The organism is Gilliamella apis, from assembly GCF_030758615.1.
GTDB classification, from domain to species: Bacteria; Pseudomonadota; Gammaproteobacteria; order Enterobacterales; family Orbaceae; genus Gilliamella; species Gilliamella apis_A.
In genome coordinates this window covers 865,074-980,416 of record NZ_CP132381.1, presented here as the reverse complement: position 1 = coordinate 980,416, position 115,343 = coordinate 865,074, and the positions used below count along the sequence as shown (strand labels likewise).

Genomic DNA, 115,343 nt, shown 5'->3' with positions numbered 1-115,343 from the left:
ATCCAGCTAACGTCGCTAGAGCTGAAAGTACTCGTTTATCGCTAGGTGATATCAAGCAAGCCAATTTAATACGTAAACTTGATGGTTCTAATGCATATGTTATTGATTTTACTGGACCTCAGTTATCTGATAAAAATCCTGTTAAAGTTATTTCAAGTATTAATAACGGCTCAATTGTAAGTTGTGATTCCCAATACAATTCAGTAACTAAAGGTTGGCGTGTTATTATTCGATTCAACGTTGAAGATAACAAAAAAGCAACCGATCTGCGTGTTCAACTCGCTTCTCAAACAGGTGAAGTTCTGTCCGAAACTTGGAGTGGGCAATACCCTGCTCAATAATTATAATAATCAGCCATTAATATGAAAAAAGATTACTTCGAAAATCTTCCTGACGCCGAAATTTGGCGTCAGAAATCGGAAAACAATAACTCTCTTGCCAATGATGTCGATTTCTTAAAATATCGATTGAATCAAGTCGGCAACATTGACCATTTTAATGAAGCAAGACAACAGCAACCTAGTTATCCCAAAGTTGAACGTGTGTCAGTACAACCACAAATTTGGAATGAACGGTATACAGCTAAATCAAAACCTCGTGTGAATATTATCGCACTTATTCGTCGTCTAATTATGTTTGTGCTTATAGCAGTTCAAACATACTATGGAACAATTTATTTATCGTCACTTTTGCCGTATCAAAGCTGGCAAAAGATTAGTTTTATGGCTAATTGGGACATCAATCCTGAACTCGCTATCTATAGTATTATTCCTTATATCATACAGGGCTTCATTATTGGTCTCTTTGCTATTTTATTTTGTTGGATCTCAATCGGTTTTTGGACTAGTATCATGGGTCTTATTTTGGCAGTGATAAAAAAAGACCGTTATACCATTGCTATTCCTAATGATCCCGCAGCTCATATTGACGCAAAACATCGTACTGCTTTAGTCATGCCTATTTGTAATGAAGATGTTTCACGAGTATTCGCTGGACTTGAAGCCACCTATGAATCACTAGTTGAAACAGGACATGCTCAATGTTGTGATTTTTATATTCTTAGTGATACAAACGATCCTGATTTGTATGTTAATGAATTAAAGGCTTGGGCTGATTTTAATGCTAAAAAAGCAGATAATGGTTGTAATATTTTCTATCGTCATCGTAAACGCCGTGTAAAACGTAAAAGCGGTAATATCGATGACTTTTGTCGTCGCTGGGGCCATCAATATGAGTATATGATGATTCTTGATGCTGATAGTATTATGACTGGCGATTGTATTTTAAAAATGGTTGCCATGATGGAAATGAATCCAACAGCGGGTATATTACAATCACCACCAAAATCGGTCAGAATGACAACCTTATACGGCCGTATTCAACAATTTGCCAATCAAATTTATAGCGATATTTTTTGTTCAGGTACTCACTTCTGGCAACTAAGTGAAGCCCAATATTGGGGTCACAATGCCATGATTCGCCTCAAACCATTTATTGAACACTGTATTTTATCACCATTGCAAAAACGTAAAGGTCCGATTCATATCTTATCGCATGATCTGGTTGAAGCAACTTTAATGCGCCGAGCTGGTTATGGAGTATGGATTGCTTACGATATGAACGGTAGTTATGAAGAGTTGCCAGGTAATATGATTGAAGATCTTAAACGAGATAATCGTTGGTGTATGGGTAATCTGATCAATCTTCGATTAATATTCAAAAGTGGCATTACTTTAACTCATAGAGTTATGTTTTTAACCAGTGGTATGGCTTACATTTCATCATTATTGTGGTTGGTATTTTTAATTTTCTCAACACTATTATTATTAGTGTTCAATATTTCTGAACCACAATATTTTTTCCAACCAAACCAATTTTATCCAACTTGGCCAAGATGGGATGAACAATTAGCGATTCAACTACTTTCAACCACGATGGTATTGCTGTTTGCACCTAAATTATTTAGCTATGGTATTATTATAGCCAGAACAGGAGCAAAAGATGTTGGTGGAATATTTAAACTAACCTTATCAATTCTTATTGAAATGGTGTGGTCTATGATCCTTGCTCCAATCCGTATGATCTTCCATAGCAAATTCGTTGTTAAAGCATGGCTTGGTAGCAAAATTCAATGGAAGTCACCATCACGAAGTGATGATGCCTTAACTTGGGGGGAATCATTCTACTTTTGTTGGCCTTTATCGTTATTAGGAATTGTGTGGTTATGTGTGATTATTTGGTTAAACCCACAATTTACCTATTGGTATATCGCAATTTTAATTCCATTAACTATTTCACCGCTAGTAATTCGCATTTCTGGTTTATCCAGTATTGGTATGAAAGCTAAAAAAGCAGGGTTATTTTTAACGCCTGAAGAAACTCACCCTTCACGTGCAGTAAAACTCACTGGTGACTATTTAGCGCAAACCGAAGCTGCTTTTATGGAACATGGCTTTATTATGGCACTTGTTGATCCTATTTATAATGCATTAGCCTGTGCATTATCGACTTCTCGTCATTTACCTAATACAAAAAATCAGCAATTGCGCCAACAACTGATTGAGCACTATCAGCAAGTGGATTTAGAAAAAATCAGTAAAGAACAACAATTAGCGATTTTAGAAGACCCTATTATTCTTTCTGCACTTCATTGCCACATCTGGCATCAGCAAGAAAAATACGACAATTTGTTCTCATTATGGCAAAATGAACGCCAGCAATAAGAGATAGGGCTTAATGCCCTATTTCTTCTTTTAGTAATTAATCAAAATCCATGGATATTTTTTTATGACTTGGCAACCAACTGCATCAATTAATAATTTACTTAAGCGCGCTAAAATTGTATCTCAAGTAAGACAGTTTTTCGCTGATCGCTGTATATTAGAAGTCGAGACGCCAACCTTAAGCCAATATGCAGTAACAGATGTGCATCTGAGCTCATTTCATACCTTATTTTTAAAACCTGGTGAAACCAATGAACAACAAGGGCAGAAAATGTCATTAATCACCAGCCCTGAATATCATATGAAGCGTTTATTAGCGGCTGGCAGTGGCCCTATTTATCAAATATGTAAATGCTTTCGTAATCATGAAGAAGTGAGTCGCTATCATAATCCTGAATTTACCATGCTTGAGTGGTATCGTATCCAATTTGATATGATGCAAATGATTAACGAGGTCGATGATCTTCTACAAAACATTTTAGATTGCGAACCAGCCGAACGTATCTCTTATCAAAAAGCATTTCAACGTCATCTAAATATTGACCCATTGGAAGCTGATCAAGCAAGCCTAATTGATGCGATGAAAAAGCTTAATATCGAGCTCAATACTGATGATTATGATCGCGATACTTTATTACAATGCCTATTTAGTTTCGGCGTCGAACCTCATATTGGTCAAGAGAAACCGGTTGCAGTATATAATTTCCCTGCTTCTCAAGCAGCATTAGCAGCGATCAGTTCGGAAGACCATCGAGTCGCCAGCCGTTTTGAGTTTTATTATAAAGGGGTAGAACTGGCTAATGGATTTAAAGAATTAACCAATCCGCAAGAACAAAAGATGCGTTTTGAACAAAATAATATTGATAGGGCTAATCAAAATTTACCACCACAAAATATTGATATTGAGTTAATTGCGGCTATGGAAGCTGGTTTACCTGATTGTGCCGGTGTTGCCGTAGGACTTGACCGCTTAATTATGTTAGCACTTGATGCCATGAATTTAGACGATGTCATTTCATTCACTTTTGCAAGGGCTTGATCATGTTTGGAAGTTTAGGCTTAAGTGAATGGACAGCGATAATAATTGCTATTATCGCCGTTGTTTTATTAATCATTTTATTAAAAACGCAATTTAGAGCCAATAATCTACATGCTTTATTTGATTTACAACTAAATCAAAAAAAACAAGAAAATCAAGTTTTAACCACTCAAATAACACAGTTGGAACAAGAATTAAACCAATGCCAACAACAAAATATCGCCCAAAATATCAAAATTAGCGAGTTACAAACTCGTTTGGAAGAGACCATGAATGCGGCACAGCAACGGCAAACCATTCTGGAACAAAGTGAGCAACGCTTAACAACTCAGTTCGAAAATTTAGCTAATCGAATTTTTGAACAAAGCGGCAAAAAGATTGAGCAACAAAATAAACAAAGTTTAGATTTTCTACTTTCACCACTAAAACAACAATTAGAAAGCTTTCAGAAACAGGTTCAAGACAGCTTTGGACAAGAAGCCAAAGAGCGTCATACTCTCACCCATGAAATCCGCAATTTGCAACAGCTTAATGAATTAATGACTAAGGAAGCCACTAATTTAACTAATGCATTAAAAGGCAATAACAAAACTCAAGGTAATTGGGGAGAGTTTATTCTTAGTCAAATTTTGGATAATTCAGGACTCCGCTTGGGACATGAGTATCACACTCAGGTTAATTTAACCAATGAAAATAATCAACGATTGCAACCAGATGTAATTGTTCATTTACCTCAAGGTGGTGATGTTGTCATTGATTCAAAAGTTACTTTAGTTGCCTATGAACGTTACTTTAACAGTGATGACGATGATATTAGAACTAAGGCTATTGCCGATCATCTTGCTTCGGTACGTAATCATTTAAAACAGCTTAGCCAAAAAGATTATCACAAACTCATTGGTATCAATTCATTAGATTATGTTTTAATGTTTATTCCAGTTGAACCAGCATTTTTGTCAGCAATTGATCAAGATCCTACATTAATTAATGATGCTTTAAAAAACAATATTATGATTGTTAGTCCAACAACCTTATTGGTAGCGTTAAGAACTATTCATAATTTGTGGCGATTTGAATACCAAAATCGTAACGCCGAACTTATTGCTGATAGAGCAAGTAAACTATATGATAAAGTTCGTGGTTTTATTGAGGATATGGAAAACCTAGGTAACTGCTTAGATAAAGCGCAACAAACCTATCAATCTTCAATGAACAAACTATCTAAAGGACGAGGTAATGTTGTTGGTCAAATAGAACGATTCAGGGAATTAGGAATTGAAGTAAAAAAACCGATCAATCCTGATATAGCCCAACTATCAGTTGATGAACTTGAACGTGAACAAGAAGATTATCCATCTTGCCACGATACTCAATAAAACTAATCACAACTCATTGTGCAATGACGTTTTAATTAATGTAAAAATTTAACTTAAATATCTTAATTCACCATCAGAAAAAATACGTGTATACTCATTTAACACAGAGGGGGACGATATGGCAAAAAAACAAGATAAAGAAGCAAGTTTTGAAGAAACAATCAAACAACTTGAAGCAATTGTCACTCAACTTGAAAATGGTGATTTACCATTAGATGATGCTTTAAATGAGTTTGAAAAAGGGATTAAATTAGCCCGTTCAGGTCAAAAACAACTTAATGAGGCTGAACAACGCATCCAAATTTTGTTATCTGAAAATAGTGATGCTCAATTATCTGAATTTTCAATTGATAATAATGAATAGCACAAAACCATTACAAGAACGTATTGATAATTATTTAACAACATATATTTCGCAATTTGCCCCTTCAAACTTGCAACAGGCGATGAGCTACAGTCTGCTTGCCGGAGGCAAACGAATCCGCCCCATTCTAGTTTATCTAACTGGGCAGATGTTTAATTGTCCTTTAGAAAAACTTGATCCCATTGCAGCAGCTATTGAATCAATGCATACTTATTCTTTAATTCATGATGATCTACCTGCCATGGATAATGATAACCTCAGGCGGGGTAAACCTACTTGTCATATTCAATTTGGTCACGCAGAAGCAATTCTTGCTGGTGATGCCTTACAATCGCTAGCTTTTGGTTTATTATGCGAAAATCAACATATTGATAACCAAAGTAAAATTAATATGATTAGTGAACTTGCTAACGCCAGTGGTCTTGCAGGTATGTGCTTAGGTCAATCACTTGATTTGCAAGCAGAACAACAAAAAGTAACCCTTGAACATTTACAAAATATCCATAATTATAAAACCGGTGCTTTAATTCAAGCTGCAGTTAGGCTTGGTGCTTATGCTAGTGGTGAGGTAGCCAAACCCTATTATCAAATCTTAGATGACTATGCTCAAGCTATTGGATTAGCATTTCAAATTCAAGATGACATTTTAGATGTTATTGGTGAACAAGAACTAATGGGTAAACCACAAGGCTCAGATATTGCACTTGAAAAAAGTACTTATCCGTCATTAGTTGGCTTACAAAATGCAATTGAAATGACAAACACATTATATCGACAAGCTATCGATAGTCTGCAGCAAATACCTTATAATAGCCAACCATTACAAGATCTTGCTGGTTTTATTATTAATCGAAATAGTTAACCTAATAACTAGATGATAAAAATGAATTTAGATAAATTTCCTTTATTAAAGCAAATCAATTTCCCCACGGATCTTAAACGTTATCCGCTATCACAATTGCCAGAGATTTGTCAGGAATTACGACAATTTTTATTAGATAGTGTTAGTCAATCTAGTGGCCATTTAGCTTCAGGTTTAGGTGTAGTCGAATTAACCGTTGCTTTACATTATGTCTATAACACTCCATTTGATAAAATTATATGGGATGTAGGGCATCAAGCTTATCCGCATAAAATCCTTACTGGTCGACGTGATCAGATGCTAACCATTCGCCAAAAAGGTGGATTGCACCCTTTTCCTCATCGTTATGAAAGTGAATACGATGTGTTAACAACTGGCCATTCATCAACATCTATTAGTGCCGCGCTAGGTATTGCTATTGCTGAACAACAAAAGCAATCAGGACAAAAAGTAGCAGCAATTATTGGTGATGGAGCATTAACCGCTGGTATGGCATTTGAAGCAATGAATCACGCAGGTCATATAAAACCTGATATGCTAGTCATTGTTAATGACAACGATATGTCGATTTCTGAAAACACCGGCGCACTTAATCAGCATTTAGCGCAACTTTTAACAAGTAAAGCTTATACCTCTTTTCGTGAAAGTGGTAAAAAAGTCCTTTCGAATATTCCGCCATTAAAAGAATTATTCAAAAAAACCGAAGAACATTTAAAAGGATTAGTGACTCCAGCCATTTTATTTGAAGAATTAGGCTTCAATTATATTGGCCCAGTAGATGGTCATGATGTCGAAACACTTGTAGCTACCTTGCAAAATGTGAGGCAGTTAAAAGGACCACAACTACTGCACATTATTACTCAAAAAGGTAAAGGCTATGGCCCTGCCGAACAAAACCCGACTTTATGGCATGGTGTTCCCAAATTTAATCCCAACGAAGGGACTTTACCGATTTCAAAAAAAGTTGCACCAACCTATTCAAAAATATTCGGAGATTGGCTGTGTGAGATAGCCGAACATGATAAACGTTTAATGGCAATTACCCCTGCCATGGGCGAAGGCTCTGGTATGACTGAATTTGCAAAACGCTATCCCAATCAATTTTTCGATGTGGCCATTGCTGAGCAACATGCGGTAACGTTAGCCGCAGGCTTTGCTATTAGTGAATTTAAACCGGTAGTAGCCATCTATTCCACTTTTTTGCAACGTGCGTATGATCAAGTGATCCATGATATTGCTATCCAAAATTTACCTGTCCTGTTTGCTATAGATAGAGCTGGTATTGTTGGCGCTGATGGTGAAACCCATCAAGGGGCTTTCGATTTAAGTTTTCTACGCTGTATTCCTAATCTTGTTATTATGACTCCGAGTGATGAAAATGAATGTCGACAAATGCTTTATACAGGTTATTTACATAATGGCCCATCAGCGGTACGTTATCCTCGTGGTGAAGGATGTGGTGCTAGCTTACAACCACTCAATCCAATACCATTGGGACAATCAAAATACTGTCGTGAAGGTGAAAATATTGCTTTACTTAATTTTGGCACATTATTACCTGAAGCTTTACAAGCAGCCGATCAAATAAATGCTACAGTGATAGATATGCGTTTTGTAAAACCACTAGATGAAAAAGTCCTTTTGCACATTGGTCAAAGCCATAATATACTTGTCACCATCGAAGAGAACAGTATCAAAGGTGGGGCAGGAAGCGCCGTCAATGAATTTTTGTTATCGAAAAAAACAAAATGTGATATTTTAAACATCGGATTGCCTGATGTGTTTATTCCACAAGGATCACAACAAGAAATGCGTGATGAAGTTGGATTAAACGCCAAACATATAATCGACAAAATTAATACATTTATAAAACTATAGGTTAAATATGGAAACTCAAGCTGTCACGGTTCAGATTTTTGGGCGAACTTTAAAATTTAATTGCCCTGTTGAAGAAGTTGACGCACTTACAAATGCGGCTAAAGATTTAGATGCACGCTTAACAAATTTACGAGAAAAATCACCACAAGTTGGCAGCGATCAACTTATTATGACTGCTGCACTAAATATATCTTATGAACTAACTAAAGAGAAAGAAAAAAGCGATGAGTTTGCTAACAGATTAAAAATGCTACAGCAGTTACTTGATTCCGCTTTAAATACCAACAATTAGTTAGCTTAAACGTAAATAATCAACAAAGACTATTGTATGATTCTCTAAATTTTGTATTATATTAATTATCTCTGAGATGCTCGGGATAAGGGTTAGTCCCCTGAGCCGATATTCTTTAATTTAGAGTGGTGTGGTTTTTGATTGGTGTGTATGCCTAATTTATTTAGGAAACCTAAAAATTAAAACATGCAACTCACCTTGAACCTTGGGTTCAAGGGTTACGACCCTAACGACATCTTGGAGTGCTTCTTTACTTTTCTTTTTCAATCGATAACTAATGAATATTCGGCAAGCGATACGTCAAAAAAGACGTGATTTATCTCCACAACAACGCTGTAATGCGCAGCAAATTATTTATCAAAAAATTAAAAATCATCCAGCTTTGAATCAAGCTGAAAATATCGCTATTTTTTTGTCATTTGATGGGGAAGTCGATACTAAACCGATTATTGAATATCTATGGCAACAAAACAAATCAGTCTACTTACCAATTACCCATCCATTTTGTAAAAATCACCTACTCTTTTTAAAGTACACCACAAATACGCCACTCATAAAAAATCATTTTGGCATCTTTGAACCAGAACTTAATGTCAATAATGTCATTCCGTTTGTACAACTTGATATCGTCTTTACACCATTAGTTGCTTTTGATGAACGAGGTTATCGTATGGGAATGGGCGGTGGCTATTACGACCGAATGCTAGCAAATTATCAACAACAACAGATATTACCTATTGGGCTCGCATTTTCCTGCCAAAAATTGGCCAATATTGATAATCAACCTTGGGATATCAAATTGCCAGAAATAATTTATGCTTAAACAGGCATTATCATAAAATCAAACAAACTATAAGTAATCAATAACTGGTTATTTTAGCTTATTCGACTTTTTCAGAATGGCTGCCATTAGCGGACGATGGCAATGATAAATCATGTCAGATTTTAACATCACTAATTCGGCTAACGGTACAGTCCAATCAGGTATTTCAGTAGTCTCTGGATGTTTTCGATCAATCGGATTATCTACAGTATAAAGCTCAGTACTAGCAAATAAATCTTGCTTTTTAGCAATATCTACATCATCACTGTCGCTAAGCATTTTACAGTTATCTAATAGTTCTTGGGCAAATTGTTCTGGCCAATCATCCGCAAAGTGCTTAAATTTAGCAAAGCTTGCAATGTGCCTCAACATATCACGAAACAGTAATAAATAGACCATTTGAACATTTCGCCCAGATAAACTAGCAAGCTGTTCGTCAGACAATTTGTTATTGAAAACACTAGGCCCCCATTTAAAAAACAGCGTATCTTTATACAAATTGATGATATGTTTAGCTGCACTATATTTCGACTTAACTAAACTATCAATTTCACGCGATAGTTGCATGGTAGGATAACCAACATTATTACGACCATTTAAGTCTCGTTCTGATAAAGATTGTGTTTTTTTGCTGGGTAAAAGTTTTTTCAAAAATCCTAACATGATATATCACTCAAACTATCTATTTTTTTGTCTAACAATTTCAAATAAGCAAACACCTGTCGCTACCGAAACATTAAGTGAAGAGACAATTCCTGCCATAGGTATACTGACTAGCTCATCACAATGCTCTTTAGTTAATCGACGCATACCTTCGCCTTCAGCCCCCATTACTAAGGCCAGAGATAAGTTTTTTGAACTTTTATAAAAATCAGTCTGATAAAGTGTGCTGGTTGCTTCACCGGCAGTACCTACAATCCAGACTTGATATTCATCTTGTAACATCCGCATAGTTCGAGCTAAATTGGTAACTCTAACTACAGGCACGCTTTCAGCTGCGCCACTAGCAACTTTTTGTGCGGTTGAGTTAAGTGGTGCAGAGCGATCCTTTGGCACAATAATAAAATTGACACCAGCGGCATCAGCGGTACGAATGCAGGCACCTAAATTATGTGGGTCGGTCACACCATCTAAAATTAAAATAACCGGAATGGGATGTTGTTCCATCAATAATGGGATATCATTTTCTTGGTAACCACGGCTTGGTTTTACCATCGCTAATATACCTTGATGAACACCATTTTTTGATTTTTCATCTAGATATTGTCTATTGGTTACTTTCACTGTTAAACTTAACTGTTCTAATTCTTGAACAAGGGCAGTCAAGCGTTTATCTTCTCGACCTTTAGCGATAAAAACTTCAATAATTCTTTCTGGAGCACGCGTTAACAATGCTTCAATGGCGTGGATACCGTATACTGTTTCACTCATCTATTAATTACTCTTTTTTTCTCTTATTACTTGATGTCGATGCTGATTTAGATTTAGTCTTAGATGCCGCTTTAGATTTTGCTTTAGCTTTTGTTCGTTTTTTACTTTTCACTTTAGCTTCTGCTTTATTTGCTACTTTAGCGTTCGCTTTTTTCTTTTTGCTATCTGGTGGACTTTTAGCTTTGCGTTTTACTGGTAAATCAGTAGCAAAACTTATATCAGCTTTATTAGCTTTATCTCTTGCCGTCTTACCTTGACGTTGTGGCTTATTATTACTGCCGACCAAAGAAAAATCAATTTTACGCTCTTCTGGATTAACATTATCGACTTTTACTTGAACTTTATCACCTAAACGATAACTAAAGCGAGTATTCTCACCAATTAGACGATTACGTGATGCATCATAAATATAATAATCATTTTCCAGTGACGAAACATGCACTAAACCATCAATAAACAGATCATCTAACCGGACAAAAAAGCCGAAATTAACCACACTAGAGATAGTACCATTGAATACCTCACCAACATGATCTTGCATATAGTCACATTTTAGCCAATCAACGACATCACGCACGGCTTCATCCGCACGACGTTCAGTTATTGAGCAGTGTTCACCAAAATAAAGCATTTCGCTAATGGTATAACGATGCCCACCAGTTTTACTGGTTTTATGTTGTTCATTCGCCAGTACCCATTTAATGGCTCGATGTAATAATAAATCAGGATAACGACGAATTGGCGACGTGAAATGAGCATATTCTTCAAGCGCTAGGCCAAAATGACCACGATTTTCGGGATCATAAATTGCTTGCTTCATTGAGCGTAAAATTACAGTCTGTAACATCTCATGATCGGGTCTTGCTTCAACATCAACCATTAATTTGGCAATATCTTTAGGTGTTGGATTTGCTCCACCGCCAAGTGATAAACCGAGTTCACTTAAAATACTGCGTAAATTATTCATGCGATCTTCATCCGGTCTATCATGCACGCGGAATAAAGACGGAATCTCAGCATTAATGACCAATTTTGCCGCAGCAACATTGGCTAAAATCATACACTCTTCAATAATTTTATGTGCGTCATTACGCTGTACTAATTCAATACTCTCAATACGTTTATCTGCATTAAAAATGAATTTTGGTTCTTCTGACTCAAAACCAATTGCGCCACGAGTAACCCGAGCATTATCTAATACCTTATATAAGCCATAAAGATTTTCAAGATGAGGTACTAACTCTCGATAATGTTCACGTAACTCTTTATCACCTTCTAAAATTTTGGCAACCTTAGTATAAGTTAAGCGAGCGTGTGAGTTCATTACTGCTTCATAAAATTGATAACCGGTTAAACGTCCTTTGTTCGACACCGTCATTTCACAAACTAAACATAAACGATCAACTTGTGGATTGAGAGAACAAAGGCCATTAGATAACACCTCCGGTAACATTGGTACCACCCGTGAAGGAAAATAGACCGACGTACCTCGTAAGCAAGCCTCTTTATCTAAAGCTTTACCGTTGCGAACATAATAACTCACATCAGCAATTGCTACCCATAATCGATAGCCACCGCCACGATTTTTTTGACAATAAACTGCATCATCAAAATCACGGGCATCTTCACCATCAATAGTAACTAACGGTAAATCTCGTAGATCTTTACGTCCTTTTTTAGCACTTTCAGGCACTTGATCACTAAATTTGTTGACCTCTTTTTCAACTGCTTTAGGAAATTCGTAAGGGATCTCATGATTACGTAACGCAATATCTATTGCTAAATTGGTTCCCATAATCTCACCAAGAACTTCTTTAATAATACCTACTGCTTTTTGACGACGCTCAGGACGTTGTTGTAATTCAACTACCACAACCGACCCCATTCTTACGGTGCGATTTGGTTTACCCGCGATCAAAATATCAAAGTTCAATCGACTGTCATCAGGTACCACAAAGCCAACACCTTGTTCAATAAAATATCGCCCAACGATTTGGTTAGTTCTGGGTTCTAAAATTCGTACTACACGTGCTTCTGTTTTACCTCTATATTGGCTACCAATTGGTTGTGCTAATATAACATCACCCTGTAACACTTTTTTCATTTGTTCAGGTGATAAAAAATAATCTTCTGGTTTTCCTTCTACCCTTAAAAAACCAAAGCCATCACGGTGGGCAATAACACTCCCCTTCACCATATCGAATTTTTCCGGTAAGGCATAACACTTACGCCGTGTAAACACCACTTGGCCATCACGTTCCATCGCCCGCAATCTTCGATGTAATGCTTCTTTTTGTTCATCATTCTTAATTGATACTGCTTGAGCTATCTTGTCTAAATTAGCTGGTTTTGCTTCTTTAGTAAGATAGTCTAAAATCAGCTCACGGCTGGCGATCGGCGAATCATATTTTTTCGCCTCACGATCATAAAATGGATCTTTTATCATATGGAACGTCCTGTGATCGAATATTAGGTTAAGCATAACATAGAGTTGCATAACTTAAAATCAAGATTACTTTTTTGAAGTGCAAAAGCCTTTACTCACAACATATTTATAATTACTAATTCTTAAGATTCATGATTAATAAATAGGAGATTCTAATAAGGTAATTTATCTAAATAAAATATAAATATAATTTATATCTATTTATTCAGCTTTGTTTGATTGTTTTTTGATCAAAAAATTGCTTCCAGTACGCTACGCATAACTGGAAGCAATTTTTCTCTGCTTTTAATATATAAAATGTTTCCCTTTTATATTAAACATATTTTAATCACCACGACAAACACCCGTTGTACTTGGATATCTTGGCTCCTGACGATCAACTTCACCTGTCTTACCCTTTACTCGGTAAACAAAGCTGTTATTCCATAGTTCAGCAGTCCATAAATCACCATCTGGAAGCCAGATTCCACCATAGAGTTTTGTAATACCCCACTCGCTCATAAATGTACCCACTGCCCTTATAAAATGAGACTCATTATTAGTCAGCTCAGAAGGTGTATATAAATATTTTAACCGAAAATCTCTATCTAGTGCTTGCGCTTTAGTAATTTTATTTATCCCGCTACAAAAACTTAATAAATTAAATCCTAAACTCGTATTTACAAGCTTTGAATTACTAAACACAATTGCCTTACCTGTTCCCTTCTTTGGCCATTTTTTAGGAACTGGAATAGTAAAACTATCAAACCTTTCCCAATTACGACCATTATAAAATTCCATTGTTATTGTTGGTGTGCCATTTTGAATAAATTGACTTTTTTGCCCTGCAATATAATTTACCGTACAATTTGAAGCATAACCACCAATTGTTGATAAGCTTATCTTTCCACCACCATTAGACGTATAACAACGATAAAGACTTTGGTCTGAACCACTACCAACTAAAGTAAAGGCCGCATTCTGAAAACCGGTAGTTGGAAAACCACTATTTCGTGAAAAACCATAGGTATTATTAAAGACATTGGGATCATGATCACCAAACTGAGTCATTTCATTCGGTCGTAAATAACATATTTGCCCATTTGGAATTATCCTATATTCTACCGAACTACTCCCATAATAACGATTTCTAGGTAAACCATAACGAGTATTGGCCTGAATATTCGAGACTTCTACCCGTAATTTATAAGGTCCACCACAATTCCAAAGCTCCCAACTTAACTTATCATTAGGTATTTGAATGCCATTCTCAAACCAAGTTGCTCTAATTGTGCCCGACACATAACCGCCAACTTGATCACCATCAATATCATCAACCTTAAGTGCCGATGGGATACGTGCAACGCCATCAGTTGATAAAGCAAAAGCCAAAACGTCTTTGAAATGCATCCCTTTAGGGGCTCGCAAGATAAGATCTGTATCCCAAGCACTGATCCATTCAGTACCGCCTTGTCCATTACGATTAGGAAAATTAATCCACAGGATTTGACGTAAATCAGTTAGTGGTGTTACGCCATCAGTTAATAAAATATACGGCGTATTACCGGTTATCATTTTTTCAGTTTGAGCAGAATATGAAGATAATGCCCATACATTATTTACCAATGATAGACTACTTAGAATAAAAATTACTTGTACAAATAGTGTTTGATATCTAGTTAAATTTATCGCTTTTTGTTTATTTTTATGTTGATGGATATTTAATACAATTTTTGCTATATAAGTTTTTAGATTATGGAAAGATGAGTTTATAGCAGATTTTACTTGCGAAGTTTGTTTAGCCTGAAAGATGGCTAGAATACTATTAGCCTTTGGCTGGCTGGCTGGCTGGCTGGCTGGCTGGCTGGCTGGCTGGCTGGCTGGCTGGCTGGCTGGCTGGCTGGCTGGCTGGCCTCTAAACAACTGTATTTTAACATTTTTTCAATCCTTTGTCAATGTATCCAATTATTTTATAACAATAAAAATATATTTTATTGACTTAAATAGTATAAATATATGCATTAATTTTGACAAATATTGTTTCGTAATGAATTGTTAAGATTCATGATTAATAAATAGGAGATGCTGATAAGGTAATTTAACTAAATAAAGTATAAGTATAATTTATACTTATTTATTGAGCTTTATTTGATTGTTTTTTGATCAAAAAATTGTTCCAGTACGCTCCACTTAACTGGAACAATTTTTCTTTACAGTATACCTAAAATGTTGCTGATTGTTATTAAATATATATTAATCACCTCGGCAAACAGTTGTTGTACTTTGATATCTTGGCGACTGAGCTTCAATTCGACCTGTCATTCCCATTACACGATAAATCCTTCTATCATCACTTGTTATGTCAGCTGTCCAGAGATCACCATCAGGGCGCCAAACTCCACCATATCTTTTTGTAATACCCCACTCACCCATAAACGTACCTACAGCCCTTATAAAATGAGACTGATTATTACTCAGTTCATCAGCTTTATACAAATATTGTGCCCGAAAACCTAGGCTATGCGCTTGAATATAACTGATTTTTTCTATATTACTACAAAAAGTCAATGCATAATAATTCTTGATATCGTAAAACCAATAACCATCACCAAAAACCATTGCTTTACCAGAGCCTTTACTAGGCCATTTATTAGGAACTGGAATAGTAAAATTATCTATCCATTCCCAATAACGACCATTATAAAATTCCATTGTTATTGTTGGTGTGCCATTTTTAATAAATTGACTTCTTTGCCCTACAATATAATTTACCGTACAATTCGAACCATAACCACCAATTGTCGATAAGCTTATCTTTCCACCACCATTAGACGTATAACAACGATAAAGACTTTGGTCTGAACCACTACCGACTAAAGTAAAGGCCGCATTCTGAAAACCGGTAGTTGGAAAACCACTATTTCGTGAAAAACCATAGGTATTATTAAAGACATTGGGATCATGATCACCAAACTGAGTCATTTCATTCGGTCGTAAATAACATATTTGACCATTTGGAATTATCCTATACTCTACCGAACTACTGCCATAGTAACGATTTCTAGGTAAACCATATTGAGTATTGGCCTGAATATTCGAAACTTCTACGCGTAATTTATAAGGTCCGCCACAATTCCAAAGCTCCCAACTTAGCTTATCATTAGGTATTTGAATGTCATTTTCAAACCAAGTTGCTCTAATTGTACCAGAGACATAACCACCAACTTCATCACCATCAATGTCATCAACATTAAGTGTTGATGGATTATGTGCTTCACCATCCGTTGGAGTTGCAAATGTCCACACATCATTGAAATGCATTCCTTTAGGGGCTCGCAAGATAAGATCTCTATCCCAGGCACTGATCCATTCAGTACCGCCTTGTCCATTACGATTTGGAAAATTAACCCCCATAATTTGACGTAAATCAGTTAGTGGTGTTACGCCATCAGTTAATAAAATATACGGCGTATTACCGGTTATCATTTTTTCAGTTTGAGCAGAATATGAAGATAATGCCCATACATTATTTACCAATGATAGACTACTTAGAATAAAAATTATTTGTGCAAATAGTGTTTGATATCTAGTTAAATTTATCGCTTTTTGTTTATTTTTATGTTGATGGATATTTAATACAATTTTTGCTATGTAAGTTTTTAGATTATGGAAAGATGAGTTTATAGCAGATTTTACTTGCGAAGTTTGTTTAGCCTGAAAGATGGCTAGAATACTATTTAGCCTATATGGCTGGCTGGCTGGCTGGCTGGCTGGCTGGCTGGCTGGCTGGCTGGCTGGCTGGCTGGCTGGCTGGCTGGCTGGCTGGCTGGCTGGCTGGCTGGCTGGCTGGCTGGCTGGCTGGCCTCTAAACAACTGTATTTTAACATTTTTTCAATCCCTTGTCAATGTATCCAATTATTTTATAACAATAAAAATATATTTTATTGACTTAAATAGTATAAATATATGCATTAATTTTGACAAATATTGTTTCGTAATGAATTGTTAAGATATGTAAGCAAGAATTGATGCAAAAAATATTCCTCAATATTTTGATTAAAAAATTTTACATAAAATTAACTTTTCCTATTTAGAGCAATCGGTTAACTATTTATGCATTTGAATGCTCACCTAACTAAATCGTTATGCTCGTCTTGATATTTGCTGTTTTTGGTGCTAACAGAAGCTGTTCTAGGCCTTTTTTGACTAAAGGTACATTTTGCAAATTTTATGGTTTGTTTGCAATAAATTGGGGGTGATAGATTTATAAAAAAAACGGACTGTTATAGTCCGTTTCCTTGTCTAAAGAATAATCTTTCCATACCTTTTACAACATTTTTCGAGAGTTTTTCCGATAGCTTTTGTTTACGTTGATAGTTAACTGCTATGATTTTATGCGTGTCTAGATGCGATAAGATAAAATCATCACTGGTACTAATTTCGTCGACTAAGCCCTTTTCTTTAGCCTGTGTTGCAAACCAATGTTCTCCTGTAGCAATCTGTTCAATATCAATATTAGGACGATACTCTTTTACAAAGTCTTTAAATAATAGATGAGTCTCTTCTAATTCTTGTTTAAATTTTTGGCGACCTTCATCGGTGTTTTCACCAAACATGGTTAAAGTTCGCTTGTATTCACCTGCTGTTTGCAATTCAATATCGACATCATGTTTTTTAAGTAATCGATTAAAGTTAGGAATTTGCGCAACTACCCCAATTGAACCAACAATAGCAAATGGTGCTGCAACTATTTTGTTGGCTGTACATGCCATCATATAGCCGCCACTGGCTGCAACTTTATCTACCACCGCAGTAAAAGGAATATTTCGTGTTCTAAAGCGTAATAATTGCGAAGCGGCCAACCCATAACCATGCACTACCCCACCAGGGCTTTCAAGTTTTACCACAACTTCATCTTCTGGTTTGATGATAGCTAATACGGCAGTAATTTCTTGGCGCAACTCTTCTACTTCATGCGCATCCATACTACCATTGAATGATAGAACAAACAGTTTAGGTTTTGTCTGTAAAGTTGATGTTGTCTCGGATAATTTTACAGTATCGTCCGACGACGCATTATCGGTTTGTTTCTTATTTAGTTTAGCTGTTTGTTTAGCCTGTTTCTTTTCAAGTTTTTTCTGTTTTTTCAGATTTTTAGTGAATTGTTTGGCTTCGGTCTCGTCCATACTAGACATTAACATTTCATCTTTAGCTTGTTCATACTCTTTACTTATATCTTTGACTGACATTCGCCCAGCAACTGTGGATGATTTTCGACGCTGACATAAAATAAATATTAATATTGCTAGAATAGCAACAACAACAGTTACTGTTTCAGCCAAGAAAAGTGAATACTGTGAAAACCAATTCATTTGACAATTATCCTATAGTTTAAAAATTTGCCCATTATAACAATATAATTAAAGATTGTGCCGAAAATCAATAAAGATAAAATTGTTGCTTTATTCGGCATTTTAAATTCTTTATACTGACAACCTGTTTAATTTAATACGAGAACGAGTATGCCTTTACGTCCAATAACTGAAATCGCAAAACAATGTAATATCCCTGATGAATATGTGCTGCCTCATGGTAAATATGTCGCTAAAATTGATTTATCTATTATTAAAGCAAATCAAAATAAAGCTCAAGGTAAATTAGTATTAGTGACAGCAATAACCCCAACGCCACTCGGTGAAGGAAAAACCGTAAATACTATTGGATTAAGTGAAGGTTTAAATTATTTGGGAAAATCTGCTATCGCTTGTATTCGTCAACCTAGTTTAGGGCCAGTGTTTGGCGTTAAAGGTGGTGCAGCAGGTGGGGGACAGGCTGAAGTATTACCAATGGAAACATTAAATCTTCATCTTACTGGCGATATCCACGCTATAACTGCAGCCCATGATCTGGCTTCAGCAGCATTAGATTCTCGACTTTACCATGAAGAACGTCTGGGTGAGGAATTTACAGCACAAACAGGTTTGCCTCGTCTAAATATCGATATAAACCGTATTGTCTGGAAACGAGTCATCGATCACAATGACCGTGCGCTACGAAATATTACTGTTGGTGTCGGTGGTGGTGTTAACGGTGTTGAACGCCGAGATGGCTTTGAAATTACCGCTGCATCAGAGCTTATGGCAATTTTAGCGTTAGCATCTGATCTACATGATATGCGCGCACGAATTGGACGAATTATTTTAGCCTATAACACTAGTGGTGAACCAATTACTGCTGAACAACTTGAAGTTGCTGGGGCAATGACCGTTCTGCTTAAAAATGCCATTAATCCAAACCTTATGCAAACAGTGGAAAATACACCTGTATTAATCCATGCAGGCCCATTTGCCAATATTGCTCATGGTAATTCATCTGTAATTGCAGACCGCATTGCTATGCAATTAGCTGACTATGTTATAACCGAAGCAGGATTCGGCTCAGACATGGGAATGGAAAAATTCTTTAATATTAAATATCGTCAAGCTGGTATCAAGGCATCTTGTGTAGTGCTTGTTGCAACTGTGCGTAGCTTAAAATCCAATAGTGGTAAATATAATATCAAACCAGGACAAGCCATACCAAAAGAGATTTCAGAATCTAATGTAGAATTACTTGAAATTGGTGCAGCTAATTTAGCGTGGCATATCAATAATGCTAAAAGTTATGGTTTACAAGTGATTGTCGCAATCAATCGATTCCCACATGATAGTGAAGAAGAATTAGCATTTTTACAAAAATACGCCATTGAACACGGTGCATTTGCTTGTGAAGTCAGTGAAGTATTTACTCAAGGTGGTAAAGGTGCAGAAAAACTTGCCAAACATGTGATTAAAGCGTGTGATATGCCAAGTGAAATCAAGTTACCTTATCCTGACAGTATGCCATTAATAGATAAAATCCAAACAATGGTAAAAAAATACGGTGCGAATAAAGCTAATTTATCAGACACAGCACTTAAAAACGTTAAAGAAATTGAAGCATTAAAATTAGATCACTTACCACTTTGTATCGCGAAAACACCAATGTCAATCAGTGCTGATGCAAATTTAAAGAATGTGCCGACTAATTTTGATGTCGATATCAGCCATTTAGCAATTTCTGCCGGTGCTGGTTTTATTCGAGTTTATGCAGGTAATGTGATGACAATGCCTGGACTTGGTACTAATCCGGCTTATCGAAATATCGATATTGACAAAGATGGTAATATTGTTGGTTTAAGTTAATTTAAAAAATTATTATGCAAAAACAATATAAAGCGTTAATTGATGAAGAAAATTGTATTGGTTGTGGCAAATGTATACGCGTTTGCCCAACTGATGCTATTGTGGGGAGCAAACAAGTATTACATACCATATTGCCACAATATTGTACATCTTGTAGTAATTGTATTAATACTTGTCCAACCGACTGTATTACCTTAAGTACACTAGGTATTGCTTTAAATGAACAGGAAGAGTTACTGTTGACACAAAAAAAACAGCAACGATTAAGTCACAATCAATTGGTACCGCCAACAATTTTATTCCCTAGGTCGATGCCAATAAGCAATAGTAATGCGACTACACAAAAAGATCGCAAACAATCAATTGCCGATGCTATCGCCAGAGTGAAAGCCAAAAAAAACCTCGCTAATTAGCGAGGTTTTCATTTCTAATTTAAACTAACAAATTAAACTTGCTAGTTTTTTACTGACATTACTCTTTATTGCTTCTGAATGCTCGTTTACGATCATTTTCAGTTAAATGACGTTTACGCAAACGTACAGATAATGGTGTAACTTCTACTAATTCATCATCATCAATAAATTCTAATGCTTGTTCTAACGTCATTTTAACCGGTGGTGAAAGCGTAGTCGCTTCATCAGTACCCGATGCCCGCATGTTAGTTAATTTTTTACCCGTTAAGCAGTTAACGGTTAAATCATTTGAGCGGGTATGAATACCAATAATTTGTCCTTCATACACTTCTGCACCATGACCAAGGAATAATTTACCGCGATCTTGTAAGCTATAAAGTGCATAAGCTAACGCTTTACCTGTACCATTCGAAATCATTACACCATTATTACGTTGGCCGATTTCACCTGGACGTACATCATCATAATGGCTAAATGTTGAGTAAAGTAAACCAGTACCAGATGTCATAGTCATAAATTCAGTTCTAAAGCCGATAAGACCACGGCTTGGGATCACATAATCTAAACGTACACGACCTTTACCATCAGGTAACATATTGGTTAAATCACCTTTACGTAAACCTAAAGCTTCCATCACTGAACCTTGGTGCTGTTCTTCAATATCTAAAGTAACTTGTTCGAAAGGTTCTTGCTTTTTACCATCGATTTCTCTATAGATAACTTTAGGACGTGATACCCCAAGCTCATAACCTTCACGACGCATATTTTCGATAAGAACCGATAAGTGCAACTCACCACGACCTGAAACTTTAAATGCATCTGGGTCAGGAGTTTCTTCAACGCGTAAAGCCACATTGTGCACCAGTTCTTTGTTTAAACGCTCAAGAATTTGACGTGAAGTCACATATTTACCTTCTTTGCCAGCAAATGGTGAGCTATTAACATTAAAGAACATAGTAACAGTTGGTTCATCAACACTTAATGCAGGTAATGCTTCAACGCAACTATTATCACAAATCGTATCAGAGATACCGAGTTCGCCTAAACCAGTGATCGCAATAATATCACCTGCTTCAGCAACTTCAGCTTCATAACGTTGTAAACCTAAATGACCTAATACTTGGCCTACTTTACCAGTGCGTTTATTACCTTCACTATCAACAATAGTGACTTGTTGATTTGGTTTAACACGACCACGTTTAATACGACCAATACCAATAACACCAACATAGTTATTATAATCAAGTTGTGAAATTTGCATTTGGAAAGGACCATCTAAGTCAACTGCTGGTGGCTCAACATGTTCAACAATTGCTTCAAATAATGGCGTCATATCTTCAGCCATATCTTCATGATCAAGTCCTGCAAATCCCATTAATGCTGATGCATAAACAATTGGGAAATCAAGCTGTTCATCAGTTGCACCTAGATTTACAAATAAATCGAATACTTGATCCACAACCCAATCAGGACGAGCCCTGGACGGTCAACCTTATTGATAACAACAATCGGTTTTAAACCATAAGCAAACGCCTTTTGAGTAACAAAACGTGTTTGTGGCATTGGTCCATCCATTGCATCAACCAGCAATAATACCGAATCAACCATTGACATTACACGTTCAACTTCACCACCAAAATCGGCATGTCCCGGAGTATCAACAATATTAATACGATAACCATTCCAATCGATAGCCGTATTTTTAGCTAAAATAGTAATACCACGCTCTTTTTCTAGCGCATTAGAGTCCATTATTCTTTCATTGTCGTCGCCACGTAAATTATCAAGCGTACCAGACTGTTTTAATAATTTATCAACCAAGGTTGTTTTACCATGGTCAACGTGAGCAATAATGGCTATATTTCTTAAATTTTCAATCACAATTAAAATCCCAATTAGGAGATAAATTCTTTAGGCGCAATATTGTACACCTTTTTAGTAAAAATGTTGATCTATATCACAAAGTTTCTTAAAAAGAACTTTAAGACTTGATATATAACGAGAATACTGACTTATTTTATAGGGATAACTAAGATTACTCATTGATAAGTGTCGCAAATTGATGAGCAAACTCATCTACTTTGTTCCAATTTGTGTACTCAATCACTTCTTTAGTCACATCGGTATCACCTTTACCTAACCACATAATAAAACGAATCATATTACGATCAAACCAATTATATTTTGGATAATAAAGTGCTCCAGCAAATACCGCTTTAATCGTTGGTTGCCATGCAATTTTAGCTAAGAGTTTTTTAGTATATATATTCGTTTCAGGCGTATTTTTATTCGGTTTTCTTGCCACCATATTCACGCCAAAAAAGCCAGATTTGAGTGTGTTTAATTGCAGATAGTTAGCATCAATAAATTTTTTCATGGTTTTACTATAAAAACCATATCGAATAGACCCCCCAATCAATACCGCTTGGTAATTAGCAAGATCTATATGGCTATTTGGTAATAACTCAATCAAATCACAATCGCATTTACCAGCAAGCTGTGTTTTTATTCGCTGCATAATTTTAAGGGTTTGCTTTTCGTGAGTGGTATAAAGCAATAAAACCTTGATAATGCTATTCATAACAATGCTTCCTTTTATTAAAACTCTTGGTAAATATCAATAATTCTTTTTTTAGGATAAAAATTAACAATTTCGGGGTGATTTCATGGAAAACTTTGATTATAGTATTAGCCTTATTTAACCAGACCGGAACTGATTATGGCAATTTCACCTCCAAAACGTAGTGCTATTATTTTGGCGGCAGGAAAAGGCACACGGATGTATTCCAACCTACCTAAAGTTTTACATAAAATCGGCGGTAAGCCGATGTTACAACATGTTATTGATACAGTTCAACAACTTAATACTAATCGCATCAATATTGTTTATGGGCATGGCAAAAACGAACTTGAAAAATCGTTACAAAATCAGCCGGTGCAACTTGTTTATCAAGCAGAACAATTAGGGACAGGACATGCGGTACAACAAGCTATCCCTTACATTCAAGATGATGAAGATATCTTGATTTTATATGGCGATACGCCACTTATCTCAGTTGAAACTTTGCAAAATCTTATTGCTAGTAAACCCAAACAAGGTATTGCCTTATTAACAGTGATTTTAGATGACCCAACTGGCTATGGTCGAATCGAACGCAAAGATGGTAAAGTTGTGGCTATCGTTGAACAAAAAGATGCCAATGCCGAACAACAAAAAATCACCGAAATTAATACTGGTATTATGCTAGTTACAGGCAAATTACTTAAGCAGTGGTTAGCGCGTTTAACCAATAACAATGCGCAAAAAGAGTATTACTTAACCGATATTATTGCCTTTGCACATCAAGATGGTTATGAAATTTTAACTTCACATCCAATAAAGCAATTTGAAGTTGAAGGCGTCAACAATCGATTGCAGTTAGCAACTTTAGAACGCCATTATCAACAGTATCAAGCCGAGCAATTGTTACTTGCTGGAGTAACTTTACTTGATCCAGCCCGTTTTGATCTACGTGGAAAATTAAATCATGGTAAAGATGTCATCATTGATACAAATGTGATTATTCATGGTGATGTGACATTAGGAAATAATGTCATTATCGGTGCAGGCTGTATTTTGAAAAACTGCACCATCGCCAATAACAGCGAAATTAGTCCATACTCGGTGATTGAAGATTCGATTATTGCTCAGCACTGTACTATCGGACCATTTGCCAGAATAAGACCGGGCAGCAAACTAGATGATCATGCCCACGTTGGTAATTTTGTTGAATTAAAAAAAGCTCATCTTGGCCATGCAACCAAAGCCGGACATTTAAGTTATTTAGGTGACAGTGAAATTGGCAGTAATGTCAACATTGGCGCTGGCACAATTACCTGTAATTATGATGGTGCTAATAAATTTAAAACAGTTATCGAAGATGATGTTTTTGTTGGATCTGACAGCCAACTTATTGCCCCAGTCAAAATAGGTAAAGGAGCAACTATTGCGGCTGGCACAACAGTTACTAACGATGTTAACGACAATGAATTAGTGGTTAGTCGTGTAAAACAGAAACAACTTGCGGGTTGGAAAAGACCAACGAAATCGAAAGAGGGATAGACGATGTGTGGTATTGTAGGTGCAATCGCTAAACGTGATGTGGCAGATATTTTATTAGAAGGACTTAAGAGATTAGAATATCGGGGTTATGATTCTGCCGGACTTGCTATTATTTCACCAACAGGTGAATTGCAGCGAATAAGGCGGGTAGGAAAAGTACAAGCGCTTAAAGATGCGGTAAACGAACAACCAGTTGCCGGTTCAACCGGTATAGCCCACACTCGTTGGGCAACACATGGTGAACCAGTTGAACATAATGCACACCCACATATATCCGACTTTATTGCCGTTGTGCATAATGGCATTATCGAAAATTTCGAACCACTTCGTGAAAAACTTATTGCGAAAGGTTACCAATTCCGTTCAGAAACAGATACTGAAGTCATTGCCCACTTAATTCATGACATCATCAGCACTGAAGAATGTTCCTTATTAGAAGCTGTGCAAAAAGCCATTCCACTCTTACGAGGTGCTTATGGTACAGTAATTATGGACACTCGAAATCCTGATATCCTAGTTGCCGCACGTTCTGGTAGCCCACTTGTTATTGGTTATGGCATTGGCGAAAACTTTGTTGCCTCAGATCAACTGGCTTTATTACCGGTAACTCGGCAGTTTATCTTCTTAGAAGAAGGTGATATAGCGCTTGTCACTCAACGTTCAGTAACGATTTATGACAAAAATTTTAATCAAATAAATCGCCCTTGCATTGAATCAGATGCAAAATATGATGCTGGCAGCAAAGCTGGTTTTAACCATTACATGCAAAAAGAGATTTATGAACAGCCGAATGCGATTAAAAATACCTTAGAAAGTCGCATGGCTCATGGCAAAGTAGATTTATCAGAACTAGGCCCAAATGCAGAAAATATTCTCAAGCAAGTTGAACACATCCAAATTGTTGCCTGTGGCACAGCTTATAATGCAGGCATGGTTGCTCGTTATTGGTTTGAATCCTTAGCCGGCATTCCTTGTGATGTGGAAATTGCCTCGGAATTTCGTTATCGAAAACCAGCTCGTCGCAAAAACAGTTTATTTATCACCCTATCACAATCCGGGGAAACTGCCGATACCCTTGCTGCTTTACGCTTAGCTAAACAGAACAATTACCTAAGTACTCTTGCGGTATGTAATGTGGCAGCATCGACTTTAGTTCGAGAAGCTGATTTAGTTTTACTAACCAAAGCTGGCGTTGAAATTGGTGTCGCCTCAACCAAAGCATTTACCACACAATTAACGGTATTATTACTGTTAGTGGCTAAGTTAGGCCGACTTAATGATATGGCAGAAATCACTGAACAAGCAATCGTCCATGCATTACAAACTTTACCAAACCGTATAGAACAAGTATTAATGGCCGAACCTGTAATCAAAAAACTTGCTGGTCATTTTGTCGATAAACATCATGCACTATTTTTAGGTCGTGGCGATGAATATCCAATCGCTATAGAGGCATCATTAAAGCTAAAAGAGATCTCCTATATTCATGCCGAAGCTTATGCAGCTGGTGAATTAAAACATGGGCCTTTAGCATTGATTGATGCTGATATGCCAGTTATTGTTATGGCGCCAACGAATGACTTACTTGAAAAACTCAAAGCCAATATTGAAGAAGTGCGTGCCCGTGGTGGTCAACTTTATGTGTTTGCTGAGCAAGATGCTGGTTTTGTTAGCGACGATACTATGCATATTATCAACTTACCCCATATTGAAGAACTTACTGCGCCAATCTACTACACAGTACCGACGCAATTACTTGCTTACCATGTCGCCCTAATTAAAGGTACCGATGTAGACCAACCTCGTAACTTAGCAAAATCAGTAACAGTGGAGTAATTTATCAGATTAAATGTGAGGACTTGCTTTAATAATTGTTTAGCCAAAGTTCTCACATTTACTTATTAAAACCTCACAACAAGCATTTATAGTTTATAAAAATATTTGCATAGCTTCTCTTACTAATGAATTGCTAGTTGTTTAAATAGTTATCTTAACTTTATTGCCACCTTTCATCTAAAATGACTAAACTCTTTTTTATAATGTTGTTAGCAATAATAGATAATATTTTAAATATCAATAAAATAGTTAATTTATTCTCAATAAGGAATAAATTAACATTAATTAAGTTTTATTAAATTGGATTGATAAAAATAGAGTAACTATTAACTTTTACTAACCATTATTTAATAAAATTTATAAACTCATAGGGTTATTGAGCAAATTGATTTTTCATTCTAACCTGAGATTATGCCACACTGTTTTTTTTGCGGAAAATAAAATATAAAATAAATGCAACAAACATCAATACTACATGATATTTAACAAAAAATAGATAAGTATCAATTCCTGAATTTGCGGCTACAGAAGCTAATACTGGAGACAAAAATGCTGTGCTAAAGATATTAATAGCAAAAATAGCACCAGAAATAGTTGGTTGCTTAACGAATGTAATTAATGCTAATAAACTACATAACATCGCGATAAGTAAACCAAATATAGGAATAAAAATAGATATTATAGCGAAAATTAATCCAACAATTGATAGTGCTTTCATTTTACCTCTATTCAAAAAGATGCTTAATTAAATCTACTAATTAAATAATTTATTATAAAATTAATCTGAAACCAAAGCCTGTGCATATTAACAAATTATGATATAGAGATAAACATTTCCACTTGCCCTAATTAAATATTGTGTTTCAAATGCAAAATATAAATTATGCTAAAAGTCACATATTTTTTAAAAGTACTCATTGATGATTAACCGTAAATTTACGGTTTAAAAAGCTAGCGAATAATATAATAATTGATTAACACTACATGATTTACATATAGTGTCTAATAGTGTCTAAATTTGTGTATTAAGGGGTGACACATGCAACACGACGTATATAATTTGGACTAGCATCATATAAAACTGGACGACCATATCCTGAAAACACTAATAAACCTTTACCATAATCATTAGAATTTAATGCTGTACTTTTAGTCCAGTAATAATAAGAGTCCCAATTAGTAGAAGGATAACCTGAACATAAACCATTTGTATATTTATCTTTACCTATGATACTAGCTCCATTCGCTAAACAACCCCATTCATTAAATAATCCGCCAATCCATCGCGCGTTATCTTGATAACTTAATTGACGCGCATACTTATCTCCTTGTCCAGGAAAACCATTCGACCAACCAACATTAGTTTCATTAGCATTAGTAAAGTCATTTACATCAGGCAATCTATAATTGACGCCTAATTTTTGACAATAATTAATCGCTGCCATCTGATTTTCATATTCAACTTCAGGTTGCACTATGTACCAACGCATTAATCTAAATTCGTATAATAACTGACTTTTCGCTTTATCGGCATAAATTTTAAATGTAACAGGTTTAAAATCTTTATTTGTCGAATCGAATTTTGGTCCATTTAAAGTTACCTTTACAGCTGGCTCAATACCTTTATTCCAATGAGTTCCAACAAATTTACCTTTTGTGTTTTTAGAGCCTGCTCTCCATTTACTTGCAGACCAGTAACTTGTTTTGCCTGCATTTAGAACTAGACTTATGTTACTATTCTCATCAGATCTAATAATATTACCATTTATCTCTACCACTTTTTCAGGGATAATGCCGGCTAAAGTCAAATAAAAATACAGACCATCAGCACCAGTAGATGGAAAATTATTTTTAGTTATACTTGATTGACCAGAATAATTTCCACTATTAGAAGGACTAAATACTCTATAACCTTGGTAATTTGTCCAGGTTGTTCCATCATAAAATCCTGGTTCAAAACCTGAATGATAGACTATATTAGGTTGGGCATAACATACAAAAGCTTGTTCAGCATTAGGTTTGATATAATAAGTATGGTTTCCATCACTAAATTCACTATAATTTGGTAACCCATATTTAGTTTTAATATAACCATTGGTTGTATTTATAATAAGCTTATAGATACCATTACAAGGATTAAGTTTCATTTTAGGGTTATTTTTGACTAAATCAGTGATATCTCGCTCCTCTATTTTATATGGATATATTGGACTTGATTGATAATTTTTCCATTTAATCGAAATATTTCCGGTTACTTTTGCACCACTATCACCATCTTCATCAATAAAATAGTTATAAGGTTCATCAATAAGAGTATTAAGGTTTACATTTGGATAGTTATTATTTCCTTTGTTTGCCAAAGGTACGATAGTTTGTATATTTTCAAATGTATCAGCTGTATTGGGTAAAATTATTGGATTATCTTCACTAGATACATCTTTACTTGGCCTAATAATTGTATTATCAGATAGAGTTATGCCAAGCAATGAATCTGTATCATTAATTTTAGTAATTCCATTATCAAAAGTTAAATACGGCAAATGTCCATGAATTGATTTTACTGATGATGAACTCAACGCATTAACATCATTAACATTTATTGTTAATGATAAAGTGATAGCAACAAACAAAATGATTAATGATATAACAATAATATTGCAGAGTTGTTTATTAAAAATTAGCATAAATAGATTTCTTGATAAGAATTTAAATTATAGATAGCATTTGAACAACTATCTTTTGACATAACAATATAGTTAATTATTTTAACTATTTGTTTTACTTATAAAAATTATAAATTTTTTGTTATAAATCAAAAAATTATAAAGAAATAAGCATTATTTAGCAAACCTTGTTCGCGAGGATTTTGTTAAGAATCGTAAACATGAGCAAAAAGTATTTTCGATGTTTTAACTTTATATCTATTATTTGCAAATTTTTTATTCTTATTATTTTTGTTTATAGATTGTTTAATTTGACCATTTCCCACAATTGCAATTAGTCGGTATAATGCCTGCAATTTTATTGTTAAGTGGATTATGCATGAAAACGCTATTTGCCAGCACCTCTCGCGGGCTTGAAGAGTTATTAAAAAAAGAGTTAGAAAATATTGGCACGGTAAATTGTAAAGTATCGCAAGGTGGTGTCTACTTTGACGCTGATCAATCAACCATGTACCAATCATTATTATGGTCGCGTTTGGCTTCTCGGATCCTATTACCCATTGCCGAGTTTGATATCTATAGTGACCTAGATCTCTATTCATGTGTGATGAATATCAAATGGAACGATATTTTTGCAGTTGATAACTCATTTATTATCAACTTTGTTGGCGTTAATGACTTTATCCGTAATAGCCAATATGGAGCGCTAAAGATCAAAGATGCAATTGTTGATCATTTTATGCGTCAAACCAATCAACGCCCAAATGTTGCCAAACAAAATCCAGATATTCGTTTACATGCTTATCTAAACAAAAATCGAGTTACCTTATCATTAGATTTAAGTGGTGAAAGCCTACATCAACGTGGTTATCGTCAGCAAACAGGTCAAGCACCGTTAAAAGAGAACTTAGCTGCAGCAATTATTCTCCGTTCAGGCTGGCAAACAAATGAACCTCTTATCGATCCAATGTGTGGTTCAGGAACCTTACTAATTGAAGCTGCGATGATGGCCTCTAATATTCCACCTGGACTGTTACGTAAACAGTGGGGATTTTTTGCTTGGCAAGGATTCAACCCAACACTTTGGAATGATTTACTCTTTAAAGCTAAGAATAATGTCCAAAAAACAAAAACTACTTTTATCGGTTATGACAATAATCCTATGGTATTAGAACGTGCCAAACAAAATGCTATCTATGCTGGTGTTGGTGATTTAATTACTTTTACTTTGCAGGACGTAACCCAATTAACCAATCCACTTGATCGTAACATACATGGTATGATCATTAGTAATCCACCTTATGGTGAGCGGTTAGAAAGCGAGCCAGCTTTAGTTGCTTTGCACTCAGCCCTAGGTCGACAAATTAAACAACAGTTTGGGGGGTGGCGATTATCGTTATTTAGTGGTACACCACAACTATTAGATTGTTTACAAATGCGGGCTGATAAACAATTTAAAGCTAAAAATGGGCCTTTAGATTGTGTACAAAAGAATTACTCAATTGCTGATCGCCAATCTGATCAACCACTCACTAAACAAAATTTACCCGCAGCCGATTTTGCCAATCGTTTACGTAAAAATTGCCAAAAATTTGAAAAATGGGCTAGTCAAGAACAACTTGAATGTTATCGTCTTTATGATGCAGATTTACCTGAATATAACGTGGCAATCGATCGTTACAAAGACAAAATTGTGGTACAAGAATATGTTGCACCAAAAAATATTGATCCACAAAAAACTCGACAAAGACTTTTTGATATTATTAATGCGACTATGTCTGTACTAGAACTAACCGCTGATCAGTTGGTACTAAAAACTCGTGAAAAACAGAAAGGTAAACAACAATATCAAAAACTCGGACAAAAACAGGATTATTTTTTAGTCCATGAATATCCAATTAACAATAAACAAACACAGTTTTGGGTTAACGTAGTGGATTATTTAGATACTGGATTATTTTTGGATCACCGCTTAGCCAGAAAAATGATTGGCCAAATGAGTGCCGGAAAAGACTTTTTAAATCTATTTGCTTATACAGGTAGTGCTACAGTTTATGCTGGTCTTGGTAAAGCTAAATCGACGACAACTGTTGATATGTCTCGTACCTATTTAGAGTGGGCTGATCGCAATTTAAAACAAAATGGCTTAACCGGTAAAAACCATAGATTAATACAAGCAGACTGCTTGCTCTATTTATCTCAAGCAGATGAACAATTTGATCTGATTTTTATCGACCCACCGACATTTTCTAATTCTAAACGAATGAACGATACCTTTGATGTTCAGCGTGATCATCTAAAATTAATGAATGATTTAAAACGTTTACTCAGACCAAATGGTGTAATAGTATTTTCAAACAATAAACGTGGGTTCAAAATGGATGCCGATGGTATGCAAAAACTAGGGCTAACCTTTCAAGATATCACCGATAAAACTTTATCGCTCGATTTTAAACGCAATAAACAGATCCACTGCTGTTTTATTGTTAAACATCAATAATAAATAAAATACCGCCGCAAGGCGGTAACTTCTTACCATTTTTATTATTATTTAAATCAAATTCATCTTTGCAATCTACTATTGATTATTCTGCTTGTTTTAATTAATATGATAAAATAGTTAAATAACTAATGAACTATTAAACTATAAATCAAAAAAAGTTAGTTTACACATAGGCCAATACATTAAACATATACATTGAAAGTCCTATTTTAGCTAAGTATAGCAAAGCAAAAGGTTAATAAAATGCAAGAAAAAACGGTCAATTCATCAGCTATTATTATTTTAACTTCATTAGGATTTTTCATGTCAATGATAGATTCAATGATAGTCACCACGGCCACTACCGCAATACGGAATAATTTTCAAATATCAGTTAATTTATTACAGTGGTTGTTGAATAGTTATAATATAACCATAGCGGCATTATTACTTGTAGGTGTCTCACTAGGCGAAAAAATAGGCAGAAAAAAAGTCTATCTTGTTGGTATCGCTATTTTCACTATCGCTTCCATATGTTGTGCTTTATCGAATAATATTATTGAATTAATCATTTCTAGAATGATACAAGCTGTTGGTGCTTGTGTTATGACACCAATGTCAATGGCTATTTTAACCCATTCATTACCCGCAAATATACGTGGAAAAGCGTTGGGAATATGGAGTGGTATTGGTGGTTTAGCGCTTATTGTTGGGCCTGTTTTAGGTGGGTTTATTGTCGCTACTTTATCTTGGCAATGGATATTTTGGATTAATTTACCTATAGGTATAATAACAATCTATTTTTCCCATATATTATTACCTGAAAGCAAAGGCAAAGAAGATAAATTGAACTTTACTGATCTTCTACTTATCACCATCTCTTCAGCGGGAATAATATGGTCATTATCAGAGATAACGACACAAACCTCGCACGTTATAACGACTATTACCGGCTTATCTTGTCTAGTACTTGGTATTTTATTTATCATTAGACAAAAAATGACTACTACCCCTATGATTCCGTTGATATTATTTCATTCAAAAGTATTCACTAACGGTAATATCGCAACTTTTTTATTATATGCATCTATGTTTGGCGTATTATTCTTTTTACCTCAATATTTCTTAGTATTTGAAAAAACTAATCCACTGATAGCTGGGTTACAATTATTACCATGGACAGCAACATTAGTAGTAATAGCACCATTTGCTGGCAACGCAGTAGATAAATTTGGTGAAAAGATTATTGCAACATTAGGATTATTTTTACAGGGAATAGGTTATTTGCTAATTATTCTTTTAGTTAATGTAACTAATTCATATATAGCTATGGCAATACCTTTAATGATCGCCGGTATGGGACTTTCAATGGCTGGACCAGCTCTGCAAAAATCAGTGTTAAGTGCTGTCGAGCCAATATATTTAGGGAAAGCATCTGGGATATACAATATATTTCGCTTATTTGGCGGTGCCATAGGTACAACAATATCAGTAATTATATTCAATATTTTTGGTGGAATAACTAATTCGATAGCTTTTGCCCACGGATTCGATGCGGTACTTATCACAACAGGAGTGATATCATTATTAGGAATAGTTTTTTCACTCAAATTAACGACAAGGCGCAAATTATAATAGTTAATAAACATCCAGTAGTAAACTCAAGATTAAATCAACATTTAAATATATTAAAGACTATCAAAAAAGCCTGTAACATATTTATCAAATGTTGATTTATTCAGTCCTATATATTTTTCTCTAGCACTTTTTCTTACATTAATTAATTCAGCTTGTTGTAATAACCTAAAATGATAAGTTCCCGAAGGTTTACTGATACCAACCGCTTGGCCTATTTCACCACAAATGACCTCAGTTCTTATGTTTTTTAAGTATTTAATTATTTCAATTCTAACTGGATCAGAGAGTGCTTTGAAAATAAGCACCATTTTTTCATTTAGTTTGTTGTCAATTGAATTATTATTCACAATAGGTGTAAAGTTTAATTATGAGTGAAAACAATTATAGCATGTGATAAGTTTATTCACCTTAAAAAAACTCCTTTGATAAACGTTTCTAGTTTGGTGGATTTCGAGCGTTATAACTTTAACTAATTTTAATCTACCTACACGGCAGTGAACAACAAGAGCGTGTTATAGCCATTTGTAGTGATTTTCTAAACTACCTACACGGCAGTGAACTCAATGCCTACATTATGGGGCAAGGCTACCGTTTTCTAAACTACCTACACGGCAGTGAACATCCACCTGATTCACCTCTATCTGTGCTCGTTTTTCTAAACTACCTACACGGCAGTGAACAGTGTTTAACTGCTGCATTAGCAAGTCGGGCATTTCTAAACTACCTACACGGCAGTGAACTAGAACCCGATATACTATAAATGTTGTTGGCAAAAAGGCAAAGTCTATTTTTACCAAAAAAAACCTTTTTTTGAGCCATTTTTCAACCTATTGATTTTTAAATATTTTATCTTAAGTAAAAAAAAAGGGTTAGTGATGGGATGGATTTTAGTCTTCAAAAACCCCGTTCCTCAAATTTTTTTATTCTTTGAGTTTCGGACGTTTTGCGCTTTTGTGGCTATTCCTATACGGCGATTACGTCCGAGTAAAGAGGGTTTACGCGAACCCTCTTTACCAACTCCCGCGGCGACTACGCAAGTGGTCACGATGTGACTGCCTTCCGCCTTCGTTCGCTGTTAACGCATCGGCTGTATTTGTTCCTGACAAAACACAGCCTTGCCAAACATCCCTGTTTGTCATGCTAACCTCACTCAGTTGTCAGCACATTGCTCATGTCGCTAGATAAAATTTACCGAACTGATTGATAAAAATAAACTTTTATTATTGGCACTTGCCGATGTTCTAACTTACTTTAGCAATTTATTTGCTAGATTTAGTCTTTAAAAACCCTTTCCTCAAATTTTTTTATTCTTTGAGTTTCGGACGTTTTGTTGTTTGGTGGCTATTCCTATACGGCGATTACGTCCGAGTAAAGAGGGTTTACGCGAACCCTCTTTACCAACTCCCGCGGCGACCACGCAAGTGGTCACGATGTGACTGCCTTCCGCCTTCGTTCGCTGTTAACGCATCGGCTGTATTTGTTCCTGACAAAACACAGCCTTGCCAAACATCCCTGTTTGTCATGCTAACCTCACTCAGTTGTCAGCACATTGCTCATGTCGCTAGATAAAATTTACCGAACTGATTGATAAAAATAAACTTTTATTATTGTCACTAGCTGATTTTATAACTAACTTTAGCGATTCATTGACTAGATTTAGGCTTTAAAAAACCCTTTCCTCAAATTTTTTTACTCAATGAGTTTCGGACGTTTTGTTGTTTGGTGGTTATTTCAATACCGAGGGTACGTCCGAGTAAAGAGGGTTTGCGCGAACCCTCTTTACCGACTCCCTCGGCGACCACGCAAGTGGTCACTATGTGACGGCCTTCCGCCTTCGTTCGCTCTTAACGCATCGGCTGTATTTGTTCCTGACAAACACCAGCCTTGCCAAACATCCCTGTTTGCCATGCTAATCTCTCTCAGTTGTCAGCACATTGCTAATGTCGCTAAATGAGAAGCACTAAACTGATTTATCAAAATAAACTTTTATTATTGGCCCTAGCTAATGAGATAACTGGTTTTAGTGATTTATCGGATTGATTTTAAGCTTTAAAAACCCCTTTCCTCAAATTTTTATATTTAGATAGCCAATTATTTAAATTTGGTCGATCAGTATTAACTTTAATTACAATAATTAGCTAGTTCGACAAGATTTCCGTCTGGATCTCTTAGATATAGGCTTTTGATATTACCTTTAGCACCGTGTCGTTCAACAATCCCTTCTACAAGGGGATAGCCCTTTTTTTCGAACTCTTTTTTTACGGTTTCAATATCGTCTTCAACAATTAAACAAAAATCTTGGCTTCCATATTCTGGGTGTAATGCCGCTGGTTGAAACTCACCTTTTGGGGCATGAATATTGATTTTTTGATTGCCAAAAACAAAGGCATGTCGTCCGTCACGTTCGACATGTTTCAATCCTAAAATATCTTAATAAAATACGATACTTTTACTGAGATCTTGGCTGGTAATAACAAAATGATCGATATTTTTAATTTTCATTTTTTCTCCTTAAGTTGAGATGAAAATTGTTAATAATAGGTAAATCGATAGATTTTGTGTCTAAATGAATAACAACATAATGCCCTCATTTAAAGGGCACTTTGATTATAACTGAATTAGCGAACTACTAACACTGATGTTTGTGCGCCTCGCACCACGCCTGAGGCATTTGATCCCAGTAAGTGTGTTGAGATATTAGGACGTCTTGAACCTAAAATAATAAGATCAGGTTCAATTTCTTCGGCCAGACGTAAGATCTCATCTCGTGGATTACCAAAAGCGATTGAAAAAGATAAATTTTCCCGAGGTAAATTAATTGTATCAATCAAACGATGTAACCACTGTTCTGTTTGTACAGTAGCTTGATCTTTAAACTCATCAAAACCAAATGAGTAAGCATTCACGATAGCCGATGCAACCGGTAAGGTATGAAAGAAGATAACTTGTGCATTAGATAATTTTGCTAAACACTCTACATGAGGGATCACTTTTTGAGTGAGTTCATCTTCAAGCACATCAATCGGAACTAATATTTTTTTGTACATAACGCCTCCTCACAATATTTAAACTTGGCTTTACCATTTTATTGGTGAAGGCCAACGGTATTGGTTCAGTATGATACTAATTTTAAATGAAATCCAGTCGTTACATGACTATCCTAACGCGAATTTAAAAGATTGAAATAATTTTTTTGCAAAACCATGATGGAGATCAACTATAACGAACATTATTTATCATCATGACCTCAAACCGACAGTAAAACAATATTTCTCTTAAATCGGTTATGAAACTAAAATCAGCGAGCGCTAATAATAAAAGTTTATTTTTATCAATCAGTTCGGTGAGTTCTATCTAGCGGCATTAGCAAAGTGCTGACAACGGAGTAAGATTAGCATGGCAAACAGGGATGTTTGGCAAAGCTGCTCTTCGTCTGGAACAAATACAGCCGGTGCGTTAACAGCGAACGATGGCGGAATGCCGTCACATCGTGACCACTTGCGTGGTCGCCGCGGGAGTTGGTAAAGAGGGGCGCGCAAATCCTCTTTACTCGGACATAATCTTGGTATTGAAATTGCCACCAAACAATAAAACGTCAGAAACTCACCAAATAAAAAAATTTGAGGAACGGGGTTTTTTGAGCTTAAAATCCATCCGATAAATCACTAAAACCCGCTACGATATTAGCTAGTGCCAATAATAAAAGTTTATTTTTATCAATCAGTTCGGTGAGTTCTATCTAGCGACATGAGCAAAGTGCTGACAACTGAGTGAGGTTAGCATGGCAAACAGGGATGTTTGGCAAAGCTGCTCTTCGTCTGGAACAAATACAGCCGGTGCGTTAACAGCGAACGAAGGCGGAATGCCGTCACATCGTGACCACTTGGTCGCCACGGGAGTTGGTAAAGAGGGGCGCGCAAATCCTCTTTACTCGGACATAATCTTGGTATTGAAATTGCCACCAAACAATAAAACGTCTGAAATTCAATGAACAAAGATTTGTTGCAATTACTTGTAGTTTAACAGATTTAGTAGTTAATAAAACTTATCGAAAAAGAGTGATTAATAAGCCTTTTAGACAATAGCCCCAAAATAACACTGACCATCGTTGCATAATAAATTTATAACATAAGAGACAGTTGATTATTACCGTCATATCGGTTTTAATGCTCATCTTTCCCCATGAATCTCAAGAGAATAGTTGCAATGAGAATTATCTTAGCATCGACATCGCTATCACGTAAAAAGGTATTGGAAAAATTAGCCATTCCGTTTGAGTGTGTACCACCCATTTGTGATGAAACGCCTTTGGTAAATGAAAGTGCACAGCAATTGGTGGTGCGTTTAGCTAATGCCAAAGCACAGTCGTTAGTGGCTAATTATCCTGATAGTTTGATTATTGGTTCTGACCAAGTAGGTGTATTGGATGATCAGATTGTTTGCAAACCACATACCGTTGAAAATGCCCAACAACAATTGAAAAATAGCAGTGGCAAAGCGTTTTACTTTTATACCGGAATGACCGTCATTGATACTCGTACTCGCCAATCGCAAACAATTTGTGAACCGTTTAAGGTTACTTTTCGCCGGTTAACTGATGCAGAAATTGATGCTTATATCGCTAAAGAGATGCCTCTACAATGTGCTGGTAGTTTTAAATGTGATGAACTAGGTATTACCCTTTTTGATAAGCTTGAAGGTGATGATATTAATTCATTAGTTGGATTACCGCTGATAAAGTTAAATAAAATTATGATCGATATGGGCTGTAATCCACTACTCTTATAATTAATAATAAAGCCATAAAGGTAAATTAATTAATCAATTAATCGACCCGAAGACATTTTTAACGTTCTTTGGCTATAATTTGCTACATCATTATCATGAGTAACAATTAATAGTCCTGTACCTTGTTGGTGAATCTCGGTTAATAACGCCATAATTTGTGCGGAGCTTTCTTCATCAAGATCGCTGGTAGGTTCATCGGCAATCACTAATTGTGGTCGACAAATCAGCGCACGTAAAATAGCAATTCGACGCATTTCTCCTCCCGACATATTCGCGGGATAAGTATCTTTTAAGTAGCCGATTTTAGCCTTTTCAAGCAGATCCAGCGCATAATTTAAGCTAGATTGGTTTTCCCGTTTAGTTAAATAAAATGGTAATCGAATATTTTCCAGTGCAGTCAAATTGGGTAATAAACTACTACCTTGTGGAATGTAGCCAATATTTTGATTACGAAATGCTGAAACCTGCTTATCATCAAGTTCAAATAAGTTGGTACCATTAATGGTAATTTTACCTTGAGTCGGGGTCAATAACCCAGCAATCATATTAAGTAACGTCGTTTTACCACTGCCTGATTTGCCCATAATACTGATAAAATCGGTTTGTGCCATTGAAAAACTAACATTATTTACCGCTGAGAAATGTTGCGAACCACGTTGATAATCTTTGCGAAGGTTTTTGACATCCAATAACATTATTCACCCTCTCTTAATGTTTGATAAGTATCAAATTTAGTCAACGATAATGCCGAATAAATACTAGACAGTGGACCAATAATCAACGTCAACATAAATACCATTAATGCATAAATTAATCCGTCAGTAATGGAAATGTTCATACATGGCAAACCTATCGACTGGCAAATCAATAAGCTAAAGGCATAAATTAATACACCTGCGATCACAATACCTGCAATGCCACCTAAGGCGCTAATAATAAGTGATTCTCGCAGTAACATTTTGACCAGATCACTACGTGAAGCGCCTAAAATACGTAATAGACTTATTTCACGTTTACGTTCATTAAGTGATGATGAAAATATCACAAAAATGACAATAATTGCCAGTACCCAGAAAATTGCCGATAAACTATAGACAATAGTTGAAAAACCAGTTAGCCATTTGGAAATATTACTTAACAAGCCTTTGGTCATCACAAAATCAATATTGTAGTCAATAGCATATTTCGGCATGATTTGATTAACAATATCTTTAGGCTGATAATCAGGATCGACTTTAACAAAAATCGATGATACATAGTTAGCAAAGTGTTCAGTATCGCCTTCAATTAGGTTCGCTTCTTTCATCAGTAATTGTGCCGTAGGAATTGTCATAAATACAGAGGTATCAAAGCCCATTCCGGTATTATCCATTTTGGCTGCGACTTTAAATGGATGATTAAAAAACTTAATTTCTTCACCTACATTGGCAGTAATTTTGCTACCAACAACTACCTGATTATCGATCAACGGTTGGCTTAACTGCGTTTGCAACCACGGTTTGATCACAAAATCACTTTCTTGATCAAAACCAATAAGTTGTACTTTAGAGGTACAACAGCCAGCACTTAACGAAGCAATAAACAATTGTGGCGAGACCGCTGTAATTCCCTTAATATCTTTAATTTTATCGATCAAATCCGCTTTTAGATAAAAACTACTTGGTTCACCACGTAACAATGCAACTTCAAGATTTTTTTCATAACCGTAAGGTACAACAAGAATATCCGCGCCTAAACGATTAGCCATACCGGAAATACCTAAACTCAGATTTTTCATTAACACGCTACCGCCAAATAGCGTAGCGGAAAACAGCATAATAATGATAATCAAACAACAACTCCGAAATGGTCGTCTTTGAATGTTTCGCCATGCTAAATTTGCTATAGTAATCGGTTTTTCTTGCATGTTTTAGTTCTCGTTTTCTATATCTTGTTGTATTAAGGCTGATATTGACTAATGTTGATTGTTGATACTTACTTAATACTGTTTATCTTATTTGTTTATTTACTTGTTTATTCAAATAGAGCACATTGCTAATTGCTGCAATTACTAAAACGATAGCTAATAAAATCAGAGCAGGTTTGGCACCCATATTACAACGCATCATCTCATTGCCACAGACACCGATTAAAATAGTTGGAATAGCTGCCGCTAAAACTGCAGTGCAAGCTAACGCCATACTCAATCCCATACGGACAAATAGTGAGCGACTAAATAGTACTAACGCACCAATGGCAATCACTAAACTACCAATACCAATTTCAGCCCTTGCAGTCCAAAAGCATTTCATGATTTTACCTGGAGTTGAATGCATATGCCCATCCCCTGCCATCGTTGTAGCAGGTATAGCTTGCGCATCAGGTAACGGGCAGACAGGTAAAATATAAAGCGGAAATAAAATAAGTAGCGCCCCGATGAATATAAACAATACAGATGAAACAATGCGATTTTTCATAAATATAGACCCTTTAATTATTAATTATTGATAATACTTGCTACCTTACCATGTTCAAGAACCACCGTAGTCTGCGCATGTTTTGATACTTCAGGCGAATGCGTAACAACGATGATTGTACTTCCTTCTTCGTGAAGTTGATGTAGTAAGTTCATAACCATTGCTTCATTACTTTCATCTAAGTTACCAGTTGGCTCATCAGCTAAAATCAGTTTTGGATAATTAATTAGTGCTCTGGCAATACAGACCCTTTGCTGTTCACCTCCAGATAATTGGCGTGGTAAATGTTTGGCCCGTGCCGCAAGTCCAACTCGTTCTAATGCCTGTAAGGCTTCTTTTTCATCTACCATACTGTGATAATATTGCGCCACCATTACGTTTTCTAATGCAGTTAAATAGGAAACAAGATGGAATTGTTGAAAGATTAGACCAATCTTATCACGGCGAATTTCCGTCAGCTGTGGTAATGACAACTGGGTAATATCTTGTCCATCTAAAATCACAGAGCCTAATGACGGTTTATCCATACAACCAATAATATTCATTAAGGTTGTTTTACCACTGCCTGATGGTCCCATAATAGATAACCATTTACCCTCTTCAACGGTTAAGTTAATTTCAGACAAGGCATGTAATGAGCCATAGATTTTAGATACATTATTCACTTCGAGCATATTCATACTTTACTATCCTATTCGCCACGTAAAACTAATGCTGGTTCAACTTCAAGTGCTCGTTTTACTGGAATCAAACACGCAATAATGGTTACCACAGCCGAAATAATAATCGTTGTTGGTATTAAATAAAATTCAATTACAATTGACCGCCCAAATACATTAGCACTGATTACTTGGGCAAAAATCAGACCACAAATTACGCCTATCACGCCACCGACAATACCTAAAATTAATCCTTCGGCTAAAAATTCTTTGGCAATACTTTTATTGGTTGCACCAATAGCTTTTTTCAGACCAATCTCTTTACGGCGCTCCATAACGACGGTCATCATAGTGGTGGCGACACAGATCATTGTCAAAATTAACACCACTAATGTGACTAAATAGAGTAAAGATGACAGTTTACCGAGCACCGATGCTTCCGATTGTGTTACCCATTTTATAAGATGAGGTTCGACCGAGCTGGAATTATCTTTAATGTTTTGAATATAGCGCTGTAACTCATCTTGCGTTGCCGTAATACTTATTTCGACCACTTCGGCTTGATTGTTTTCTTCGAGTAACGTTTCAAGATCATTGAGTTCAATAAAGATAAAGTTATCCTCAGTTCGACCGGTTTTGACGATGCCGGTAATAGTTAATTCTTCATCGAAGCGCGAATTTTGTTTAGATTTTCCTGAAATTGGTATGGTACTACCAATGCTAAGCTTAGCAAAATGGGCAATATCGGTACCGATCATAATTTCATTTGGATTTTTCGGCACATCACCTTCTATTTTCCAATAAGGACTAGTATTGATAACTTGATCAAACTGCGTGCCGACAATGGTATAAGGCTGTTGATTACTGCGGATAGAGTCATAACGAAATGGGGTAACTCCTAATAGTTTATCTTGCGGTAGTAAGCTAACAGCTTTTTTTACTTCCGCCATTGGCATGGTAGGTTGATTATTAGCCGGCATCAACAGCAGATTAGCACCATAAGAGCGAAACTCTTGTCCCATTTGTCTTGGGATATCATAACAAAGTGTAACCATACCAAGTAAAACCGTGGCTCCTATCGCTACACCGAGTAACGCAATAGCAATCCGGGAACGACGGCGAATTAACGAACTAAGCAGCGTTTTTAAAATAAAGCGTTGATTTTTATTCATCATCATTTAGCCTCACTTACCGACCATGCAACACATCGGTTGGGCGTAAAAACATCATAATACGTAATGCCGGTAAGCTACCTAATAATGTAATCATGCTTACCATAATTAACACCAGTGGAATAATTATCATCTTAGGTTCAACAAACGAACCAAATACCGTTTGCCCAATAATTTGCGCAAAGCCAAGACCAACAAAATAACCAACCATCCCCCCGAGTAAAGCAATGATCAGTATTTCAGTAAGGATTAACATCGCTACCGAAATATTTGTTGCTCCTAACGCTTTTAATAAACCAATTTCAGTACTACGCTCAATCACATTGGCAGTAACTAAATTGGATATTGCTAGCGCCGAGCAAATTAAGGATAAAACAGTTAACAATAGCATTAATAACTGCGTTTTTTGTAAGATTGATCCTTCTGATTCAGCGACTTGCATAATTGCTTTAACTCTAACATCGGGCATTAACTCCTCCAATTGATAGGCTATCGAACTGATATAAGCGGTACAGTACCATGTATCCCATTCAGTTCGTGATAAGCTATTTGGATCTTGTGCTGCTTTACGAGCTAAATCATTCTCGGGCGTGGTTAATGCACTCACCTCTACCCGTTCAACCAAACCATCTTTATTAGCCAGATTTTGCGCGACAGGAAGTGACACATAAAGCTCTGCATCTTCGATTCCACCACTGTGGAAGATGTTATTTACAGTTAAAGTAACTTTTTTATTTGTTAATGGTGAAATTAGCTCAAGGCTATCGCCTAGTTTCAGATTCAATTGCGTGGCAATAGTCTCACCCACCATGACACCTTGCAAATTATCATCCTTCATAGTGTTGCCTTCAATTGACCACCATGACTTCATGGCTAACATACCAGTGTCAACCTCATCACCAGTTGGAATAGTCAGATGTTTATTAAACCAAGTTCCAACGAGGGTAACTGGTTTATCATTAACTGTTACTTGTGTAGTAAGATAAGGTGCAAAATCAACAATATTATATGCCCAGAAGATCATCTTAATCTTTACTAAATCATCTTGCTTGATATATTGAATAGCAGCTCGGGTATCAGCATTATCCAGTTGATATAACTCATTAACCAATGCAGCCCCTTTGGGAACGATATTTAAGTTAGCACCGTAGGCCTTTAATTCTTGATTAACTTTATCACCGACATCAAACATTACATTTAACATGGCTGTCGCCAGCGACACACCTAAAGCAACAGTTAAGGCGATTAAAAATAGCTTCTTTTTTTGACGAACTAACACGCTAAGTAACATTCTACGAAACATATTTTCTTCCTTTTAAAACCATTTACTTAAAACGACTTTTTTCAGCTTCAAGATGCGTAGGTCGAATAATCATATTGCCATCTAAAATCTCATATTTAAGTGGAACGGGATTACAACCGCCAGAAAAACCAATAGTCGCAATATTCATCACGACATCACATAAAATACAAACAACTTGATTTCCTCGTTGATAATAACCACTTGCCCCACAAATATCACAAGCATCAAAACCAACCCCATAAGCATTTTCGCTTTTCTTAATCACAATAAATCTTACTAATGTGCCATCGGTTGTTTGATAACCATAACGATGCAAATTGCCATCATTAACTTGTTCTAATGGAATAACAATTAAACCATCAGCATTTAGCGTAACCGGTTCAGCAGGGGTGAGTTCGACCCCTTTTTCAAATATATAACGAGCACGAGTAACGGTGTAGGCAGTAATAGCCACTCCCGCCATTAACAACAATGATGTACGACGATCACGACGTAAACTTGCTTTAAGTTTGCGTATTTGAGCGGGATTATTACCAACCAGCGAGGTAGTTTTTGCTTTGGTATATAATAAAACAGTGAGTAGTAATACCAACACCATAAAGATAAAAGTAAACAAGTTGACATGCGCTAAAATAAAAATCACCAAATCCATCATCCACTGTTGCGGTGAGATAAATCGTCTGACAATTAATATTTGTAGTAAATTAATGGCGTTTTGAATGGTAAAGATAATAATGGCAAATGTCGCGATCAGCATAACCAATCGAGTTGATAACCTAGCGCAAAGGCGATAAATCAACCAGCCAATTAAACCACAAACTAATAGAGCAAAGCCATAACCAACCCATTTAAACAGATAATCATTATTGAATATTGACTCCATGCCAACATCAAATCCAAATGGGTAGAGTAAAATATTCGGTAAGCATTGAGCTGTAATCAGCCCTATGGCAACAGCTGTTAATACAGCCAATAGAATCTTAATAATAGGTTGTTGAAACGAATTTCTAAGCGACCAGCAGATAAGCAATGGAATGACAATGATGCACCAAGGAATAATCACACTAAGGTCATAGTACTCTCGAACAGCAATACCGGTATTACGCTTTAAGATTGCATAAATGATTGCCGCCAGCATTCCCAATAAAAAACCAATGATAAGATATTTTTTACCACTATATAGGTTTGACTGAACAAACACTGCACTAACAAGTGCCAATATGATCACAGGTACAAAAGTATTATCGGTAATACTGATAAGATATTGGAGCATAACGATTGCCTAAAGATTACAACGTATATTGGCGAGTTGTTATACTCGCCAATAGTTTAGCTAATTATTTATTGAGTTAACTCAATTAAAAATAATTATTACCATGCACGAGGGATGTAGTCAAAGTCCCAAGAAACCTCGATTGGTTTAGACCAGAAACGACCTTCAACACCCGTTTCTTTATCTACATGCAATAAATAACCTTGTTTTTCAGGGTTTTCGATTGTGAATGTAACTTTATATTTACCAGCACCATCTAACTTAATATTGTTACCATAGTGTGGGCCGTCTGATGCATTCATCGGCATAAAATTACCTTCGATAGTTTTGTCACTACCTTGTTTTTGAATTTTATATTTTACAGTTAAGTAAGGAACAAAATCACCTACACCAAAACCTAATTTATTACCTTCGGCAGCAGAAATATCGGCTTCGATATGCATATCTGATTTAGAAGCAGGTAAACCACCCATACCAGCAGGTTCCATATCTACAGGTTGGAAGTAAACCGCACCAATATGTAATGGACCAACAGTGACTTCTTCACCGATTGGAAACTCTTCAAAACCTTTTTCTTCACCTGGTGCTGGCGCAGCAGCATTTGCCATTGAAGAAAGTGCAAGTATTGACGAAATACCAGCAGAAATAATTAGTTTTTTCATTGAAAACTCCTTAATTTTTTTAACAACTTGTTTTACCCTTTAATAATTAATCAATAAACTAATGACTAATCAATTACAAATTACTGCCAATGTTTTCATTACTATTCAAGTTTAAATTACACCAAGAATAATAATATTATTTAATTTTTATGATATTTTTTGTAATACATAATAGAGAGCATCACGACAACTAGCATGACTAACTGTGGCACCAATGTTTCAACCGTTGGATAGATGCCTAATACCTCTACTGAATGGACAAAATCTACTGGGGTGACCGAAATAATATCCGCTTCTTGTAGCTCTTTCACACCACCACCGGCAAAGGCTATCGCCATAAGATACATTAATGCACTGGTACAAATAAAAAATGGTTTAAGCGGTAATTTAACACTGCCAAAGCGGATAACAATAAATACCAAAGTCAACACGATGGTACCAACACCTAGTCCATACCACACCATATCCATGTGATCTTTAGCATCCGCTAACATAGCTTGATAAAATATGATCGTTTCCGCTCCTTCACGAAATACAGCTAAAAAGGCAGCAAACCCTAACGCAAAACTGCTTCCGGTTGATACCGCACTTTGCACCTTACCTTCAACATAATTTTTCCATGCTTTCGATTCTGACTTAGATAGCATCCAGTTACTTATAAAAAACAGCACCACTGTTGCGAGTAACATGGCGGCGCCTTCCATAATTTCTTGATTGGCACCACTTAAACCAACAATAGTATGCAAGGCGATAGCAGCCAACACGCTGGCAAACACCGCAAATAAACTGCTTAGATAGACGACTTTAAGCATTGGCTTATTATCTGAACGAACTAAATATGCAGAAATTGCCGCAATCACCAGTATCGCCTCTAATCCTTCACGGAAAATGATAATAAATGAGGCAAAGAAGACACTCCAACCACTCTCTTTTTTACCATCCAGCTCGTTAGCATCCTCGTGGAGCATTTTCAAAATAACATCAATCTCGGTTCGCACGACTTTGTTAGGCGCGCCTTGACTCATTAATCGTTTAATTTTAGCAAATTGGTATTCGGTATCAGTGCCACGTTTACCGGAAATGTAAGACATTACCGCTCGTTCAACACCATGCTTTTCATAAAAGCCAAAATAAGCATTGTTTACTCGATCTTTGGCAGCCTCGCTGTCTTTCATGAAATAGATGTTATAAGCATCATTTAAAATGATATCCATCTCATCCACAATCGCATTCCAGCTTGCATACTTCTTTTCAGTTGCGTAAGAAGGGGTACTAAAAATCGCTAAACTGGCAATCAGTAGTAACATTAAAGTTAAATACCTTTTCACTGCTTACTCCTTATTTTGCTAACAACATTATTCCTATTGGTTTGCTGTTTTCTGGCAATTGTAACGATTGACTAATAATCTCAGGCTTAATTGAATGGATGTAACGGGTGCTGAGTTTTAATGCCGCCGCAGACAAATAGACATTTTGACTCATAGCTCCAACCGCAATTTGACTAAAATCATTGGCTTTTTGTGCATCAAAATCATTGAGATTCGCACCATCAGCTACAAAAATAAGAATATATGGTGCTCGCTTAGTAAAATTTTGCATGCCAATGTCAGCACGAATATCTTGCTTAGTTATCTCACGAAGATAGTGTCCTTCCCATTCATATAAAAAGGCACCTTTATCGCTTGCTACATAGAGGCGAACATAAGGTTGTTTACCATTAGCCATTGGCACCGTCCAACCATTTTTACCTCGATTTAATCCCGTTGCCGACCAAAGCACGCTTGATAGTTCATCATCAGAAACCATTCCGGTTGGAAACCCACCGCCTGAAGTTGAAGCACGTTTTTTAAGACTATCAAATAACCCCATGCCATCTTTCATTTGTGGCGAAGGTAAAGTGATATCAGCATAACTTATTGATAAAAAAAATAAAGACATTAATAAAGCAATTGTAACATTGCGTAACCAGCACAACATGGCATAGACCTTAAAATAGTTGCAAATATTTGTTAGCTATCTTATTGCTAATGCTTTCAATTATCAACAACAAACAATAATTATTATCATTAAGATAAAATAACTTAAGTAAAATAGTTGATATAGTTGATAAAGTAGAAATCGACATTGACTGCAAAGGACTGGTTAAGGTATTAACCAATCAATTCCGATTTTTATTTTTCTGTTTATTAAGTATATACTGGGACAATTTTTAAATTTTAAAGTAAAAATGAGTATTGATTGTTATGCCATTATCGACTTTAGTTGTTTTACCACTTTTTATCTTAACCATTAGTTTAGCTTCGTTTTTTAAACAAAAAAAATGGCAAGTATTCACCATCATTTTAATGACAGTTATTATTGTGATGGAGCTTACCTCAATTTATTTTAGTGGTGGATTTATTGATTATCAGTTTTACGTCAATCTGAACGTGAATGATATTATTGAAGGATTATTCATCTTTAAACTGCAAGCGCTATTGGTGATTGTGGTATTTTTGGGGTTAGTCTTTATCCTCAGCAAATTAGCCAACTGGTTTCGCCATAAATATAAATTACACTGGCGATTACTATTAGTCGTCATTGCCATTGCCTCAATTAGTTATCATAACGGCCCTATTAGTCGTGCTTATGAAATCTATCAAGTTACTTGTGCCCCAAAAGCAACTTTTGCCCAAGCGTTACAAAACTTAAATATGAATGATTATGTTGAAAAATCACAACTTGATAGCCAAAAAGGCAAAAATATTATTGTGTTGTCGTTAGAATCTTTCGAACAAGGTTTTTTAGATTTTGCAGATATCACGCCAAATTTAAGACAACTCAAGCAACAATACACTTTCTTCGCTAATATGCCAATGAGTGCAGGTAGTACATGGACAACAGCTTCTATGTATACCTATATGACTGGTGTGCCATTTTTAATCGGAGAACATTCAACTTCACCATTAAAAGGTGCAAATACCACTCAATTAGTTACCTTAGGTGATGTGCTAAAACAAGCCGGTTATCAAACTCGCTATGTTATGGCTGGTCCGGATTTCGCAGGAATTGGCCACACCGCCGAAGTAATAGGCATGCAAGTCGTTTCAGAAAAAAATTATGTAGGCAAATATCCAAATGCACCATTTGGATTGTATGATAAAGATATATTAGACATTGCTAAACAGCAAATACAAGAGTTGCAAAATGCAGATAAACCCTTTGCGCTATTCATCTCAACAGTCTCAACTCATGCTCCAAACGGTTTTAATGATGAGCGCATGACATCAGTAATCAGCCCAAAACCAGATAATATGTCTTTTGTAGCCGCTTCGCTCGATTATAATTTAGGGGAATTTATTAACCACCTAAAACAGCAAGGTATATTAGACAACACTGTGTTTTACATCTTCCCTGACCATTTAATGATGGGGGCAGGTACCGAAACGGTGAAAAAGTTATCAGAAAAAGAGCGCAAACTCTATTTGTTAACCAATGCAAATATTGATGATTTAAAAAAATCACCCAATCAAAGTATTTATCAAATTGATTTACCGAGATTGATTCTAAATGGTGCACAAATTAAAACCAATGCAAAATTTTTAACCGATTACTTAAGCGGTGAGAACGTTGATAAAAAACAGTTTATTGAACAACATAAATCGAATATCGCGACATTAAACAATGCGGCACAAGTACAAAAATGAGCGTCGATACCTTAATTTTAGTTATCACTATTAGCTGTTTAGGCATGATATCCCCTGGACCAGATTTTTTTCTGGTCTTAAAAAATAGCTTAAGTTATAACCGAAAAATGGCATTAATGACCTGTTTAGGGGTGATAAGCGCGATCGCCATTCATATGAGCTATTGTGTGGCAGGTATTGCGGTATTAATCACCGCCACCCCGTGGCTGTATAATGCTTTGCGTTATGCAGGCGCCACTTATCTGCTATGGATAGGTATTAAAGCGTTATTAGCTAAAAGTAATGCTACCACTTATGTCAGCAAACAAACTCAGCCAATTAATGTCACCGCAAAAGCGGCATTTATGCAAGGGTTATTATGTAACTTACTAAATCCGAAAGCGACACTGTTTTTTCTGGCTATATTTACCCAACTACTCAATGCAGATTCAACTATAATGGACAAATTGCTCGTTGCATTTATTATTTGGCTTGAAGCCTTACTTTGGTGGCCATTGGTTGTATTTATCTTTCAAACCCAAATCGTCCAGCGACGTTATTTCAAACTTCAATTTATTATTGATAAATTATTAGGTGTAATATTGATCTTACTAGGGGTTAAAGTAGCGTTGGGATTTTAATACTTCAAAAAACCATTGCTGAATTTTTTCTTGAAAAATAACGTTCGGCAATAGTTAATCCGCCCAAGGGCGGAAATAGATTATCTAAATATTTTATCGTCATCACTATAAAACTACTTTAAGTTACTATTCAAATAGACAATAAAGCCAAAAATCATTACTAAGGATAAACACAAGCACCTGGCTGACGCCAGTGTTTGATATCTAAACTGGAAAAAATCGAACCAGAACTCGATTCTACATAGTGGAATGCTCTGTCGATATCTGCTGCCGTGTAGCCTTCTCCGTGCTTTGCAATATCATAGTTATACAAATGGCCCCATTCCGAAAATAATCCGGCACCAATAACTCGCTGATAAAAATTATTAGGTGATGAAGGCGTAGCGCCGACTCGACCGGCAGAATATTTGTCACAAAGATATTTACCAATCCCCTGACAAGATGCATTAGTTAAATCCCTAACATTTGCAAGACGATATCCTATTTTTTGACACCAATCTATGTGATTATAGGGAATATTACTACTCACAGTGTGTCTATCAATAAACCACTGCTTTAACTTAAATCCATATTTAACAACCTGATTACCACGACTATCTCTACCCACTAGTTCAAAAGTCTGGGGTAATGATGGTATAGCTACCTTACGAGGATTCTTTGACTCTCTCTCTTGACTACTCCGGGCATGAGGCCCTTTTAATTGAACGCGAACATTTGTATTTGATACATTCGAAAAGATAACGCTAATTCTGCCATCACCATCAGTAACTGAAGACCAAGATAAGGCCTGGTTACTACCACCAATTTCTAAATCAAAATATATATCCAACATACCTGTTGTCGGGAAGTTTAAATGGTAAGACGATGGGTCTGTAGACTGTGGAATAAACCCTCTATTTTCATTCCACATGGTGGGTGGCCCGCGGAAATCATGATCACCATCAGTAAAATGCTCTAGTTTACCAAATTCTAAATCAGGTTTAGCAAAACAAACCACGGGTGTTGCTTTAGGGTTAATGTAATAAGTCACACTACTGGCACTAAAATTACTACTATTTGGCACACCATAACGGGTTTGTAATATGCCTTTAGTACTAGTTAATTTGACTTTATAAGGTGAGTTACAAATTGTTAGTACAGTATTACGTGATACAGATTGATTAAACTTATCAACAATAGATAAACTTAGATCACCAGTAGCCGTAATACTAGCATCACCATCATCATCTCGCCAATAGTTATACGGTGAACCAATAAGAGAAGTTAACGAAATTGAATTGCTATTAGTTGGTATCATCATGCCAATATTGGCAAAACTTTCCCCTGCATTGGGTAACACAATAGGTGTTACCGAAGAATTATTTGTTTCTGGAGTAATTTTTTCACCATTCGATAACGTTATAGCTAATAAATTATTAGTATCAGTGACCCGTGTTTGTCCACCATCAAAAGTCAAATATGGCGCTGTACCGTGAATAACATTTGTCGTATGAGCCGACAATGCTTGACTATTAAATGAAAATGACAGGAATAGAATAGACAGAAAAGTTAACAAAAACGGCGAGAATAAAAATGATCTTAATAGTGATTTGAAATTTTGCTGATAAAACAGACTATGCAGAAATAATGAACTTGGCTTGTTAAAACTAAACCAATTTAAAGGATAAGTTTGGCAGGTTGGGTGTTGGGTGTTGGGTGTTGTAAATTATAATCCATTTCGACGCTCATTGTCAAGTAATCCTATGTTTTATTTAACTTTATTTTATTTAAACTGCCTAATTCCTCGTCGAATAGTGCGGTTTAAATCATCTAAAAAGTATAGTAATAAAAAAAATCTACGCAACTTTATTTAACGATTAAATTGTTAAATTTTGTAAATATTATTACTGACTGAAGTCTAAAAAATAGAGTTTTAACCCTTTAAAAAACCCAGTTCCTCAATTTTTTTGCTATTGAAAAAACTTTCTTAAATATTCTTTCACTAATTTTGTTTTTTAATTCTAAAAGCTTTTTGAATATTCAATAGTTAATTGTTAGACTATCTAACATAATCTGATTAAATATAATCATAAAATTGATTATAAATTTAATTTTTGTGTAAATTTAATTCTATAGGCAAGTAAACATGGATAAATTGTTACAATATGGTCGAGAACTTCTTGAACTTGAACTTCACGAAGCACAAAAGTTACCAGCACGGCTTGGCAAAGACTTTATTAAAGCTTGTCAGTTCATCTTGTCCACCAAGGGAAAAGTTGTCGTGTCAGGTATTGGTAAATCAGGACATATTGGAAAAAAAATCGCCGCTTCATTAGCTAGTACTGGTAGTCCAGCTTTTTTTATGCATCCCTCTGAAGCTTTACACGGTGATTTAGGCATGGTAACCGAAAACGACGTAGTAATTTTGATCTCTTATTCTGGTCGAGCAAAGGAGTTTCAATTTATTTTACCAATCCTTGCAGCCATGAATATTCCGGTTATCGCTATTACTGGTGGACTTGATTCGCCACTTGCGACAGCAGCACAAGCTGTATTAGACATTTCAATTGAGAAAGAAGCATGCCCAATGGGACTTGCACCAACCTCAAGTTCAACCAATACATTATTAATGGGTGATGCATTAGCTATTGCCGTTATGCGTGCTCGTGGTTTTAAAGAAGAAGATTTTGCTCGTTCACATCCTGCTGGTAGTCTAGGCGCTAAATTGTTAAATCACGTAAAAGATATTATGCGTAAAGGCGATTTAATTCCTAAAGTTTCACAATCAGCAACGGTACTCGATGCGATGTTAGAATTAAGTCGAACGGGTGTAGGATTAGTGGCAATATGCCAAGATGATAATAAAATTGTTGGCGTTTTTACTGATGGGGATTTGCGTCGATTACTATTAAAACATGGTACACTACAAGACAATATTATCGAAGTAATGACCAGTCCAGGATATCAAATACCGGAAAATTGGAAAGCGGTCGAAGCCTTAAAAACATTTAATGATCATAATATTACAGCTGCGCCAGTAGTCAATAATCAAGGTGAATTAGTTGGAGCACTTAATATTCATGACCTACATCAAGCGGGGATAAGTTAACTGATTAGTAAATACCTGTTGCAAAATAGGGCTATCTATTGAGATAATTACCGACCTAAATTTTTGTCGTTAGACGGAGATCCAAGAAAGTTACACAATTCAAAGGTAAAATGATGATAAAAATCATTGAAAATTGATATTGTGTTGTAAATTTTAACCAAAATTAATAGATGATGAAACTACAATGGCAGAAAAGCGAAATATCTTTCTAATTGGCCCAATGGGGGCAGGAAAAAGCACAATAGGCCGACAAATTGCACAACAGTTAGGCATGGAATTTTTTGACTCTGATCAAGAGATTGAAAAACGTACAGGTGCTGATATTGCATGGATCTTTGACTTAGAAGGTGAAGACGGATTCCGAGCCAGAGAAGAGAAAGTCATTAATGAATTGACTGAAAAACAAGGTGTAGTACTTGCTACCGGTGGTGGTTCAGTACTATCGAAAGAGACGCGTAATCGTTTATCAGCACGCGGTATTGTCGTTTATTTAGAAACAACAATTGAAAAACAAATGGCAAGAACACAAAAAGATAAACGTCGTCCTTTATTACAAGGTGGCAATACCCCTCGCGAACTTTATGAAGAATTAGCTCAGGAACGAGATCCTCTTTATGAAGAAATTGCTGACATCACAATTAAAACCGATGAGCAAAGTGCTAAAGGTGTTGCTGGATATATCATTGATAAAATAGAACAAATTTAAATCATTGATCGATAAACCATGGTTGGTTATAAGGCATTAAACCTATTAATAGGTTAAGGAGTTAATATGCGTGTAGATAAAGATGATCGTTATATATCAGAACAATCCAATAAGCCGTCTACGCCCTCATTTAGTATTGCCAATTTTTTTCAGCATTATTCGAAAAAGAAATTGATAATTATGGGGTTAACTATTGTTATTATTGTCTTATTAATTAGCGCAATGTTATTGCGTTCGTCAAAACCCAAAACACCTACCCCACTAACTCCACCTGAAGTTAGCGGTGTTTCGACGACGCAAGAACCTGAACCAACCATAACAACGCAAGCCAATGACGTTGCAACAGATACAACTCAAGGTCAAGCATCTAGTACGGTACCAGCGCCTATGGCGCCGGCACCAATTACCGATGTTAATGAACAACAAAACAGTAGCGAATTGACCGGTAATAATGGTAATGGAGCCAACAGTCAACCTTTACCAGAGAGTAAACCTGAGTCACAGATTGACCAGAATACTCATCAGGATAATAATTTATCGCATAATAATGTGAATAATAGACCAACCTCGCCGAACAAGGTTGAATCTAAAGCAAATAATAACCTGACTAAAGTTGACAAAATAAAGAGTAATCAGTTTTCAATTCAACTTAGTGCATCAACTTCGCTTGAAGGTTTAAAAAAATTAGTAAAAGAACATAATCTAACTAATTACCAAATTTATGAAACTAAGAAGAATAATGCCAAATGGTTTATTTTAGTTAATGGTACGTATGATTCTGCTGCTGAAGCTAAAAAAGCAATCAAGTCTTTGCCTGATGCACTACAAAAAGATAAACCTTGGGTTAAATCTGGCGCAACGATTAATAAAGAAAAATCGGCAAAATAGTAAAGGATATCGTTCATATATCCTACCAATGACAAAATAGGAGTTTCCGTTGAAGAAGCGACGAGCCTTTTTAAAGTGGGCTGGAGGAAAATATGAGCTTGTAGACACTATAAAACGGTATCTACCGGAAGGTGAACAACTCATTGAGCCCTTTGTAGGCGCTGGTTCCGTTTTTTTAAATACTAACTTCAAAAGTTATATTTTAGCTGATATCAATCATGATCTAATTGCACTATTTAAGTTATTACAATCCAATCCGGAGCAGTTCATTAATGATCTTAAATTACTATTTAATGATCAAAATAATCAGGCTGAAGCATTTTATCAACTACGTGATGTGTTTAATTATAGTAAAGATCAATATTTGCGATCGCTTTTATTTGTCTATTTAAATCGTCACTGTTACAACGGCCTATGTCGTTATAATAATAGTGGTTTATTTAATGTGCCATTTGGCCGTTACAAGACTATTTATTTCCCGGAAAGGGAACTCTATTTCTTTGCCAAAAAGGCACAAAATGCTGAGTTTGTCTGTACGCCTTATCATAAAGCGATGAAAATGGCGAAACGTAACTCAGTTATTTATTGTGATCCACCTTATTTATCACCTAATGAAACAGCAGGTTTTACCGCCTACTATTCTAATAATTTTGGGTTTGATGAACATCAAAGGTTGTCACAATTAGCGGAGCAAATTGCCTATAAAAAAGAGATTCCAGTTCTGGTATCAAATCATGATACTCACTATACCAGAACGTTATATAGTAAAGCGCGCCATCTTTACCGAGCAGAAATGCGGCGCTCAATTAGCTGCGCTGGCGAAGGACGCAAAAAAATTGATGAAATATTGGCCTTGTACCAAAAATCCTAAGCTATTTTTAAGTATAAGGTGTTTATGAGTAGAGGTATGTTATGAATGAATTTATTATTGCACCATCAATACTATCCGCCGATTTCGCTCGTCTTGGTGAAGATACCCAAAAAGTATTAGATGCAGGAGCGGATGTTGTCCATTTCGATGTGATGGATAATCATTTTGTTCCCAATTTAACCATGGGTAGTATGTTTTGTAAGGCACTGCGAGACTATGGAATTAGTGCGCCAATTGATGTCCATCTAATGGTTTCTCCAGTTGAAGAGCTAATTACCTCTTTTGCCAAAGCTGGAGCAACAAACATATCTATTCATCCTGAAGCGACAATTCATCTAGATCGTTCATTACAATTAATTAAAGATCATGGTTGCAGTGCCGGTATTGTGCTTAATCCGGCAACACCACTTGACCATTTAGACTATGTGATGGATAAAGTTGATATTATTTTATTGATGGGTGTTAACCCAGGTTTTGGTGGTCAATCATTCATCCCAGCAACGCTTAAAAAGTTGCAGCAAGTTAAACAACGCATTATTGATTCAGGTAAAAATATTCGCCTAGAAATTGATGGCGGTGTAAAAGTAGATAATATAGCTGAAATTGCCAAGGCAGGAGCCGATATGTTTGTTGCTGGCTCAGCGATATTTGGTCAACCTGACTATAAAACGGTAATTGATGCAATGCGTAAAGAGTTAGCAGGAGTAAAACATGGCTAAATTAGATGATATTCAAGCTATCGCTTTTGATTTAGATGGAACATTAGTAGATAGCGTACCTGGACTTGCTTTAGCAACCCAGAAAATGTTGGCAGATCTAAACTTACCAACAGTTACCAATGAACAAGTTAAAAACTGGGTAGGTAATGGTATTGATGTGATGCTTGAACGCGTTTTCAAAGCTATTGATATTAATCCGTCAAAAGAATATTTTGCTGAAGCTAAACAAATATTTAGTCAGCATTATGATAAGGTTATGGATGAACAGACAACACTGTTTCCTCATGTAAAACAGACCTTAAAAGCTCTTTATGAAAATCATTACCCTTTAGCTCTTGTAACTAATAAACCGGCACAATTTTTACCGGGATTACTAAGCTCATTAGGTATCAAAGAGTATTTTTCATTAGTACTCGGCGGTGGTGATGTAATTAAATTAAAACCACACCCTGCTCCGCTTTATCAAGTCATGGCAACATTTGGATTATACAATGATCAGTTATTATTTGTTGGTGATTCGAAAAATGATATTACCGCTGCCAAAAATGCTAATTGCCCTACTGTTGCGTTAAGTTATGGTTATAATTATGGCGAATCAATTGCAACAAGTGAACCCGATTTTTTATTTGATGATTTTCAAGATATATTAACCCTACTACCTCAGCCAAAAGCTGATGCAAAAAAATAATAAGTTAAAATTAGGAATAAATTATGAGTAAACCAATTGTATTTAGTGGCGCTCAGCCATCAGGAGAACTAACATTAGGCAACTATTTAGGTGCTTTAAAGAATTGGGTGTCTTTACAAAATGAATATGATTGCGTTTATTGTATCGTCAATCAACATGCGATCACGGTACGCCAAGATCCTAATAAGTTACGTAAAGCAACACTTGATACATTAGCACTTTATCTAGCCTGTGGTATTGATCCACAAAAAAGTACTATTTTTGTGCAATCCCATGTGCCTGCACATGCTGAATTAGGTTGGGCATTAAACTGTTATACCTATTTTGGTGAACTTAGTCGTATGACACAATTTAAAGATAAATCTTCTCGTCATTCAGAAAATATAAATGCCGGGCTTTTTGATTATCCAGTGTTAATGGCTGCCGATATTTTGTTATATCAAGCTAATTTAGTTCCTGTTGGTGATGATCAAAAACAACATCTTGAACTTTCTCGCGATATTGCTATGCGTTTTAATGCCCTTTATGGCGATATCTTCACTGTTCCTGAACCATTTATTGCTAAAGTTGGCGCACGGGTTATGTCGTTACAAGATCCAAGCAAAAAAATGTCTAAATCAGATGAAAATCGCAATAATGTTATTGGGTTACTTGAAAATCCAAAAGATGTCGAGAAGAAAATTAAACGGGCAATGACCGATTCTGATGAACCACCAGTCGTACGTTATGATTTAAAAAACAAAGCGGGGGTATCAAATCTGTTAGATATCTTAACCGGTATTACGGGTAAACCTATTGCTGAACTTGAGAAAGAATTCGAAGGTAAAATGTATGGCCATCTAAAAACCGAGGTCGCAAATCAAGTTATTGATATGTTAACTGGTTTACAAGCGAAATATCATCAGTATCGTGATGATGAAAATTATCTTCTGACAATTATGCAAGAAGGTGCACAAAAAGCTCGTGCAAAAGCAGAGCCAACGTTGAAAAAAGTTTATGACGCAATCGGTTTTGTATAGTTAACCGTAAAACTAGATTGCAATTAACGCTAAACAATATCAATTGGCTTTAATGACTAAAAGCATTATCGTTTTTATTAATGATAAATGCCGTTGAAGCCTTTTTGATTATCATAGGTTAGTTATGAAAATTATCATTCTTGGTGCAGGTCAAACAGGTAGTGCTCTTGCCGAATATCTGGTTACCGAAAAACAGAACGATGTGACAGTTGTAGATGAAGATCATGACAAATTGCAATCATTGCAAGAACGTTTTGATTTACAAGTTATTTGTGGAAAATCATCTTATCCACAAGTATTAGAAAGTGCTGGTGCAGAATCTGCCGACATGTTAGTCGCTGTTACCAATTCTGATGAAGTCAATATGATGGCTTGTCAAATTGGGCATGTAATGTTCAATATCCCTCAAAAAGTGGCACGAATTCGGGCGCCTGAATATAATGATGAAAGATACTCGTTTTTTAATAAAGATTGTATTAACATCGATCATATTATTGCCCCAGAAAATCTAATCACCAATCATATCAGCCAACTAGTGCAATCTCCTGGCGCACTACAATTTGCCTCATTTTATGATAATCGAGTCTGCTTAGTTGCCGTCACAGCTTACTACGGTGGTGCATTGGTGGGTAGTGAATTATCAGAGCTAAAAGAACATTTACCTCATGTCGAAGCTCGCGTGGTAGCTATTTATCGTAAAAATCGTTTTATTCGTCCGATTGGTTCAACCTTGATTGAAGCTGGGGATATGGTTTACTTTATTACCCCACCGCTTAACATCAAAGCGGTAACCAGTGAATTACAACGGTTAGAAAAGCCTTATAAACGAATAATCATTAGTGGCGGTGGCGGCATTGCTGTTGCTTTAGCTAAGCGATTAGAAAACGATTATCAAGTTAAATTGATTGAACGTAATGCCGAAAAAGCAGAACTAATTGCCGAGCAGTTAGTTAATACTACCGTATTACATGGTGAATCATCGGATCAAGAGCTATTATCGCAAGAACAAGTCGAACTTACCGACCTTTTTGTTGCAGTGACGAGTGATGATGAATCAAATATTATGTCATCAATGCTTGCCAAAAGGATGGGAGCAAAAAAAGTCATCGTACTTATTCAACGACAAGCTTATTTAGAGTTAATTAACGATAGCGTGATTGATATTGCCATTTCACCACAACATGCCACTATTTCAGAATTACTCAGTCATGTAAGACAAAATGGCGTGGTAAAAGTTGTCTCACTACGGCAAGGTGAATCAGAAATTGTCGAAGTGATTGTTCGTGGTGATACTGAAAATTCTAAACTAGTAGGTAAAAATATTAACAGTCTAAAATTACCTTCAGGGGCAACTATTGGTGCTGTGGTGCGTGGTGAAGATGTGATTATTGTTAATACCGATTTAATGATCGAAGATGGTGATCACTTAATCATCTTCTTACCAGATAGACGATCTATTAGCGATATCGAAAGATTATTACAATAGCTTGTATAAAATATAAACTCAGTACATAATTAAACTGTTTTTATTAATTGTTTTTTGACTCGGGGTGTTTTTTGTTACTACAAAAAACTGAGATTTTACCCGTTGAACCTGATCTGGCTAATACCAGCGTAGGGAAGTCTTCGTCTTAATTATTCGTTTTGACACATTCTTCCCTTAATATCAATAATAAATAAGGAAAGAATATGTCTACCATTCAGTTATTCCAAAACAATGATGCCATTCCCTTTATTGAGCAAGTTAAACAACAACGACCGTTAGTCCATTGCATTACCAATGATGTTGTACAGAATTTTACCGCCAATGTCTTATTAGCCATTGGTGCTTCACCAGCAATGGTCGTTGCGAAACAAGAAGTTGAGGACTTTGTAACTATTGCCAGTAGCTTATTAATTAATATTGGTACCATTGATGAGCACAGCGCAAATAGTATGTTGTTAGCTGCAGCAAAAGCTGAACAAACACAGACACCATGGGTACTGGATCCTGTAGCGGTTGGTGCGGCACTTAAATATCGCACTGAAATTGCCAAACAATTGATAACTTTTAGACCGAGTGTTATTCGAGGAAATGCCTCTGAAATTCTCGCATTGAGTGGTCAACAATCATCATCGAAAGGGCCTGATGGACTTGATTCTACCGATTCTGCATTAAATGCAGCAATACTATTAGCACAAAAATATCAAACCATTGTCGCAATAACAGGTGAGATAGACTATGTCACAGATGGTCAACAAATTTATAGTATTGCCGGTGGCGATATCGCTTTAACTAGAGTAACCGGCACCGGCTGTTCGTTATCTGCGATGGTAGCAGCATTTATTGCAACCACTAGTAATCGTTTAACCGCTACCGCAACAGCTTGTTTTATGATGAAAAAAGCTGGTGAACTCGCTAACAAACAATCAGGTTTAGGCACTTTTGCTATGGCAATAATTGACCAACTTTCCCTATTTAAGCAAAATTACCAATAAGGATATTTGATGAAAAAGCAACTTGATTTAACTCTCTATTTAGTCCTCGATCCGTTATTATGTGGCGGTATCGATGGCATGGTCACTACCACCAAAATTGCCGTTGAGAATGGTGTTACCGCCGTGCAACTACGTTCAGAACAAGAATACTCTGGTAAAAATTGGTATGACGCCGCACAAGCGCTCAAAGAAGTGTTAAGTCGTACCCAAGTTCCACTATTTATCAATGACCATGTTGATATTGCTTTAGCCATTGATGCCGATGGTGTGCATATAGGACAAAGCGATCTACCGGTCGACGTTACTCGACGCTTAATTGGCACAGACAAATGGTTAGGACTTTCAGTTTCAAATCAATCACAACTAGAGAATGTTCCTTGGCATTTAGTTGATTATCTTGGCATAGGGCCTATCTATCCAACTGCAACCAAAAAGGATGCCGCAGCTGCGACTGGCATTGCTCAATTGAAAGAACTGGTTAAAGCGAAACAATGCCCTGCCGTAGCGATCGGTGGTATCGGCGTGAATAATTTAACCGAAGTAATCCAAACTGGCATTGAAGGTATTGCCGTTGTGTCGGCAATATGTGGACAAGCTAATCTTGCCAAAGCTACATCAGACCTAATCAGTAAAATAAAACAAGCAAAATAGGAAACCAAATCATGACAACAGTTGCATTAACAATAGCGGGCAGTGACCCTAGTGGTGGCGCAGGTATTCAAGCTGACTTAAAAGCATTTTCAGCACTTGGTGCTTATGGTATGTCAGTGATCACCGCATTAACCGCACAAAGTACGCAAGGCGTTAATGGTGTACATGCCATTCCCTCTCAATTTATTGAAGCACAGTTTAATACGCTGTATCAAGATATCTACATTGATAGTGTTAAAATTGGCATGCTAATGAATAAAGAGATTGTTACTTCGGTTGCTCAACTATTAAACGATAACCCTATTGCCAATATTGTGCTTGATACCGTAATGATTGCTAAAGGCGGACATCCATTGTTAAAAGCTGATGCCATTTCTGCTATTCGAGATCTATTATTACCATTAGCCACAATTATTACCCCAAATCTACCTGAAGCTGCTGCATTACTTGATTGTAGTGAGGCAAAAAACGAAGAGCAAATGCAACAACAGGGGTATGAATTACTTAAATTAGGTTGTCAGGCAGTATTAATGAAAGGCGGACATTTGCCAAGTCAAGAAAGCCCTGATTATTTAATCACTCGCAACAACATCATCAGAATGACATCACCAAGGATCGCAACGAGAAATACCCATGGTACAGGTTGTACCCTCTCTGCGGCAATTGCAGCCTTATTACCGAAACATCATTTAGAAGATGCAATAAAACATGCTAAAAACTACCTACAAGGGGCTATTGAGCATGCAGATAGTTTAAAAATTGGTAAGGGAATTGGACCTACTCACCATTTTTATCAATGGTGGTAACTGCAAATTTTTACATTGAATAATTAAATATTTATTTTTCTACAAATGGTTATCCAAAATAGTAATTAAAAATATGGTTAGAAAAATTGCTCAATAAGTTATATTTGATAAGAAATAATATATTTTTAAATCATTTTAAATTAATTTTTGATATGAATTAATTTAAGATATAAATAGGATTAAAAAAATAATATTAAAAACATTAAATGGAATTAGTTGGTTATAATATGATTTGTATAAAATATCTTATCTCAGTTGTTTTGTTTTTCCCTTGTTTAGTTTTAGCAATTGACTTAGATGTTCTTAAGGCGAACATTGATAAATATGATGTTGAATTAAATTTTAAAGATGGCGGTGATCTCGATATTCTTATTGAGAATGAAGAAATTAACAATATAGAGTTATTACAAAAAAGATCGACAGATGATTTTTATTTTAAAATGATACTTTCCTATAAAAAAGGTCAAGGATTGAAACCAACTAGTATAAATATTTATAGTAAGAAAAGTGGTCAATTACTTCAAACTATAACTAATTTACAAGGAATCGACTGGTTAATATCAGGAATTGAATCTGACTATTTTAAAGCAAATATTGATAAATATGATGTCGATTTAGATTTTCATGATTATGATTATCTCTCTTTTCCTATTAAGAATGAAGAAATTAACAATATAGAGTTATTACAAAAAAGATCGACAGATGATTTTTATTTTAAATTGATACTTTCCTATAAAAAAGGTCAAGGATTGAAACCAACAGGTTTAAATATTTATAGTAAAAAAAATGACCAATTATTTCAGACTATAGATAATTTGCAAGGATTTGACTTTTTGGGTGAATATTCAGTAGGTGCAGTTAACCATATAGATGATAGCTATCGTTTTGCACCAGATTTTTTTGATCACAATGGCATAGAAATAGACTACAATTTTGATGGTAATTATAATGATTTTTATATCGCCAGAGCCGTTGATGATATGGAAGATGGACCTATCATTTATCGGTACTATTCTTATGATGAGAAGAAAAAAGAGTTTATTTATCTCAATTTAGATGGTCGTTACATCGATTTTGATCCCCAAAAAAAAATAGCAAAAAGGAAAAAAATTTGCGAAATAAATAACTATTCTGCAGTTATTTTAAATGAAACTTATCGATTCAAAGCAGAAAACAGCAACTATACTTTAACGAATTCAACCTGTACTTATAAAGAATATGAGTCTTTTAGAGGTGTTGAAGGACAATCTTTTAAAATTTCTCGTCAATGTTCTCAGAAAGAAAAAAATTTTTGTATTAACGAAAATGAACTTGATAAAGATTTTGATTAATTGCTGCTTAAATATAACTGTGAACTAACTAAATTTTGATGAGCCACTTAATACTAAAATGTTTGGTAATAGTTTTTTTTTATAAGCTATAAATATCAACCTGAATTCACTTTTTATAAATACGAAAGACGAGCAAATGTTTTTTAGGTGAAGGATATACTAAATTGACACATAGATATACTTCATCAACAATCCAAGTCGATGAAGTATACAAAAACTGTTAATAGATGATTTGATAAAAATACTCTCTAAACTTTAGGCCGATAATCATAATCGTCTAAAATTTAATAACGCTAAATACTATTAATAAGCAATACCGACAAACTCAAATCCCGCTTCATTAATTGCCGCAATTGCCGCTTCTTGCGAGATAGTACCTCCGTCAATATCAACTTCATGCTTAGCTAAATCAACAGTAACTTTTGCTTTAGGATCAATATCATTAATTGCTTTAGTAATGGTTTTAACACAATGTTGGCAACTCATATTATCAACTATTAATTTCATCATTAACCCCTTTTGTTATTTAATCATTTATCGGTAAACTATCAATGCCAACAAAAAGCAAAATCAGATTATTCTTTAAATAAAACAAATTTGCTAGCTATTGCCATTAATTAAATAAAATTTGATCCTTATATTACGCCAAAACAAACGAAAACCAAGCCTACTTAAAAAATAAATTAACCTAATTTTAATAGACTTACCAAGATTAAGTTAAATACATCATCCATGTTACACAGCTAATTATCATGATTGGGATGAAAGTTATAGTATTAATTACTCGTTATAATAAAAAAATCCCAGTTGTTAAACTGAGATAATATTATTTGCCAAAAATTTTAATTCCGTAATGGAAGCATTCATAACACCAAACACCTAATGCTAAAGGAAACCAAATACAAGCTGCTTTACCAGCTAAACATATATCATGAATACCAAATTCAAAAGCTATATCATATTTAATCAACAATATTAATGAGATGAGCAAGCGCATTATAATAATTAATAAAAATCCCATGAAAGGTAAAAAGATTAAATAATTTAATAATACTAAATATTTCTTATTTTTTTTCATGATTATTTTCTCAATATTATCTTGTACACTATTTCCAACAAAAGTAGAAATAATGCTTTCGAGTGTAGCGCTATACTACGAGGCTAGTTTTATTCAGCTATATTTCTTTTTCCAGTTCCTAACTGTGAATCTCTTTTGTTACCAACTAATTATGCTGGTAAAAGATCTTTTTATTGAATTGTAATGAATGTACATATCCACCCACTACCTAACAGTGCAAATTACTGTGACACAAATTATCTTTTACCGTGAGTAAAACTCCTTACTCCACATATAAACATAACCATCTGATATTCCTTCTCCTGTAGCTACGCTTTTAACATTTTGATTAACTCTTATTAGGTTTAATATCTATTGCCTTTTTAATCCAAATTATAACTAGAAACAGGTTTATCACCATAACCTACTGATATTTCTATATTCATCATAGTTCCTAATATCTTTATAGCTATTTTTCACTCTCATTTTTACTGCGAGCAATAGTTGTAGCAATATCATCTATATCGCAAACTATAGTTGCACTAGATCTACTACTATTTTCACTTTTATATGCTTCTGGTTCTTATGTTTACATAAATAATAGTTTTAGTTTTGTTGATGCTAACTTTTGCTCTGTTGCTACTACTTCAGTATTGATATCTCCTTAGCTAATCAATCGGTCATGCATTTTAGTCATTAATAAATTGAAACCCTATGCAGTTAAACAACAGTGCTCAGCTTGACGAGACTGTTTATTGATAGGAATAAACTAAGGTAATTTATCTCATTCTAATAATTGCATCTGATTAATACTCAAATAGAAAAAACCGATGAGAAATGAATATCTCTCGTTTCATAAGTAGTAGGTAATAGATAGATGTCAGGCAATGAAGGTATTGATGAACTTTATCACTTTTTCTTTTCTGGATAAGTTGTTGGTCACTCAGTTGTTGCGTTGGTGATGGTTCAGCTAACGCAACAAACGAGGGTATGATAATAGCCCCCCAAGCAAATAAATATTTTTTTATCATTAAATTCATCATATTGACTACGAGACAACATCACATAAAAAAGATATGAAACCATGTTAACAACAAAATACTGGAAGATCCATGAATAAAGTTGATATATATCAATTTATAATATCTTTTAATGTTTTATTTATATTACTTATTTGATTACCTTTTCCTTTTTATAAAAATCAGTAATGAATAAGATTAGGATTGTTTAATAACAACTCATTAGCAGCTCTAAACTCTGCACAACGACCTAATCTATTTCCACATGAAGTCTTAAACCTAATCCCCCTAATTTCAGCATAGGCTTGTAATTAAGGGGCTATCTTAGCAGGAACAACCCCATTTGATACAGTAACTTTAATGGATCAACTGCTCCAATTGCTGTAGCTGGTTTAAGTCAGTTTCACTGTTGTATTTGCTGGAATGGCATTACTTCCTACTACTTTTGTTTCGGATCCAATAGAACTTGAGCTAAAACTTATCTCCTTCCGTTAATTTTGATTTAGTTTATTGAGGATTGTTTGTAAAAATAATTGAGAAGTCTATACCGTCTTATTGATATTTGAGTATGAGTTGGCAGGTAATAAAGCAATAATAAGTCACTGAAAATAATTTTAGACATCAGGATTTGGACATACTAAACGAACTAAATAAAACAACATTAATATGAAATTAAAATCAGTAATAATATCTATCCCCCCTTTCCTTAAAATTTTTAGGAAAAGGGGATTAGAGGTAAGTTAAAAAGTAACTAAGTTGTGGTTTTAGGAATTTTACCTGTCCACCAAATTGGTTTTTCATCAGGTTGTAAATTATCGAAAACAGATAAAGGGATCTGACTGTAGCTTACACAATAAGGGATGGTAGAAATTGTTACCATTACAGGTTCATATTCATAATTAGAATTTGATTTGAAACATTCATAATTTACTATGGCAGATTCAATACACTCATAAAATGCTTTAAAAAATCTAACAAAAATCTCGAATAAAGTTGATTTAGTTCTATCTAAATCACTTTTAACTTGACCTGATAATATTTTACTCCAATCAAATGCTTCTCTATCCAACTGTTTAAACTCTTTTTCTACCAATTTCATTAATGCTACGGCGGCATCTAACTCTTCTAATTTTAAATAACGACGATAAAAACGGTCAGTAATCAGTGACCAATTTTGATTGGGATATTTAGGTGGAACATAATATGAAATACAATCAAAAAATAGCTGCATATCACTATCTGTACCCAATTCAACTATGCGTGCGCCACCTGTAAAACCAATTTTTATTGACATCATTTACTTACCTCTTATTACTAATCTGTTATAAATCTAATTTGTTTTGAGCTAATTATTCCATTTGATTTACTTTCAATACCATACCTTATTTTCGTTTCTTGTGCATTGGTCATTTTTTGACCGCGAGTATCTATTACAACTAATTGTTGTACTCCTGATGGTAGATGTTTTTTTCTATCAATGGCTTGTTTGGAAACATTATCAATCAAACCATTAATATTATTTTGTATATCATAATTTTTTACTTCTATTGAACAAGTAGTACCATTACAAAAATCTGGTCTTACACTCCCGTCTGTTCCCCATTTTACCTTTTGACCATTCAGATAGCTTTCCTGAGCATTAAAATCAGGCGTTAACGTTTTACCAACATCCTTTTCTGAATCCACTGGAGTTGGACGACCATTAGTCGTTGTTGCGGTATTTCCTGGTGATGGAACATTTATTTTCTCATTTTTTTCAAAAATATAATATGAGCCATTGTTTTTATAAATTGGATTTCCCGCAGCATCAACTTGGCCTGTATTTGTATAAACGCCACCTCTAGGTCCAACTATATTATCGCCTTGTTTGATATAGCCTGTTTCCTTCGTAGTTACAGATTTAGCAATATTATTTCCTTTTTCTGCATGTGGATCTACTTTTAATTTATTGCCAACACTATCAAGCTCACTCTTTATTGCATCTAACTCTTTTGCCGTTAATTTATTACCAGAAGAAAGACTTGAAGAAGCTAAATCGCTTAATTTTTTCGCTGAGAATAAACCGGTTATAGTATTAAATAACAAATCACCATCAGATTCCGAGATATTTAGTGCTTTCGCCAGCCCTTTTCCTGTTAGTGTTGTATAGTTTTTACCATTAATAATAATAGCTCCACCCGTCACAAGATTATCAGAGGAAGACCAAATTAATAAGGTACTTGGAACACAACCCATAACCGTTGCACATCCTGGTGATAAAGCAACGGCTAAACCGCCTTCGCCAAATGCACCTAAAACTTGTACGACACCTCCTAATCGGGTTGTCACACTGTATTTATTATTAATATAGGCTACTGAATCTACAAACTCATCCCCACTTGTATACTCAAACAGCTTTTCAACTGTTTCATAAGTCATCGGATAAACACCATTTACGTTAGGGAGAACATTGGTTTTGATGTACTCTTGTGAGGCAAGTGTTTGTCTATAAGCTTGCAGCTCATCACTGTTTCCTAACTCTTCTAGCTTTTGGTATGCTACTTTCATCGGATCATCGTCAGCAAATTCAGCTGAACAATGGACTAACGCACAAGCTGCAGCATGATAAAGTAATTTTTCTAGTTCATTGTCTTTAGCAAGTTCATTGATTCGCCTTTGTTCTACAACCGTACTCAAACGGTTATTCTCAACCGCATTTTTACTGCTACTAATAGCCGCGCTAGCATCACCAAAATTACCTCCTGTAGCGGCAGCAGCAAGACCCGTCGCTAATTGAGATAAAGCACTAACGGTTTGCTTTTCCTCTTCGCTTAACTCACTTATTTTTTTATCACCGTAAAGTATACCAATAATTGCTTTATTTGCTAGTTCACCAGCTACCGCTCCAGCACCACCGGCTAACCCCGAATTACCTTGCAGTTCAGCTACTACCGCGCCAAGTATTGCATGAGAGATTAAGTTACCGGCAAGGTTATCAGTGACCCATTCACCATCCTTGTCTAGGTGCCCAGTGTGCAGTTTTATCTGCTCAGCTAACCATGGTGCACTGGCGCCAGCAAGGCCACCAGCAATATCGCCAGTGATAATGCTGGTAATAATTGCCACCGCTGAGTCAACCCCTTTACTAAAGTCATTGCCCATTTTACCATCTTTTGAGTCTTTACCGGCATCTTTATGAATGGTGCGTTCAAGCTCTTTAACCTGTGACGCTAACTCTTGTAAGCTAGTGACAATGTTTTGTTTGGTCTGTTCATCCTCTTTATTAAAGATAGGTTTGAGCTTACTATGGGCATTTTCGGTATCACGACTAAGTTCATTAATATCTTGTGTTTGCTTATCTTGGTCACGAATGATTAACTCACCGTCACTGATTGCCGAGTGCGTAATATTCGAGGCTTCATCGTTATGGTCATAAACGGTTGGTTGGCCACTAGTCGGTGAAAAACCACCACTACCAGGTCCTTTACTTACCCCAATAGAGCCCGAGGCGCTACTGACATCATATTCGGCTTTGTTTTTAATATCAGTAAAGCCAATAGTGCCGGTATCTAAGCGATTTTTTGACCGGTCAGCTTCAGAGGCTATCACCGCACCATTTAGTTGGGTATGTTCACCCACAGTAATATCATAACCACCACTACCAGCAAATATGCCCGATTGCTCGTTAACCGATTCATAATTACTCTTCATCCGGTCTTGAGCAAAATTAGCACTCGCACTACTTGCACCATAGCAAAATGGCGGTACACAGATGCTGGCACTTGCACCAACACTGGTGTGTTTAGCATCATATTTTTCTTTATCTTGTTCACTACTGATGGTTAAGTGACGACCTATATCGGCAATGACTTGCTCACCAGACAGCTCCGCGCCCGTTAAAATAACATCTCGACCACTCTGGATGTTAAGTGTATTACTGGCGGTGATGGTGCTGTTGTGATTGATATCACTGGTACCGTTTTCTTTACCTTTGGATTGACTGGCGGCTAACTCAATTGAAAAACCATTTTGCCCGCCCACTAATCCAAAGCCGACACCAACACCATAGTGACTGCCAGAATCCGTGCTTTTCAATTTTTCAGTGCTGTTTGCTGAGTCAAATTTGATATCATTACCCGCATTGAGATTGACATCTTTACCTATAATTTTAACGCCTTTGCCTTCAATATTTTCTTTTGCATTGATATTCACATTTTGACCAGCATGAATAACCGTACCGGCTTGAGTATGACTGTTATACTCTGTTTTTTGTTTTGAATTATCAGCGGTTATGCTTGCGTTGACTTTAATCAAAGAAGAGCCACCACCATTAGCATTACTCTCCGCGTTTGCTGTTGGTTGATTTACTTCTACCGGTGCATCGGACATATTTAAATCAGCTTGTGCCGCATTTACACCGGCTTGTGCCATATAAATAGCGGCTAAACGTTTATCTTCCTTATTTTCAATCGCTTTTGCTGCTTTTTCAATTGACTGTGCTGCGGTGACCGCATAACCAGAGGCCGAGACTGTTACTCCATATTGTTTATTTTGAGTCTCTACTTTTTGGTAAATATTGTCCTCACTGGTTTCCATAATGACATTTTTACCCGTTAAGTTTACTGATTTACCAGCGGTAATATCGACACCCGCTAGTTTGACGTCATCACCAGCAATAACATTGATATTGCCTTTAGCACTGTTTAGTCCACTACGGATATTGCTTTGTGTTGCTTTATCTTCTAATTCTTTATAACGGGAGTGTTGGTAGCCAACTGTACCACTGTAGCCATTGCCATTTAATTCACCTACGACTTTATTGTAACCTTTACTTTCACTATGTGATTGATTCGTACTAGCACCAATATCAATATTGCCTTTTTCCGCACGTAAGTTGATATCATCTTGAGTATTTAATAGGCTACCTTTAATGTCGATGTTGCCTTCATGGCTATTGATGGCAATGTTATTTGCCGTGAGCGTGGAGGCATTTTGACCCACTACATCACTATTACTTCGATTCCCTGAGCTTTCACTACCAAATGGTAAGATGCTTGCACCATGATTTGGGCTACCATTGATAAATCGTACTGATGAGCCCGCCGTTGGTCCAGCCGTCGTTGCACTCCAGTTTTTACTTTTAGTTTTACTGTATTCCGATTGTTTATCGGTAGCAGTTTCAATAATGACGTGACGATTAGCATCAATAATGATGGCTTCACCGGCGGTTAAGTCACTTCCACTAATGACGACATCGCCATGCGTTAATTGTCCTTGTGCATCCCTTTCCTGACTATTAGTGGCATGAAGTTGTATATTGCCAGCTGCAGTTAATGTGCTACCGTTACTATATTCACCGTGTAAACTTGATTCACTTTTCGTTGACGATTTATGGTATGAAATTGGGGATGAGGCTGGGTTACCTATATCCATAGCTAATGCAGCCAGTTCACCGGTAAATTGTTTCGCTTTTTCAACCTTATTACCTGAGGATTTGAAAATATCATGAATATTTTGCACACTCTCAGTTATTGGATTACTAAACGAAATACCAACACCCGAAGATTTTGATTTGAAAGTCTGTTTTCTATCAACAATATCATGGCCAGGGATAATCGAAATATCTTCACCACTGATGTCTATATGACCTGTGGCGCGTTTATCATCACCTTCTGCTCGACCGGCAATAATGTCACTGCCACTAATGGTTACTTGTTTATTGGCCGAGATAATCACATTACCACCGGAGGTACCGACTAAACTGCCTGCTTGAGATTGATTAACTTCATTAGAGGTTGAGGTAGCCTTGGTTGATTGCGAACCAACACTTATTCCTTTTGAACTTGTTGATACTCCAGATGTTTTTGTTTTTTGTTTCTCATAGCGGTAATAAGTTTCTTCTGCCGCTTCAATATTTACATTATTACCCGCATTGAGGTAGACATCTTGCGCCCCTATTACCATGCTGCCCGATATATCTAAATCATGCCCTGCTTTTATTGTTACACTATTGGCACTTAGTTCACTTCCTTTAGAAGTATTATTATCTATTACTGTATGTGAACTACTTTTTGTTTTACTCAAAAAGCCTTTAGATTTACTTTTATGAAATTCATCTAAATCAAAGTGCTCTTTTGAAGCTTCTATACTGATATCATTTCCTGCTTGTAAACCAAGGTGATTACCGGTAGCAATGTCTACGGTTTTAGCTGTTATATCGTTACCAGCAGTTAACTGAACATTATTAGCCGCTGTAATTTGTGTACCTACAACGCTTTTTTCGTTTGTTCTGCGATAATCTTTTTTACTGGTAATATCAAATTTTTCTTCCAGCTCTGCGGTAGTAAAGCCTATGTTATGGCCAGCTTGTAACCAAGTGTTACCTTCGTTGCCATTATTGACAATATAACCGGCTTTTGCATTAATATCGTGACCGGCATCAATCACAATATTGCCATTATTCACCAAAATCGTACTGGCCTGATCAATATTGGTCAGCCGATTTCGATCGCGGGTTTGGGTACGCGTGCTTGATAATAAATTAATATCGTTATCGGCTGATAAATAAACTAATTTGTCACCAAATAGGTGACCCAAATTGGTAATATCATTTTCGGCTTCAATTTGAATTCGGTCACCATAGATGGTCCCTTTGTTAGTGACATCATGGCCTTGTAATAACGCATCTTGTTTGGCGGCAATTAAGCCGGTGTTATTGAGTTGTTCACCTTTAACAAAAATATTGTCACCCGCAATTAATGCGCCATCAGTACCTAATTGAGGTCGGTTAACCATATAGACTTGTGGTACAAGTACCTCAGTTGGTTGACCATTTACCATAATGCTTTTTTTCACTAACAAGACGATATCGTTGGTTAATGCCCGCATTTGCTCGCCGGTTAATTCCACCCCAATTGCAATACCAAATTCTTTAGCAAAACTGATACCCGCATCCATTAATGCCTGATATTGTTCCATATCAGATTTATAGCCGTGCAAGTAACGGTGACCGGTTAAGCCAACAATTTGTTGTTGAATAAGTTGTTGTTCATAGTAACCATCTCCTAACCGTTTTAATACTGAATCTGGGTTGCCACTTAGACGATTAATCATATAATCAGAACTTAACCATTTTTTACGGTTAGTAAAACGCGGATCGGTTTCAACAATATAATTTTTGTCAGTCTCTTTATTGACTATCCATAAGCTATTATCTGGTAAGGTTAAGTCCGGCTCATAAACACTAATGGTTTTCGATGGTGTTATGTCATTGCCGGCTTCAGGTAGTGTCGATTCATCAACGGCAGGGGGATTATTTTCCTGATGAGGTAAATCCTCTTCAATTGTTGTTGTCGGTTTTGGCAGAATCGACGTAATGGTGCCTGGTTGATGGTTGGCATCAGTTTTGATATGAGTTCTATCTGATTGATTTGAATTAATGGCAATACTTTGTGCTGAAACCACTTTAGCTTGTTGGGTCAGTGTATCATTGACGGTTTTATCCACCGCAACTTGGTTATGTTTGTTTTCAACATTCACTTCACTGCGTGGTTGCTCAGTCAATGATGTTTTTTCAACAATTTGATGGTCGACAATATTTTTATTTAATGCATTATCAACGAAAATTTCATCGGCTTTATTATATTCACCTTGATAGTAACAGCCATATTTGTCCTGCTTATGCCTTTTATGTAGATAAATACTTCCTGAATACACATATTTAGAGACTGCTTCTTGAGCATGATTATTAAGTTGGGTTGCATTAATATTGACCGTGTTACCCGCAACTATTTTACTGTCTTGATTATTAATGGTTTGTCCGTGAATAATCACATTACCCGCAGCACTGATTTTACTTGGATCTGTCTCTAAAATAACGGTACGGTATTTATGTTTAATGACATTAAATTCCCATGAGTCGGCAACACCATTAATCCCTTTTGATGGAACACTCATTCGTTGTAAACTACCCGAATGCCGTAAATGCTCAGGAATATCATTCCACCAATAAAAACATCGTTTATGGCTTGCACCACTTTGACAAGCTATACCGGGCATACGTTTTCTATGGATACGATATGTCACTTCATTAGGTGAATATTTAGCTTGACCATCCCCGTTTGAAGTTTGGAAGTAGGTTTCGGTTTCAGGTGGCTCATCCGTTGGGCGCATTTCAGTAACAATATGATCATTCATATTATTAAGTTCATTAGTCGCTATATATAAATCACCCTGTGCTTCAATCGTGGCTGAGTGGTTATTAATTTGCTTGGCAGAGCCAGTCACACTCCAGTTTTCATCCAGTTCACCGCCAATCACAAAATTACCTAAACTAAGTAATTGGGCATGGGCATAGTTATTTAACGTACCCACACCTAAATGGAAATTTTGTCGAGCTGCAATGACCGGAGCCATGTTATTGTTTGCCAGATTATTTAATATATTGGCATGAATAGCTAAGTTATCTGCATAAATTCGGCCACCGGCTAAATTATCTAATTGATGGGTTCGCATCACCGCCGTTGTTGCATCAATTAAGCCATGGTTGGTCACGTTTTGGTGTTTTAATGAGAGATACTCAGCACTAATTTCAGCGTGTTGTTCATTGGTTAACTGCTGGCTTTCTAAGGAAACTTGTTGACCTGCAGTAATTTTATTTTTATTAACAATATCTTTTTGTGTGCGAATCGCTAAATGCCCATTTGCAGACAATTCACTTTCATTAATAAAACTGTCTTGTAAATCCAGTGATAAATTATTTTGGCTTTTCATGGTGCCATCACCACGATATGCTTTAGTTTTTAAATAGATATCATTGGCCAGTAATTGCCCTTGCGTGTTATCAAAGTCTTGGGCATTGATTATCAGATTTTGATTGGCGGTTAATTTGGCTTGTTGGTTGTTTAAATCATCAATTTCAAGCACGATATTATTGGCCTGATATTCAGATGCTTGATTATCAAGTGAGTTTGCTTTGATATCTATCAGTCCATTGGTTTTTAATGTCGCCGATTGATTTATCACATTTGCTGATTTTAAAACTATACCCTTATTAGAGAGTAAGTTAGCCTGTGAATTGTCGATATGATGGGTTGATTGAATATCTATCAACCCATTTGCGGTGAACTGTGCTTCACGGTTATCTAAACTCTCAGTGGCTTTTAGTTTGATATCGTTTTCCGATAATATTGTCGCTTGCTGATTATTTTGCTCAGTTGCGTCAATCGTGATATTGCCTTTAGCCTGTAATTCGGCATGTTGATTGTTTAACTGGTCAGTATGAATATTCAAGGCTTTTTCAGCAATCATTTTAGCATGTTGATTATCCATGCTCTGGGTGTCGATTGTTAAATCCCCTTTAGAATAAAGCTGCGCTTGCTGATTATTCAGGTTTTGGCTGGTGATATTAAGCCCTTTATCACCCGCGAGCAGTAATGCTGACGCATTATTTAGCTGATCGGCTTTTAACACTATTTGTGATTGGGATTGAAGTGCTGCTTTGGTATTATTCAGTGTGTTGGCATGGATCTGAATATCCTTTTCAGCAACAAAAATAGCTTGATTATTATCAATGTTTTGACTGTTAATCGTAATTTCATCCGCTGCTTTAATCACCCCTTCACGGTTAATTAAGTGATTTGCCGCTATGATAACAGATTGGTCACTAAATAATTTTGCTTGGCTGTTATCTAGATCATCAGCATCAATGGCTATAGTTTCTTTTGCACTAAGCACGGCATGCTGATTGTCAATTTGCTTAGCATGGATATTGAGTGATTGATGACTGGCTAATTGAGCAGCTGTATTGGCTAACTGCTGCGCATTAATGCTGATGGCTTTTTTAGCTATCCATTTAGCTTTATTATTGTTAAGTGTTATGGCGCTGACGTTGATATCCCCCTCTGCGCCTATTTCACTCTCAGTTGTATCTATCGTGTCAGCGTGTATGGTGATGTCTTGGTCACTGATGAGTGAGGCTTTATCATTCTTTACGGTTTGTGCGGTAATATCAATATTACCTAAACTGTAAATGTCTGATGCTGAGCTATTAAGTGTGTTGGCATTAAGCTGCATATTTTTTAGTGACGTTAGCTGTGCCTCTTGCATCGACAACGTTTGTTCACCGACAATGTGCATGTTACCTTTACTGGCAATTTTTGCTTTATTAAGCGAGGCATCTTGGCTATTAAGATTGAAATCCCCTTCAGTGAGATAATCCGCTTCATCACTGGCTAATGAATCGGTTTGGATATCAATGCCTTGCTTCGCTTTAATTTCACTCTTTTCATTATTAATAATGTTACTTGTAACGTTTATTTTACCACCAGTAAAAAATGTACTATGTTGGTTATCAAGATGCTGAGCATTGATAGCGATAGATTGATTACTGGATAACTGGGCATGAGTATTACTTATCACATTAGCATGAATATCAATGTCATTTTCAGTGATAAGTTTGGTGTTATCATTAAATAATTGATTATTGGCATTAATAGTTATGCCGTCTTTAGTCTGAATCTGCGCTGAGGTATTATCAATATCTGTTGCATTAATAATCAGACGACCATCAGTTAATAATACCGTCTCTTGATTATTAAATTGTGTAGCATCAATATCAATATTTTGTTTGGCTTCAAGGATCGACTTTTGATTATTAAACTGATTTGCAAACAGTGAGATAGTACTTTCACTTAACCAATTTGAATGTTGGTTATTCAGTGTTGTTACGTCTATATGCATACCCGATTTTGCATACATCTTTGATTCTGCCGTATCGGCTTGCTCGGTTTTAATCTTTAATTGTTGATTGGTAACAAGCTGTGCTCGATTAAATGCCACAAAGGCTAATGCATTAATGATTATATCTTTTGCGGACTTAATAATGGCATCATCCGCATGAATATTGGCAGCAGTAATTGCAATTTGGCCATTAGAGAGGAGTTCACTTTCGTTTAATTGTTGATGTTGCCCTTTTAATGTAATATCACCTTTCGAACCGACATAGGCCTGATTTAAATCGATTTTATCACTATTAATTTCAATTTGCTGGTCTGAATATAACGTTGCTGATTGGCCATCAAACTGTTCACTGGCCGTTAATTTAAGGGCTTGCTCGGCTTGTAATACGCTATTTTCACTGGCTAATTGTTTGCTATTAATAGTTAATGACTTGCCTGAAATTAAATCGCCATCATTGTTATTTATTGTTAGCGCCCGTATCGCTAATTCACCTTTTGATACAATGAGGCTTGATTGATTATCAAATAAACCTGTTATATTGATGGTGGTGTTATGACCACTTTGCCATTTTGCGTTGATATTTTGTAATTTATCACCAGTAAAGATTAAATCTTGACCACTGACTAAGACGGTATCGTTGTTATTTAAATGCGTAAATAGATAATTAATCGAACCCGTTGCTTTTAATTGACTTGATTGGTTGTCAATGTCCTCAGCTTTAACATTGATATCCTTGTCAGCAATCCAACGTGATTGTTTATTCTGTAGTGTTTTAGCGGCAACATCAAGATAACCTAATGCACTGATTTGTGAATAATTTAACACTAAATGATTCGCCTTTAGTGATAACGCATCAGTGGTCAGTAGTTTAAGATATTGTGCATAAAGGTTATTGGCATTGATATGAATTGACTTCTTCGCTTGTAAATCCGCTTGGTTAGCCGATAAATTTTGTGCCTTAATCTTTAGGTCCTGTTCAGTGATAATTTCAAGCTCATCAGCATTGATGTTGCCAGCGGAAACAGTGATAGCATCTTTAGCACTTAACGCGGCTTTTTGCATATCTATATCATCGGCATCAATGGTCAATTTGCCATACGTTAAGATGTTAGCAGCTTGACTTTGCACATGATTTGCCTTCACTGCAACATCTTCGTCAGCAATGAATGTGCCATTGTTATTGGTTAATGTCTCGGTTGATACGGCAATCCCTTTTTTGGTTTGCAATGTGGCGTTGGAGGTATCAATTGATACGGTATGATTTAAATTGAGTTGTTGCTCAGTTTGTAAATGTGCTGATTTAATCGAAAGTTGGTCACCAATCAGATTTATCTCATTGGCATACGTTTGGCTATCATCAAGATTAATGGCTTGCTTGGCCTTTAATGATAATTTGTCACCGGCTTTATTTTGACCGTTTAAGGCAATGACATTAGCATCGGCGTTAATATTACCTGATTGCGTCAGTTTACCTTGTGTATCAATACCCGCAATGATGGCACTCTTTTGCTGACTATGGATGTTATTGGCACTAAGTTTTATATCTTTTTGTGCAATTAACGTTCCATCATTATTAATGGTTTTACCACTATTGAGTTTAATATTTTGTTTACTGTAAATTTGTTTTTGATTATCAATATTATCTCGGCTACTGATTTGAATATCTTTTGTCGCCTGTATCGCTCCGCGGTTAGTTATTTTACCCTCGGCACTAATGCTAATATTGTTGATGCTGGCACCTAATTCACCTGCATTATGTACACCGACCCCTTTTTCGGTGCCCACCATGCGTATTGAGCCAGCATACATCCCGCCAAATTGCGAGACATCAATAGATACCTCAGGTCTTTCACTTGAATTAGTATCATCTAAAGGCTCAACGGTTTGGCTGTCTTGGCTAACCTTATTTTTCCCCGTTACCACATTAAGCTCATTTGCCCAAATAGCTGAGTTGACTGATACTGTATGGGAAATTAAATCGGTATAGCTTTGCTCTGAACTATCTAATCCTTTTCCGGTGACCGTAATCTTACCTTGCTCAACCTGATAACCGGTTAAGTCACCATTTTGTAGAATAGGTTTACCTGTCGTGAGCGTTGAGCGACTGGCATTAATAAAGCCACAACCATTACAGGTAATGCCTGAGGGGTTGGCAATGATAACTTGCGCCTTTTGACCGGCGACTTCAAGTACACCATTAAGTTGACTTGGGTTACGAGAATTGACCTCATTTAAAATGATTTTAGCCGGTCCACTGTTTTTTAAAAATTCATTACCTTGTACATGACCCGCAATTTGAGTTTGACTGATTTTACTGCTGTTGTTTAATATCGCCCCTTGCTGTGCAACATCAAATTGCTGATATTTATTGTGAGAAACCCCTTTTTTGTTTGGCGTTTGAATATTGACTTGTGTAATACCGTTAGCGGTATTAATCACTTGCGGTTGTTGATGTTTCGCGGCTTGTTTATCGGCAACAATATCGCTGGCACCATAAACAGGTGAACAGAGGGTGACAAAACCTAACGAGAGAGATACGAATAAGGTTATCGGTTTAAGTGTGTAAAAAAGTGATTTGAGTGCCGGTAGTTTTTCATCCGTAGCTGTTTTTTCTTTACCACCTGAAGTTTTAGCGATTTCCGCTACCACCATTTGTAAACCACGCTTTTTATTAAAAATAACTCGATATAACTTCTTATTCATCATCTATTCCTTACTTAATACTGCTTATTCTTGTTTTAGATTGACTACGGTAAAACGTTAGGACTTGCTTTTGTTTGTATTTATTGCTTCGTATGACTAAATAATAATTTTAATAGTTCCAGTTAACATTAAAGCCCAATGTTAATGGGTTGGTTTTAAAACCTTTTGGTTTGCGGATTGGTTTACCGGCAAAGAAATCATAATAAAAACCATAATTATTTCCACGAATACCAACTACGCCACCGGTTAAGTGTCGACCTAGTAGGTACTCACTTTTATTGCCCGACACTTCACCCGTATCGATACCTAGATACGGCTCATGATTAAATGGCCCTTGCCAGGAAAGTTCATTACGCAAGTACCATCCACGGTCTGCTTTTAATGTTAATTCCCCATCAAAACCACGTACAGACCAACGGCCACCAATTGAAAATTGGTCTGGTGAAGTTAAGTCATCGCCACGGGTATATTGGCCTTGATAGTCTAAACGATAGCGAAACGACTGCTCTTTTACTTTAAATGGCACATTGGCGGAGAAATTAACCAGAAAAATATTTGACAATGCACTGCTGGTATCTTCAGGATTGTTTTCTTCGGGGGCTTTTTTGGCGTTAAACCAACGAACCCCTTTTTGATAGCTAACACCCACATCTAAAGTTATATCGTCAATATAATGTCGATGTTGTAACCCTAATTGCCAATGCGTAGTTTTACGTTGTTCGTTCTCTATTTCAGTGTCATTAATATAGTTATGAGATTCACGAAGGGTAATGCCATAACTTAAGGTTGTTTTTTGTGATTCATTACGATGAATTACTCGGCTGATTTGTACATTAGCATTGCGGCTGCGACCACTATACTCAAAATTCTCATTTTGACCGGCTATCGTTTGATGGTATTTATTGCCGGATAATGATGCACTCAGTAACCAATATCCATAAGGGATAGAATAAGATAAGAGGAAGTTACGTGAGCCATATTTCCCTTTACCATTAATATCGTGACCACCGGAGACATAAAACGCATCGCTTAAGGATAATAGATTGTCTAAATATAAAGTCGCACCAGCTTGGTCTCGGCCAGTCGCTTTTGTTCCCGAATCATCAACCGATAACCCTAATCGCCACATTTTGCTTTGCTCTCGCGTGATAACCACATCACTTTCCCCTGGTTTATCGCCCGGTACCAGTTTCATTTGACTGGAAACTGTCGGTAACCGCTGTAGGTTTTCCAGACCTTGTTCGATATCACGTAAGTTAAGAGGTTGATTTTCTCTTACTGGCATTGCGCTATACAATTGAGCATATTTATCACTATCATCACTGTAGTAGAGTTTTCGTACTTTTCCTTCCACTAATAATAGTTTTAATGTGCCTGACGTTAAATCTTGCTCAGGCGCCACCACGCGAGTGGTGATATATCCATAGCTAATTAAGCGGTCTTGTATTTTGGTCATCAATAAATTGACACCTTCTACACCTAAACAACGGTGCTCGGCTTGACGAGCCAGTTTATTGATAGGAATAAACCAAGGTAATTTATCTCGTTCTAATAATTGCACCTGATGAATATTGAAACAAAATGACTCTGTTGGAAAATGGATGTCACTTGTTTCATGAGTTGGTGGTAATAAATGGATGTCAGGTGCCGAAGGCGTTAATGTATCTTGAAGGGCTCTATCACGCTCTTGTTGGCGGATCAGTTGCTGATCACTCAGTTGTTGCGTTTTTGGCGGTGGTTCAGCTAACGCAACAAACGAGGGTATGATAATAGCACCCCAGGCAAATAAATGTTTTTTAATCGATAAATTTATCATATTAATTACAACATAACATCACATAAAAATAGACATAAAAACCATGCTAACAACAAAATACAGGAAGATCCACGCGTAAAACTGATATATATCAATTTATAATATCTTTTAATGATATATTCAATATCATTCGTATTGTTTATTTCAATTACTTATTCGATTAACCGCTCCTTTTTTTATAAACATCAGTAATAAATGTTTTGGGGGATTTTGCTTAAATCTTTAAATATATTTATTCGATTAATCAATTAGTTATGACAAATTTATGTTTATATTTAGTACAGCGTGGTTAGATGAGTAACAGTAAAATGACGAAGATATATTGATGATAAAGCTAGGATCTTTATCATTTAAAATAATCTGTTTTGCCTTTTTGGAATTAAATAATAGTAATTATTATTTAATAAACCATTACGCTTAACTTCAATTTTATGAAAATAAGTTTACATTCTATTAAATATACTATGCCAATTTAACCGTTAAAGAAATATCCGGAATTTATTATAAGTAAGAATACTTAAAAAACCATCTTGTCAAAATTATCTGCAATGTATTATGTAGCATTATTAAGCTAATCAAAAGCAACAAAACTAAAATTAGATTCATATTCAATTATGGAATCTACAGAGACCATTTCTTTATTACTATTTAACATTTTTTATAAATATACCTTGTATTCCTTTTAATAAAAGATAGCATCTAACTTATGATTTGATAGTAAAAATATTTAGCACATGAGCAAGAAGTCAAATATTAAGCGCACGAGTAAAGATTTAGAGAACACTAGTAAGTTTTTAAGCTATGTTTTAAGGCATAAACCAGAATCTATTGGTATCACATTAGATAGTAATGGTTGGGTTGGAATAGATGTTTTAATTCGGCAAGGGAATAAACATCGTCAACAACTGTCGCAAGATTTAATTAGCCAAGTCGTGATAACTAGTGATAAAAAACGCTTTACTCTGTCCGAAGATGGCTTGAAAATACGAGCAGCTCAAGGACATTCGACTAATCAAGTAAATATAGTACATGTAGAAAAAATCCCACCTGAATATTTATATCATGGTACAGCAACCCGTTTTCTAGATTCAATCATTCAACAAGGTTTGATTGCAGGAGAACGTCATTATGTTCATCTTTCAATTGATAATAAAACAGCTGTAGCCGTTGGTAAACGTCATGGAAAACCAGTTGTATTAAGAGTTAGTGCTTTAACTATGTATCAACAAGGTATCAAGTTTTATTTAGCCGATAATGGCGTTTGGTTAACGGAGAATGTACCAAGCCAATTTTTAGAAGTTATTTAAATTAAATCTGCATCATTGAAAAAATAATTTTTAGTTTATGGTGTGAAAAAGTTAATTTGAGCATTACTGACATTCAGATTAATTAACTAAATTAATGAAAACATCGCTGTTAGTTAAAACTACTTTTCAAAATCGATAATAATACGATTAGTTTAACGTATTCTTTGTTCATTTTTTCGATCAAATCATATCTCAATGCTAGTTCAACACAACAGTTTTCAAATATTACCGTATAGAAATTATCGACATTCACAAGAATAGCGGTTATTGTATATTTATTCATCTAAGCTGTTTTACTGATTAAGTTGTTTGCAGGTTTTAAATTTAATCATAGTGTTAATCATAGTTTAGATGTGTAGTTCCCTTCTTTTTATTTTTTTCATAACGATATTCAGGTTAATTAGGAGCCTAAAATGCAGCATATTATGGAAACGATTAGAAAAACAGAGCAAGAGTTTATTGATATTCGCCATCAAATTCATCAACATCCTGAATTAGGTTTTGAAGAACATAAAACTAGCGATTTAGTGGCAAGTAAATTAGCTGAGTGGGGCTATGAAGTACATCGTGGTTTAGCAAAAACCGGTGTAGTTGGTGTTTTAAAAAATGGCACTAGTAATAAAAAAATTGGTATTAGAGCAGACATGGATGCGCTACCTATTATTGAAGCATCGGGAAAACCATGGAGCAGTCAAACCCATGGCAAATTCCATGGTTGTGGCCATGATGGTCATACCACTATTTTGCTTTGTGCAGCCAAATATCTTGCCGAAACCCGTCACTTTGATGGCACTTTGCATGTTATTTTTCAACCAGCAGAAGAGTTGTTATATGGTGGTAAAGTAATGGTTGACGACGGTTTATTTAAACAATTTCCTTGTGATGTTATTTTCGGTATCCACAACATGCCAGGTTTTAAAGAAGGTCATTTTTATTTCAAAGCCGGCGCTCTTATGGCCTCATCCGATACGATCCATATTCATATTAAAGGTAAAGGTGCCCATGGTGCAATGCCAGAAAGAGGGATTGATGCAACGCTTGTCGCTTGTTATATCGGCACAGCCTTACAAAGCATTGTTTCTCGTAATGTGTCACCATTTGAGCAAGCCGTTATCACGATTGGTTGTATTCAATCAGGTGAAGCGCCGAATGTTGTTAATAGCGATGCACTAATGAAGTTAACGGTTAGAGCACTGGATAACGATACTCGTGCTTTATTACTTAAACGGATTAGCGAAGTTGCAACTGCACAAGCAGAGAGTTTTGGCGCCTCAGTACAAATTGAGCATGTGAATGGTAGTCCGGTATTGAATAATGGTGCAGATGCAACCAAATTTGCATTAGAAGTCGCACAAAAATTAGTCGGTGAAGATCGCGTGCATGATAATTGTCATCCTTTTATGGGCAGTGAAGATTTTGCTTTTATGTTAGAAAGTAATCCTAATGGCTGCTATATGATTATAGGTAATGGCGATGAACCCGGTTTTTGTAGTGTGCACAATCCTGGTTATGATTTTAATGATAAATGTATTGTTACCGCTGCATCATATTGGGTGGCATTAACTGAAAACTATTTAAACATATAAGGATTAATGTGCAGCTATGTCAAAAATAAATATGTCAAATTCAAAAAATTCTCCAGCAAAGCAGTTTAAAAGTTACAACCGATTAACTTTAGGTATTGTATTAGGGGTGATCACTTTTTGGCTTTTTGCTCAGTCTATAGTCAATGTTGGGCCGGCGGTTCAACATAGTATTGGTATCACTCCTGCATCGTTCAATTTAGCCGTCAGTTTAACCGCGCTGTTTTCTGGTTGTTTTATTGTCGTTGCTGGCGGACTCGCTGATCGCTTTGGCCGAGTTCGTTTTACCTATTTAGGTTTTATTTTAAGTATTATTGGTTGTCTTTGTTTGATCTTAGCCCGAGGTGAAGTACTTTTTACCATTGGTCGGATTATTCAAGGCTTATCTGCTGCTTGTATTATGCCATCGACGTTGGCATTAGTGAAAACCTATTATGAAGGTAAAGATCGTCAACGAGCATTGAGTTTTTGGTCAATTGGCTCTTGGGGTGGTTCAGGAACTTGTGTACTTGCCGGTGGAGCAATAGCCACTTATTTAGGTTGGCAATGGATTTTTATTATCTCAATCATCTGTGCTGTGTTAGGTATGCTGTTATTGAAAGGGACACCAGAAACTAAAATTGACGATCCATCAAGTTTGCCCAAATTTGATTATGTTGGGCTATTCGTTTTTGTGATCACTTTAGTTACGTTAAACCTTGTCATCACCAAAGGATCTACTTTTGGTTGGACTAGTGTAATGACATTATCACTCGCTACGATATGTTTGGTTTTTCTGATTTTATTTTTTGCTATAGAAAATCGTAAAGCTAATGGCGCATTTATAGATTTTTCACTGTTTAAGAACGTCCCTTATCGTGGAGCTACCTTATCTAACTTTCTACTTAATTCTGTGGCCGGTACTTTAATTGTTGCCAGTACTTATACCCAACAAGGAAGAGGCTTTACCCCTTTCGAAAATGGATTATTGACCATAGGTTATTTAGTTTCGGTTTTATGTATGATTCGAGTTGGTGAAAAGATCTTACAAAAAGTCGGGGCGAAAAAACCAATGTTACTCGGGCCGTTAATTACCGGTTCAGGTATTGCCTTGATGACGCTGACTTTCTTACCCGACATGTTTTATATTATTTCGGTGTTAGCCGGCTATATTTTATTGGGTCTTGGCTTAGGTTTTTACGCTACACCATCAATTGATACCGCAATAGCCAGTGCTCCGGAAGATAAAGTTGGTGTTGCATCAGGAATATATAAAATGGCAAGCTCATTAGGGGGTGCATTTGGTGTCGCTATTTCAGCCTCAACCTATGCTGCAGTTATTGCCAGCGGTCAAAGTGTCGCCACAGCGGCGGCAATTGGACTGTGGATTAATGTTAGCTTTTGTCTGTTATGTTTTATTTCAATTTTAATTTTAGTGCCCAATAATGCCGGCAAGAATAAATAAGTTAGCATAACTTTTTTATCATTTTTAATTAGGGATAAATCTTTTCGCATCTATCCCTGTTTTTTAATTAAAACTTTTATAAAACAATTTTTACAAACACTGAAAAATAAACCCATATAACTTAAAAAATTATATAGGTTTTGAAATTGAAAGATCTGTTTAAAATATTTAGTTATCTGTAGATAAAACTTATTTGCCAATACAGAATGAACTGAATATTCGTCCTAATAAATCATCAGACGTAAATTCACCAGTAATTTCACTTAGCGCTTCTTGAGCTAATCTTAGTTCTTCTGCCAATAGTTCGCCAGCATGGAATGTGGTAAGTTGGTATTGACCATTGTTCAAATGCTCTGCTGCTTTCTCAAGTGCCTGTAGATGTCGACGACGGGCCAGAAAACCACCTTCAGTACTACTAGTAAAACCCATAACCTGTTTGAGATGATCACGTAATAATGTAATACCTTCACCTGTTCTTGCTGATAATTGAATAAGACAATAGCCATTTTGTTCACTATAACCTAATGGTTCACCAGTTAAATCAGCTTTGTTGCGAATAACTGTGACTGGCATGTTTTTCGGTAAACGTTCAATAAATTCTGGCCAGAGTTTTTCAGGATTTGTCTCATTAGTTGTTGTACTGTCGACCATAAATAACACTCTATCGGCTTGATCAATTTCTTGCCATGCTCGCTCAATACCAATACGTTCAACCTCATCACTAGCTTCACGTAAGCCGGCAGTATCGATTATATGTAAAGGCATTCCATCAATATGGATATGTTCACGTAAAACATCGCGCGTTGTTCCAGCTATATCCGTTACGATAGCTGCATCCCGTCCAGCTAATGCATTAAGTAAACTTGATTTACCGGCATTAGGCCTACCCGCTATGACGACTTTCATGCCTTCACGCAATAATGAACCTTGTTTAGCTTCTTGACGGACTTCATTTAATCGTTGTATGACTTGCTCAAGTTCTGCGGCTATTTTCCCATCAGATAAAAAGTCTATCTCTTCCTCTGGAAAATCAATAGCAGCTTCAGTAAAAATACGTAGGTGAATTAATGATTCAACCAGTGTATTAATTTTTTTAGAAAATACCCCTTGTAAAGATGATAAGGCTGATTTTGCTGCTTGCTCTGAGCTGGCATCTATTAAGTCTGCGATAGCTTCGGCTTGTGCTAGATCCAATTTATCATTTAAGAAAGCTCGCTCTGAAAATTCACCCGGCCTTGCAATCCGCACACCAGGAATATCTAAAATACGTTTTAATAGTAAATCTAAAATAACTGGACCACCATGCCCTTGTAGTTCAAGCACATCTTCACCCGTAAATGAGTGTGGATTGGGAAAAAATAAAGCAATCCCTTCATCTAAGGTTGTACCATCCGAAGCTAAAAAAGGTAAATAATGGGCATAGCGAGGCTTAGGCAAAATACCTAAAACGGCTTTAGCAACATCTTGCACTTTAGGGCCGGAAACACGCAATATTCCGACACCACCACGACCTGGCGGTGTCGCTTGTGCAACAATTGTATCTGTATTCATATTTATCAATTTTAATTTAAATAGCAATGGTTAATCATACCACGACAACCATTAAAAATCTGTAAAGTGAAATAGTCTGAAGCAATAAGACCAATTAATTATCAAGTTTAGTTTCAACATAATCTAAGGGATGATCAAATAACCATGAGTTAAGTAAAGCTAATGGTTCTCTTATCATGGCAATATATTTATCAAAATTACTATAACTTAATGGTGCTGACAAACCTGAAATATCACCAATATTGGATCGTTTAGCTAACATGATTGAACGTAAAATATGGAAATCATTAGTTACCACAACGGTCTTTCCTAATGGCAAAACTTGATTAGCATACACAAATTGTTGTGCTGTTCGCCTTGATCTATCTTCTAAATAGACCCTTGAAGGTTCAATACCTTTTTGGATTAAATAATCAGCCATCACGCTCGCTTCAGTCGCCGATTCATCACTACCCTGCCCCCCACATACAATCACTTTTGTATTGGGATTAGCTTGTAAATAATTGATCGCAGTATTCAAGCGAATTTGTAACGTTAAAGGAGCTTGCGCTGGAGTGCCCACGACTTGTGAACCTAATACCACCAGAGTATCAGCATTCGCTGCTGGTTTTTGGTAAGCAAAAATAAAAATAATAATATTACAAATAATAAAATAAAATAGTATTAATATCAGTAACCATCTAATTAATTTCATGATTATCATCTAATACCTCTCATTTTTTAAAACAAGTTTCAAAATGGTCATCAACTAATCCCATCGATTGCATAAATGCATAACAGATCGTTGATCCAACAAAAGAAAATCCTCTCTTTTTTAATGCTTTTGACATTCTATCTGATATTTCGGTGCTAACTGGAACTTCACTTATGTCATTAAAGTGGTTAATTATAGGTTTACCATTAACAAAGGACCAAATAAATTGAGAAAAATCCTCATTATTGTTTTGCATTGCTAAGTAGGCATGAGCATTTTTTACAATGCTATTAAGTTTTAGACGATTACGAATTAAGCCTTTATTTTCAAGTAATGATTCTATATCAGTCGTCGTTAATTGGATAATCTTTTGCGGTTCAAAGTTGAAAAAGCATCGACGATATTCATCTCGTTTTTTTAGAACTGTAATCCACGATAACCCTGCTTGTTGACCTTCAAGACAGATTTTTTCAAATAGTTTTAAACTATCATATTGTGGATGCCCCCATTCATTATCGTGGTAATCAATATATAACGGGTCATTGCTAACCCAACTACAACGTTTTGGTTGGTTATTTTTCATAGTTATTCTAACTTAATATTTTGAGATTATTATACTTGATAAATAAATTGAGTGTTTATTTAAATCATCCATAAATTTAGATTATAAATCTAACCAGCAGATAATTACTGTTGATTAAATTTTTTTATGATTAAAAAAATATCTATTTTTTATGGCAGAATGACCATTCACTATTAAGATTTAGTCAATATATAATTATTTTTTTAATTGACTATATCAGTTTAACTATAACAATAAGGTTTTTTCATGAGTCAGTCCGAGATTAATGCTGAATGGCAACCAGTGGCACGTCCATTGAACAGCAAAGATTTAAAAACATTGATATTATCCTCTTTAGGAGGAACATTAGAATTTTATGATTTTGTTATCTATGCACTCTACATTGATACCATTGTCAAACCGTTATTTTTACCCCATACATTATCGCCGTTAACGTTAGATTTATTTGCTTGGGGAATTTTTGCAGCCGGCTACTTGGTTCGCCCTGTTGGTGGCATTATTATGGCGCACTTTGGTGATAAAGTTGGTCGTAAAAGAATGTTTACCTTAAGTGTGGCGATGATGGCTTTACCTACTTTTATCATTGGTATTTTGCCTACTTATGAAACAATTGGTATTGTAGCACCATTATTATTGTTATTGATGCGGATGCTACAAGGCGCGGCTATCGGTGGTGAAATGCCTGGCGCATGGGTATTTATCGCAGAACATACCCCAAAACAACGTTATGGTTTAGGTGTCGGTACTTTAACCTCAGGCATTACTGGTGGTATCTTACTTGGCTTTTTCGTCACAATTATTATTGATCTCTATTTTACTAACCAAAATATTTTGGATTATGCATGGCGTATTCCTTTTATTATTGGCGGTATTTTTGGGGTTATTTCAGTATATTTACGCAAATTTTTATCTGAAACGCCAATTTTTAAAGAGTTAGCTGCACGTAAAGCTTTAGAAAAAAGTATACCTGTGGTTACCGTATTAAAAAAACACAAAACGGCATGTTTGATTGTCGCATTATTAACTTGGTCTTTATCCACCGCTATTATGGTCGGTATTTTAATTACTCCTGGACGCATTGTTGGTGGTATGTACCATTTTGCAAATCTTGATTGGCGTATCGGTGGTTGTATTGCTGCTTTAACCTTATCTATTGGTTGTGTTATTGCTGGTTGGTTAGATGATAAATTAGGTACAGCAAAAACCGTTATCATCACATGGGGTGGTTTAGCAGTAGTCAGTATCTATTTTTATAGTTCTTTAACTGCAGATATATCATTAACTAAACTTTATTCTATTTGGGCTGTATTTGGTTTGTTTATTGGCTCGATAGCCATGACACCAATTATCGGCACTAGAACGTTTCCACCGGCAATTCGTTATTCTGGATTATCGTTCTCTTATAATTTGGCCTACGCACTATTTAGTGCAATTACCCCAACGTTAACTATTTATTTGTTAAGCCCAGATCACTTATTAGGCGAATTTAGTTATCTTGGCGCAGGTATTTATATTTCAGCTGTCGCTTTACTAGCTGTTGTAGTTGGCTTTACTTCATTAGCCCAAAATGGCTGGCAAAATAAATCAGATCATTAAAGACTATTAATAAAAAACAGGGCAATCGCCCTGTTTTCGGTAAAAAGTAAGATAAATGATAAATATTAACGCATTGTAACAAATTCTTCCGCTGCTGTTGGATGAATTGCAATAGTATTATCAAAGTCTTTTTTGGTTGCTCCCATTTTCAATGCTACAGCAAACCCTTGTAATATTTCGTCCATACCATAACCAATGCCATGAATACCAACAATTTTTTCTTGCTCACCAACACAGACTAATTTCATTCGGCAAGGTTGTCGATGCGATGTGACCGCGGTATACATAGCAGTAAAAGTAGATTTATAAACTTTGACGTTTTCTGGGCCATATTGCAATATAGCTTGCGGTTCACTTAAACCAACCGTACCAATCGGTGGGTGAGTAAACACCACTGTTGGAATATTAGAATAATCTAGATGCTCATTTGGTTTATTGTTAAATAGTCGTTCCGATAATCGACGACCGGCAGCCACCGCTACAGGGGTTAATGCTGCGGCGCCTGTATCATCCCCTACCGAATAAATGCCGGCAACACTAGTATTTTGAAACTCATCCACAATAATAAATCCATTGTTATCAACTTTAATACCTGCAGCAGATAAATTCATTTCTTTTGTTGCTGGTTCACGACCGATTGCCCATATTAAGCAATCAACAGTATAACTCTCACCATTTTCTAATGTTAACGTCAATGATTCATCATCATTTTTAGTAACAGAAGAAGGGATTGCAAAAGTGTGCAAATGCTGACCTTCATTAGTTATTACTTCCATTAATGTTTCCACAATAAGTGGATCGAAAGCACGTAAAGGTGTACCTTGGCGAACAAATTGATGTGTTTCTGCGCCAAGTGAATGTAACACGCTGGCTATTTCACAAGCTATATAACCAGCTCCAACTACTGCTACTCGTTTAGGAAGTGCTTTTAACTCAAAAAATCCATCAGAAGTGATACCATATTGCGCTCCAGGTATATTTGGAATCGTTGGCTTTCCACCTACAGCAATAAGTATATGATCGGCACTATAATGTTCGCCATTAACTTCAATCGTTTTTGCATCAACAAATTTGCCATAACCATGGATCACATCGACATTATTATTGTTTAAAACACGATCATAAGATTGATGGACACGCTCAATATAAGCAGTTCGACTTGCAATAAGTTTGTCCCAATCAAAATGGTTAATAGTGGTATCAAAACCATAATCAGGGCCATAATGGTTAATTGCTTCAGCAATTTGTGCACCATACCACATAATTTTTTTCGGTACACAGCCAACATTTACGCAAGTTCCACCAAGTAACTTAGCTTCAATAATTGCACATTTTTTACCATATGATGCAGCACGATTAATAGAGGCGATACCACCACTACCACCACCGATAGCAATATAGTCATAATGTTTAGTCATAAAAAATCCTTTAAATAAATTAGCAAATAATGATTAATAGCTTTGCACAAAGCGGACAATAAAAAAAGTATTAAATATGAAATTTAATGATAGTTATTAACTATTGATTGGTCTTATTCATTAATATAATCATATTAATGATTTTTTTAATAGTTTCTGACTTACTAAAAACATCTATTTAAAGCCTGAGAATTAACCGGTTTAGAATTCAATTTTTCGCTAATCTCAAGATAACATTTATTATTTTCAAGTTTGTAAAGAATACTATATATTTTCCCCAATTCTGGAGTGAACTGCTGATATTTTGTTGTACAGACGAATTTATCATCTCTTGATTTGCCAATAACAGTAACGATTTGATTACTAGGAGTTTTCACTTCTACCGAAGGAACATATTTAGGATAAATATTAAATGGTACAATTTTATGGCGAAAAACATAGCCAAGACTCTGATAATTAGAACATGTGTTACTTTTACCATCATAAATATTTAACGAAAAATAGGTTGGATAATCAGTTTCTGTAGTGAAAACAAGTTGAGGATCATTGATATTTGCTTCATAACGATATTTGTGTTGCGGTACTCGGTGACAAGCGACAATCAGAAAGCCCATTAACAATAAAGTCACTTTTGTTTTCATTATCCTATTCCTTATTAATTATTTAAGATTTTATTTTTCAAAACTCAAATAACTATTTATTTGAGTGAATTAAATATCAAATAATGAAAAATTTGAACACCAATTATTGTATATTTGAGTAATTGGCTACCCAATTAAATAGCCAATTACCGAAATACATTATTCTTGTTGTTTAATCCTATCAATGATATTCGTGGTTGAACAACCATCTTCAAAATTCAGTACTTTAACCTCACCACCAGCTTCAATAACCTCTTTGCCACCAGCGATATCTTCTGGTTTATAATCGCCACCTTTAACTAGTACATCTGGTAATATGCTAGCAATTAATCGTTGCGGTGTCTCTTCCTCAAAAGGAACAACCCAATCAACAGAATCAAGCGCACCTAAAACAATCATTCTTTGCATTAATGGATTGATTGGGCGTGATGGTCCTTTAAGCTGTTTTACCGAAGCATCGCTATTTACCGCCACAATCAAACGATCGCCAAGTTTACGAGCATTGGCAAGATAAGAGACATGCCCAGCATGTAAAATATCGAAACAACCATTAGTCATGACAATTTTTTCACCACGGAGACGCGCTTTGCGAATTTCTTCTTTTAATGTGTCTTCAGTCATCACACCGAAACCATCATCAGCACGAGCTCGGATAGCGTTACTTAATTCAACTTGAGATACCGTAGATGTCCCTAACTTGCCAACCACAACACCTGCTGCTGCATTTGCTAAAAAACAGCTCTCCTCAAGAGATTGCCCTGCGGCTAATGAAGCAGCTAAGGTCGCTATCACCGTATCACCAGCACCAGTAACATCAAATACCTCTTTGGCTTGCGTAGGTAGATGATAAACAGGCTTATCTAACTGTAATAACGTCATCCCTTTTTCACTACGAGTGACAAGCAGTGCTTTGAAATCGTATTGTTTAATCAGTTGATAGCCCTTTTCGATAATTTCTTGCTCTGTTTTGCAAACACCAACAACTGCTTCAAATTCAGACATATTTGGCGTTAATAATGTTACCCCTCGGTAACGCTCAAAATCAGTACCTTTCGGATCAACCAATATTGGGACATTTGCTTTTTGAGCTTGTTTAACCATTGCTTGTACAGCGGTTAAAGCACCTTTGGCATAGTCAGATAGTACTAATACTTTAGAGGTTGAAAGTGCAGTTTCAATACGTTCTAAAATAGGTGTATGATCAACATTATTAAAACCTTCTTCAAAATCAATTCTAATGAGTTGTTGATTTCTAGATAAAACTCTTAATTTGGTAATTGTTGGATGAGTTGAGACTGATACAAAATCACAATGGACATTACGTTTAGTCAGTTGTTCATCAAGCACTTTGGCTGGTTCATCAATACCGGTAAAACCAATTAATCTTGCGCTCCCCCCTAAAGAGGTTATATTCATAGCGACATTGGCTGCACCACCAGCGCGTTCTTCTAGAGCATCAACTTTAACAATTGGCACTGGTGCTTCTGGTGATATACGGTTAGTACCACCATACCAATAGCGATCTAACATAATATCGCCAACTACCAGAACTTTTGCTTGATTAAACTCAGGAAGTGAAGTTTTCATTATGGTTATATATCCTTTACTTGTTATTCAGTAAATCACTTATCAATTTATTATTAATTCCCAACAGATTCATCTTCTGGTTGGATTTTTTTTCTGGGTTGATAGAAACGGGCAAAAAATGTCCCAATTTCAAATAATAAACAGATAGGTACAGCTAATAAAATTTGAGAAAATACATCCGGTGGGGTTACAAACATCGCTACAGCAAACACACCGACAATAATATAAGGTCTTTTTTTACGTAAATTTTTAGGAGTAGTAACGCCAGTCCAACAAAGCAAAATAATCGCCACAGGCACTTCGAATGCAAAACCAAATACAATAAATAGTGTCATGACAAAATCAAGATATTTTGTAATATCAGTATTTATCGCAACATCAACTGGTGCTGTATGAATAAAGAAATAAAATGCCAAAGGAAACACGGCAAAATATGCAAACGCAATACCGATATAAAAAAGTACCGTACTAGAAATAATTAATGGCATAATCAGCCGTTTTTCATGTTGATATAGAGCCGGAGCAATAAATCCCCAAACTTGATATAAAAGATAAGGAATAGAAATAAATATTGCAACAACAGCCGTCAGTTTAATTGGTGTAAAAAAAGGTGCTGCAATATCGGTGGCAATCATACTGCTACCTTTAGGTAATTGACTGATAAGCGGATTAGCAACAATATGATAGATATCATTTGAGAAATAAAGCAAACCTGCTAATACTAGTAATATACAAATGATACAGCGTAAAAGTCTTGTTCTAAGTTCGACCAGATGTCCAATAAGTGGTTGGGTTGCGTCGTCTGTCATAATTTATCTTTATCTGAATGAATTGTTGTATCAATTTGACTAACTGAATTAATCTCATTTTGCAGTGATTCGGTTACCCGTTTTAATTCATCAATTGATGCTTGCAGTTCTGGGGTAAGAGAATTCAAACCACTTTGTTCGGCTTTTTTTAAGCTATCTTGTAATTCCTGCAGTTTGAGTTCTTTATTCAATTCTAACTGGACAGTTGCTGACATGCGACGGAGTACTTTAATCCATCCGGCAACAGTTTTAATCGCAATAGGTAAACGTTCCGGTCCTAATACAACCAGTCCAATAATTAATACTAATAGTAGCTGACCAAAGCTAATATCGAACACAGGTTACTCTTTATCGGCGTGGTTATTAGCTGAGGAGTCAAGATGTTCAACTTTTTGTGAATCATCAGTCTCTTTTTTGTCATCATCGTCATTCATGGCTTTTTTAAAACCTTTAATTGAAGCCCCAAGATCAGAGCCCAATGAACGCAATTTTTTTGTTCCGAATAATAGTACGATAACAGCAACAAATATCAGTAGTTTGGGCAAACTAGGCATATGATAACTATCTCCAATAGCGTTAGGTAGTCAAATTATACACTTAAATGGTGATATTCCCAAAAATAACTATTTCAATGTACTAGCAGCGTTACAATAGATAAAACACAAACTAGACTAAGAATGGCCAACGACCAACGATAGCGTTTTTGGCTTCGTTGTAATTCTTGATTAATTTGTTTTAATTGGTTACGCATCTGTTTAGTCATACGAGCCTGATCACCTAATCTTACTGGCAGGTCAACTAGGATGTTCTTCCACTCCGGTAACGAGGTCCATACTTGCTGGAATAACGTTTTAGCGCTGTACTTATCTTCATACCATTTTTCAAGAAATGGCTTAGCAGTTTGCCATAAGTCGAGTTCTGGATATAGCTGACGTCCTAATCCTTCTATATAAAATAAGGTTTTTTCAAGTAATGTTAATTGCGGCTGAATATCCATTTCAAATTGACGAGCAACTTGAAATAAAGCTAATAAAATTTGAGAAAATGAAATTTCACCTAATGGTTTGGCAAATGCAGGTTCACACACACTACGCATAGCCATTTCTAATGCCGTTGCATCCGTTGTTTCTGGCACCCAACCAGAAGCAATATAAATTTGTGCAATTCGTCGATAATCTTGATTAAAAAAGGCGAGAAAATTTTCAGCTAAATAACGCTGATCATCTTCAGTTAGTACACCAACAATTGCACAGTCTATGCCAATATAACGGGGATTTTGTGGTTCAGAAATATCAACAAAGATATTACCTGGATGCATATCAGCATGGAAAAAATTATCTCGAAACACCTGTGTAAAGAAAGCTTGAACACCACGTTCGGCGAGCAATTTCATATTGACACTATTTCGTTTAAGTTCATCAATATTAGCTATTGGTGTACCATAAATTCGTTCTTCTACTAAAATATTTGTTCGACAAAGATCTTGATAAACATAAGGAATATACAAAATCTCACTATTTATGAAATTATCCCGTAAACGAGCAGTATTATAAGCTTCTTTTTGTAGATCAAGCTCTTTCAAAAGTGTATTTTCATAATCACTAACAATTTCAACCGCACGTAACTTTTCACCAAATTTAATCCGTTTAGTAAATTGATTAGCAGCCCAATACATCAAGCGAATATCGGATTTAATTATAGGTAAAATATTCGGGCGTAAGACTTTAATCACAACTTGGGCGTGGCTGCTTTTTAAAGTTGCAGTATGCACCTGAGCAATAGAAGCAGAAGCTAATGGTTTTTCCTCAAAATCGGTAAAATAATCATCTATAGAACAACCAAGAGCTGATTCAATAATTTGTCTGGCAATTTGTCCATCAAAAGAAGCTACTTGATCTTGCAGTTTGGCTAATGCATCAGCAAGATGTTTCGGTAATACATCTCGCCTTGTTGAAACCATTTGTCCAAACTTTATCCAAACTGGCCCTAATTCTTGTAAGGCTAGACGCAATCTTTCACCAATATCTTGTTGTTTTGCTTTAGATCTAACCCAAAATAGACTAATCAACAACAATTTAAACCATGTTGAGGTTCGATGTTTTGGTAATAGTTCATCTAATCGATAAGCTCGAAATACCGTTAATATTTTATAAATTCGAAGAAATGTCATTCTTTTTTATCACATTAAAATTTAAAACCAGTATGTAAAGCCACAATGCCGCCTGTCATATTGTGATATTTCACATCGACAAATCCAGCATCCTCCATCATTTTTTTCAATGTTTTTTGATCTGGATGCATTCTGATAGATTCAGCTAAATATCGGTAACTATCAGCATCATTAGCGACAATTTTGCCCATCAACGGTAACATAGTAAAAGAGTATAAGTCATAAGCTTTATTTAAAATCTGGTATTGCGGTTTAGAAAACTCAAGTATTAATAAACGACCACCAGGTTTTAACACTCTCCACATAGATTGCAATGCTTTTTGCTTATCAGTGACATTGCGTAAACCAAATGAGATAGTAATACAATCGAAATAGTTATCAGCAAATGGCAGTTCTTCTGCATTAGCTTGTACATATTCAATATTATTAAATAGACCTTTGTCTCGAAGCTTATCTCTACCAACTTTTAGCATAGATTCATTGATATCAGCTAATACAACTAAACCATCATCACCGACAATTTGCGAGAATTTAGCCGTCAAATCGCCAGTACCGCCGGCAAGATCCAAAACTTTTTGACCCTTACGAACACTACTATACTCAATAGTGATTTTTTTCCAGATACGATGAATACCAAATGACATAAGGTCATTCATAACATCATATTTATCAGCAACAGAATGAAAAACTTCTGCTACCCGTTTTACTTTATCTTGCTTTAAAACTTGAGTGTAACCAAAATCAATTTTATCTTGATTTTCATCATTTTGCTGTGAAGATGATTGAGACATAAAAATTTACCTATCATAAATAGTTAGCTTATTTTAGCATAAGCTAACCTAAATGTGATGGACTAAATTAATAACGATTCAACCATTTGAGAAACAATTTCGAAATGTTGTAATGGTGTGGAGTTTGCTGGCAAGTCTTTTTCGTGAATGACCAAATCAAACTGATAACTATTTTTTAAACCATTTAATACTTCATTAGATTTAGTAAAAATTTGATTATAGTAATTAGCCAATGTATCAAAATCAATCGATGTAAAGATTAATTTATTAGCATCTTCAACAGCTTTGGACATACGTTCTACTTGCAACATGGCTATCCTAAGATAATCATTTTCACTTAAATAACGTTTATTTTCTGTTGTTGATATTTCTCGTTTAATGTAGTTAATATAACCATTTGAAACATATTGTGTGTTATAAATATTAGCTAATTGTACCGGCAATTCATTAAATTTATCATGTCCTATAATCGCTACTTTTTTTACAAAAAAAGGTTTCGCTGCCTTAGCAATATAAGACCAATTTTGATAAGGTTTTTCGCGAATTTGTGTCGCACTTATATTAACAAAATCACGATCAGCATCAACAATAACCACAGGGCAACCAAAATAGCGTTCATGCTGTTTTACATCTTGTGACTCGCTAGTAAATACCACAGTAGGTTCGATTTTATGTTCCAATAAAATACGTTTTATACTATCACTCCAATCTTGCCAACCATTGGGATAATAGTTAATACCAGCTTCATCAGAGATATGAATGTGAATATTATGTCTATCTTTAAAGGTTTCTTTTAACCATGAGAAGCGATCACTTACTTGAGGCTGTCTAGGCAGGCGACTTTTTTCAAACAGTTGTTTATCACGTATTGACTCACAACCCAACATGACATGCAGTTCATCAACTTGGGTCAATGCTTTTTCAATAAGATAAATATGACCACTATGTAACGGATAGAACTTACCAAAAATTAAACCAACTCGGTGTTTAGATGACATAATCATTACCAATCAATTTCAAAACTGAATACTAATGTACAGAAAAAACAACCATTTTCTAACCAATTGATGCTATTTAATATAATAAAATTACAAAAGTGTTAACTTCATCAATTAAATTCATCAATTGTTAGATTCATACCAATTAAGATTGATATTTTATAGCTGATAACACAATCCCTGTTGCTACAGAAATATTTAAAGCCGACATATTATCATTGCCTTGCAAATGGACAATGTTATCAGCACAGTTAATTAATTTGTTATTAATTTGTTGAAATATAACTAAGGCAATTTTCTTGGTAAATTTGAGTTTTGATAACTCTGTTGATGAAATCGATTTTAATTGACATGGTAATAACGCAATAACTTGATAACCATGTTGTTTTAACAGATCAATAGATGCTATAAAATCATCACTTTTAATAGATTCAATTGCTTCAATACCACCTTCAGCAACACGCATTGCGGCACCACTATCGAGTAAGTTTGTTTGCCGTAAAATTACGCCATTAACGCCAAAAAAAGCTGCACTACGCATTAACCCACCTAAGTTATGCGGATTATTCACATCATCAACAGCTATAATGCAATCCTGAACCTGATCATCATATTCATCTAAATAATCAAGCAAAGTGAGTGGAATACGTTTTTTAACAATTAAACAAACACCACCATGATGGGGAGTTTGTGTGATTTTAGTAATTTGTTCTGTTGAGACAACATCATAACCAAGACGTTGTTTGACTAACCAATTAATTAATTCTTTAAATTGATAAGTCATTTCTTGGGTAATAAATAATTTAACAATAGCCAAGCGTCGATGCTTAAATACCGCTTTACAACTGTTTTCGCTGTAAACTAATGTCTCTTCCTTTTTTTGACGATAGCCATCATAACCGAATGTAGGTACTTGTTCATTATCTCGAACTTTTTTTTGCCATGGGGAATCATGCTCATCAGCTAAATCAAACTGTGCTTTAGCTGGTTTTACCGTTTTATTAAATTTTTTTGGTTTAAAGGTTTCGATCCGGTCATGTTTTGCTTTCGAATTAGACTGAAAACCATCATTATTACGTTTATTTTTATAATCACCACCACGTTCTTTGGCTGAACGGTTTTTTACTCTTGCTTCGCTATTTTTAGCATAAAAAATAGTGGGCTTACTTTTTTCACTAGTATCGTTCATATTATTCCCAATTAAAGACACTTATCGTGTACGAATGGTTGGTGCAACTTTATCTAATACACCATTAACAAATTTATGGCTATCTTCTGCGCCAAAGGTTTTAGTAAGATCGATAGCTTCATTGATAACAACTTTATAAGGGACATCATGTCGCTTCATTAATTCATATAGAGCAATTCTTAATACGGCTAATTCAATTTGACCGAGCTCATCAACTGTTCTTTCTGTTAAATAAGGAGTCATTTTCTCATCTAATTCTGCGGTATTTTTGGCAACACCATGCAGTAATTCTCTAAAATATTTGGTGTCGACACCTTTCATATCTTGTTCAGCCATGAAGCTGCTCTCAACATCAGCAAGATCATTTCTAGAAATTTGCCAAGAGTAAATAGCTTGAACTGCACACTCTCTTGCTCGACGACGAGGATTAACTAACGCCACTAAATTACTCCTTAATTGTTTTAATCACATTTAACATTTCAAGTGCGGTTAGTGCCGCTTCAGCACCTTTATTGCCCGCTTTAGTTCCTGCTCGTTCAATGGCTTGTTCGATACTTTCAGTTGTTAAAATACCAAAGCCAACTGGTATCGAAAAGTCTAAACTCGCATTTAATAGCCCTGAACTTGATTCGCCAGCGACAAAATCAAAATGAGCGGTACTACCACGGATAACCGTACCCAATGCAACAATTGCATCATATTTTTTTGACTGTGCAGCAACTTTAGCTGCTAAAGGAATTTCATAAGCGCCCGGTACCCAAATAACGGTAATATTGTTATCGTCTACTTCACCGATACGAGTGAGTGCATCTACGGCACCATTAACTAAACTTTCATTAATAAATTGGTTAAAACGCGCCACGATAATCGCTACTTTGGCTTCAGGTGCAGCAACTTTACCTTTAATTGTTTGCATATTCATTCCTTACCGATTGATTCTAGATGCAATTTTATAATCTCTTTCAGAGATTAAATTATCAGGCAATTATACCACAAATTAAAGGCTTATCCTATTAGCAAAAGAGGATTTAATCTTTTTAATAATAGCTTTAATTAAAATAGTTATTAACTATTTATTGTATGAAAATAGTTAATTTATCAAAGGTTATTTTTGCATTTATCCATAATTATTTTTTAGATAACTATCCTATTATTTGTTTGTAGAAAATTGAAATATTTTACATATTATAAAAAATTTATTGTTATTGCTTGCAAGCTGTTATTAACGAATTACAATGGTTATGGAAAGGCTTTTTATTAAAGAGGTATTATTAATGTACATTAACACCATTCGTGATGAATTAAATCAGGCAATTGACGTATTGGCCAATTTCGTTGCAAACGATGAAAATTTAAAAAAAATCCAGCAAGCAGCCGTTTTAATTGCAGACTCATTTAAACAAGGTGGAAAAGTACTTTCATGCGGTAATGGTGGATCGCATTGTGATGCGATGCATTTTGCTGAAGAATTAACCGGACGTTTCCGTGATAATCGTCCTTCATATCCAGCAATTGCCATATCTGATGTTAGTCACATCTCGTGCGTGGGCAATGATTATGGTTTTGATTACATATTTTCTCGTTACGTTGAAGGCGTTGGACAAAAAGGTGATGTATTATTAGGCATTTCAACTTCAGGGAATTCAGCTAATGTACTTAAAGCAATTGAAGCCGCTAAACAAAAAGGTATGAAAATTATCACACTGACAGGTAAAGATGGCGGGAAAATGAATGGATTAGCTGATGTTGATATTCGAGTACCACATTTTGGCTATGCAGATCGTGTTCAAGAAATCCATATCAAAGTAATTCATATTTTGATTCTACTTATTGAAAAAGAGATGGCTTAATATGTGCGAATTATTGGGTATGAGTGCCAATGTGCCGACCGATATTTGTTTTAGTTTTACCAGTTTGATTAAACGTGGTGGTGATAAAGGTCCTCATAAAGATGGCTGGGGCATAACCTTCTATGAAGGTAAAGGATGTCGAACGTTTAAAGATCCGCAACCATGTAGTTTTTCACCCATTGCTAAATTGGTTCAACAATACCCAATAAAATCAACTGCTGTTATTGCTCATATTCGCCAAGCTAATCGCGGTGGTGTTGCACTAGAAAACACTCATCCTTTTACTCGAGAACTATGGGGTAAAAATTGGACTTTTGCACACAATGGACAATTAACTGATTATGAAAAATTAGATACAGGAATATTTCAACCGGTTGGATTAACTGATAGTGAATATGCTTTTTGCTATTTAATAAATGAATTACATAAAAAATACCCACAGCAACCAACCAATAATATTGAACTTTTTGAATATATTAGAGAGTGTGCGATTAAATTAACCCAATTAGGTATTTTTAATATGCTACTGTCAGATGGTGAATATGTGTTTGCCTACTGTTCAACCAATCTACACTGGATCACCCGAAAAGCACCATTTGGAAAGGCCAAGTTAATTGACGAAGATGTTGAGATAGATTTTCAAAAACATACGACACCAAATGATGTTGTAACAATAATTTCAACCATGCCGTTAACTTCGAACGAAATATGGACTAAATTAGCTAGTGGTGAAGCAATTTTATTTAAAAATGGCGAAATTAGCCAATCTTTCTCATCTTGACCTTAGTCATAGGTGGCTCGTTTTTAAATAAATATTCTAAATATCCAAAAGTTAATAGACCGACTAAAGTTAAGATTACCCATGGTAAATGAGCTAAACCGATTTGGATGGCCACATCATAAAGCCAGCCAGCACCGGTATAACCAATAAAACCACCTAATGCCAATCCCAACCGACTAAACCCCATATAGCTACCTTTAGCTTTAGGGTTTGTTAAAACAGTTGCTAATGTTTCTCTAGCTGGTTCAGCAATAATAGCCCCAAAATAAAACAACGCTATAAGAGAAAGTAAAATCGATAATTGTGATGTAAAGCCAATAATAATAAAAGCAAAAGACATCAACAATAATCCAAATTTAAGGCGTTGATCTAATCTAAAATATTTTTCACTTATTCGAGCAAGAGGATAAAGTAAACATAGTGATATTGTTGCTTGGATAGCATACATCCATTTTACATAGCTAGGACTTCCTGACACATTGGTAATGGTTAAAGGTAACATCAGCATGATTTGCACCCACAGCACGTAATAACCAGTTAAAGTAAGTACATAATGAGTAAATTTTCTATCTTTAAGAACCATTTTCATGCCGTTAATGATCGGAGCTTTACCAATTGCGATATGATAGGCCGGTAAGTACATCAGATTAAAAATACCACATAAAAAAAAGATAAAAGCACCACACCAACACACTAATTGAAAATCGTAATCGATTAGAATGCCACCGATAAGAGCGCCAATAACTGCGCCTGCATTATCTTGTATCATTAGTAGAGAAATAAACTTGCCTCGTTCATGAGGACGAGTAAATTTGATAGTTAATCCCATTCTAGGGGGATCAAATAGCAAACCGCCCAATGCCGAAAGTAAACAAGATATTAATAATAACCAATGTTCTGTTGCTAGTGCCATTGAGATAAATCCAATTGATCGCAAAAACATACCAGTTATTATCATTGGTTTAGCACCAAAGCGATCTGCGATTGCCCCACCAATCAAACCAAATCCTTGCTGAACAAATTGACGAAAACCTAAAGCAAAACCAACAAATAACGCACTCCACCCAACTTGACTAACAAAGTGAGTAGAGACCAATGGAAATACTACATAAAATCCCAACACAATAAACAAATTATCTAACAATAATATGTATCGACCTGTTTTACGAACTTGTGAAGGAATTGGCATCTATTTTACTCTTTCGTTTAAATAACCTTGATAATCAGGAATTTCAATTTCCACTTCTTGAGTAAATATTGAGGATTGTATTAAAGCGTTAGCGGTAGCTTGATTAGTGGCTACTGGAATATTCCAAACTGTTGATAAGCGTAATAGAGCTTTTACATCTGGATCATGTGGTACAGCATTAAGTGGATCCCAGAAAAAGATCAGAATATCAATTTTACCTTCAGCAATTAAAGCTCCGATTTGTTGATCCCCACCCATTGTACCACTGAGCATAGGCGTTATAGTTAATCCCGTTTCTTTCTTAATTAATGTTCCGGTTGTTCCTGTACCACACAGGTTGTGATGCGAAAGTTCTTGTCGATTTTTTTTGCACCAATTTAATAATGCTTCTTTTAAGTGATCATGTGCCACTAAAGCAATATTTTTTTTTGCAGGTAATTTTCGAGTAATGTACTGCATCAATATAGTCCTAATTGATTATTATTTCATTATTTTTATCAGACTATTTATTAAAGCGCAAGCGGTATTTATTGAAAAATAGATAACAAAAAAGGCACCTAAGTGCCTTTTATTTAATCTAAATCTAAAGATAAAGATAATTAGAACTGATAAATTAATCCTAATGCTACAGTATCTTTAGCTGTTGCTTTAATTTGTGATTTAGTGAATGTACCATCTTCGTATAAAGCTCGACGTGCACCAATATCATCTTTATCTAACAAGTTAATTTTATAATCAACAATTGCTGATAAATTTTTATTAAAGTCATAGGTTAAACCAACATCGACATATTTAGCTAAATCATTACCTTTAAGACCCGCATCACCACTTCTTGAGAAGTTTGATGCATCTTGTACTTTATGTTGAATATAAGCAACAGAAGGAGTTAAACGACCCACTTCAAAGTCAATACCGTATTGAGCAACTAATTCAAACCCTTTAGTTTTCAAATCAGAGGTATTATCTGTAGTTGATGCTTTTTCCCAACCGTATTTTTGTTTACCTTGAATATAAAGCGCAGCTAAATATAGATTATCATTATCATATTTAACACCAGCTGACCATGCTTTAGCATCTTTATGACCACCTGTTTGTGCATAGCCGGCACCAATTGATAAACCTGTATCAAGCACGTCCCAATCAATTACTGAACCCCAAGCTTCAGCACTATCATGGCCAGTACGATCGTGATTATTTAGATATTGAGTTGAACTATTATCACCATTATCGGCATATTGCACAGCAAAACGTAAACCGTTAACTAAACCAAAGAAATCTGAGTTACGATAAGTAGCCACTGCTTTGGTTCTTGCTGTTAATGCATAGATATCATTATTTGATGCATCGCCACCAAACTCAGGTAGAACATCAGTATATGAAGTTAAGGTTTTTAACACACCGTCGTTACGGCCATAATCAAATGAACCAAAATCTCCAAAATTCAGACCTGCATAAGCATAACGAGTTTCGTTATCAGCTTTTTCTCCAGTTTTAGCTTCATATTCCCAACGACCATAACCACTCAAACCATCAGTGATTTGTGTTTGTCCTGACATCCCTAAACGAGCAGTGGTTTTGTCACCTTCGCCAGTTTGATTATCACGATCAGTAATATAGTTCAAGGCATAAACTCGACCATAAAAGTCAACTTTATTACCATCTTTGTTCCACACTTCAATTGAAGCGCTTGCTGTACCTGCAACTAATAGAGCAGGAATAGCGATTGCTAATAGATTACGTTTCATTTAGTTACCCTCTTAGGTATTTTATTATTAAAGATACAAAATATTTTGTTCTTGATTTAATAAATAGCTGCTGTTAATTAGCAACTAAGTTATTACTGGGATATCTATTATTATTGTTAAATACTAGATTTTTTTGCAAAAATTATGGATTAATAACGTTTGTAAGATATTATTCTGCGAATTGAGTCTATTCTATGACTTAAAATAATATTTTTTTAAGCATAAAATGTTTTTTTAGATAACATGAGGTTCAAGAGATGAAAAAAAAGGCACCTAAGTGCCTTTTATCGATATTTAAGATATAAAGAGATTAGAATTGGTAAATTAAACCAACACCTAACACATCTTTAGTACCTGGTTTAGATGCGTTATGATCTTCATGTTTATCGTAGTAGCTATCTGTAGTAAAGTTTTCAGCACCGATATCTTTCTTCTTAAGAAGATTGAATTTATATTCTACAATAGCACTAAAGTTTTTATTTACAGCATACTCAGCACCTAAAGATACATATTTAACTAAATTTCTACCAAAATCGTCATCATTATGGTGGAAGTTTCTACCACTTACTTTATGTTGAACATATGCTAAAGATGGAGTTAAACGACCAACTTCTAAATCAAAACCATACTGAGCAACTAACTCAAAACCTTTGGTTTTGTCATCATAAACATCTTTAAATTGACTTTTATGTTTAGATTGGAAGTAGCTAGCAGCTAAATAAAGGTTATAGTTATCATATTTGATACCAGTAGCCCAAGTTTTAGTTTTGCCTGGAGCCTCAAACGCCCAACTATCATAATCATTAGAGTCTGATCTAGAATTTGAACCTGCAGTTTGTGCATAACCACCACCAACAGTTAAGCCTGTATCAAAGATTTTCCATTGAGCAACTGCACCATAGGCTTCTTTTGTTTTAGATTCTTTAACACGATCTTTAGTTGCTGAATTATCACCGTTGTCAGCATATTGGATAGCAAAGCTTAAATCATCACTTAAACCAAAGAAGTTGTTGTTACGATAAGTTGCAACAGCTTTAGTACGTTCAGTTAACACGTTCCAAGCATTATTTCCAGCATCACCACCAAATTGTGGTAAAACGTCTGTATAAGCAGTGATTGTTTTTAATACACCATCATTACGACCATAATCAAATGAACCTAAATCACCAAAGTTTAAACCTGCAAATGCATAACGAACTTCATTTTTAGAGTCTTTACCTGCTTTTGCTTCATATTCCCAACGGCCATAACCAGTAATGCTGTCAGTGATTTGAGTTTGACCAGACATACCAAAACGAGCTGATGTATCATCACCTTCTTCAGTATTTCCACGATTAGTAATATTGTTAGCTGCTTTAACTCGACCGTTAAAATCAACTTTATTACCGTCTTTGTTCCATACTTCGATAGAAGCATTTGCACCAGCTGCTACTAAAAGAGCAGGGATAGCGATTGCTAATAGATTACGTTTCATTTCTTACCCTCATGGTTATTTCTATAAAAAGACACGCCTTTTGGTTGTGTCAATTTTTACAATGATTATTCATCCAAAAATAATGTTTATAACTAACGTTTTTAACTATTATTTTCATCTTACTTTTTACAGTACTGTAAATTATGTATAAAAATTTATTAAAATCAAGTGAACTTTTCGTTAAACGTGATGTCTAAGCTTAAAATAACGTCTGTTTGATTATTTTTTAATCGTTTGTAAAGTTTTGTTAATATTAGATTTGCTATCAACTGACTAAAAGTCAGTTGATAATATGCTCAAATTTTAGAAATTTGCGTTACGTGGAGTTCTAGGGAAAGGAATAACATCACGAACATTCTGAACACCAGTAACGTAAACAATTAGACGTTCAAAACCTAATCCAAAACCTGAGTGAGGTACAGTACCATAACGACGTAAATCACGGTACCACCAATAATCCTCTTTTTTAAGGCCTAATTCATCCATACGTTTATCTAACATATCCAAACGTTCTTCACGTTGTGAACCACCTATGATTTCACCAATCCCTGGGGCTAATACATCCATTGCCGCAACAGTTTTACCATCATCATTCATACGCATATAAAACGCTTTAATATCTTTAGGATAATTTTTAACAACAACTGGCGCTTTAAAATATTGTTCAGCTAAATAACGTTCATGTTCAGATGCCAAATCAATACCCCAACTTACTGGATTTTCAAATTTAGCATCACAGTTTTGTAAGATAGTAATAGCATCAGTGTAGTCCAATTGGGCAAAATCAGCATTAATAAAGCTTTCAAGACGATTAATAGCATCTTTATCAATATGCTGTGCGAAAAACTGCATATCATCAGCTCGTTTTTCAAGTACTGTTTTAAAGACATACTTCAACATATCTTCAGCAAGTTTGGCATTATCGTTAAGATCAGCAAACGCCACTTCTGGCTCCATCATCCAAAATTCAGCTAAATGGCGTGTAGTATTTGAGTTTTCAGCTCTAAAAGTAGGACCAAAGGTATAGACTTTTGAAAGTGCACATGCATAAGTTTCTGCATTAAGTTGCCCAGAAACAGTTAAAAAAGCTTCTTTACCAAAAAAGTCTTTATCAAAATCAACCTTACCATTATCTGTTTTAGGTAGATTTAACATATCCAGTGTTGAAACTCGGAACATTTCACCGGCACCTTCTGTATCAGAGGCAGTAATAATTGGTGTTGAAAGCCAGAAAAAACCTCGTTCATCAAAAAACTGGTGAATAGCTTGCGCTAAGGTGTGTCGTACACGAGTAATCGCACCAACAATATTAGTTCTTGCGCGTAAATGAGCAACTTCACGAAGATATTCTATTGAGTGACGTTTAGCCGCCATTGGATAAGTTTCAGGATCATCAACAAAACCATAAACTTCGACTTGCGTTGCTTGTAGTTCATATTTTTGTCCTTGACCTGGAGATTCAACAACTTTACCCGTCACTTTTACTGAACAACCAGCAGTTAAACGCAAAATATCTTGATCATAATTTGGTAACTCTTTTTCAATTACCGCTTGAATTGGATCAAAACAAGAACCATCATACACAGCCAAAAAAGAGATACCGGCCTTAGAATCACGGCGAGTTCTTACCCAACCTTGAACTGAAATGGTGCTACCAACAGCAATTTTACCTTGTAGCACGTCAACAATAGGAGCAACAGAATTCATTTTAATTATCCATCTCTATTTATTATTTATATAGTAAGTAATATTAAAAGTAATATATAAGCTGAATTTTAATACTCATTAAAGTATTATCAAAAATTGATAATACAGATTATTTATAAGACTATATCACTTTGTTTAATTATTAATATTAATCATCAATATGACTATTAATGATTGACTTTAAACGTTCTTTTTAATTCATCAATAAAAGCCAAATCTTGTGAAATTGTTTTACCAGGACTATCAGATAATTTAGCTACAGCTTGATTATTACATTCCGTTAGTTTTAATACAATGTTTAACGATTTGGTATTTACTTCTGTAGACGGAATATCACAAGCAAGAAAACCACCGATACCAAAGGATAATTTCACTCGATGATTAAAGTGTCGATAAATTTTCAGCGCTTTATCAAAGTTTAGACTATCAGAGAACACCAGTAATTTTGTTTTAGGATCAATTCCTAATTGCTGATAATGGCTAATCGCTTTTTCACCCCATTCAATCGGATCGCCCGAATCATGGCGTAGTCCTTGATAATGAGATGCAAAATAGTAGTCAAAATCACGTAAAAAAGCATCCATAGTAATACAATCTGTCAACGCAACGCCCAGATCATCAGGGTATTCGTCTAACCAAACTTGCAAGGCCGTTTTTTGGCAATCATGCAAGTTAGGGCTTAAACGCTGATGGGCTTGGAACCATTCATGGGCTTGAGTGCCAACTGGAGTTAACCCTAGACGATATGCCAATAAATAATTACTAGTACTATGAAAATTGCGGAAATGGTTTTGCAAATAACTTACAACAGCCTCTTGGACAGCAAAAGAGTAACGTCTTCGTGTACCAAAATCTAGCAAATTAAAACCAGACATATCAAGATCATTAGTTTGCTCATCAAATCTGGCTAATTTATCTTTAAGTCTTGCTAATGCTTGTTCAACACCAATATTTGGCGAACGATCTTTATGAACTATTTCGCTAATAACCGCCAGCAATGGCACTTCCCACAAAATAACATCAACCCATTTGCCTTCAATTTGAATCACCAGCAAACCATCTTCGTTTTTAATGGTTAACAACTGACTATTAAAACGCCAGTTTTTTAACCAGTTTAAATAATCAGATTTAAAAAAGGTAATACCAGATAAATAGGCGAACTCATCATCGGTAAGTGTTAAAGACTCCATTAATTTAACTTGATGAGCAATTTGATCGGCATATTGACCAAGTAGATCATCACTACGACAGCGAAACTGAGCAACGACAGTCGCGTCAGGATAATGATGAAAAACGGCCTGCTGCATATGCAACTTATAAGCATCAGTATCTAATATTGATGTAATTATTGCGGGTAACATGTCTATCTATTATCAGTTCTTTAAAGAAAATTCTGATGATTATAGCAGAATAATAATTAAGATATAAATTAATTATCTAATAAGATTATTTTTAATAGGCTATAATAGTTCATATAGACATTTTGGTAAAATTAATCGAAATTCATTCCAAAATGATAAATAAATATAATTCATTCTATTTTAGAAGAATAATCATAGATACTGATGGGTATTAACCCCGTTTTGATTAATTTGAATACATAATTAGCACACCACTTACAAAGGTATATAAACATGAGTACAACGACAACTGATATACAACCGACTGCTAAATATCGTCATGACTATAAAACACCAGACTTTACTATTACTGACATCGATCTTGATTTCGATTTAGCGGCAGAAACAACGACAGTTATCGCCCGTAGTCATATTATCAAAAAAAATTCTCAAGCTAACGATTTAGTATTAGATGGCGAAGAACTTAAATTAGTTTCAGTAAATATTGATGAACAACCATGGTCTGATTATCAAATCACAAAAACGGGATTAACGGTTAATAATGTTCCTTCTGAATTTACCTTAACTATTGTTAATCAAATTAAGCCTATCGATAATACAGCACTTGAAGGATTATATGTTTCTGGTGATGCACTATGCACGCAATGTGAAGCTGAAGGTTTCCGCCACATTACTTACTACCTCGATAGACCAGATGTTCTAGCACGATTTTCAACTAGAATTACCGCTAACAAACAACAATATCCTTACTTATTATCTAATGGTAATCGCATTGCACAAGGGGAACTTTCCGACGGTAGACACTGGGTGCAATGGCAAGATCCATTTCCTAAACCAGCTTATTTATTCGCATTAGTAGCTGGTGATTTTGATATTTTAAAAGATCACTTTATCACTCGTTCTAATCGAAAAATTGATCTTGAAATTTATGTCGATAAAGGCAATTTAGATCGTTCACAATGGGCGATGACCAGTTTAAAAAATGCCATGCGCTGGGATGAAAGCCGTTTTGATTTAGAATATGATTTAGATATCTTTATGATTGTAGCAGTTGATTTTTTCAATATGGGAGCAATGGAAAATAAAGGCCTTAACATTTTCAATTCTAAATATGTCCTTGCTAAACCACAAACTGCCACTGATGATGATTATATCGGTATTGAATCAGTAATTGGTCACGAATATTTTCATAATTGGACCGGTAACCGAGTCACTTGTCGTGATTGGTTCCAACTTAGCCTAAAAGAAGGATTAACAGTATTTAGAGATCAAGAATTCACTTCTGATCAAGGACTCAGATCGGTCAAACGGATTGCTGATGTCAAACTGTTACGCACCGTACAATTTGCTGAAGATGCAAGCCCGATGTCTCATCCTATTCGTCCCGAACAAGTGATTGAAATGAATAATTTCTACACAGTTACCGTATACGAAAAAGGTGCAGAAGTGATTCGTATGATGCATACATTATTAGGTGAAGCTAACTTTCAGGCTGGTATGAAACTTTATTTCGAACGCCATGATGGTAGTGCAGCAACCTGTGATGACTTTGTTGCAGCTATGCAAGATGCATCGGGAATTGATTTAACTCAGTTTAAATTATGGTACAGTCAATCAGGTACACCAGTATTAACAGTAACGGACAGCTATAATCCACAAAATCAACAATATACCTTAACAGTTGAGCAACATACGCCAGCAACGCAAGATCAAAGTCAAAAACAGGCACTACATATTCCATTAGATATCGAACTTTATCAGCAAAATGGTGATGTAATTGCATTGCAATATCAAAATAAACCTATTCATCACGTACTAAATGTAACCCAATCCAGACAAGAATTTGTTTTTGATCATGTTTCAGAAAAACCAATTGTTTCACTATTAAGAGATTTTTCAGCTCCAGTAAAACTCAATTACAATTATCAAGATCACGATCTTATATTCTTAATGCAACATGCCAGCAATGCTTTTAGTCGTTACGATGCAGCGCAAATGTTATTAGCAAAATATGTGCGTATGAATGTAAATAATTATCATCAGAATTTATCAATGACAATTCCTGAGCCAGTATTAGATGCTTTTAGAGGAATATTACTATCAGATACCGCTGAACCAGCACTTATCGCACAAATACTGACTTTACCTTCGGAAAATGAATTGGCAAATCTATTTGATATCGTTGATCCGATGGCTATTTATCAAGTTCGTCAATTCTTATTAGGTATCTTTGCTAATGAACTCTATGATGAACTAACTGCGGTTTATCATCATAATCAAACTGCACAATATCAGATTGAACATGCTGACATTGGTAAACGCATGTTGAAAAACTGCTGTTTATCATTATTAGCTTATGCTGACGATAAATCGCTAGCGAATACTTTAGTTGAACAACAATATCAACAAGCCAATAATATGACAGATTCATTAGCGGCGCTTACCACAGCAGTAAAAGCGCAATTAACATGTCGACATACATTACTCTCCGATTTCGATGATAAATGGTATCAAGATGGTTTAGTAATGGATAAGTGGTTGGCTTTAAATGCGACAAGTCCAGAGCAAAATGTATTATCAACAGTGAAAAAATTGCTTAATCATCGCTCTTTTTCACTCAATAATCCAAATCGAATAAGAAGTCTAATTGGTGCTTTTGTTAACAATAACCCTGTTGCTTTTCATGCTGAAGATGGCAGTGGCTACCATTTCTTAGTTGAAATATTAATGGAACTAAACCAGAAAAATCCACAAGTGGCATCAAGACTTATTGATCCACTTATTCGATTAAAACGTTATGACGAAAATCGTCAGAAAAAAATGACAGCTGCTTTAGAAAGCTTATTAAAATTAGATAACTTATCTAAAGATCTCTATGAAAAAATCACTAAAGCGTTAGCTGCATAATAAATTAACAGCATTATAAGGAGCAAAATCCCACCTTGTCATTGATCAATAAGATTCAGTTAAGGTGGGATTTTTAATTAAACAACAGTAAATTTGCTGCCAAAAACCCTGTTCCTCAAAATTTTTGCTGAAATTAAAATGAGTTTAAAAAATGACAATGATAAAAGAAATTAGCCCATTACAACTAAAACAAAAAATTGAGAGTAAAGCACCACTCTATTTACTTGATGTCCGAGAAGCTAATGAAGTCGCCATTTGTATGCTTGACGGCGCCAATCATATTCCAATGAATTTAATACCACTTTATTTAGATAAAATTCCTGACGAAGTAGATATTGTGATTTATTGCCATCATGGCGTAAGAAGCCTCAATGTAGCTAACTATTTGGTCGAAAATGGTTTTGATAGTGATTTTCTATATAATTTAACTGGTGGCATTGACGCATGGGCACAACTCATTGATACCAGTATGCCTAAATATTAAATAGCCCGTATTTAAACGGGCAAACTTATTATTCTTGTGGCATGACCCAATAACCATTTTGGTTGTGTTCTTTCATATATTCTTTAAATTGCTGCGACTGATAAATACGTTTTATATCTTTTGCCCACTGGCTATTTTCATTACCACCATTAACCACCACCATAATTTCTAAATCAGGGATAATTGTTTCTGATAACAGCGCTTTTTTCGAATCTATATTGGCAGAATAAACAATACTTCCAGGAATAACGGCAAAGTCTAACTCATTTAAGACTCTAGGAATATTGGCAGAATCCATTTCAATAATATCTACACCAGCAATATTTTCGGCAATATCATTTTTGCTAACAATAATTGGATTAGTATTTGGTTTTAACTTAATCCAACCGGCTTTTTCCAATAAATTATATGAGCGAGCCGCATTTGAGGCATCTTGAGGAATACCAATTTTAGCACCAGAAAAGACATTTTTGATTGAAGTATATTTATTCGAAAATATTGCTGCAGGTACTGAAGGTACATGCACTACCGGTTTTAAATTAGCTTTACGTTGACTATTAAAGACATCCATATAAGCAGTATGTTGAGCAACAGTTAAATCAATACTTCCTTCGCTTAATGCTACATCAGATTCTAATAAATGCGGAAAATTAACTAATTTAACTTTATAACCTTCAGCTTCAAGTATTGGTTTAACAGCATCTTTGAACAGATCATTATATGGCCCTGGTGATACGCCCATACTGATTTCTTTTTTAGTTTGATTATCAACCTTAGATGATGAGTTATCACATGCGCTAATTAAAAAAATAGAACTAAATAATGCCAATAGTGCAACATTGTTAACAAATTTTTGTTTGATAAAACTTATTTTCATTTGAACTATCCTCAGTGAAATGTAAATTTAACAAACACTCTAACATACAAATAACAATTCATTTATTCCATGTACTTCTATCTTATAACTTTTTGGAATAAGTTATAAAAAACGATTATTAGAGCAAAAAAGTCAGCTGTGCTACCGTAAAAGTATCAAAAATTGATAGCTATTGGATATGCCATGACTGACACGATTGCCCCTATTGTTGAGCAACTTTTTCTTGATTTACATAAAAATCCAGAACTTTCCAATCAAGAATTTGAAACAACAAAAAAGTTAAGAACTTGCCTAGAACAAGCTAACATTCGTATTTTAGAACTGGGGGCAAAAACTGGTGTTATCGCCGAAATTGGCTCAGGAAGCCCAGTTGTTGCCTTACGAGCAGATATTGACGCCCTACCCATAGATGAACAATCTGACTGTCAATACCGTTCAACCAAACAAGGCATTATGCATGCTTGTGGTCATGACTTGCATACATCTGTGTTAATGGGAGCTGCTTATTTATTAAAAGCCAATGAACAGCAACTAAAAGGAACAGTTCGGTTTCTTTTTCAGCCAGCCGAAGAAAATTTTAGTGGCGCGTTACATTTTATCGAAATTGGTGCACTCAATGGTGTTGATGCTATTTTTGGTATGCATAATAATCCTAACTTAACCATTAACCAAATGGCTTCACGAGCAGGCCCATTTTCGGCTAATGTAGATCGTATTGAAATTACGGTAAAGGGAATTGGAGCACACGCTGCAAGACCTGAATCAGGTATTGATCCAATTGTCATTGGTGCACAGATTGTTAATGCGATACAAACAATTTCCAGTCGTACCATAAGTGGGCTCGACCCAGTAGTGGTTAGCATTACCAAATTCTTAGGTGGAAACACTTGGAATGTGATCCCTGAAATAGTTGAAATGGAAGGTACCGTAAGGACACTTACCCCCGATATAAGGCTAAAGGTCAAGCAACAACTAACCAACATTGTCGAAAATATTGCCTTTAGTATGGGTGCTGAAGCCGAGTTAAGATGGTTTGATGGACCACCATCAATTATAAACGTGGCTAAATGGGTCGATTTTTGCCAAAACATTGCTAAACAAGAAGGTTATGAGGTTGTTGACTTTCAACCACAACTCGGCGGTGAAGATTTTGCTCACTACTTACATCATGTTCCCGGTGCATTTATCAATCTTGGCTCGCAAAGCCCCTATGCACTACACCATCCTAAATTTTTAGTTAATCGCAATATGATAATGCCAGCAGCTAATTATCTCGCAAATCTTGCGCAACTCGGATTGATTGAATTAGCCAAACATTGATAGGTATAACATAATGATAAAATTTGAAAATGTATCGAAACAATATGAACGCAATGGAATTACGACTCAAGCATTACAAAACATCAATTTAACCATCCAAAAAGGCGATATTTACGGCATTATTGGTTATAGTGGCGCAGGAAAAAGTACATTAGTACGTCTTATAAATTTTCTGGAAAAACCGACACAAGGCAATGTTATTATTCAAAACCAATCATTAAATCAATTATCAAATCCACAACTACGGCAAGTACGTCGTAAAATTGGTATGATTTTTCAGCATTTCAATCTACTTGAATCGAAAACTGTATATGAAAACATTGCTATCCCTTTAGTATTAATCAAAAAAGACAAACAAGCGATTAAACAAAAAGTCTACGAACTGCTTGAGTTTGTTGGCTTAAGTGATAAAGCTCATAGCTACCCTAAAGAGTTATCAGGAGGCCAAAAACAACGTATTGGCATTGCCCGAGCTTTGGCCAATGATCCCGATATTTTACTTTGTGATGAAGCTACATCAGCACTCGATCCGCAAACCA

Annotated in this window: 93 protein-coding genes, 1 other RNA gene, 3 pseudogenes, 1 CRISPR repeat array and 1 riboswitch (2 of these 99 cut by a window edge); of the genes and pseudogenes, 42 read left to right on the top strand and 55 right to left on the bottom strand. The window is 35.6% G+C overall.

Annotation, left to right across the window (positions count from 1 at the left end; genetic code table 11):
- The 10 genes from RAM17_RS04565 to RAM17_RS04520 all read left to right on the top strand — a co-directional run.
- Positions 1-341: the 3' portion of a glucan biosynthesis protein G gene (locus tag RAM17_RS04565; RefSeq protein WP_444848747.1), read on the top strand. The gene continues 1,168 nt to the left of window position 1, outside the view; the window shows 341 of its 1,509 coding nt (coding positions 1,169-1,509); the start codon falls outside the window, past its left edge; its stop codon occupies positions 339-341.
- A gap of 21 nt (positions 342-362) precedes the next feature.
- A complete protein-coding gene (mdoH, locus tag RAM17_RS04560) occupies positions 363-2,723 on the top strand; it encodes a glucans biosynthesis glucosyltransferase MdoH (RefSeq protein ID WP_110448343.1) in 2,361 nt (786 codons plus the stop codon).
- Positions 2,724-2,787: 64 nt separating this feature from the next.
- Positions 2,788-3,762, top strand: coding sequence for an elongation factor P--(R)-beta-lysine ligase (gene epmA, locus RAM17_RS04555; protein ID WP_110448344.1), 975 nt, complete (start codon positions 2,788-2,790; stop codon positions 3,760-3,762).
- A gap of 2 nt (positions 3,763-3,764) precedes the next feature.
- Complete coding sequence (gene rmuC, locus RAM17_RS04550; protein ID WP_110448345.1) at positions 3,765-5,138, top strand: DNA recombination protein RmuC; 1,374 nt, start codon at positions 3,765-3,767, stop codon at positions 5,136-5,138.
- Between the two features lie 118 nt (positions 5,139-5,256).
- Positions 5,257-5,502, top strand: a complete 246-nt coding sequence (gene xseB / locus RAM17_RS04545; protein WP_110448346.1) for an exodeoxyribonuclease VII small subunit — start codon at positions 5,257-5,259, stop codon at positions 5,500-5,502.
- Positions 5,492-6,364, top strand: coding sequence for a (2E,6E)-farnesyl diphosphate synthase (gene ispA / locus RAM17_RS04540; protein ID WP_372339521.1), 873 nt, complete (start codon positions 5,492-5,494; stop codon positions 6,362-6,364). The genes xseB and ispA overlap by 11 nt, the downstream gene beginning before the upstream one ends.
- 12 nt (positions 6,365-6,376) lie before the next feature.
- The gene (gene dxs / locus RAM17_RS04535; protein WP_370547301.1) at positions 6,377-8,242 is read left to right on the top strand and encodes a 1-deoxy-D-xylulose-5-phosphate synthase; all 1,866 of its coding nucleotides are present in this window, start codon (positions 6,377-6,379) and stop codon (positions 8,240-8,242) included.
- A 7-nt stretch (positions 8,243-8,249) separates the two neighbouring features.
- Positions 8,250-8,534, top strand: coding sequence for a cell division protein ZapA (zapA, locus tag RAM17_RS04530; RefSeq protein WP_034903801.1), 285 nt, complete (start codon positions 8,250-8,252; stop codon positions 8,532-8,534).
- A gap of 65 nt (positions 8,535-8,599) precedes the next feature.
- A non-coding RNA gene (gene ssrS, locus RAM17_RS04525) (6S RNA) lies at positions 8,600-8,782 on the top strand.
- Positions 8,783-8,811: 29 nt separating this feature from the next.
- Entirely contained in the window at positions 8,812-9,357 is a 546-nt protein-coding gene (locus tag RAM17_RS04520; RefSeq protein WP_110448349.1) for a 5-formyltetrahydrofolate cyclo-ligase, read from the top strand.
- A gap of 48 nt (positions 9,358-9,405) precedes the next feature.
- On the opposite strand, the gene RAM17_RS04515 is transcribed toward RAM17_RS04520, so the two are convergent.
- The 6 genes from RAM17_RS04515 to sohB all read right to left on the bottom strand — a co-directional run bounded on the left by RAM17_RS04515 (position 9,406) and on the right by sohB (position 18,585).
- Positions 9,406-10,008, bottom strand: coding sequence for a hypothetical protein (locus RAM17_RS04515; RefSeq protein WP_146208345.1), 603 nt, complete (start codon positions 10,006-10,008; stop codon positions 9,406-9,408).
- 27 nt (positions 10,009-10,035) lie between these two features.
- Complete coding sequence (rlmB, locus tag RAM17_RS04510; RefSeq protein ID WP_110448351.1) at positions 10,036-10,788, bottom strand: 23S rRNA (guanosine(2251)-2'-O)-methyltransferase RlmB; 753 nt, start codon at positions 10,786-10,788, stop codon at positions 10,036-10,038.
- Between the two features lie 7 nt (positions 10,789-10,795).
- Complete coding sequence (gene rnr / locus RAM17_RS04505; protein WP_110448352.1) at positions 10,796-13,234, bottom strand: ribonuclease R; 2,439 nt, start codon at positions 13,232-13,234, stop codon at positions 10,796-10,798.
- A gap of 324 nt (positions 13,235-13,558) precedes the next feature.
- The gene (locus RAM17_RS04500) at positions 13,559-15,136 is read right to left on the bottom strand and encodes a PT domain-containing protein (RefSeq protein WP_220000091.1); all 1,578 of its coding nucleotides are present in this window, start codon (positions 15,134-15,136) and stop codon (positions 13,559-13,561) included.
- Positions 15,137-15,466: 330 nt separating this feature from the next.
- The gene (locus RAM17_RS04495; RefSeq protein WP_306240851.1) at positions 15,467-17,086 is read right to left on the bottom strand and encodes a PT domain-containing protein; all 1,620 of its coding nucleotides are present in this window, start codon (positions 17,084-17,086) and stop codon (positions 15,467-15,469) included.
- Positions 17,087-17,496: 410 nt separating this feature from the next.
- On the bottom strand, positions 17,497-18,585 hold the full coding sequence (sohB, locus tag RAM17_RS04490; RefSeq protein WP_110448354.1) for a protease SohB: 1,089 nt from the start codon (positions 18,583-18,585) through the stop codon (positions 17,497-17,499).
- A gap of 150 nt (positions 18,586-18,735) precedes the next feature.
- Between sohB and RAM17_RS04485 the strand changes: the two genes are divergently transcribed.
- Both RAM17_RS04485 and RAM17_RS04480 read left to right on the top strand, forming a co-directional pair.
- The gene (locus RAM17_RS04485) at positions 18,736-20,436 is read left to right on the top strand and encodes a formate--tetrahydrofolate ligase (RefSeq protein ID WP_110448355.1); all 1,701 of its coding nucleotides are present in this window, start codon (positions 18,736-18,738) and stop codon (positions 20,434-20,436) included.
- Between the two features lie 14 nt (positions 20,437-20,450).
- Positions 20,451-20,849 carry an RnfABCDGE type electron transport complex subunit B gene (locus tag RAM17_RS04480; protein ID WP_110448356.1) on the top strand — a complete coding sequence of 133 codons (399 nt, stop codon included), beginning with the start codon at positions 20,451-20,453 and terminating at the stop codon, positions 20,847-20,849.
- 58 nt (positions 20,850-20,907) lie between these two features.
- Here the strand turns inward: RAM17_RS04480 and typA are convergent.
- Positions 20,908-22,730, bottom strand: a pseudogene (gene typA / locus RAM17_RS04475) (ribosome-dependent GTPase TypA).
- Positions 22,731-22,884: 154 nt separating this feature from the next.
- Positions 22,885-23,421 carry a menaquinone-dependent protoporphyrinogen IX dehydrogenase gene (hemG, locus tag RAM17_RS04465; protein WP_110448395.1) on the bottom strand — a complete coding sequence of 179 codons (537 nt, stop codon included), beginning with the start codon at positions 23,419-23,421 and terminating at the stop codon, positions 22,885-22,887.
- Positions 23,422-23,568: 147 nt separating this feature from the next.
- Here hemG and glmU point away from each other — a divergent pair, with 147 nt between their 5' ends.
- Both glmU and glmS read left to right on the top strand, forming a co-directional pair.
- Positions 23,569-24,951, top strand: a complete 1,383-nt coding sequence (gene glmU / locus RAM17_RS04460) for a bifunctional UDP-N-acetylglucosamine diphosphorylase/glucosamine-1-phosphate N-acetyltransferase GlmU (protein WP_110448357.1) — start codon at positions 23,569-23,571, stop codon at positions 24,949-24,951.
- Positions 24,952-24,954: 3 nt separating this feature from the next.
- On the top strand, positions 24,955-26,787 hold the full coding sequence (gene glmS, locus RAM17_RS04455; RefSeq protein WP_110448358.1) for a glutamine--fructose-6-phosphate transaminase (isomerizing): 1,833 nt from the start codon (positions 24,955-24,957) through the stop codon (positions 26,785-26,787).
- 409 nt (positions 26,788-27,196) lie between these two features.
- Here the strand turns inward: glmS and RAM17_RS04450 are convergent, their stop codons facing one another.
- Positions 27,197-27,505: a hypothetical protein gene (locus RAM17_RS04450; protein ID WP_110448359.1), complete on the bottom strand. Its 309-nt coding sequence runs from the start codon at positions 27,503-27,505 to the stop codon at positions 27,197-27,199.
- 307 nt (positions 27,506-27,812) lie between these two features.
- The gene (locus RAM17_RS04445; RefSeq protein WP_110448360.1) at positions 27,813-29,471 is read right to left on the bottom strand and encodes a hypothetical protein; all 1,659 of its coding nucleotides are present in this window, start codon (positions 29,469-29,471) and stop codon (positions 27,813-27,815) included.
- A gap of 358 nt (positions 29,472-29,829) precedes the next feature.
- Between RAM17_RS04445 and rlmKL the strand changes: the two genes are divergently transcribed.
- Positions 29,830-31,950 (top strand): bifunctional 23S rRNA (guanine(2069)-N(7))-methyltransferase RlmK/23S rRNA (guanine(2445)-N(2))-methyltransferase RlmL, encoded by a 2,121-nt coding sequence (gene rlmKL, locus RAM17_RS04440; protein ID WP_110448361.1) that lies wholly within the window; start codon positions 29,830-29,832, stop codon positions 31,948-31,950.
- Between the two features lie 246 nt (positions 31,951-32,196).
- Positions 32,197-33,567, top strand: a complete 1,371-nt coding sequence (locus RAM17_RS04435) for an MFS transporter (protein ID WP_110448362.1) — start codon at positions 32,197-32,199, stop codon at positions 33,565-33,567.
- A gap of 53 nt (positions 33,568-33,620) precedes the next feature.
- Here the strand turns inward: RAM17_RS04435 and RAM17_RS04430 are convergent, their stop codons facing one another.
- From RAM17_RS04430 to RAM17_RS04405, 6 genes and pseudogenes are all read right to left on the bottom strand, one after another.
- Complete coding sequence (locus tag RAM17_RS04430; protein ID WP_110448363.1) at positions 33,621-33,878, bottom strand: ArsR/SmtB family transcription factor; 258 nt, start codon at positions 33,876-33,878, stop codon at positions 33,621-33,623.
- Positions 33,879-34,042: 164 nt separating this feature from the next.
- Positions 34,043-34,310: direct repeats of the CRISPR family, unit length 28 nt; unit sequence TTTCTAAACTACCTACACGGCAGTGAAC.
- 270 nt (positions 34,311-34,580) lie between these two features.
- On the bottom strand, positions 34,581-34,709 hold the full coding sequence (locus RAM17_RS04425; RefSeq protein WP_258334372.1) for a hypothetical protein: 129 nt from the start codon (positions 34,707-34,709) through the stop codon (positions 34,581-34,583).
- Between the two features lie 255 nt (positions 34,710-34,964).
- Positions 34,965-35,093, bottom strand: a complete 129-nt coding sequence (locus RAM17_RS04420; protein WP_258334373.1) for a hypothetical protein — start codon at positions 35,091-35,093, stop codon at positions 34,965-34,967.
- Positions 35,094-35,349: 256 nt separating this feature from the next.
- On the bottom strand, positions 35,350-35,478 hold the full coding sequence (locus tag RAM17_RS04415; RefSeq protein WP_255520633.1) for a hypothetical protein: 129 nt from the start codon (positions 35,476-35,478) through the stop codon (positions 35,350-35,352).
- 213 nt (positions 35,479-35,691) lie between these two features.
- Positions 35,692-36,072, bottom strand: a pseudogene (locus RAM17_RS04410) (VOC family protein).
- Positions 36,073-36,188: 116 nt separating this feature from the next.
- Positions 36,189-36,617, bottom strand: a complete 429-nt coding sequence (locus tag RAM17_RS04405; protein WP_110448364.1) for a universal stress protein — start codon at positions 36,615-36,617, stop codon at positions 36,189-36,191.
- Positions 36,618-36,966: 349 nt separating this feature from the next.
- On the opposite strand from RAM17_RS04405, the gene RAM17_RS04400 reads away from it, so the two are divergent.
- Positions 36,967-37,095, top strand: a complete 129-nt coding sequence (locus tag RAM17_RS04400) for a hypothetical protein (RefSeq protein ID WP_258334374.1) — start codon at positions 36,967-36,969, stop codon at positions 37,093-37,095.
- Between the two features lie 681 nt (positions 37,096-37,776).
- A complete protein-coding gene (locus RAM17_RS04395; protein WP_110448366.1) occupies positions 37,777-38,358 on the top strand; it encodes a Maf family protein in 582 nt (193 codons plus the stop codon).
- 29 nt (positions 38,359-38,387) lie between these two features.
- Here the strand turns inward: RAM17_RS04395 and RAM17_RS04390 are convergent, their stop codons facing one another.
- The 10 genes from RAM17_RS04390 to RAM17_RS04345 form a co-directional block, all read right to left on the bottom strand.
- Positions 38,388-39,053, bottom strand: coding sequence for an ABC transporter ATP-binding protein (locus RAM17_RS04390; protein WP_110448367.1), 666 nt, complete (start codon positions 39,051-39,053; stop codon positions 38,388-38,390).
- On the bottom strand, positions 39,053-40,264 hold the full coding sequence (locus tag RAM17_RS04385) for an ABC transporter permease (protein ID WP_110448368.1): 1,212 nt from the start codon (positions 40,262-40,264) through the stop codon (positions 39,053-39,055). Before RAM17_RS04385 ends, RAM17_RS04390 begins: the two co-directional genes overlap by 1 nt.
- 82 nt (positions 40,265-40,346) lie before the next feature.
- A complete protein-coding gene (locus RAM17_RS04380; protein ID WP_110448369.1) occupies positions 40,347-40,814 on the bottom strand; it encodes a DUF4418 family protein in 468 nt (155 codons plus the stop codon).
- A 20-nt stretch (positions 40,815-40,834) separates the two neighbouring features.
- Entirely contained in the window at positions 40,835-41,494 is a 660-nt protein-coding gene (locus RAM17_RS04375) for an ABC transporter ATP-binding protein (protein ID WP_065614032.1), read from the bottom strand.
- 11 nt (positions 41,495-41,505) lie between these two features.
- Positions 41,506-42,645, bottom strand: coding sequence for an ABC transporter permease (locus RAM17_RS04370; protein WP_220000094.1), 1,140 nt, complete (start codon positions 42,643-42,645; stop codon positions 41,506-41,508).
- 16 nt (positions 42,646-42,661) lie between these two features.
- Positions 42,662-43,948: an ABC transporter permease gene (locus RAM17_RS04365; RefSeq protein ID WP_086359802.1), complete on the bottom strand. Its 1,287-nt coding sequence runs from the start codon at positions 43,946-43,948 to the stop codon at positions 42,662-42,664.
- A 22-nt stretch (positions 43,949-43,970) separates the two neighbouring features.
- Positions 43,971-45,221, bottom strand: coding sequence for a Fe-S-containing protein (locus RAM17_RS04360; RefSeq protein WP_110448371.1), 1,251 nt, complete (start codon positions 45,219-45,221; stop codon positions 43,971-43,973).
- A 98-nt stretch (positions 45,222-45,319) separates the two neighbouring features.
- Positions 45,320-45,883, bottom strand: coding sequence for an iron transporter (locus RAM17_RS04355; RefSeq protein ID WP_065578501.1), 564 nt, complete (start codon positions 45,881-45,883; stop codon positions 45,320-45,322).
- Between the two features lie 140 nt (positions 45,884-46,023).
- Positions 46,024-47,211 carry an FTR1 family iron permease gene (locus tag RAM17_RS04350; RefSeq protein WP_220000095.1) on the bottom strand — a complete coding sequence of 396 codons (1,188 nt, stop codon included), beginning with the start codon at positions 47,209-47,211 and terminating at the stop codon, positions 46,024-46,026.
- Positions 47,212-47,221: 10 nt separating this feature from the next.
- Positions 47,222-47,860, bottom strand: a complete 639-nt coding sequence (locus RAM17_RS04345; RefSeq protein WP_110448372.1) for a nitroreductase family protein — start codon at positions 47,858-47,860, stop codon at positions 47,222-47,224.
- Between the two features lie 266 nt (positions 47,861-48,126).
- On the opposite strand from RAM17_RS04345, the gene RAM17_RS04340 reads away from it, so the two are divergent.
- Both RAM17_RS04340 and RAM17_RS04335 read left to right on the top strand, forming a co-directional pair.
- The gene (locus tag RAM17_RS04340) at positions 48,127-49,569 is read left to right on the top strand and encodes an LTA synthase family protein (RefSeq protein ID WP_110448373.1); all 1,443 of its coding nucleotides are present in this window, start codon (positions 48,127-48,129) and stop codon (positions 49,567-49,569) included.
- Entirely contained in the window at positions 49,566-50,189 is a 624-nt protein-coding gene (locus RAM17_RS04335) for a LysE family transporter (protein WP_110448374.1), read from the top strand. Before RAM17_RS04340 ends, RAM17_RS04335 begins: the two co-directional genes overlap by 4 nt.
- Before the next feature lie 160 nt (positions 50,190-50,349).
- Here RAM17_RS04335 and RAM17_RS04330 read toward each other — a convergent pair whose 3' ends face one another.
- A complete protein-coding gene (locus RAM17_RS04330; RefSeq protein ID WP_110448375.1) occupies positions 50,350-51,690 on the bottom strand; it encodes a hypothetical protein in 1,341 nt (446 codons plus the stop codon).
- A 624-nt stretch (positions 51,691-52,314) separates the two neighbouring features.
- On the opposite strand from RAM17_RS04330, the gene gutQ reads away from it, so the two are divergent.
- The 12 genes from gutQ to RAM17_RS04270 all read left to right on the top strand — a co-directional run bounded on the left by gutQ (position 52,315) and on the right by RAM17_RS04270 (position 63,434).
- Positions 52,315-53,277 (top strand): arabinose-5-phosphate isomerase GutQ, encoded by a 963-nt coding sequence (gene gutQ, locus RAM17_RS04325; protein WP_110448376.1) that lies wholly within the window; start codon positions 52,315-52,317, stop codon positions 53,275-53,277.
- A 184-nt stretch (positions 53,278-53,461) separates the two neighbouring features.
- Positions 53,462-53,983, top strand: a complete 522-nt coding sequence (gene aroK / locus RAM17_RS04320; RefSeq protein WP_034901329.1) for a shikimate kinase AroK — start codon at positions 53,462-53,464, stop codon at positions 53,981-53,983.
- 66 nt (positions 53,984-54,049) lie between these two features.
- Positions 54,050-54,871 (top strand): SPOR domain-containing protein, encoded by an 822-nt coding sequence (locus tag RAM17_RS04315; RefSeq protein WP_110448377.1) that lies wholly within the window; start codon positions 54,050-54,052, stop codon positions 54,869-54,871.
- A gap of 49 nt (positions 54,872-54,920) precedes the next feature.
- Positions 54,921-55,742, top strand: coding sequence for a Dam family site-specific DNA-(adenine-N6)-methyltransferase (locus RAM17_RS04310; protein WP_110448378.1), 822 nt, complete (start codon positions 54,921-54,923; stop codon positions 55,740-55,742).
- Between the two features lie 41 nt (positions 55,743-55,783).
- Positions 55,784-56,461: a ribulose-phosphate 3-epimerase gene (rpe, locus tag RAM17_RS04305; protein WP_110448379.1), complete on the top strand. Its 678-nt coding sequence runs from the start codon at positions 55,784-55,786 to the stop codon at positions 56,459-56,461.
- Positions 56,454-57,149 carry a phosphoglycolate phosphatase gene (locus tag RAM17_RS04300; RefSeq protein WP_065614011.1) on the top strand — a complete coding sequence of 232 codons (696 nt, stop codon included), beginning with the start codon at positions 56,454-56,456 and terminating at the stop codon, positions 57,147-57,149. Before rpe ends, RAM17_RS04300 begins: the two co-directional genes overlap by 8 nt.
- A gap of 23 nt (positions 57,150-57,172) precedes the next feature.
- Positions 57,173-58,168, top strand: coding sequence for a tryptophan--tRNA ligase (trpS, locus tag RAM17_RS04295; protein ID WP_110448380.1), 996 nt, complete (start codon positions 57,173-57,175; stop codon positions 58,166-58,168).
- 124 nt (positions 58,169-58,292) lie between these two features.
- Entirely contained in the window at positions 58,293-59,654 is a 1,362-nt protein-coding gene (trkA, locus tag RAM17_RS04290; protein ID WP_306240828.1) for a Trk system potassium transporter TrkA, read from the top strand.
- Positions 59,655-59,704: 50 nt separating this feature from the next.
- Positions 59,705-59,806: riboswitch (TPP riboswitch) on the top strand.
- 60 nt (positions 59,807-59,866) lie between these two features.
- Positions 59,867-60,646 carry a hydroxyethylthiazole kinase gene (thiM, locus tag RAM17_RS04285; RefSeq protein ID WP_372339520.1) on the top strand — a complete coding sequence of 260 codons (780 nt, stop codon included), beginning with the start codon at positions 59,867-59,869 and terminating at the stop codon, positions 60,644-60,646.
- Positions 60,647-60,655: 9 nt separating this feature from the next.
- The gene (thiE, locus tag RAM17_RS04280; RefSeq protein ID WP_110448382.1) at positions 60,656-61,297 is read left to right on the top strand and encodes a thiamine phosphate synthase; all 642 of its coding nucleotides are present in this window, start codon (positions 60,656-60,658) and stop codon (positions 61,295-61,297) included.
- Positions 61,298-61,308: 11 nt separating this feature from the next.
- Positions 61,309-62,103, top strand: a complete 795-nt coding sequence (gene thiD / locus RAM17_RS04275; RefSeq protein WP_110448383.1) for a bifunctional hydroxymethylpyrimidine kinase/phosphomethylpyrimidine kinase — start codon at positions 61,309-61,311, stop codon at positions 62,101-62,103.
- Between the two features lie 206 nt (positions 62,104-62,309).
- Entirely contained in the window at positions 62,310-63,434 is a 1,125-nt protein-coding gene (locus RAM17_RS04270) for a hypothetical protein (protein WP_110448384.1), read from the top strand.
- Between the two features lie 303 nt (positions 63,435-63,737).
- Here the strand turns inward: RAM17_RS04270 and RAM17_RS04265 are convergent, their stop codons facing one another.
- The 6 genes from RAM17_RS04265 to RAM17_RS04240 form a co-directional block, all read right to left on the bottom strand.
- Positions 63,738-63,941, bottom strand: coding sequence for a heavy-metal-associated domain-containing protein (locus RAM17_RS04265; protein WP_198197801.1), 204 nt, complete (start codon positions 63,939-63,941; stop codon positions 63,738-63,740).
- A gap of 319 nt (positions 63,942-64,260) precedes the next feature.
- Positions 64,261-64,512 (bottom strand): hypothetical protein, encoded by a 252-nt coding sequence (locus RAM17_RS04260; protein ID WP_110448385.1) that lies wholly within the window; start codon positions 64,510-64,512, stop codon positions 64,261-64,263.
- A gap of 785 nt (positions 64,513-65,297) precedes the next feature.
- On the bottom strand, positions 65,298-65,522 hold the full coding sequence (locus RAM17_RS04255) for a hypothetical protein (protein WP_110448386.1): 225 nt from the start codon (positions 65,520-65,522) through the stop codon (positions 65,298-65,300).
- Between the two features lie 739 nt (positions 65,523-66,261).
- The gene (locus RAM17_RS04250; protein WP_110448387.1) at positions 66,262-66,807 is read right to left on the bottom strand and encodes a hypothetical protein; all 546 of its coding nucleotides are present in this window, start codon (positions 66,805-66,807) and stop codon (positions 66,262-66,264) included.
- Between the two features lie 17 nt (positions 66,808-66,824).
- Positions 66,825-78,932 (bottom strand): hemagglutinin repeat-containing protein, encoded by a 12,108-nt coding sequence (locus tag RAM17_RS04245; RefSeq protein WP_306240823.1) that lies wholly within the window; start codon positions 78,930-78,932, stop codon positions 66,825-66,827.
- Positions 78,933-79,041: 109 nt separating this feature from the next.
- Entirely contained in the window at positions 79,042-80,748 is a 1,707-nt protein-coding gene (locus RAM17_RS04240) for a ShlB/FhaC/HecB family hemolysin secretion/activation protein (RefSeq protein ID WP_306240821.1), read from the bottom strand.
- 734 nt (positions 80,749-81,482) lie between these two features.
- On the opposite strand from RAM17_RS04240, the gene RAM17_RS04235 reads away from it, so the two are divergent.
- The 3 genes from RAM17_RS04235 to RAM17_RS04225 all read left to right on the top strand — a co-directional run bounded on the left by RAM17_RS04235 (position 81,483) and on the right by RAM17_RS04225 (position 85,082).
- On the top strand, positions 81,483-82,055 hold the full coding sequence (locus RAM17_RS04235) for an RNA 2'-phosphotransferase (protein ID WP_110448396.1): 573 nt from the start codon (positions 81,483-81,485) through the stop codon (positions 82,053-82,055).
- A gap of 413 nt (positions 82,056-82,468) precedes the next feature.
- A complete protein-coding gene (locus tag RAM17_RS04230; protein WP_110448397.1) occupies positions 82,469-83,641 on the top strand; it encodes a M20 aminoacylase family protein in 1,173 nt (390 codons plus the stop codon).
- 16 nt (positions 83,642-83,657) lie between these two features.
- A complete protein-coding gene (locus RAM17_RS04225) occupies positions 83,658-85,082 on the top strand; it encodes an MFS transporter (protein WP_110448398.1) in 1,425 nt (474 codons plus the stop codon).
- 189 nt (positions 85,083-85,271) lie between these two features.
- Here the strand turns inward: RAM17_RS04225 and mnmE are convergent, their stop codons facing one another.
- The 3 genes from mnmE to RAM17_RS04210 form a co-directional block, all read right to left on the bottom strand.
- Positions 85,272-86,633 carry a tRNA uridine-5-carboxymethylaminomethyl(34) synthesis GTPase MnmE gene (gene mnmE / locus RAM17_RS04220; protein WP_110448399.1) on the bottom strand — a complete coding sequence of 454 codons (1,362 nt, stop codon included), beginning with the start codon at positions 86,631-86,633 and terminating at the stop codon, positions 85,272-85,274.
- 94 nt (positions 86,634-86,727) lie between these two features.
- Entirely contained in the window at positions 86,728-87,327 is a 600-nt protein-coding gene (locus RAM17_RS04215) for a YdcF family protein (protein ID WP_181414693.1), read from the bottom strand.
- A gap of 19 nt (positions 87,328-87,346) precedes the next feature.
- Entirely contained in the window at positions 87,347-87,910 is a 564-nt protein-coding gene (locus tag RAM17_RS04210) for a DNA-3-methyladenine glycosylase I (RefSeq protein WP_110448401.1), read from the bottom strand.
- A gap of 246 nt (positions 87,911-88,156) precedes the next feature.
- Here RAM17_RS04210 and RAM17_RS04205 point away from each other — a divergent pair, with 246 nt between their 5' ends.
- Complete coding sequence (locus RAM17_RS04205; protein ID WP_110448402.1) at positions 88,157-89,506, top strand: MFS transporter; 1,350 nt, start codon at positions 88,157-88,159, stop codon at positions 89,504-89,506.
- A gap of 65 nt (positions 89,507-89,571) precedes the next feature.
- On the opposite strand, the gene gorA is transcribed toward RAM17_RS04205, so the two are convergent.
- From gorA to ribH, 12 genes and pseudogenes are all read right to left on the bottom strand, one after another.
- A complete protein-coding gene (gorA, locus tag RAM17_RS04200) occupies positions 89,572-90,924 on the bottom strand; it encodes a glutathione-disulfide reductase (protein ID WP_086362870.1) in 1,353 nt (450 codons plus the stop codon).
- A gap of 164 nt (positions 90,925-91,088) precedes the next feature.
- Entirely contained in the window at positions 91,089-91,565 is a 477-nt protein-coding gene (locus RAM17_RS04195) for a hypothetical protein (RefSeq protein ID WP_110448403.1), read from the bottom strand.
- Between the two features lie 159 nt (positions 91,566-91,724).
- The gene (gene hldE, locus RAM17_RS04190; RefSeq protein WP_110448404.1) at positions 91,725-93,152 is read right to left on the bottom strand and encodes a bifunctional D-glycero-beta-D-manno-heptose-7-phosphate kinase/D-glycero-beta-D-manno-heptose 1-phosphate adenylyltransferase HldE; all 1,428 of its coding nucleotides are present in this window, start codon (positions 93,150-93,152) and stop codon (positions 91,725-91,727) included.
- A gap of 53 nt (positions 93,153-93,205) precedes the next feature.
- On the bottom strand, positions 93,206-93,961 hold the full coding sequence (gene tatC / locus RAM17_RS04185) for a twin-arginine translocase subunit TatC (RefSeq protein ID WP_110448405.1): 756 nt from the start codon (positions 93,959-93,961) through the stop codon (positions 93,206-93,208).
- A gap of 14 nt (positions 93,962-93,975) precedes the next feature.
- Positions 93,976-94,299 (bottom strand): annotated as a pseudogene (gene tatB / locus RAM17_RS04180) (Sec-independent protein translocase protein TatB); the annotation flags it as partial.
- Positions 94,300-94,302: 3 nt separating this feature from the next.
- Positions 94,303-94,515, bottom strand: coding sequence for a twin-arginine translocase TatA/TatE family subunit (gene tatA, locus RAM17_RS04175; protein ID WP_086353849.1), 213 nt, complete (start codon positions 94,513-94,515; stop codon positions 94,303-94,305).
- Positions 94,516-94,589: 74 nt separating this feature from the next.
- A complete protein-coding gene (gene ubiB / locus RAM17_RS04170) occupies positions 94,590-96,131 on the bottom strand; it encodes a ubiquinone biosynthesis regulatory protein kinase UbiB (RefSeq protein ID WP_110448406.1) in 1,542 nt (513 codons plus the stop codon).
- A 14-nt stretch (positions 96,132-96,145) separates the two neighbouring features.
- Positions 96,146-96,922 carry a bifunctional demethylmenaquinone methyltransferase/2-methoxy-6-polyprenyl-1,4-benzoquinol methylase UbiE gene (gene ubiE / locus RAM17_RS04165; protein ID WP_034901293.1) on the bottom strand — a complete coding sequence of 259 codons (777 nt, stop codon included), beginning with the start codon at positions 96,920-96,922 and terminating at the stop codon, positions 96,146-96,148.
- A 62-nt stretch (positions 96,923-96,984) separates the two neighbouring features.
- Positions 96,985-97,920: a multifunctional transcriptional regulator/nicotinamide-nucleotide adenylyltransferase/ribosylnicotinamide kinase NadR gene (gene nadR, locus RAM17_RS04160; RefSeq protein WP_181414694.1), complete on the bottom strand. Its 936-nt coding sequence runs from the start codon at positions 97,918-97,920 to the stop codon at positions 96,985-96,987.
- Between the two features lie 145 nt (positions 97,921-98,065).
- The gene (locus RAM17_RS04155; RefSeq protein ID WP_110448408.1) at positions 98,066-99,109 is read right to left on the bottom strand and encodes a TrmH family RNA methyltransferase; all 1,044 of its coding nucleotides are present in this window, start codon (positions 99,107-99,109) and stop codon (positions 98,066-98,068) included.
- 21 nt (positions 99,110-99,130) lie between these two features.
- Positions 99,131-99,550, bottom strand: coding sequence for a transcription antitermination factor NusB (gene nusB, locus RAM17_RS04150; RefSeq protein WP_110448409.1), 420 nt, complete (start codon positions 99,548-99,550; stop codon positions 99,131-99,133).
- Between the two features lie 4 nt (positions 99,551-99,554).
- Positions 99,555-100,025, bottom strand: a complete 471-nt coding sequence (gene ribH, locus RAM17_RS04145) for a 6,7-dimethyl-8-ribityllumazine synthase (protein WP_065613982.1) — start codon at positions 100,023-100,025, stop codon at positions 99,555-99,557.
- 358 nt (positions 100,026-100,383) lie between these two features.
- Between ribH and lpcA the strand changes: the two genes are divergently transcribed.
- Both lpcA and RAM17_RS04135 read left to right on the top strand, forming a co-directional pair.
- Entirely contained in the window at positions 100,384-100,959 is a 576-nt protein-coding gene (gene lpcA / locus RAM17_RS04140; RefSeq protein WP_110448410.1) for a D-sedoheptulose 7-phosphate isomerase, read from the top strand.
- Position 100,960: 1 nt separating this feature from the next.
- Positions 100,961-101,740, top strand: a complete 780-nt coding sequence (locus RAM17_RS04135; protein ID WP_086358665.1) for a class II glutamine amidotransferase — start codon at positions 100,961-100,963, stop codon at positions 101,738-101,740.
- Here the strand turns inward: RAM17_RS04135 and mdtH are convergent.
- From mdtH to pncB, 6 genes are all read right to left on the bottom strand, one after another.
- The gene (gene mdtH / locus RAM17_RS04130) at positions 101,718-102,929 is read right to left on the bottom strand and encodes a multidrug efflux MFS transporter MdtH (RefSeq protein WP_110448411.1); all 1,212 of its coding nucleotides are present in this window, start codon (positions 102,927-102,929) and stop codon (positions 101,718-101,720) included. The two genes, RAM17_RS04135 and mdtH, sit on opposite strands and share 23 nt — an antisense overlap.
- A complete protein-coding gene (locus tag RAM17_RS04125; RefSeq protein ID WP_110448412.1) occupies positions 102,930-103,388 on the bottom strand; it encodes a methylglyoxal synthase in 459 nt (152 codons plus the stop codon).
- A gap of 140 nt (positions 103,389-103,528) precedes the next feature.
- Positions 103,529-104,674 (bottom strand): porin, encoded by a 1,146-nt coding sequence (locus RAM17_RS04120; RefSeq protein WP_110448413.1) that lies wholly within the window; start codon positions 104,672-104,674, stop codon positions 103,529-103,531.
- A gap of 310 nt (positions 104,675-104,984) precedes the next feature.
- The gene (locus RAM17_RS04115) at positions 104,985-106,148 is read right to left on the bottom strand and encodes a porin (RefSeq protein ID WP_110448414.1); all 1,164 of its coding nucleotides are present in this window, start codon (positions 106,146-106,148) and stop codon (positions 104,985-104,987) included.
- A 303-nt stretch (positions 106,149-106,451) separates the two neighbouring features.
- Positions 106,452-107,855, bottom strand: coding sequence for an asparagine--tRNA ligase (gene asnS, locus RAM17_RS04110; protein WP_110448415.1), 1,404 nt, complete (start codon positions 107,853-107,855; stop codon positions 106,452-106,454).
- A 167-nt stretch (positions 107,856-108,022) separates the two neighbouring features.
- Positions 108,023-109,216 carry a nicotinate phosphoribosyltransferase gene (gene pncB, locus RAM17_RS04105; protein WP_110448416.1) on the bottom strand — a complete coding sequence of 398 codons (1,194 nt, stop codon included), beginning with the start codon at positions 109,214-109,216 and terminating at the stop codon, positions 108,023-108,025.
- Positions 109,217-109,489: 273 nt separating this feature from the next.
- On the opposite strand from pncB, the gene pepN reads away from it, so the two are divergent.
- Entirely contained in the window at positions 109,490-112,123 is a 2,634-nt protein-coding gene (pepN, locus tag RAM17_RS04100) for an aminopeptidase N (RefSeq protein ID WP_110448417.1), read from the top strand.
- Positions 112,124-112,274: 151 nt separating this feature from the next.
- On the top strand, positions 112,275-112,607 hold the full coding sequence (locus tag RAM17_RS04095) for a rhodanese-like domain-containing protein (RefSeq protein ID WP_081298763.1): 333 nt from the start codon (positions 112,275-112,277) through the stop codon (positions 112,605-112,607).
- Between the two features lie 28 nt (positions 112,608-112,635).
- Here RAM17_RS04095 and RAM17_RS04090 read toward each other — a convergent pair whose 3' ends face one another.
- Positions 112,636-113,484: a MetQ/NlpA family ABC transporter substrate-binding protein gene (locus RAM17_RS04090; RefSeq protein WP_110448418.1), complete on the bottom strand. Its 849-nt coding sequence runs from the start codon at positions 113,482-113,484 to the stop codon at positions 112,636-112,638.
- A 183-nt stretch (positions 113,485-113,667) separates the two neighbouring features.
- Between RAM17_RS04090 and RAM17_RS04085 the strand changes: the two genes are divergently transcribed.
- Together RAM17_RS04085 and RAM17_RS04080 are read left to right on the top strand one after the other, a co-directional pair.
- On the top strand, positions 113,668-114,804 hold the full coding sequence (locus RAM17_RS04085) for an amidohydrolase (protein WP_110448419.1): 1,137 nt from the start codon (positions 113,668-113,670) through the stop codon (positions 114,802-114,804).
- 13 nt (positions 114,805-114,817) lie between these two features.
- Positions 114,818-115,343 carry the 5' portion of a methionine ABC transporter ATP-binding protein gene (locus tag RAM17_RS04080; RefSeq protein WP_110448420.1) on the top strand. The gene runs 518 nt beyond the window's last position, so only the first 526 of its 1,044 coding nucleotides appear in the window; its start codon is at positions 114,818-114,820; the stop codon falls past the right edge of the window.

Bases quoted from the DNA above. Each gene is read 5' to 3' on its own strand.
- tatC (WP_110448405.1), bottom strand. From the start codon at position 93,961: ATGACAGACGACGCAACCCAACCACTTATTGGACATCTGGTCGAACTT.
- lpcA (WP_110448410.1), top strand. From the start codon at position 100,384: ATGTACATTAACACCATTCGTGATGAATTAAATCAGGCAATTGACGTA.
- glmS (WP_110448358.1), top strand. From the start codon at position 24,955: ATGTGTGGTATTGTAGGTGCAATCGCTAAACGTGATGTGGCAGATATT.
- RAM17_RS04415 (WP_255520633.1), bottom strand. From the start codon at position 35,478: ATGGCAAACAGGGATGTTTGGCAAGGCTGGTGTTTGTCAGGAACAAAT.
- hldE (WP_110448404.1), bottom strand. From the start codon at position 93,152: ATGAAAACTTCACTTCCTGAGTTTAATCAAGCAAAAGTTCTGGTAGTT.
- RAM17_RS04520 (WP_110448349.1), top strand. From the start codon at position 8,812: ATGAATATTCGGCAAGCGATACGTCAAAAAAGACGTGATTTATCTCCA.
- RAM17_RS04445 (WP_110448360.1), bottom strand. From the start codon at position 29,471: ATGCTAATTTTTAATAAACAACTCTGCAATATTATTGTTATATCATTA.
- RAM17_RS04250 (WP_110448387.1), bottom strand. From the start codon at position 66,807: ATGATGTCAATAAAAATTGGTTTTACAGGTGGCGCACGCATAGTTGAA.
- RAM17_RS04355 (WP_065578501.1), bottom strand. From the start codon at position 45,883: ATGAAAAAACTAATTATTTCTGCTGGTATTTCGTCAATACTTGCACTT.
- nadR (WP_181414694.1), bottom strand. From the start codon at position 97,920: ATGTCATCTAAACACCGAGTTGGTTTAATTTTTGGTAAGTTCTATCCG.
- gutQ (WP_110448376.1), top strand. From the start codon at position 52,315: ATGGATAAATTGTTACAATATGGTCGAGAACTTCTTGAACTTGAACTT.
- tatA (WP_086353849.1), bottom strand. From the start codon at position 94,515: ATGCCTAGTTTGCCCAAACTACTGATATTTGTTGCTGTTATCGTACTA.
- RAM17_RS04230 (WP_110448397.1), top strand. From the start codon at position 82,469: ATGCAGCATATTATGGAAACGATTAGAAAAACAGAGCAAGAGTTTATT.
- mnmE (WP_110448399.1), bottom strand. From the start codon at position 86,633: ATGAATACAGATACAATTGTTGCACAAGCGACACCGCCAGGTCGTGGT.
- dxs (WP_370547301.1), top strand. From the start codon at position 6,377: ATGATAAAAATGAATTTAGATAAATTTCCTTTATTAAAGCAAATCAAT.
- rmuC (WP_110448345.1), top strand. From the start codon at position 3,765: ATGTTTGGAAGTTTAGGCTTAAGTGAATGGACAGCGATAATAATTGCT.
- RAM17_RS04225 (WP_110448398.1), top strand. From the start codon at position 83,658: ATGTCAAAAATAAATATGTCAAATTCAAAAAATTCTCCAGCAAAGCAG.
- RAM17_RS04235 (WP_110448396.1), top strand. From the start codon at position 81,483: ATGAGCAAGAAGTCAAATATTAAGCGCACGAGTAAAGATTTAGAGAAC.
- RAM17_RS04420 (WP_258334373.1), bottom strand. From the start codon at position 35,093: ATGACAAACAGGGATGTTTGGCAAGGCTGTGTTTTGTCAGGAACAAAT.
- mdtH (WP_110448411.1), bottom strand. From the start codon at position 102,929: ATGCCAATTCCTTCACAAGTTCGTAAAACAGGTCGATACATATTATTG.
- RAM17_RS04315 (WP_110448377.1), top strand. From the start codon at position 54,050: ATGCGTGTAGATAAAGATGATCGTTATATATCAGAACAATCCAATAAG.
- RAM17_RS04345 (WP_110448372.1), bottom strand. From the start codon at position 47,860: ATGTTGTGCTGGTTACGCAATGTTACAATTGCTTTATTAATGTCTTTA.
- RAM17_RS04300 (WP_065614011.1), top strand. From the start codon at position 56,454: ATGGCTAAATTAGATGATATTCAAGCTATCGCTTTTGATTTAGATGGA.
- RAM17_RS04400 (WP_258334374.1), top strand. From the start codon at position 36,967: ATGGCAAACAGGGATGTTTGGCAAAGCTGCTCTTCGTCTGGAACAAAT.
- zapA (WP_034903801.1), top strand. From the start codon at position 8,250: ATGGAAACTCAAGCTGTCACGGTTCAGATTTTTGGGCGAACTTTAAAA.
- pncB (WP_110448416.1), bottom strand. From the start codon at position 109,216: ATGTTACCCGCAATAATTACATCAATATTAGATACTGATGCTTATAAG.
- RAM17_RS04425 (WP_258334372.1), bottom strand. From the start codon at position 34,709: ATGACAAACAGGGATGTTTGGCAAGGCTGTGTTTTGTCAGGAACAAAT.
- RAM17_RS04205 (WP_110448402.1), top strand. From the start codon at position 88,157: ATGAGTCAGTCCGAGATTAATGCTGAATGGCAACCAGTGGCACGTCCA.
- sohB (WP_110448354.1), bottom strand. From the start codon at position 18,585: ATGAATTGGTTTTCACAGTATTCACTTTTCTTGGCTGAAACAGTAACT.
- RAM17_RS04360 (WP_110448371.1), bottom strand. From the start codon at position 45,221: ATGCTCCAATATCTTATCAGTATTACCGATAATACTTTTGTACCTGTG.
- trpS (WP_110448380.1), top strand. From the start codon at position 57,173: ATGAGTAAACCAATTGTATTTAGTGGCGCTCAGCCATCAGGAGAACTA.
- RAM17_RS04405 (WP_110448364.1), bottom strand. From the start codon at position 36,617: ATGTACAAAAAAATATTAGTTCCGATTGATGTGCTTGAAGATGAACTC.
- RAM17_RS04335 (WP_110448374.1), top strand. From the start codon at position 49,566: ATGAGCGTCGATACCTTAATTTTAGTTATCACTATTAGCTGTTTAGGC.
- RAM17_RS04485 (WP_110448355.1), top strand. From the start codon at position 18,736: ATGCCTTTACGTCCAATAACTGAAATCGCAAAACAATGTAATATCCCT.
- thiE (WP_110448382.1), top strand. From the start codon at position 60,656: ATGAAAAAGCAACTTGATTTAACTCTCTATTTAGTCCTCGATCCGTTA.
- RAM17_RS04155 (WP_110448408.1), bottom strand. From the start codon at position 99,109: ATGAACGATACTAGTGAAAAAAGTAAGCCCACTATTTTTTATGCTAAA.
- RAM17_RS04215 (WP_181414693.1), bottom strand. From the start codon at position 87,327: ATGAAATTAATTAGATGGTTACTGATATTAATACTATTTTATTTTATT.
- RAM17_RS04365 (WP_086359802.1), bottom strand. From the start codon at position 43,948: ATGTTTCGTAGAATGTTACTTAGCGTGTTAGTTCGTCAAAAAAAGAAG.
- RAM17_RS04095 (WP_081298763.1), top strand. From the start codon at position 112,275: ATGACAATGATAAAAGAAATTAGCCCATTACAACTAAAACAAAAAATT.
- RAM17_RS04380 (WP_110448369.1), bottom strand. From the start codon at position 40,814: ATGAAAAATCGCATTGTTTCATCTGTATTGTTTATATTCATCGGGGCG.
- epmA (WP_110448344.1), top strand. From the start codon at position 2,788: ATGACTTGGCAACCAACTGCATCAATTAATAATTTACTTAAGCGCGCT.
- RAM17_RS04340 (WP_110448373.1), top strand. From the start codon at position 48,127: ATGCCATTATCGACTTTAGTTGTTTTACCACTTTTTATCTTAACCATT.
- xseB (WP_110448346.1), top strand. From the start codon at position 5,257: ATGGCAAAAAAACAAGATAAAGAAGCAAGTTTTGAAGAAACAATCAAA.
- RAM17_RS04245 (WP_306240823.1), bottom strand. From the start codon at position 78,932: ATGAATAAGAAGTTATATCGAGTTATTTTTAATAAAAAGCGTGGTTTA.
- aroK (WP_034901329.1), top strand. From the start codon at position 53,462: ATGGCAGAAAAGCGAAATATCTTTCTAATTGGCCCAATGGGGGCAGGA.
- RAM17_RS04265 (WP_198197801.1), bottom strand. From the start codon at position 63,941: ATGAAATTAATAGTTGATAATATGAGTTGCCAACATTGTGTTAAAACC.
- RAM17_RS04395 (WP_110448366.1), top strand. From the start codon at position 37,777: ATGAGAATTATCTTAGCATCGACATCGCTATCACGTAAAAAGGTATTG.
- RAM17_RS04120 (WP_110448413.1), bottom strand. From the start codon at position 104,674: ATGAAACGTAATCTATTAGCAATCGCTATTCCTGCTCTATTAGTTGCA.
- RAM17_RS04375 (WP_065614032.1), bottom strand. From the start codon at position 41,494: ATGAATATGCTCGAAGTGAATAATGTATCTAAAATCTATGGCTCATTA.
- RAM17_RS04270 (WP_110448384.1), top strand. From the start codon at position 62,310: ATGGAATTAGTTGGTTATAATATGATTTGTATAAAATATCTTATCTCA.
- rlmKL (WP_110448361.1), top strand. From the start codon at position 29,830: ATGAAAACGCTATTTGCCAGCACCTCTCGCGGGCTTGAAGAGTTATTA.
- rpe (WP_110448379.1), top strand. From the start codon at position 55,784: ATGAATGAATTTATTATTGCACCATCAATACTATCCGCCGATTTCGCT.
- RAM17_RS04390 (WP_110448367.1), bottom strand. From the start codon at position 39,053: ATGTTATTGGATGTCAAAAACCTTCGCAAAGATTATCAACGTGGTTCG.
- glmU (WP_110448357.1), top strand. From the start codon at position 23,569: ATGGCAATTTCACCTCCAAAACGTAGTGCTATTATTTTGGCGGCAGGA.
- rnr (WP_110448352.1), bottom strand. From the start codon at position 13,234: ATGATAAAAGATCCATTTTATGATCGTGAGGCGAAAAAATATGATTCG.
- ubiE (WP_034901293.1), bottom strand. From the start codon at position 96,922: ATGTCTCAATCATCTTCACAGCAAAATGATGAAAATCAAGATAAAATT.
- RAM17_RS04240 (WP_306240821.1), bottom strand. From the start codon at position 80,748: ATGATAAATTTATCGATTAAAAAACATTTATTTGCCTGGGGTGCTATT.
- ubiB (WP_110448406.1), bottom strand. From the start codon at position 96,131: ATGACATTTCTTCGAATTTATAAAATATTAACGGTATTTCGAGCTTAT.
- RAM17_RS04210 (WP_110448401.1), bottom strand. From the start codon at position 87,910: ATGAAAAATAACCAACCAAAACGTTGTAGTTGGGTTAGCAATGACCCG.
- RAM17_RS04370 (WP_220000094.1), bottom strand. From the start codon at position 42,645: ATGAATAAAAATCAACGCTTTATTTTAAAAACGCTGCTTAGTTCGTTA.
- RAM17_RS04195 (WP_110448403.1), bottom strand. From the start codon at position 91,565: ATGAAAACAAAAGTGACTTTATTGTTAATGGGCTTTCTGATTGTCGCT.
- RAM17_RS04430 (WP_110448363.1), bottom strand. From the start codon at position 33,878: ATGGTGCTTATTTTCAAAGCACTCTCTGATCCAGTTAGAATTGAAATA.
- pepN (WP_110448417.1), top strand. From the start codon at position 109,490: ATGAGTACAACGACAACTGATATACAACCGACTGCTAAATATCGTCAT.
- RAM17_RS04090 (WP_110448418.1), bottom strand. From the start codon at position 113,484: ATGAAAATAAGTTTTATCAAACAAAAATTTGTTAACAATGTTGCACTA.
- RAM17_RS04385 (WP_110448368.1), bottom strand. From the start codon at position 40,264: ATGCAAGAAAAACCGATTACTATAGCAAATTTAGCATGGCGAAACATT.
- RAM17_RS04115 (WP_110448414.1), bottom strand. From the start codon at position 106,148: ATGAAACGTAATCTATTAGCAATCGCTATCCCTGCTCTTTTAGTAGCA.
- RAM17_RS04085 (WP_110448419.1), top strand. From the start codon at position 113,668: ATGACTGACACGATTGCCCCTATTGTTGAGCAACTTTTTCTTGATTTA.
- gorA (WP_086362870.1), bottom strand. From the start codon at position 90,924: ATGACTAAACATTATGACTATATTGCTATCGGTGGTGGTAGTGGTGGT.
- RAM17_RS04255 (WP_110448386.1), bottom strand. From the start codon at position 65,522: ATGATAAAAAAATATTTATTTGCTTGGGGGGCTATTATCATACCCTCG.
- RAM17_RS04125 (WP_110448412.1), bottom strand. From the start codon at position 103,388: ATGCAGTACATTACTCGAAAATTACCTGCAAAAAAAAATATTGCTTTA.
- RAM17_RS04135 (WP_086358665.1), top strand. From the start codon at position 100,961: ATGTGCGAATTATTGGGTATGAGTGCCAATGTGCCGACCGATATTTGT.
- RAM17_RS04480 (WP_110448356.1), top strand. From the start codon at position 20,451: ATGCAAAAACAATATAAAGCGTTAATTGATGAAGAAAATTGTATTGGT.
- ribH (WP_065613982.1), bottom strand. From the start codon at position 100,025: ATGCAAACAATTAAAGGTAAAGTTGCTGCACCTGAAGCCAAAGTAGCG.
- thiD (WP_110448383.1), top strand. From the start codon at position 61,309: ATGACAACAGTTGCATTAACAATAGCGGGCAGTGACCCTAGTGGTGGC.
- trkA (WP_306240828.1), top strand. From the start codon at position 58,293: ATGAAAATTATCATTCTTGGTGCAGGTCAAACAGGTAGTGCTCTTGCC.
- asnS (WP_110448415.1), bottom strand. From the start codon at position 107,855: ATGAATTCTGTTGCTCCTATTGTTGACGTGCTACAAGGTAAAATTGCT.
- RAM17_RS04435 (WP_110448362.1), top strand. From the start codon at position 32,197: ATGCAAGAAAAAACGGTCAATTCATCAGCTATTATTATTTTAACTTCA.
- rlmB (WP_110448351.1), bottom strand. From the start codon at position 10,788: ATGAGTGAAACAGTATACGGTATCCACGCCATTGAAGCATTGTTAACG.
- RAM17_RS04260 (WP_110448385.1), bottom strand. From the start codon at position 64,512: ATGAAAAAAAATAAGAAATATTTAGTATTATTAAATTATTTAATCTTT.
- mdoH (WP_110448343.1), top strand. From the start codon at position 363: ATGAAAAAAGATTACTTCGAAAATCTTCCTGACGCCGAAATTTGGCGT.
- RAM17_RS04450 (WP_110448359.1), bottom strand. From the start codon at position 27,505: ATGAAAGCACTATCAATTGTTGGATTAATTTTCGCTATAATATCTATT.